This window comes from Paenibacillus sp. EB106-05-06-XG162 (assembly GCF_058791655.1).
Window position 1 is genome coordinate 1 of sequence record NZ_JBYTDT010000012.1, and the last position, 115,343, is coordinate 115,343.

The 115,343-nt window shown below is 46.8% G+C and carries 107 protein-coding genes, 2 tRNA genes, 1 riboswitch and 1 other annotated feature (1 of these 111 running past the window's edge); of the genes, 26 read left to right on the plus strand and 83 right to left on the minus strand.

The genetic code is table 11. The annotated features are described in order from the left end of the window. Positions 1 to 328 precede the first annotated feature (328 nt). Positions 329 to 2,224: a PrkA family serine protein kinase gene (locus tag AC3WU2_RS21660; protein ID WP_314585573.1), complete on the minus strand. Its 1,896-nt coding sequence runs from the start codon at positions 2,222 to 2,224 to the stop codon at positions 329 to 331. Positions 2,225 to 2,439: 215 nt separating this feature from the next. Between AC3WU2_RS21660 and AC3WU2_RS21665 the strand changes: the two genes are divergently transcribed. After that, complete coding sequence (locus AC3WU2_RS21665; protein WP_492457106.1) at positions 2,440 to 3,189, plus strand: DUF2161 domain-containing phosphodiesterase; 750 nt, start codon at positions 2,440 to 2,442, stop codon at positions 3,187 to 3,189. A 78-nt stretch (positions 3,190 to 3,267) separates the two neighbouring features. Here the strand turns inward: AC3WU2_RS21665 and AC3WU2_RS21670 are convergent, their stop codons facing one another. Next, entirely contained in the window at positions 3,268 to 4,506 is a 1,239-nt protein-coding gene (locus AC3WU2_RS21670; protein ID WP_492457107.1) for an aminotransferase-like domain-containing protein, read from the minus strand. Between the two features lie 236 nt (positions 4,507 to 4,742). Here AC3WU2_RS21670 and AC3WU2_RS21675 point away from each other — a divergent pair, with 236 nt between their 5' ends. Both AC3WU2_RS21675 and AC3WU2_RS21680 read left to right on the plus strand, forming a co-directional pair. Further along, positions 4,743 to 5,156: a hypothetical protein gene (locus AC3WU2_RS21675; RefSeq protein ID WP_492457108.1), complete on the plus strand. Its 414-nt coding sequence runs from the start codon at positions 4,743 to 4,745 to the stop codon at positions 5,154 to 5,156. After that, positions 5,153 to 6,220, plus strand: coding sequence for a phosphodiester glycosidase family protein (locus AC3WU2_RS21680; RefSeq protein WP_492457109.1), 1,068 nt, complete (start codon positions 5,153 to 5,155; stop codon positions 6,218 to 6,220). Before AC3WU2_RS21675 ends, AC3WU2_RS21680 begins: the two co-directional genes overlap by 4 nt. 293 nt (positions 6,221 to 6,513) lie before the next feature. Here the strand turns inward: AC3WU2_RS21680 and AC3WU2_RS21685 are convergent, their stop codons facing one another. Beyond that, entirely contained in the window at positions 6,514 to 6,768 is a 255-nt protein-coding gene (locus AC3WU2_RS21685) for an AbrB/MazE/SpoVT family DNA-binding domain-containing protein (protein WP_018756163.1), read from the minus strand. Positions 6,769 to 6,884: 116 nt separating this feature from the next. Further along, on the minus strand, positions 6,885 to 7,349 hold the full coding sequence (gene trmL, locus AC3WU2_RS21690; RefSeq protein WP_018756164.1) for a tRNA (uridine(34)/cytosine(34)/5-carboxymethylaminomethyluridine(34)-2'-O)-methyltransferase TrmL: 465 nt from the start codon (positions 7,347 to 7,349) through the stop codon (positions 6,885 to 6,887). A 201-nt stretch (positions 7,350 to 7,550) separates the two neighbouring features. Here trmL and AC3WU2_RS21695 point away from each other — a divergent pair, with 201 nt between their 5' ends. Both AC3WU2_RS21695 and rsgA read left to right on the plus strand, forming a co-directional pair. Beyond that, positions 7,551 to 8,267, plus strand: a complete 717-nt coding sequence (locus AC3WU2_RS21695) for a response regulator (protein ID WP_018756165.1) — start codon at positions 7,551 to 7,553, stop codon at positions 8,265 to 8,267. Between the two features lie 289 nt (positions 8,268 to 8,556). Beyond that, positions 8,557 to 9,627: a ribosome small subunit-dependent GTPase A gene (gene rsgA, locus AC3WU2_RS21700; RefSeq protein WP_492457110.1), complete on the plus strand. Its 1,071-nt coding sequence runs from the start codon at positions 8,557 to 8,559 to the stop codon at positions 9,625 to 9,627. Between the two features lie 93 nt (positions 9,628 to 9,720). Here rsgA and serC read toward each other — a convergent pair whose 3' ends face one another. From serC to aroF, 3 genes are all read right to left on the minus strand, one after another. Next, entirely contained in the window at positions 9,721 to 10,809 is a 1,089-nt protein-coding gene (gene serC / locus AC3WU2_RS21705) for a 3-phosphoserine/phosphohydroxythreonine transaminase (RefSeq protein ID WP_492457111.1), read from the minus strand. A 264-nt stretch (positions 10,810 to 11,073) separates the two neighbouring features. Further along, a complete protein-coding gene (gene glnA / locus AC3WU2_RS21710; RefSeq protein WP_492457112.1) occupies positions 11,074 to 12,498 on the minus strand; it encodes a type I glutamate--ammonia ligase in 1,425 nt (474 codons plus the stop codon). A 249-nt stretch (positions 12,499 to 12,747) separates the two neighbouring features. Then, positions 12,748 to 13,812, minus strand: a complete 1,065-nt coding sequence (gene aroF / locus AC3WU2_RS21715; protein WP_492457113.1) for a 3-deoxy-7-phosphoheptulonate synthase — start codon at positions 13,810 to 13,812, stop codon at positions 12,748 to 12,750. Between the two features lie 265 nt (positions 13,813 to 14,077). Here aroF and AC3WU2_RS21720 point away from each other — a divergent pair, with 265 nt between their 5' ends. Together AC3WU2_RS21720 and AC3WU2_RS21725 are read left to right on the plus strand one after the other, a co-directional pair. Further along, positions 14,078 to 14,359 (plus strand): ArsR/SmtB family transcription factor, encoded by a 282-nt coding sequence (locus AC3WU2_RS21720; RefSeq protein ID WP_379350397.1) that lies wholly within the window; start codon positions 14,078 to 14,080, stop codon positions 14,357 to 14,359. A 69-nt stretch (positions 14,360 to 14,428) separates the two neighbouring features. Beyond that, positions 14,429 to 15,637, plus strand: a complete 1,209-nt coding sequence (locus AC3WU2_RS21725) for an MFS transporter (RefSeq protein WP_492457114.1) — start codon at positions 14,429 to 14,431, stop codon at positions 15,635 to 15,637. A 44-nt stretch (positions 15,638 to 15,681) separates the two neighbouring features. Here AC3WU2_RS21725 and AC3WU2_RS21730 read toward each other — a convergent pair whose 3' ends face one another. The 19 genes from AC3WU2_RS21730 to metA all read right to left on the minus strand — a co-directional run bounded on the left by AC3WU2_RS21730 (position 15,682) and on the right by metA (position 39,275). Continuing rightward, on the minus strand, positions 15,682 to 16,182 hold the full coding sequence (locus AC3WU2_RS21730) for a DUF2062 domain-containing protein (protein WP_018756172.1): 501 nt from the start codon (positions 16,180 to 16,182) through the stop codon (positions 15,682 to 15,684). A gap of 11 nt (positions 16,183 to 16,193) precedes the next feature. Beyond that, positions 16,194 to 17,141 (minus strand): 4-hydroxy-3-methylbut-2-enyl diphosphate reductase, encoded by a 948-nt coding sequence (locus tag AC3WU2_RS21735; protein WP_492457115.1) that lies wholly within the window; start codon positions 17,139 to 17,141, stop codon positions 16,194 to 16,196. A 59-nt stretch (positions 17,142 to 17,200) separates the two neighbouring features. After that, positions 17,201 to 18,652, minus strand: a complete 1,452-nt coding sequence (locus AC3WU2_RS21740) for a sensor histidine kinase (RefSeq protein ID WP_314585592.1) — start codon at positions 18,650 to 18,652, stop codon at positions 17,201 to 17,203. Next, positions 18,652 to 19,347, minus strand: a complete 696-nt coding sequence (locus AC3WU2_RS21745; protein ID WP_026263832.1) for a response regulator transcription factor — start codon at positions 19,345 to 19,347, stop codon at positions 18,652 to 18,654. The genes AC3WU2_RS21740 and AC3WU2_RS21745 overlap by 1 nt, the downstream gene beginning before the upstream one ends. A 73-nt stretch (positions 19,348 to 19,420) precedes the next feature. After that, positions 19,421 to 21,028 carry a S1C family serine protease gene (locus AC3WU2_RS21750; RefSeq protein ID WP_492457116.1) on the minus strand — a complete coding sequence of 536 codons (1,608 nt, stop codon included), beginning with the start codon at positions 21,026 to 21,028 and terminating at the stop codon, positions 19,421 to 19,423. Between the two features lie 115 nt (positions 21,029 to 21,143). Continuing rightward, entirely contained in the window at positions 21,144 to 21,797 is a 654-nt protein-coding gene (locus tag AC3WU2_RS21755; RefSeq protein WP_492457117.1) for a response regulator, read from the minus strand. Next, positions 21,784 to 22,827 carry a sensor histidine kinase gene (locus AC3WU2_RS21760; RefSeq protein WP_492457118.1) on the minus strand — a complete coding sequence of 348 codons (1,044 nt, stop codon included), beginning with the start codon at positions 22,825 to 22,827 and terminating at the stop codon, positions 21,784 to 21,786. The genes AC3WU2_RS21755 and AC3WU2_RS21760 overlap by 14 nt, the downstream gene beginning before the upstream one ends. A 3-nt stretch (positions 22,828 to 22,830) precedes the next feature. After that, the gene (gene liaF / locus AC3WU2_RS21765) at positions 22,831 to 23,706 is read right to left on the minus strand and encodes a cell wall-active antibiotics response protein LiaF (protein ID WP_492457119.1); all 876 of its coding nucleotides are present in this window, start codon (positions 23,704 to 23,706) and stop codon (positions 22,831 to 22,833) included. A 191-nt stretch (positions 23,707 to 23,897) separates the two neighbouring features. Further along, entirely contained in the window at positions 23,898 to 24,155 is a 258-nt protein-coding gene (locus tag AC3WU2_RS21770; protein ID WP_492457120.1) for a hypothetical protein, read from the minus strand. Positions 24,156 to 24,177: 22 nt separating this feature from the next. Then, positions 24,178 to 24,654 carry a 3D domain-containing protein gene (locus AC3WU2_RS21775; RefSeq protein WP_492457231.1) on the minus strand — a complete coding sequence of 159 codons (477 nt, stop codon included), beginning with the start codon at positions 24,652 to 24,654 and terminating at the stop codon, positions 24,178 to 24,180. A 203-nt stretch (positions 24,655 to 24,857) separates the two neighbouring features. Beyond that, positions 24,858 to 28,349: a cohesin domain-containing protein gene (locus AC3WU2_RS21780; RefSeq protein WP_492457121.1), complete on the minus strand. Its 3,492-nt coding sequence runs from the start codon at positions 28,347 to 28,349 to the stop codon at positions 24,858 to 24,860. A 34-nt stretch (positions 28,350 to 28,383) separates the two neighbouring features. Continuing rightward, the gene (locus tag AC3WU2_RS21785; RefSeq protein WP_492457122.1) at positions 28,384 to 29,457 is read right to left on the minus strand and encodes a peptidyl-prolyl cis-trans isomerase; all 1,074 of its coding nucleotides are present in this window, start codon (positions 29,455 to 29,457) and stop codon (positions 28,384 to 28,386) included. A gap of 192 nt (positions 29,458 to 29,649) precedes the next feature. Then, positions 29,650 to 31,590 (minus strand): threonine--tRNA ligase, encoded by a 1,941-nt coding sequence (thrS, locus tag AC3WU2_RS21790; RefSeq protein ID WP_492457123.1) that lies wholly within the window; start codon positions 31,588 to 31,590, stop codon positions 29,650 to 29,652. 373 nt (positions 31,591 to 31,963) lie between these two features. After that, positions 31,964 to 32,878, minus strand: a complete 915-nt coding sequence (locus AC3WU2_RS21795) for a putative sporulation protein YtxC (RefSeq protein WP_492457124.1) — start codon at positions 32,876 to 32,878, stop codon at positions 31,964 to 31,966. Between the two features lie 153 nt (positions 32,879 to 33,031). Continuing rightward, complete coding sequence (gene mqnC / locus AC3WU2_RS21800; protein WP_492457125.1) at positions 33,032 to 34,165, minus strand: cyclic dehypoxanthinyl futalosine synthase; 1,134 nt, start codon at positions 34,163 to 34,165, stop codon at positions 33,032 to 33,034. Between the two features lie 190 nt (positions 34,166 to 34,355). Then, positions 34,356 to 35,714: an EAL domain-containing protein gene (locus AC3WU2_RS21805; RefSeq protein WP_492457126.1), complete on the minus strand. Its 1,359-nt coding sequence runs from the start codon at positions 35,712 to 35,714 to the stop codon at positions 34,356 to 34,358. 274 nt (positions 35,715 to 35,988) lie between these two features. Then, the gene (locus tag AC3WU2_RS21810) at positions 35,989 to 37,158 is read right to left on the minus strand and encodes an aminotransferase class I/II-fold pyridoxal phosphate-dependent enzyme (RefSeq protein ID WP_492457127.1); all 1,170 of its coding nucleotides are present in this window, start codon (positions 37,156 to 37,158) and stop codon (positions 35,989 to 35,991) included. A 2-nt stretch (positions 37,159 to 37,160) separates the two neighbouring features. Further along, a complete protein-coding gene (locus AC3WU2_RS21815; RefSeq protein ID WP_018756190.1) occupies positions 37,161 to 38,333 on the minus strand; it encodes an aminotransferase class I/II-fold pyridoxal phosphate-dependent enzyme in 1,173 nt (390 codons plus the stop codon). A gap of 24 nt (positions 38,334 to 38,357) precedes the next feature. Next, on the minus strand, positions 38,358 to 39,275 hold the full coding sequence (gene metA, locus AC3WU2_RS21820; protein WP_018756191.1) for a homoserine O-acetyltransferase MetA: 918 nt from the start codon (positions 39,273 to 39,275) through the stop codon (positions 38,358 to 38,360). Between the two features lie 106 nt (positions 39,276 to 39,381). Next, positions 39,382 to 39,493: riboswitch (SAM riboswitch) on the minus strand. A gap of 385 nt (positions 39,494 to 39,878) precedes the next feature. Here metA and corA point away from each other — a divergent pair. Next, complete coding sequence (gene corA / locus AC3WU2_RS21825) at positions 39,879 to 40,814, plus strand: magnesium/cobalt transporter CorA (RefSeq protein WP_492457128.1); 936 nt, start codon at positions 39,879 to 39,881, stop codon at positions 40,812 to 40,814. A gap of 100 nt (positions 40,815 to 40,914) precedes the next feature. On the opposite strand, the gene AC3WU2_RS21830 is transcribed toward corA, so the two are convergent. Beyond that, positions 40,915 to 41,928, minus strand: coding sequence for an HRDC domain-containing protein (locus AC3WU2_RS21830; protein ID WP_492457129.1), 1,014 nt, complete (start codon positions 41,926 to 41,928; stop codon positions 40,915 to 40,917). 235 nt (positions 41,929 to 42,163) lie between these two features. Here AC3WU2_RS21830 and AC3WU2_RS21835 point away from each other — a divergent pair, with 235 nt between their 5' ends. Then, positions 42,164 to 42,460 (plus strand): DUF3055 domain-containing protein, encoded by a 297-nt coding sequence (locus tag AC3WU2_RS21835; RefSeq protein ID WP_314585615.1) that lies wholly within the window; start codon positions 42,164 to 42,166, stop codon positions 42,458 to 42,460. A gap of 64 nt (positions 42,461 to 42,524) precedes the next feature. On the opposite strand, the gene AC3WU2_RS21840 is transcribed toward AC3WU2_RS21835, so the two are convergent. The 9 genes from AC3WU2_RS21840 to AC3WU2_RS21880 all read right to left on the minus strand — a co-directional run bounded on the left by AC3WU2_RS21840 (position 42,525) and on the right by AC3WU2_RS21880 (position 50,626). Next, positions 42,525 to 43,658: a phosphodiester glycosidase family protein gene (locus AC3WU2_RS21840; protein WP_492457130.1), complete on the minus strand. Its 1,134-nt coding sequence runs from the start codon at positions 43,656 to 43,658 to the stop codon at positions 42,525 to 42,527. 8 nt (positions 43,659 to 43,666) lie between these two features. Beyond that, positions 43,667 to 44,542: a 5'-3' exonuclease gene (locus tag AC3WU2_RS21845; RefSeq protein WP_492457131.1), complete on the minus strand. Its 876-nt coding sequence runs from the start codon at positions 44,540 to 44,542 to the stop codon at positions 43,667 to 43,669. A 303-nt stretch (positions 44,543 to 44,845) separates the two neighbouring features. Beyond that, the gene (locus tag AC3WU2_RS21850) at positions 44,846 to 45,205 is read right to left on the minus strand and encodes an arsenate reductase family protein (protein ID WP_492457132.1); all 360 of its coding nucleotides are present in this window, start codon (positions 45,203 to 45,205) and stop codon (positions 44,846 to 44,848) included. A 22-nt stretch (positions 45,206 to 45,227) separates the two neighbouring features. Then, positions 45,228 to 46,199 (minus strand): RluA family pseudouridine synthase, encoded by a 972-nt coding sequence (locus tag AC3WU2_RS21855; protein ID WP_492457133.1) that lies wholly within the window; start codon positions 46,197 to 46,199, stop codon positions 45,228 to 45,230. Then, positions 46,196 to 46,765 (minus strand): cob(I)yrinic acid a,c-diamide adenosyltransferase, encoded by a 570-nt coding sequence (locus AC3WU2_RS21860; protein WP_314585621.1) that lies wholly within the window; start codon positions 46,763 to 46,765, stop codon positions 46,196 to 46,198. The genes AC3WU2_RS21855 and AC3WU2_RS21860 overlap by 4 nt, the downstream gene beginning before the upstream one ends. After that, positions 46,762 to 47,325 carry a bifunctional adenosylcobinamide kinase/adenosylcobinamide-phosphate guanylyltransferase gene (locus AC3WU2_RS21865; protein ID WP_492457232.1) on the minus strand — a complete coding sequence of 188 codons (564 nt, stop codon included), beginning with the start codon at positions 47,323 to 47,325 and terminating at the stop codon, positions 46,762 to 46,764. Before AC3WU2_RS21865 ends, AC3WU2_RS21860 begins: the two co-directional genes overlap by 4 nt. Before the next feature lie 58 nt (positions 47,326 to 47,383). After that, a complete protein-coding gene (locus AC3WU2_RS21870; RefSeq protein ID WP_492457134.1) occupies positions 47,384 to 47,935 on the minus strand; it encodes a hypothetical protein in 552 nt (183 codons plus the stop codon). A gap of 188 nt (positions 47,936 to 48,123) precedes the next feature. Then, positions 48,124 to 49,920, minus strand: a complete 1,797-nt coding sequence (locus tag AC3WU2_RS21875) for a sensor histidine kinase (RefSeq protein WP_492457136.1) — start codon at positions 49,918 to 49,920, stop codon at positions 48,124 to 48,126. After that, positions 49,913 to 50,626, minus strand: coding sequence for a response regulator transcription factor (locus AC3WU2_RS21880; protein ID WP_492457137.1), 714 nt, complete (start codon positions 50,624 to 50,626; stop codon positions 49,913 to 49,915). The genes AC3WU2_RS21875 and AC3WU2_RS21880 overlap by 8 nt, the downstream gene beginning before the upstream one ends. A gap of 190 nt (positions 50,627 to 50,816) precedes the next feature. Here AC3WU2_RS21880 and AC3WU2_RS21885 point away from each other — a divergent pair, with 190 nt between their 5' ends. Beyond that, positions 50,817 to 51,833, plus strand: coding sequence for a M23 family metallopeptidase (locus tag AC3WU2_RS21885; protein ID WP_492457138.1), 1,017 nt, complete (start codon positions 50,817 to 50,819; stop codon positions 51,831 to 51,833). Positions 51,834 to 51,849: 16 nt separating this feature from the next. Here AC3WU2_RS21885 and AC3WU2_RS21890 read toward each other — a convergent pair whose 3' ends face one another. The 9 genes from AC3WU2_RS21890 to AC3WU2_RS21930 all read right to left on the minus strand — a co-directional run bounded on the left by AC3WU2_RS21890 (position 51,850) and on the right by AC3WU2_RS21930 (position 59,217). After that, positions 51,850 to 52,065, minus strand: coding sequence for a Spo0E family sporulation regulatory protein-aspartic acid phosphatase (locus tag AC3WU2_RS21890; RefSeq protein ID WP_314585628.1), 216 nt, complete (start codon positions 52,063 to 52,065; stop codon positions 51,850 to 51,852). 119 nt (positions 52,066 to 52,184) lie between these two features. Further along, positions 52,185 to 53,384, minus strand: a complete 1,200-nt coding sequence (locus AC3WU2_RS21895; RefSeq protein WP_379350459.1) for an aminotransferase class I/II-fold pyridoxal phosphate-dependent enzyme — start codon at positions 53,382 to 53,384, stop codon at positions 52,185 to 52,187. A gap of 18 nt (positions 53,385 to 53,402) precedes the next feature. Beyond that, on the minus strand, positions 53,403 to 53,894 hold the full coding sequence (locus AC3WU2_RS21900; protein ID WP_492457139.1) for an Lrp/AsnC family transcriptional regulator: 492 nt from the start codon (positions 53,892 to 53,894) through the stop codon (positions 53,403 to 53,405). A gap of 116 nt (positions 53,895 to 54,010) precedes the next feature. Further along, positions 54,011 to 54,433, minus strand: a complete 423-nt coding sequence (locus AC3WU2_RS21905) for a spore coat protein (protein WP_492457140.1) — start codon at positions 54,431 to 54,433, stop codon at positions 54,011 to 54,013. Positions 54,434 to 54,457: 24 nt separating this feature from the next. Continuing rightward, positions 54,458 to 54,694: a hypothetical protein gene (locus AC3WU2_RS21910; protein ID WP_379350463.1), complete on the minus strand. Its 237-nt coding sequence runs from the start codon at positions 54,692 to 54,694 to the stop codon at positions 54,458 to 54,460. A gap of 201 nt (positions 54,695 to 54,895) precedes the next feature. Continuing rightward, a complete protein-coding gene (gene cysK, locus AC3WU2_RS21915; protein ID WP_492457141.1) occupies positions 54,896 to 55,813 on the minus strand; it encodes a cysteine synthase A in 918 nt (305 codons plus the stop codon). A 19-nt stretch (positions 55,814 to 55,832) separates the two neighbouring features. Further along, a complete protein-coding gene (locus tag AC3WU2_RS21920) occupies positions 55,833 to 56,255 on the minus strand; it encodes a hypothetical protein (protein WP_018756211.1) in 423 nt (140 codons plus the stop codon). Between the two features lie 132 nt (positions 56,256 to 56,387). Further along, positions 56,388 to 56,807 (minus strand): DUF350 domain-containing protein, encoded by a 420-nt coding sequence (locus AC3WU2_RS21925; protein ID WP_314585633.1) that lies wholly within the window; start codon positions 56,805 to 56,807, stop codon positions 56,388 to 56,390. 46 nt (positions 56,808 to 56,853) lie between these two features. Next, the gene (locus tag AC3WU2_RS21930) at positions 56,854 to 59,217 is read right to left on the minus strand and encodes an endonuclease MutS2 (RefSeq protein WP_492457142.1); all 2,364 of its coding nucleotides are present in this window, start codon (positions 59,215 to 59,217) and stop codon (positions 56,854 to 56,856) included. A gap of 151 nt (positions 59,218 to 59,368) precedes the next feature. Between AC3WU2_RS21930 and AC3WU2_RS21935 the strand changes: the two genes are divergently transcribed. Next, positions 59,369 to 59,716: a phage holin family protein gene (locus AC3WU2_RS21935; RefSeq protein WP_018756214.1), complete on the plus strand. Its 348-nt coding sequence runs from the start codon at positions 59,369 to 59,371 to the stop codon at positions 59,714 to 59,716. Positions 59,717 to 59,831: 115 nt separating this feature from the next. On the opposite strand, the gene AC3WU2_RS21940 is transcribed toward AC3WU2_RS21935, so the two are convergent. The 7 genes from AC3WU2_RS21940 to kduI form a co-directional block, all read right to left on the minus strand. Further along, on the minus strand, positions 59,832 to 60,332 hold the full coding sequence (locus AC3WU2_RS21940) for a CvpA family protein (protein ID WP_492457143.1): 501 nt from the start codon (positions 60,330 to 60,332) through the stop codon (positions 59,832 to 59,834). Positions 60,333 to 60,365: 33 nt separating this feature from the next. After that, entirely contained in the window at positions 60,366 to 62,609 is a 2,244-nt protein-coding gene (gene zapA / locus AC3WU2_RS21945; protein ID WP_492457144.1) for a cell division protein ZapA, read from the minus strand. A gap of 93 nt (positions 62,610 to 62,702) precedes the next feature. Next, positions 62,703 to 65,138: a phenylalanine--tRNA ligase subunit beta gene (gene pheT, locus AC3WU2_RS21950; protein WP_492457145.1), complete on the minus strand. Its 2,436-nt coding sequence runs from the start codon at positions 65,136 to 65,138 to the stop codon at positions 62,703 to 62,705. Positions 65,139 to 65,170: 32 nt separating this feature from the next. Further along, positions 65,171 to 66,205 (minus strand): phenylalanine--tRNA ligase subunit alpha, encoded by a 1,035-nt coding sequence (gene pheS / locus AC3WU2_RS21955; protein ID WP_379350978.1) that lies wholly within the window; start codon positions 66,203 to 66,205, stop codon positions 65,171 to 65,173. 69 nt (positions 66,206 to 66,274) lie between these two features. Further along, positions 66,275 to 66,545, minus strand: a binding site (T-box leader). Between the two features lie 53 nt (positions 66,546 to 66,598). Then, positions 66,599 to 67,351: a 2-dehydro-3-deoxy-D-gluconate 5-dehydrogenase KduD gene (gene kduD / locus AC3WU2_RS21960; RefSeq protein WP_492457146.1), complete on the minus strand. Its 753-nt coding sequence runs from the start codon at positions 67,349 to 67,351 to the stop codon at positions 66,599 to 66,601. A gap of 19 nt (positions 67,352 to 67,370) precedes the next feature. Next, complete coding sequence (locus AC3WU2_RS21965; protein ID WP_492457147.1) at positions 67,371 to 68,126, minus strand: DeoR/GlpR family DNA-binding transcription regulator; 756 nt, start codon at positions 68,124 to 68,126, stop codon at positions 67,371 to 67,373. A gap of 61 nt (positions 68,127 to 68,187) precedes the next feature. Then, complete coding sequence (gene kduI / locus AC3WU2_RS21970; RefSeq protein WP_492457148.1) at positions 68,188 to 69,021, minus strand: 5-dehydro-4-deoxy-D-glucuronate isomerase; 834 nt, start codon at positions 69,019 to 69,021, stop codon at positions 68,188 to 68,190. A gap of 314 nt (positions 69,022 to 69,335) precedes the next feature. Here kduI and AC3WU2_RS21975 point away from each other — a divergent pair, with 314 nt between their 5' ends. Both AC3WU2_RS21975 and AC3WU2_RS21980 read left to right on the plus strand, forming a co-directional pair. Further along, complete coding sequence (locus tag AC3WU2_RS21975; RefSeq protein WP_492457149.1) at positions 69,336 to 69,515, plus strand: hypothetical protein; 180 nt, start codon at positions 69,336 to 69,338, stop codon at positions 69,513 to 69,515. 26 nt (positions 69,516 to 69,541) lie between these two features. Beyond that, positions 69,542 to 69,880 (plus strand): YrdB family protein, encoded by a 339-nt coding sequence (locus tag AC3WU2_RS21980; protein WP_492457150.1) that lies wholly within the window; start codon positions 69,542 to 69,544, stop codon positions 69,878 to 69,880. A 459-nt stretch (positions 69,881 to 70,339) separates the two neighbouring features. Here AC3WU2_RS21980 and AC3WU2_RS21985 read toward each other — a convergent pair whose 3' ends face one another. The 13 genes from AC3WU2_RS21985 to AC3WU2_RS22045 all read right to left on the minus strand — a co-directional run bounded on the left by AC3WU2_RS21985 (position 70,340) and on the right by AC3WU2_RS22045 (position 81,238). After that, a complete protein-coding gene (locus tag AC3WU2_RS21985) occupies positions 70,340 to 70,753 on the minus strand; it encodes a DUF4183 domain-containing protein (RefSeq protein ID WP_492457151.1) in 414 nt (137 codons plus the stop codon). Positions 70,754 to 70,875: 122 nt separating this feature from the next. Continuing rightward, positions 70,876 to 71,160 carry a DUF4183 domain-containing protein gene (locus tag AC3WU2_RS21990; RefSeq protein WP_314585647.1) on the minus strand — a complete coding sequence of 95 codons (285 nt, stop codon included), beginning with the start codon at positions 71,158 to 71,160 and terminating at the stop codon, positions 70,876 to 70,878. 1,330 nt (positions 71,161 to 72,490) lie between these two features. Continuing rightward, positions 72,491 to 72,564, minus strand: a tRNA-Gly gene (locus AC3WU2_RS21995). A gap of 21 nt (positions 72,565 to 72,585) precedes the next feature. After that, positions 72,586 to 72,662: transfer RNA gene (locus AC3WU2_RS22000), tRNA-Pro, on the minus strand. A 108-nt stretch (positions 72,663 to 72,770) separates the two neighbouring features. Continuing rightward, positions 72,771 to 73,415 (minus strand): response regulator, encoded by a 645-nt coding sequence (locus tag AC3WU2_RS22005; protein WP_492457152.1) that lies wholly within the window; start codon positions 73,413 to 73,415, stop codon positions 72,771 to 72,773. Then, a complete protein-coding gene (locus AC3WU2_RS22010; protein ID WP_492457153.1) occupies positions 73,412 to 74,251 on the minus strand; it encodes a sensor histidine kinase in 840 nt (279 codons plus the stop codon). The genes AC3WU2_RS22005 and AC3WU2_RS22010 overlap by 4 nt, the downstream gene beginning before the upstream one ends. Positions 74,252 to 74,290: 39 nt before the next feature. Continuing rightward, complete coding sequence (locus AC3WU2_RS22015; RefSeq protein ID WP_492457154.1) at positions 74,291 to 75,229, minus strand: ROK family protein; 939 nt, start codon at positions 75,227 to 75,229, stop codon at positions 74,291 to 74,293. A 28-nt stretch (positions 75,230 to 75,257) separates the two neighbouring features. Then, on the minus strand, positions 75,258 to 76,118 hold the full coding sequence (locus tag AC3WU2_RS22020) for a MurR/RpiR family transcriptional regulator (RefSeq protein WP_492457155.1): 861 nt from the start codon (positions 76,116 to 76,118) through the stop codon (positions 75,258 to 75,260). A 16-nt stretch (positions 76,119 to 76,134) separates the two neighbouring features. Next, entirely contained in the window at positions 76,135 to 76,842 is a 708-nt protein-coding gene (locus AC3WU2_RS22025; RefSeq protein ID WP_492457156.1) for an N-acetylmannosamine-6-phosphate 2-epimerase, read from the minus strand. Positions 76,843 to 77,072: 230 nt separating this feature from the next. Further along, positions 77,073 to 78,062 carry a LacI family DNA-binding transcriptional regulator gene (locus AC3WU2_RS22030; protein WP_492457233.1) on the minus strand — a complete coding sequence of 330 codons (990 nt, stop codon included), beginning with the start codon at positions 78,060 to 78,062 and terminating at the stop codon, positions 77,073 to 77,075. A gap of 32 nt (positions 78,063 to 78,094) precedes the next feature. Next, a complete protein-coding gene (locus AC3WU2_RS22035; RefSeq protein ID WP_492457157.1) occupies positions 78,095 to 79,450 on the minus strand; it encodes an ABC transporter substrate-binding protein in 1,356 nt (451 codons plus the stop codon). Between the two features lie 58 nt (positions 79,451 to 79,508). Then, complete coding sequence (locus AC3WU2_RS22040; protein ID WP_314585653.1) at positions 79,509 to 80,348, minus strand: carbohydrate ABC transporter permease; 840 nt, start codon at positions 80,346 to 80,348, stop codon at positions 79,509 to 79,511. Positions 80,349 to 80,350: 2 nt separating this feature from the next. Beyond that, positions 80,351 to 81,238, minus strand: coding sequence for a carbohydrate ABC transporter permease (locus AC3WU2_RS22045; RefSeq protein ID WP_492457158.1), 888 nt, complete (start codon positions 81,236 to 81,238; stop codon positions 80,351 to 80,353). A gap of 345 nt (positions 81,239 to 81,583) precedes the next feature. On the opposite strand from AC3WU2_RS22045, the gene AC3WU2_RS22050 reads away from it, so the two are divergent. Together AC3WU2_RS22050 and AC3WU2_RS22055 are read left to right on the plus strand one after the other, a co-directional pair. Next, a complete protein-coding gene (locus tag AC3WU2_RS22050; protein ID WP_314585655.1) occupies positions 81,584 to 81,907 on the plus strand; it encodes a YbjQ family protein in 324 nt (107 codons plus the stop codon). Then, a complete protein-coding gene (locus AC3WU2_RS22055; protein WP_314585656.1) occupies positions 81,904 to 82,149 on the plus strand; it encodes an HD family phosphohydrolase in 246 nt (81 codons plus the stop codon). The genes AC3WU2_RS22050 and AC3WU2_RS22055 overlap by 4 nt, the downstream gene beginning before the upstream one ends. An 87-nt stretch (positions 82,150 to 82,236) precedes the next feature. Here the strand turns inward: AC3WU2_RS22055 and AC3WU2_RS22060 are convergent, their stop codons facing one another. Together AC3WU2_RS22060 and AC3WU2_RS22065 are read right to left on the minus strand one after the other, a co-directional pair. Further along, complete coding sequence (locus tag AC3WU2_RS22060; protein WP_018756239.1) at positions 82,237 to 82,917, minus strand: MBL fold metallo-hydrolase; 681 nt, start codon at positions 82,915 to 82,917, stop codon at positions 82,237 to 82,239. Positions 82,918 to 82,921: 4 nt separating this feature from the next. After that, the gene (locus tag AC3WU2_RS22065) at positions 82,922 to 83,566 is read right to left on the minus strand and encodes a TetR/AcrR family transcriptional regulator (protein ID WP_492457159.1); all 645 of its coding nucleotides are present in this window, start codon (positions 83,564 to 83,566) and stop codon (positions 82,922 to 82,924) included. A 201-nt stretch (positions 83,567 to 83,767) separates the two neighbouring features. Between AC3WU2_RS22065 and AC3WU2_RS22070 the strand changes: the two genes are divergently transcribed. Beyond that, entirely contained in the window at positions 83,768 to 84,664 is an 897-nt protein-coding gene (locus tag AC3WU2_RS22070; protein WP_492457160.1) for a C40 family peptidase, read from the plus strand. A 259-nt stretch (positions 84,665 to 84,923) separates the two neighbouring features. Here AC3WU2_RS22070 and AC3WU2_RS22075 read toward each other — a convergent pair whose 3' ends face one another. The 3 genes from AC3WU2_RS22075 to AC3WU2_RS22085 all read right to left on the minus strand — a co-directional run bounded on the left by AC3WU2_RS22075 (position 84,924) and on the right by AC3WU2_RS22085 (position 90,578). Beyond that, positions 84,924 to 88,145, minus strand: coding sequence for a metallophosphoesterase (locus AC3WU2_RS22075; protein WP_492457161.1), 3,222 nt, complete (start codon positions 88,143 to 88,145; stop codon positions 84,924 to 84,926). Positions 88,146 to 88,473: 328 nt separating this feature from the next. Then, the gene (locus AC3WU2_RS22080; RefSeq protein WP_492457162.1) at positions 88,474 to 89,475 is read right to left on the minus strand and encodes a hypothetical protein; all 1,002 of its coding nucleotides are present in this window, start codon (positions 89,473 to 89,475) and stop codon (positions 88,474 to 88,476) included. 137 nt (positions 89,476 to 89,612) lie between these two features. Further along, positions 89,613 to 90,578 carry an aldolase catalytic domain-containing protein gene (locus tag AC3WU2_RS22085; protein WP_018756245.1) on the minus strand — a complete coding sequence of 322 codons (966 nt, stop codon included), beginning with the start codon at positions 90,576 to 90,578 and terminating at the stop codon, positions 89,613 to 89,615. A 210-nt stretch (positions 90,579 to 90,788) separates the two neighbouring features. On the opposite strand from AC3WU2_RS22085, the gene AC3WU2_RS22090 reads away from it, so the two are divergent. The 3 genes from AC3WU2_RS22090 to AC3WU2_RS22100 are packed head-to-tail and all read left to right on the plus strand — an operon-like array spanning position 90,789 to position 93,248. After that, a complete protein-coding gene (locus tag AC3WU2_RS22090; protein ID WP_492457163.1) occupies positions 90,789 to 91,034 on the plus strand; it encodes a FeoA family protein in 246 nt (81 codons plus the stop codon). Continuing rightward, entirely contained in the window at positions 91,031 to 93,040 is a 2,010-nt protein-coding gene (feoB, locus tag AC3WU2_RS22095; RefSeq protein ID WP_492457164.1) for a ferrous iron transport protein B, read from the plus strand. Before AC3WU2_RS22090 ends, feoB begins: the two co-directional genes overlap by 4 nt. Before the next feature lie 34 nt (positions 93,041 to 93,074). Next, the gene (locus tag AC3WU2_RS22100; protein ID WP_492457165.1) at positions 93,075 to 93,248 is read left to right on the plus strand and encodes a FeoB-associated Cys-rich membrane protein; all 174 of its coding nucleotides are present in this window, start codon (positions 93,075 to 93,077) and stop codon (positions 93,246 to 93,248) included. A gap of 42 nt (positions 93,249 to 93,290) precedes the next feature. On the opposite strand, the gene AC3WU2_RS22105 is transcribed toward AC3WU2_RS22100, so the two are convergent. The 3 genes from AC3WU2_RS22105 to AC3WU2_RS22115 all read right to left on the minus strand — a co-directional run bounded on the left by AC3WU2_RS22105 (position 93,291) and on the right by AC3WU2_RS22115 (position 96,672). Then, positions 93,291 to 94,805 (minus strand): leucyl aminopeptidase, encoded by a 1,515-nt coding sequence (locus AC3WU2_RS22105; protein ID WP_492457166.1) that lies wholly within the window; start codon positions 94,803 to 94,805, stop codon positions 93,291 to 93,293. Between the two features lie 220 nt (positions 94,806 to 95,025). Continuing rightward, positions 95,026 to 96,096: a two-component system sensor histidine kinase NtrB gene (locus AC3WU2_RS22110; RefSeq protein WP_492457167.1), complete on the minus strand. Its 1,071-nt coding sequence runs from the start codon at positions 96,094 to 96,096 to the stop codon at positions 95,026 to 95,028. Between the two features lie 162 nt (positions 96,097 to 96,258). Beyond that, positions 96,259 to 96,672, minus strand: coding sequence for a hypothetical protein (locus AC3WU2_RS22115; protein ID WP_018756250.1), 414 nt, complete (start codon positions 96,670 to 96,672; stop codon positions 96,259 to 96,261). Positions 96,673 to 97,011: 339 nt separating this feature from the next. Here AC3WU2_RS22115 and AC3WU2_RS22120 point away from each other — a divergent pair, with 339 nt between their 5' ends. From AC3WU2_RS22120 to AC3WU2_RS22140, 5 genes are read left to right on the plus strand one after another with little or no spacing between them, the layout of a single operon-like run. Then, entirely contained in the window at positions 97,012 to 97,209 is a 198-nt protein-coding gene (locus AC3WU2_RS22120; protein ID WP_018756251.1) for a KTSC domain-containing protein, read from the plus strand. A 39-nt stretch (positions 97,210 to 97,248) separates the two neighbouring features. Further along, on the plus strand, positions 97,249 to 97,779 hold the full coding sequence (locus tag AC3WU2_RS22125) for a DUF4912 domain-containing protein (protein WP_018756252.1): 531 nt from the start codon (positions 97,249 to 97,251) through the stop codon (positions 97,777 to 97,779). After that, entirely contained in the window at positions 97,776 to 100,646 is a 2,871-nt protein-coding gene (locus AC3WU2_RS22130) for a 1,4-alpha-glucan branching protein domain-containing protein (protein WP_492457168.1), read from the plus strand. Before AC3WU2_RS22125 ends, AC3WU2_RS22130 begins: the two co-directional genes overlap by 4 nt. Then, complete coding sequence (locus tag AC3WU2_RS22135; RefSeq protein WP_492457169.1) at positions 100,643 to 103,072, plus strand: sugar phosphate nucleotidyltransferase; 2,430 nt, start codon at positions 100,643 to 100,645, stop codon at positions 103,070 to 103,072. The genes AC3WU2_RS22130 and AC3WU2_RS22135 overlap by 4 nt, the downstream gene beginning before the upstream one ends. Before the next feature lie 4 nt (positions 103,073 to 103,076). Then, the gene (locus tag AC3WU2_RS22140) at positions 103,077 to 105,041 is read left to right on the plus strand and encodes a glycoside hydrolase family 15 protein (protein ID WP_492457170.1); all 1,965 of its coding nucleotides are present in this window, start codon (positions 103,077 to 103,079) and stop codon (positions 105,039 to 105,041) included. Positions 105,042 to 105,325: 284 nt separating this feature from the next. Here the strand turns inward: AC3WU2_RS22140 and AC3WU2_RS22145 are convergent, their stop codons facing one another. Continuing rightward, positions 105,326 to 105,865: a peroxiredoxin gene (locus AC3WU2_RS22145; RefSeq protein ID WP_018756256.1), complete on the minus strand. Its 540-nt coding sequence runs from the start codon at positions 105,863 to 105,865 to the stop codon at positions 105,326 to 105,328. Positions 105,866 to 106,016: 151 nt separating this feature from the next. Continuing rightward, complete coding sequence (gene leuB, locus AC3WU2_RS22150; protein WP_018756257.1) at positions 106,017 to 107,111, minus strand: 3-isopropylmalate dehydrogenase; 1,095 nt, start codon at positions 107,109 to 107,111, stop codon at positions 106,017 to 106,019. Between the two features lie 206 nt (positions 107,112 to 107,317). Here leuB and AC3WU2_RS22155 point away from each other — a divergent pair, with 206 nt between their 5' ends. Continuing rightward, positions 107,318 to 108,166 (plus strand): polysaccharide deacetylase family protein, encoded by an 849-nt coding sequence (locus AC3WU2_RS22155; RefSeq protein WP_492457171.1) that lies wholly within the window; start codon positions 107,318 to 107,320, stop codon positions 108,164 to 108,166. 100 nt (positions 108,167 to 108,266) lie between these two features. Here the strand turns inward: AC3WU2_RS22155 and AC3WU2_RS22160 are convergent, their stop codons facing one another. The 4 genes from AC3WU2_RS22160 to ilvB all read right to left on the minus strand — a co-directional run bounded on the left by AC3WU2_RS22160 (position 108,267) and on the right by ilvB (position 113,243). Beyond that, the gene (locus AC3WU2_RS22160; protein WP_018756259.1) at positions 108,267 to 109,814 is read right to left on the minus strand and encodes a 2-isopropylmalate synthase; all 1,548 of its coding nucleotides are present in this window, start codon (positions 109,812 to 109,814) and stop codon (positions 108,267 to 108,269) included. 97 nt (positions 109,815 to 109,911) lie between these two features. Continuing rightward, positions 109,912 to 110,904 (minus strand): ketol-acid reductoisomerase, encoded by a 993-nt coding sequence (gene ilvC / locus AC3WU2_RS22165; RefSeq protein ID WP_018756260.1) that lies wholly within the window; start codon positions 110,902 to 110,904, stop codon positions 109,912 to 109,914. Between the two features lie 108 nt (positions 110,905 to 111,012). Then, positions 111,013 to 111,501, minus strand: a complete 489-nt coding sequence (ilvN, locus tag AC3WU2_RS22170; protein WP_026263840.1) for an acetolactate synthase small subunit — start codon at positions 111,499 to 111,501, stop codon at positions 111,013 to 111,015. Next, the gene (gene ilvB / locus AC3WU2_RS22175; RefSeq protein WP_492457172.1) at positions 111,501 to 113,243 is read right to left on the minus strand and encodes a biosynthetic-type acetolactate synthase large subunit; all 1,743 of its coding nucleotides are present in this window, start codon (positions 113,241 to 113,243) and stop codon (positions 111,501 to 111,503) included. The genes ilvN and ilvB overlap by 1 nt, the downstream gene beginning before the upstream one ends. A gap of 508 nt (positions 113,244 to 113,751) precedes the next feature. On the opposite strand from ilvB, the gene AC3WU2_RS22180 reads away from it, so the two are divergent. After that, positions 113,752 to 114,201: a GNAT family N-acetyltransferase gene (locus tag AC3WU2_RS22180; RefSeq protein WP_314585703.1), complete on the plus strand. Its 450-nt coding sequence runs from the start codon at positions 113,752 to 113,754 to the stop codon at positions 114,199 to 114,201. 23 nt (positions 114,202 to 114,224) lie between these two features. Here the strand turns inward: AC3WU2_RS22180 and AC3WU2_RS22185 are convergent, their stop codons facing one another. The 4 genes from AC3WU2_RS22185 to infC form a co-directional block, all read right to left on the minus strand. Further along, positions 114,225 to 114,524 carry a hypothetical protein gene (locus AC3WU2_RS22185; RefSeq protein ID WP_492457173.1) on the minus strand — a complete coding sequence of 100 codons (300 nt, stop codon included), beginning with the start codon at positions 114,522 to 114,524 and terminating at the stop codon, positions 114,225 to 114,227. A 200-nt stretch (positions 114,525 to 114,724) separates the two neighbouring features. Continuing rightward, positions 114,725 to 115,084 carry a 50S ribosomal protein L20 gene (rplT, locus tag AC3WU2_RS22190; protein WP_018756265.1) on the minus strand — a complete coding sequence of 120 codons (360 nt, stop codon included), beginning with the start codon at positions 115,082 to 115,084 and terminating at the stop codon, positions 114,725 to 114,727. Positions 115,085 to 115,114: 30 nt separating this feature from the next. Continuing rightward, the gene (gene rpmI, locus AC3WU2_RS22195) at positions 115,115 to 115,315 is read right to left on the minus strand and encodes a 50S ribosomal protein L35 (protein ID WP_018756266.1); all 201 of its coding nucleotides are present in this window, start codon (positions 115,313 to 115,315) and stop codon (positions 115,115 to 115,117) included. 26 nt (positions 115,316 to 115,341) lie between these two features. Next, a protein-coding gene (gene infC, locus AC3WU2_RS22200; protein ID WP_026263841.1) for a translation initiation factor IF-3 crosses the window boundary here: on the minus strand, positions 115,342 to 115,343 show a 2-nt sliver of it. The gene runs 493 nt beyond the window's last position; just 2 of its 495 coding nucleotides fall inside the window; the start codon falls outside the window, past its right edge — the gene reads right to left on this strand; only part of the stop codon is in view: it crosses the right edge, with 2 bases visible at positions 115,342 to 115,343.

The following is a 115,343-nucleotide window of genomic DNA, read 5'->3' on the forward strand; positions in this document are numbered from 1 at the left end:
TTAAATCTGCTGCTTAACTTTTGAAATTCATCTAGACAATCTCATGGAGGAATTTACACACACATATGGACTTGACCCTGGGCAGCAACTCTCTCGGCGATTTAACTGCATATTTGCAGTTACTTCAGCTGAGCAGCGGCTCTTCGGGCGATTTAACTGCATATTTGCAGTTATTTCAGCCGGGTAGCGGCTCTTTCGGCGATTTAACTGCTTATCTGCAGTTATTCCGCCTGCGATGGCCCCCAACGCCGCCCTAATCACAAAAGCCATGCCCACCCCTCAGGGCAGACATGGCTAGATGTACTTTATCCCACCGTTAAGTATCGGCTTACCGATTGAGTAAGCTTCCCACATAACGCAATAACTCGTTCGCGCAGACCGGGCAATAGCCATGTTCATCCATCAACCGTTTGGATACCTCGTTAATTCGCTTCAGCTGCTTCTCATCCGGCGTCTTCGTGGATGTCGTAATCTTAACGATATCTTTCAGATCCGCGAACAGCTTCTTCTCAATCGCTTCCCGCAGCCGATCATGGTTGTTGTACTCAAACTTACGCCCTTTGCGAGAGTAAGCCGAGATTCGAATCAGAATCTCTTCCCGGAACGCTTTTTTCGCATTTTCCGAGACACCAATCTGCTCCTCAATCGAACGCATCAATCTTTCGTCCGGATCCATCTCCTCATCCGTTAGCGGATCGCGGATTTTGGTCCAATTGCAGAACGCTTCAATATTATCGAGGTAATTCTCGAACAACGTCTTCGCCGACTCTTCGAAGGAATAGACGAACGCCTTCTGAATTTCCTTTTTCGCCAGATTATCATATTCTTTGCGTGCGACGGCAATAAAGTTCAAATATTTCTCGCGCTCATCCTTCGTAATAGAAGCATGCTGATCCAGACCATCCTTCAGCGCACGCAGCACATCCAACGCATTGATACATTGCAGGTCCTGCTTAATGAGTGCGCTCGAAATCCGGTTAATGACATAACGCGGGTCAACACCCGACATGCCTTCTTCCGCATACTCGCTTTGCATTTCTTTCAAGTCCGCTTCCTTATAACCTTCGACCTCTTCCCCGTCGTACATGCGCATTTTTTTGACGAGATCCATGCCCTGCTTCTTCGTCTCTTTCAGCCGCGTGAGAATAGAGAAAATCGCAGCAGACCGCAGCGCATGCGGTGCAATATGGATATGCTTCATATCGCTCTGTCCGACCAGCTTCTCATAAATCTTCTCTTCAGCAGATACCTTCAAATTATACGGAATCGGCATCACGATCATCCGGGATTGCAGCGCCTCATTCTTCTTGTTCGCAATGAACGCCTTATACTCGGATTCATTCGTGTGCGCTATGATGAGCTCATCGGCGGAGATAAGTGCGAATCTTCCTGCCTTGAAGTTCCCTTCTTGCGTCAGCGACAACAGGTTCCACAGAAACTTCTCATCGCATTTCAACATTTCCTGGAACTCCATCAGGCCGCGGTTTGCTTTATTCAACTCGCCATCGAATCGATAAGCTCGTGGATCGGACTCCGAGCCATATTCCGTAATCGTCGAGAAATCGATACTGCCTGTAAGATCCGCAATATCTTGGGACTTCGGATCTGAAGGCGTGAACGTACCAATACCGACACGTTGATCTTCGGAGATCGCGACCCGTTCAACCAAAACACGCTCTATATCACCATAATATTCGGTGCGAAGACGCATCTGACAAGATGGGCAGAGGTTGCCTTCGATCCGAACGCCGAGCTCTTTCTCAACTTCAGCACGCAGCTCGTGCGGAATCAGATGAAGAGGTTCCTCCTGCATCGGACAGCCCTTGATGGCATACACGGCCCCCTTCTCTATGCGAGAGAATTGCTCCAACCCCCGTTTGAGCATTGTAACAAGTGTCGATTTACCACCACTGACCGGTCCCATCAAGAGGAGAATCCTTTTCCGAACATCGAGCCTACGCGCTGCCGAGTGGAAATACTCTTCCACCAATTTCTCGAGTGCCCGATCCAGGCCGAATAACTCCTTCCTGAAAAAATTGTATTGTTTGTTGCCGTGACTTTCTTCCACACCATGGGACTTAATCATTTCGAACACCCGGGCATGAGCGGTCATTGCCGGGGTTGGATCTAGACGCAGTAAGTCAACATATTCTCGAAATGTCCCAGTCCAAGCTATTCGCTCACTCTCCGCATGATGTTCAGATATTCGCTTAAATAAGTCCATGATTCTAACCTCCTACGCTTCTGTTTTCTATTGGTGCCCCTATCAGACCGAAGTGTGACAATGCCAATAAACCATTTCAAAAGTGTATTACATAACTATGCGCGGAGATGGGATTAGTTGCTCGAAATTTTCAGTTCGATCCTATATAATGAGGGCTAGTTCTGTTACGAAAATTGGAATGATGTGAGATTTATGGGGACAAGGGGAGAAGAATCATGGCGATCCAGCACGAGACCGAGCTATATGAGCCGATCAAGCGTTTCTATGAGGCACGCGGTTATACGGTAAAAGGGGAAGTCCGCCATTGCGACCTAGTCGCGGTCAGCCCAGATGAGCAGGACATCGTCATTGTCGAATTTAAGAAAACCTTCAACCTCGCACTGCTGCTGCAAGGGGTCGATCGGATGCAATCCAGTGAGCAGGTCTACTTAGCCGTCGAACGAAATCGCAGTAAAAAAGGTGCGGTGAATCAGCGTTGGGGTGAGCTTACGCGATTATGTAAACGGTTGGGACTCGGTCTCCTTACCGTCACATTCTATAAAACGAAGAAACCTGTCGTTGAGGTCTTGTGCGAGACCACGACAGCGACCAACTATATGGCAACACCAGTGAACAAACCGGCACGCGTGAGCGGCCGGCGCAAGAACCGCTTGCTCCAGGAATTCAAGGAGCGAAGCGGGGATTACAATGTAGGTGGCAGTACGAAGCGGAAGCTTGTCACCGCATATCGCGAGAAGGCGCTTCACCTCGCGCAATGCCTTCGTGAGCATGGGCAGCTCAGCCCACGTGCACTACGCGAGCTGTGCGGATACAGCACCACAGCCACTATGCTCCAGCACAATTACTATGGCTGGTTCGATCGCGCCTCGCGTGGAATTTATCAGCTGACGCCTGCAGGTCACGCAGCGCTCGAAGAATATGCCCGCGTCTTACAAGAAGCTGCAGCAGCACAAAAGGACGTCTAGCAGCAGGCCAATTCGACAACAAAAGCCCCCAACAGATCGTCAATCCGTGCCTGTTGAGGGCTTCTTCCACATTCTCTATTAACTCCGCGCGACGAACTCGCCAATCGATTCAGCAAGAATCTTCATTGCTGTCTCAATCTGCTCACGCGACGAATGCGTGAAGTTAAGCCGCATCCGATTCCGCTTCGGCTCTGCAGCATAGAAATCGTTACCCGGAACGAAGGCAACGCCCTTCGGTACCGAAACCTTGAGCAGCGCATCTGCATCAAGTCCTGAGGGCAGCTCAACCCAGAAGAACATACCGCCCTTCGGCGTAATCCAGTTCGTCTCCTGCCAGTCCGGACCCTCGAGCAGACCCTTCATGAGCAGCATCCGCTCCTCATATTCTTGACGAATCACTGTGATATGTTCATCCAGATTGAAGTCAGGTGCGACGAGCAATTCATAGAGAATCTGCTGATCGAGCATACTCGAATGAATATCCGCCGCCTGCTTCACCCGCGTCATCGTCTGAATCACGCGCCGATCCCCCATTGCCCAACCTGTACGCAGTGCAGGGGCTACTGTCTTACTGAACGTACTGGTATAGACGACGATCCGTTCGTCCGTTTGTTGATCCAGTGAGAAAATCGTTGGATATGGATCTTCACCGTTCGCTGTGCCCTGAGCCTGTCCGCCATCTGTACGAAACCGCAATTCGCCATACGGATCGTCTTCGAGAATGAGAACGTCGTTCGCACGGCATAACTCGAGCAGTCCCAGACGACGCTCTAGACTCCAGACATTGCCTGTCGGATTAGAGAAGGTTGGTACGACATAGACCATTTTCGGCGAATATTGTTTGATTTTGTTCGCGAGATCAGCTAGATCCATTCCGTCCGCATCACTCTGTACAGGGATAATCTTAACCCCACGGAACTGAAGCACCTGTAGACAAGCTAGATAAGTCGGATTCTCAACGAGCACAATATCATTCGGCTCCAGATAGACCCGCACGAGCAGATCAATCGCTTGCTGCGATCCTGTCGTCAGGATCATTTCATCCGGACTCACATGCATGTTCTTCCGCGACGCCATGCGCTCACATAACTTCTCGCGCAGCTGTGGCAATCCTTCGGTTACGCCATATTGCAGCGCGCGTTGATTGCCTGACAAGACCCGATTTGCCGCACTTCGCACCGCTTCCATCGGGAACAATGCCTCATTCGGCAGACCTCCTGCCAAGGAAATGATCGACTTCCCTTGCGTAAATTTCAAGATTTCGCGAACCGCAGACGCCTTAACCTCTTGTACACTCGGAATAAATCGGTAATTCATGGACGATTGCTCCTCTCCCAATACACTTTACACAAGATCATACGCCTTAACATTTTTTTCCGCAATCCCTTGTACGCATCTACGATAAAAATTCATAGATTTAACAGAATTCGACAGAATCTAGTCGTTTTTTGCGATACTGGTAAATCCATGGTAGAATACACAGGTGCAAGACTTAAGGTTGTTCAGCCAACCATCTTTTAAACTTGCAAGTCATATTTTTAGAGGTGATAGAAATGAATTCTTCTTTGGAGCCAAATGTCGAATCTTCCGAGGTGAAGCGTAGGGTGAAGAAGGGGGGCGCATCAGCAAAGTGGTTCCTTGTTTTTTGGATCGTTATGATTGGAATTGGTGTATACGCAACCTATTTATATAGCAACCATATGAAGCAAACCATGATCACAGAGCTACAGTCGTCCACTAATCAACAGCTTGCAGAAATCAAATCCGACTATGCAGCGCAGTTAAAAACCATGCAAAAAGAAATAGAGACATTGAAGAGCAAGGTCGATACGTTCAACGAGCTGCTCACATTCACGAAGGATAACGCCAGCAACAAGACAGACAACAGCAACAAATTATATTCGCAATTAAATGAAGTGAAGCAGAAGCTGGATGCACTTCAGAAGAAGATGGATCTCCTGAAATGAGAACGCCCATACAGCGGATGAATCGCGTGTTCATGCTGGCAAGCGCGCCATTCATCGGCATGCTCCTATTTATGCTTTTCGCTGCTCATCCTGTGTCCATTAAGTATGAAGCAGAGTCCTTACCGCCACAGACGGAATTAATGAAGGCTACGAATCTATTAGGCGAACAATTGGATCAAGCAGGTAAGACCGCGCAGTTCACAATTACTTCGATCCGCAAAGTGGCTACCATCTATCAGAAGACAACGTCGACCATGAATTCGATTGTGAAGCAATCTGTCACCCAAGCTGCACGACCAGAGAAGATCTACAATACACGGATTACGAAGCGACTTGGCAGTCCAAAGGAACGGATTGACAGCAACAACATCACGATGGAGCTCTTCCGTATCAATCAGGATACATACAACGGTTACGCCCTCAAAATCAAACTCAAAGATCCGAAAGCCATGAAGATGGTCCTCGGCCAAGATAAGGTCGGGAAATCTGAAACGACACTCGGAGCTGTTCGAAGATATGGGGCTGCAGCAGGTATCAACGCAGGCGGGTTCGCGGACGGCGGCGGAAGCCGGTACCCACTCAGCACAACGATGATGAACGGCAAGTATGTAAATGGCGGATTTGAGCCAAGCTATAAAGACCTCAGCTTCGTCGGGTTGAATAAGCAAGGTAAGCTTATCGGTGGGAAATTCTCGTCCAAGAACCAGCTGGATCAGCTCGATCCGGAGTTCGGTGCGACCTTCGTGCCCCTGTTGCTCAAGAATGGGGTCAAAAATCCGATCCCGGATAAATGGAAGGCCCCTCGGCGCGCTCCTCGAACCGTTATCGGCAATTATAAGGACGATCAGCTGCTGATTATGGTCATCGATGGATATAATGAACGGGGCAACTCCGGCGCTACGCTGGAGGAATTGCAGAACAAGCTTGCTAACCTAGGTATCACCGATGCCTTTAATTTGGATGGCGGAGGATCTTCATCCTTGATCTTCAATGGCAGGATCGTCAACAACCCTTCCGACGGTCAATTGCGTCCGGTACCAACCCATTTCCTATTCTTTAAATAAGAACGATTTGTGAATCTTAGCCATGGAAATGTTCACATTTTAATGATTTTCATTTAGGTATATATTGGGTATAATAGGTTTTAGCTATTGGAGGTGTGCATAATGTCACTGACTTTCTGGATTGTTATGTTAGTGTTTGTGCTATTCATTACGGCAATTCTCACTTCTTCGTACAACGAAGATAAAACCAAAGGGCTGTAATACATATATTACGTGTCCCGACACGCAAAAAAGCTTCCTAGATCCATGATTATGGATCAGGAAGCTTTTTTCTACCCCCAACATGAAAAAAATTAAGCTTTCCGTTGCAAGAGGTTCATTTCCTCGGCACATTGCATGCATATGTACTTTTCTTTAAATTCGATAACGCTTACCATAGACCCACAGAACAAGCATTTCGGGCGATAACGTTCTAAAATAATGTGATCCCCTTGAACAAGAATTTCAACAGGGTCCCCCTCATTCATTTGATAACGTTTTCGAAGCGACTTCGGCAAGACAATACGTCCCAGTTGGTCAACTTTTCTGACTACACCGGCAGGTTTCATAAGTAGCGGCCACCTTTCTCTATCAGTCTATTTAAACCTTAGAAAACTCTGCCCTTCTACACTTCGCTTATAAACCCGCAAAATCCTGCAAAAAAAAATCAGAATTTATGAATTTGTTATCCAATTGGTTCGAAATCAAGTTGACGCAGTGCTTCATAGACGATAATCGCCGCAGAATTCCCTAAGTTCAAGGAGCGTACTTTGTCTGTCATCGGCATCTTCATACATGTATCGGGATTTGCATGAATGAGTGATTCAGGCAGCCCTTTGGTTTCTTTGCCGAATACGAAGAAATCATTATCCTGGAACGTAAAATCCGTATACCGATGGCTTGCCTTGGTCGTAGCATAGAAGAATCTTCCTTCAGGATATTTCGCTTGCACTTCCGCAAACGAATCATGATATTCGATATGTACCGCATACCAATAATCCAATCCAGCACGCTTCAATGTAGCATCGTCGGTACGGAACCCTAGCGGGCGTACCAAATGTAAATGGGTACCTGTCGCTGCGCAAGTCCGAGCAATATTACCCGTGTTCGCAGGGATTTCAGGCTCCACTAAGACGATATGTAATGGCATCCGTTCATTCACCTCACAATTCTTATTCATTATACACTATGGTGTCAAAATTTACGATGAATCCAATTCATAGATCATTCAACCCATTATTATGAAATATTTAACATGGTTTTTACGTTAGATTAATCTTCACATGACGAACCTCCCTCATAATGAGCACAGAGGAACAACCAGGAACCATCTGGAGAGGAGCTACCGCGTATGATGAAGAAAAAAATTCTAGTCGTTGATGATGAACCTTCCATTTCTACGTTAATTGACTTTAATTTAAAATTGGCTGGATTCGAAGTAATGTGTGTATTTGATGGAGAAGCGGTATTCGACGTCATCCAACAATTTCGCCCTGATTTAATTGTACTCGATGTCATGCTCCCAAAGATGGACGGATATGAGGTATGCCGATCACTTCGTCGTGAGAACAATCTCGTCCCTATTATTATGCTCACCGCGATCCAAGATATAGCGAATAAAATCACAGGCCTTAACCATGGCGCCGATGATTATATGACGAAGCCTTTCAGTCCACAAGAGTTAATCTCTCGCATTCAAGCAATTCTGCGCAGAGTTCAAGCCCTGCCTTCCATGAAGGAAGAGACGATCTATGCGATTGGACGGCTCAATGTGCATGCAGAACAGCGCGAGGTGATCTTAGACGGCGATACCGTCGAGTTAACACCGAAGGAATTCGAGCTTCTCCTATTCCTCTGCAGACATCGCGGCAAAGTGCTCAGCCGACAACAGCTTCTGCATGGCGTATGGGACTATCATTTCCTTGGCGATACACGTATTGTTGATGTGCATGTTAGCCATTTACGTGAAAAAATCGAGAAAAATGCTCGGAGCCCGCAATATATTATGACCGTTCGCAATGTCGGATATAAATTAAATGAACCCGTGTTCAAAGAGGAGCTCGCTTAGCTCTTTTGTGACCTCGCGCAAGTTCCCATTGCTTTTTGCCACACCAACTCCTATAATGTTCTTGTTCACCCTGAATAAGGAAAACAACAAGGATGTTCTATCCGTAATGAGAAAAGGAGTGGTAAATATGGTAAAAAATACGTTAATTGCCGGAACTGATAACTTGTCGCGAGGTCACAGTGCTCCTTAATTCCATTCATGGACTCCATTCGGTAGACGATTAAGATTAAGGATTCACTGTGGCTTGGATTTTGATTTTCAAACCCAAGACCATTAGGAGGAATCCATTTTGACATTTCAATTACAACAATTAGGCTTTAATCCGTCGATTCAGACGGCATTTGAATCATTCGCAAGCTTAGGGTATCAAGCTGCACGCGTGGCGCTTGAGCATACCCATCTATATACGTTATATACAGAACATGGTGAACTAATCGGCGAAGTCTCTGGAAAATACCGGTATGGTGCACTAGGCCGCGGCGATTACCCTGCGGTTGGCGACTGGGTAGCGATCTCGGCTCGTCCCGAAGACGGCCGTGCAACGATTCATGCGGTGCTGCCACGATTCAGTAAATTCTCTCGTAAGGTCGCAGGTTCTACAACAGACGAGCAGATCGTGGCAACCAACATCAATACAGTCTTTCTCGTCGTCGCGCTCAACAATGACTTCAATGTGCGGAGAGTCGAACGTTATCTCATCATGGCATGGGAGAGCGGTGCTAATCCGGTCATTATTCTGAGCAAAGCCGATTTGTGCGATGATCCTGAAGCAAAAGCAGCGGAGCTAGAATCTGTTGCGATCGGCGTTCCTGTTCATATTGTGAGTACTGTCTCGGAAACGGGCTTTAACGAGCTCGAGCCTTATCTAGCAGAAGGAATGACGATTGCCCTACTCGGATCATCAGGTGTTGGCAAGTCTTCGATTATTAATCAGATGCTCGGTACGGAGAGTCAGAAGGTACAAGGGGTGCGTGAAGGGGATGACCGTGGCCGTCATACGACGACACATCGTGAACTGTTCATTCTCCCTGATGGTGCGCTCATGATTGATACACCAGGAATGCGCGAGCTTCAATTATGGGATGCCGATGAAGGCTTCTCAAGCTCCTTCCAGGACGTTGAATCCCTTGCAGAGCAATGCTTCTATTCAGACTGTCAGCACCAAGAGGAACCGCGCTGTGCGGTAAGAATGGCGCTTGAGAATGGATCGCTCGAGCAAGGCAGGTATGACAACTATAACAAAATGAAGGCTGAACTCGCTTATCTCGCTCGCAAGGAAGATGCAAAGCTGCGTCAGCAAGAAAAACTGAAATGGAAGCAGATAACGAAATCCATGCGTAGCAGCCATAAGTCACGGTAAGGCTATGACACGGTTAACCAACAATAAGGGCCGTCCCAACGTCATCAAGATGACATGGGGACGGCCCTTTAATATTTCTATTCGAGAGATTCGTTAGCCATTCTTCTGCTGGAAGTCAGCCATGAAGGTTGCAAGTGCCTGGCACGTCTCTTGCGGTACCGCATTGTACGCCGAAGCACGCAAGCCACCTACACTGCGATGACCCTTCAATCCAACGAAGCCTACTGCTTCCGATTCCTTAATGAACTTCTTCTCTAGCTCTTCCGATTGCAGACGGAATGTAAGGTTCATGATCGAACGACTGCTTTCCTGTGCACAACCAATATAGAATCCACCGCTGTTATCAATCGTGTTATAGATGAGGTTCGCTTTCTCGCGATTATTACGTTCAACCGCAGCTAGTCCGCCTTGCTCTTCAAGCCATTTCAAGGTTTGATTCACCATATAGATCGAGAATGAAGGCGGTGTATTGTAGAGCGAGTTATTCTTGAAATGTGTATCGTAACGAAGCATCGTCGGAATCGTCTTCGGCGATTCAGAGATAAGATCTTCACGAGCAATCACGACGGTAACACCTGAAGGTCCTAAATTCTTCTGTGCTCCAGCGTAGATCATGCCGAATTTCGACACATCGACCGGGCGACAGAGAATATCACTCGACATATCACCGATAAGGGGTACATTGCCTGTATCCGGGTAGGACGCGAATTGTGTCCCTTCAATGGTCTCATTGGATGTAACGTGTAAGTAAGCTGCATGAGCAGGGATTTCGATCTCGTCCAGCGCTGGAATCCGCATGAATTTATCCGCTTCGGAAGAAGCTGCAATATGCGTCTCACCGATCAATTTTGCTTCTTTAATCGCTTTGTCCGCCCAGCTGCCTGTCATGACATAGCTTGCAACTTGTCCTTCGCGCATTAAATTCATTGGAATCATTGCGAACTGCGTGCTCGCTCCGCCCTGTAGGAACAGCACCTTATAACCAGCAGGAACATTTAGCAATTTCTTCAGTAACTGCTCGGTCTCATTATGAACACCTTCATAAATCGCACCACGGTGGGACATTTCCATAATGGACATACCTGATCCCTGGAAATCTACGAATTCTTGCTGCGCGCGCTCTAGCACGGCTAACGGAATTGCTGCGGGTCCTGCATTGAAGTTATAAGCTCTCTTGCTCATGATCATCTCTCCCTACCCTATCTATATTTATTTACCACAATAGAAAGCTGCCGTCGGCAATCGAAGACATTTTCTATTGGGCGATAAAACCTACAATGAACCGCGGTCGATCGTCTTGGAGAAGCTTGATGTTTGATTTCACAATAAAATAGTTACGGTTATGATAGCAGTAATACAGGGTTCCATCAAGTGGAATTGTTATGGCAACAGCAAAAAATTCCTGCCCGATCCGAAATTGGATCGAAGCAGGAACTGCGTTCTATATTAGCAATCGAAGTATAGGCTGTACTCTTGCGGATGAATACGGATATTCACCGATTTCGCTTCGCCACGCTTAAGCTCGATGTAGTTCTCAATGAAGTCCTTCGTGAAGACGCCGCCTTCAGTCAAGAATTCGTAGTCTGCTTCCAGTGCATTTAGCGCATCGTCTAATGTACCTGGTACGCTGCGAATTTCTTTCTTCTCTACATCAGACAATTCGTAGATGTTCTTATCGAATGGTCCATAACCAAGGACAGAAGGATCAATCTTACGTTTGATACCGTCAAGACCTGCCATCAGCATTGCAGCGAATGCAAGGTAAGGGTTTGCTGTGGAGTCCGGTGTACGGAACTCGATACGGCATCCTTTTGGCGTTACAGCCGCAACTGGAATACGAATCGCTGCAGAACGATTACCTTTGGAGTATACCAAGTTCACAGGCGCTTCATAGCCCGGCACTAAGCGTTTGAACGAGTTCGTACTTGGGTTCGTTAATGCGATCAATGCTGGTGCATGATGCAAAATACCGCCGATGTAGTGAAGCGCCATTTCGCTCAAGTTCGCGTAGCCGCCCTTTTCATAGAACAAAGGTGTGTCACCGTTGAAGATCGATTGGTGAACGTGCATACCGCTGCCGTTATCGCCGAACAATGGTTTTGGCATGAATGTCGCCACTTTACCGTATTGCTTTGCCGTGTTATGAATAATGTATTTGTATTTCATCAAGTTATCCGCTGTCTTCGTCAATGTGTCGAAGCGGAAGTTGATCTCTGCTTGACCTGCTGTCGCAACTTCATGATGGTGACGCTCAATGCGAAGTCCGGCTTCAGCCATAAGACGACACATTTCACTGCGGATATCCTGTTGTGTATCGACTGGAGCTACTGGTACATAGCCACCTTTCGTACGCACTTTGAAGCCAAGGTTGCCCCCGTCTTCTTTACGGTTCGTGTTCCAAGAAGCTTCCTCGGAATCCACGTAGAAGGACGAGCTGTTCATGGAGTTCTCATAACGAACGTCGTCGAAGATGAAGAACTCAGACTCTGGTGCGAAGAATGCCGCCGTACCCACACCTGTCGTTTGCATGAATTGCTCTGCCTTTTGCGCGATGCTGCGCGGGTCACGTTCATAACGAACGCCGTCCGGTGTATGAATGTCACACATCACGATCAATGTTGGATGTGCTGTAAATGGATCAATATATACGGATTCAGGATCTGGCATCATGACCATATCCGATTCTTCAATGCCGCGGAAACCTGGGATCGATGAACCGTCAAAAGCAACGCCGTTCACAAATGTCTCTGCTTCTACTTCAGAAGCCGGCAACGAGATGTGATGTGCGCGACCGCCAAGGTCCACGAAACGGAAATCTACCCACTCAATATTGTTTTGCTTAATTAGGTCTAATACGCTTTGAACTGACATCCTAAATTCCTCCCATTCCCGAACATTAATCGGGTTCCCACTTGTGAATGTTCAACTTTTCTTTTCTTTGTTGAAGTTATTATATTCCTGTGTTGAACCATCGTCAATACTCATGTCAGGTATTTTTTATGGTTTATGTGAGGTAATGTGACATAGTACAAATCATTCGTTATAAAGTGCAAATGCCCTGTTATGATGCCAAAAAAGACCACTGCATCATCGCAATGGTCTCGTTTTATTATCAATCTATTAGACAACCTTCCACGTCTCGAACGCTTCCGCCGGAGCTTTCTCCGTGTCGAAGTTTTTACCCATTAATGCGCCTAACTTCTCCAGATCTTTCAATAGGTTCGCGAATTGATCCGGGAAGAGCGATTGTACGCCATCACCTGTCATCGAATTATCTGGATCGGTATGCATTTCAATAATCAATCCGTTCGCGCCTGCCGCAACAGAAGCCTTCGACATCGTCTCAACCAACTCCCGACGACCTGTGCCGTGGCTCGGGTCAGAGATCACTGGTAAGTGGCTCAATTGCTGAAGAACAGGAATCGCCGTCAGATCGAGCGTATTCCGTGTGTATGTCTCGAATGTACGAATGCCGCGCTCACAGAGCATTACATTCGGATTGCCGCCTGCAAGAATGTATTCCGCCGCATTCAGGAACTCATCATACGTAGAACTGAAGCCGCGTTTAAGCAGGACAGGCGTATTGCATTCCCCAAGCTTGCGCAATAAATCGAAGTTCTGCATATTGCGTGTTCCAACTTGAAGAATATCCGCATACTCTGCACAGATATCTACTGTCTCAGGCGTCATGACTTCTGTAATCGTCAATAATCCATGCTTCTTCCCTGCTTCCGCCATCATGACTAGACCTTCGACACCAATGCCTTGGAAGCTGTAAGGACCTGTTCTTGGCTTGAATGCGCCGCCGCGTAGAACTTGACCGCCTGCTAATTTAACAAGTCTAGCAATCTCATCAATCTGTTCAGGCGATTCAACCGCACATGGACCGCCCATAATCGTCAGATTGTCCCCACCGATCTTCACGCCTTTAATCTCAATGATCGTATCATCTGGATGGAAGTCGCGGCTTGCGAGTTTGTAAGACTTCGAGATTTTGATGACATTCTCTACATCTTTCATTTGACGAAGATGTTCTGCGAGCTTCGGCTCGAATTGACCGACAATCCCAATCACCGTACGATCTACGCCACGAGAGATATGGGCCTGTGCCCCTGCTTGCTCTATCACTTTAACGATTTCATTCACACGGGCTTCCGAAGTTTTATTGGATGTAATAGCAATCATGTTCAACACTCCTTAATTTGTCGTTATCTATTGTCGTTCCATTGTCACCATTTCACTATTATGCTTCAACGCTTATACGCTTTTAAGCTTTTATTCATTAAAGCGATTATACGACCTATTTTGATGCCCGTCAAGACCATCTAAATAAAAAAACGATGCAAGCGCTTTTTCAGAAAATAACATATTTACTTCCACGGAAAGTTATGGTACCTTAATTTCGATAGATATAGAAATAATGACAACACACAGCGAAGGTGATAAAACCATGTTCGAAGACAACGCAGACGCACGACAAGCTGTCAAAGTATACAAAGCACTCGGGGAACCTACCCGGCTCAAAATCGCCATGCTGCTTACAGAAGAGCAAAATTTGTGCTGCTCCGATATTAAGGATAAGCTCGAATCTGTTGCAGGCTCAACCCTGTCGCATCATCTGAAGCTATTGACCGATTGCGGCCTATTGGAACTTCGTAAAGACGGAACCTATATCTTCTATCGTGTGAATCGCGAAGTCGCACAGAAGTACGCACCGTTTTTGCTCGTATAAATTTTTTTGTTATTATTTCTATATTTTTAGAAATAACGAAATATAAGTGGAGAGAGGAGCAAAACAATCATGTCCAATGCTTGGAAAATTTATATATTAGCTATCGTTAGTTTTCTGGTGGGTACATCAGAGAATATTATTGCGGGGATTCTAGACAAGGTGGCTGCGGATACAGGAATCTCCGTTGCTGCAGCCGGTCAATTAATTACGGTATTCTCACTGGCGTTTGCCTTTGGGACCCCCATCCTCATGGCGCTTACAGGGCGCGTGGGAAGGAAACAACTACTAATCTATTCCCTTAGCATATTCGTGATCGGAAATGCGATCGCCGCCATCATCCCTGGATTCGGATTCCTAATTACCTCTCGCATCATCTCTGCGCTCAGTACCGGCGTATTCGTCGTCACTTCATTAACGGTTGCTTCCAAGCTTGCCCCAGCAGAACGACAAGGAAGTGCCATTGCCACCCTTGTGATGGGTTTCAGCACCTCCCTAATCATTGGTGTTCCCTTAGGAAGAGTTATCGCTTCCTCGTATGACTGGAAGCTGATCTTCGGAGGCATTGGTATCCTCGGCATCCTAGCCATCTTCTTGATCATCTACGTCATTCCGTCAACGGCCGGCGTCGAAGAACCCGTTCCCCTTCGCAAGCAGCTTGCGCTCCTTCGACAACCGCGAATTGCGATTGCCTTATCCATCACCTTCTTCTGGATCCTTGGCTACTCGATCGTCTATACGTACATTTCGCCATTCCTTCTCCAAATCACCGGGATGAATGAACAAGGCGTCAGTATTGGATTATTCGCATTTGGCATCGCCAGTCTCATTGGCTCGAAGTTCGGAGGCTTTAGCACCGACAAATGGGGTGTTGCTCGAACATTGATCAGTGGCATGTTGGTTCATGCTGTCGTTCTCCTAAGCCTATCCATTTCGGCTCACTCGGCTGTTATCGTATTCCCGCTGCTCATGTTATGGGCGTTCTCCGCTTGGTCATCTGGACCTACACAGCAATATTATCTCATTTCACTTGCGCCCGAAGCTTCTGGCATCATGCTTAGCTTGAACACCTCGATTCTCCAGCTAGCGATGGCAGCTGGCGCAGGGATTGGCGGCTTTGCCATCGAGCAAATCTCGCTGGCATCCATTAGCTGGATTGGTGCTGCAGGTGTTGCGGTTGCAGCTGGAACAGCTGCTGTATCGCTAGGGCTATCTTGGTCCCGAGCACGCGCTCGATCTCGGATTCAGCTTGAAGAGCCGCAACGTACCGCAGCGAATTGATATCGTTACGCCACCAAGCATGCAAAAAAAGGCTGCAATTCACGTTATCCGTGAATATGCAGCCTGCGTGTTTTTCGTTTTTCTTTTCGCTTATGTCCTACGTAATCAATCATCCACTTCACAGGAAAGTACATAATCAGTCCGAGTATAATCCCATCTACAATACCACCGACAATTAGTTTCAAATTATACATCATGAACCGATTGATCCATTCCGGCACGTAAGGAATATGAATATGAACACGCTTCGGCAGCATCATCCCCCCAACCATGCCATTCAGGAAGGACATCGGAATATAGATGATCTTACCGAAGACAAATCCGATTAACGCACTTGCAAAGCTTGCTCGTAGAATATACACGAGGGGGAAAATCAAGAAAAAAGCTAGCCCCATCGTGGGTAACGTGAACATCTCAATGGCAAGACCAATCGAGAATCCCTTTGCTACTTTTGCTCCACCGCCTCGAGCGCGGATCAGCAGCAAGTATTTATACTTCATCCATCTCCCGATACCTTTGAACCAGGAATATTTCCGGTTGGACATGGTCAAATTCCTTAGCTGGACTTATCGCGAACGGTTGGCAATAGTTTATCCATCTTCACCGTTCGGATGATTGGCCAAGTCGATTCGTTATCAGCATCATACTGTTCCAAGTATGCGATCACTTCTTTTGTAATCGGTGTCGGTGTTGATGCGCCCGAGGTGACACCTACTTTTCGAACCCCTGCTAACCATTCTCGATTGAGCTCTGTAATATCCGCAATACGATAAGCTGTGACACCCGCAATCTCTTCAGATACTTGCGCAAGACGATTCGAATTGTTGCTTCGCGGATCACCCACGACAATCACCAAATCCGTCTCACCAGCTTGTTCTGCAACAGCTTGCTGTCGAACCTGCGTAGCCAAGCAAATCTCGTTATGAATTTCTGCACGAGGGAATTTCTCAATCAAGCGATTCATAATATGCTTAATATCCCATTGGCTCATCGTCGTCTGATTCGTAATAATAATACGATCCGTAGGCAGTTCAAGCTGATCAATCTCTTCTTCTCTTTCGATCAGATGAACATGCTCCGGCGCGACGCCGATGGCTCCTTCTGGTTCCGGGTGCCCTTTCTTGCCGATATAGATCACTTCATATCCATCAGCGACTTTCTCACGAATTAAATCATGCGTCTTCGTCACATCCGGGCAAGTCGCATCGACTGTCGTAAGCCCCTTCTCCCGTGCAATACGGCGGACTTCTGGCGAAACGCCATGTGCCGTGAAGATAACCGTCCCTTTATCTACCTTGCTTAGGATCTCTAGACGGTTCTCCCCATCGAGTGTAATGATGCCGTCCTTCTCAAAAGCATCAGTCACATGACGATTGTGTACGATCATACCTAATATATATATAGGGCGCGGTAAATCCAGATTCTTCGCTGTCTGTGTCGCGAGTACCATCGCGTCGACAACCCCGTAACAATACCCACGAGGCGAAATTTTGACGACCTCCATGTTGCACCTGCTTTCTATCTACATACTACCCAAACGTTGTATATCAGAATTATTATACTCTATTCAAGGGTAGGATGAAAGCTGCTAACAATAGGAAGCCAAATGATAAAGGTCGATCCTTTCTCTACTGCTGTGACCACTTCGACAGAACCGTAATGCTCATCAATAATCCATTTGGCAATCGATAGGCCAAGCCCCGTCCCTGCGATAATTCCACGTGATTCATCCGCTCGATAGAAGCGGTCAAAAATATACGGTACCTGCTCGCGATCCATCCCAATACCTGTATCCTTGATTCGGATTCCTACTTGCTCATCATGGCGGATGGCATCGATCGTAACTGACCCTTCTGGCGTATATTTGAATGCATTCTCGATGAAAACAAACAGCATCTGCTGTAAATATTCCTTATGCCCGTTCACACCAATTGCGTCCAGTACCGACAGATCCCCCGTGATCCATTCGGCTGTCCGCGGCAGAAACTGTGCTCGTCGAATCACTTCATCCACGAGCGGCCGCAAATGAATCGGTTCTTTCTCCATGATGACGCCCGCATCTGCGCGAGCAAGCGCCAGCAAGTCGTTCACAAGGCGCGACATACGTCTGGATTCGCCTGCGATATCCTGCAATGCTTCGAGCGACATCTCCTTCTTCATCGCCTCGTCGATGTGCTTCTTCTCTAATTCCCCCGTCGGTCCCCACATCTTCTCAAGCAAGTCCACATTTCCGCGAATCGTCGTGAGAGGTGTCCGCAATTCATGTGAGGCATCCGAGACGAATCTGCGTTGCGCCCGATAGGATTCATCTAGCTCACGGTAGAAGATTTCCATCCGAGAGATCATCTCATTGACCGTATCCGTCAATTGTCCAATCTCATCGTTCGGGCCTGTCCGCTTAATCCGGACACTAAGATCCGACCCCCGCTGGATTTGATTCGCTGCACGAATCACGTTTTCGATAGGGCGCAGTGATTTCCGAGCAAGGAAGAGTCCGATTGAGGACGCGATAAGGACCATCGTAATGGACACGAGCGTAAGAATATTTTTAAGCTGAGTGAAGAACAAGACTTCTTTCCCCGTATAGACACCAATCGTTGCGACGCCGATGGATTTATTGCTATTCTTAATCTTGATCGGGCCTTCATACACATAGAACGGAAGACCTTCGACGGTAATGTGCTTGAATCCAGGTTTTATTTGATCGGTTGACTTAGGATATGGGAACTGTATCCCCCCTAAATTGGGCGTCACTTTAATCGTACCATTCACATAGTTTACGAATTGGGCGTACATTTCCTCCTCAAAACCCCTACCGCCAACATTCAAATCAATACCATCCAAAAAATTATAATCTGCTGTAATTCGCATCACATCAACCTGCTTGTTAATCCGGTCCCGCATCCCGCCATAAATGCTCTGATCTGCGAACCAATAAATCGCAAGTCCAACAAGAAGGAACGTAACGGCTAGAATTGATGCATACCATGCTGTAAGCCGAAGCCGAATCGACATTACGAATCACCTCGCAGCACGTAGCCTGCGCCACGCACCGTCAGAATGATCCGTTTACCTCCGAACTCTTCGGTCTTCTGCCGCAGCATCGCTACATACACTTCCAGTACATTTGATTCCCCGCTAAAATCATACCCCCAGATTTTCTCCATGATCATGTCCCGCGTCAATACCCGCTTCGGATTCAACATGAATAGATGGAGCAACTCGAATTCCTTTGTCGTCAACTCTATTGTATGCCCATCACGAATCACTTGTCGCATGTCTAAATCCAGCACTAGATCTTCATAAGCAACCTGTCTGGATACGGATTCCACTTCGGTCTCACTCGATTTGCGACGCAGTAAGGCACGAACACGCGCAAGCAATTCTTCAAGCGCGAACGGCTTGACCAGATAATCATCCGCTCCATTATCGAGCCCTTTCACACGATCCTTGATATCATCCTTCGCCGTTAACATCAGCACCGGCACGGAGCTGCCCGCTTCACGGATACGCCGACATACTTCCCAACCATCCACCTTCGGCATCATGACATCAAGAATGACAATATCCGGATCGGATTCCATCATCTTATTCAGTCCTTGCTCCCCATTCGATGCGGTCATTACTTCATACCCTTCAAAAGCAAGCCCGCGCCGCAGCATCGAAATAATCTTCTCATCGTCATCTACAATCAATATCCTCTGCCTCATCGCTTCATCCCCCTGTCTCATGCGAAAAGGAAGCAAGAAGGTATCCCTCCTTCCGCTTCCTCCCTAACCTTTATTATTGGTTTCCATTTGCGTTGTATTTATTTTTGTCACCGATTTTGACTTTTAGATCCATCGCTTTCCCATTCCGAACGATATTGAACGTCACTTCATCGCCGACTTTCTTCTTCTGGATCGCTTCGATCAACACGTCATTCGTCGCATATTTCGTTCCGTCGATCCCTGTTATAATGTCGTACGCACGAAGGTCAGCATCATAAGCTGGTGTACGGTAGTATACTTGCGTAACAATCGATCCTTCGACTTTGTCCGTATTCAACTGCTTCGCAATATCATCCGTCATCGTCGCAAGCGTTGCACCAATGAACGGCACAGGCACTTGTGGAATTTCCTTATTCGCTTTTAGGTTCGACAAGTTCTCCAGAATGGTCTTCGCTGGAATAGCAAACCCGATCCCTTGGGAGTCTGCGCTTACCGCCACGTTCATCCCGATCACTTCACCGTTCATATTGAGCAATGGACCACCAGAGTTACCTGGGTTGATCGACGCATCGGTTTGAATCAAATGTTTGTATTCACGCGTCTTGCCTGCTTCTTGATCCGGAATGCTAATGGAGCGCTCTTTCGCACTTAACACCCCAGCCGTAACCGTATGGTCGAAGCCGTTCGGGTTACCAATCGCCACAAGCCAGTCACCGGATTGGGTTTGATCCGAGTTACCGATGTTAATCGTCGGGAAGTCCGTTCCTTCAATTTTGAGAACGGCGAGGTCTAAGTCAAAGCTCGAGCCGAGTACTGTTGCAACATACGGCTTATCATGCCCTTCCAAGACGACCTTGACTTGATCAGCTCCTGCAACAACGTGTTGGTTCGTTAAGATGTAGCCGGATTTATCGAAAATAAACCCTGAACCTAACCCATTCTCAATTAACTGGTCACTGTTGCTGTTCTGACGTTGTTGATTGGACCCGCCGCTGCCATCACCGAAGAATTGACGGAAGAACGGATCATCCATAAATGGATTGGAACTGCTTTGTCGTTTACTTTGCTTCACATACGTCTCGATTTTCACAACCGCAGGACTTGCATTCTTCACAATGCTTGTAATATCTCCTGGGCGATCGAGCTGCGGTGTATTCACATTCGCGCTTGTCGTTACGGCATTCCCACCGGATGAGCCTGCACCTTCAGAAGCGTTCGTACTTCCTGTGAATAAGTTATACCGGTCAGATACGAACATTAAGGAACTAATGACGAGCATCCCTGCTAAGAAGGAGATGAACACCGTCTTGAACGATGATTTCGGACGGGCTTGATTCACTTGCCAGTTCCCACCGACGGTACCATTTCCGCTTCCGCCGTTACTGTAGTTCGCGAAATCCACGTTGCCTGCCTTCAATTCCATCCCTTGCGAAGTATAGTAGGAACGCGTCGGCGCCGCTTTGATCGGATCTGGAGGTGTTACTTCTACTTCAGAAGCCGTTCCACTGCCGACCGTTGTGGAATCATTTCCCGTTACATCGTTTGGTACCGATTTGAAAGGTCCATAAGAATAGTAATACGAAGATGACTGCTCTTGCTTGTCTTGATTTTCGTTAGGCTCATTATTGTTATGCTCTTCGAATAATTGTTCATTATCATTGCGTTTATTTTCTTCACTCATTCGAATGACCTCCATTACTATATTAGCTGCTCTGTATAGTCATTATCATGAACGATGAACCTTAAACCAACCTTAAAAACAATTTAAACGAAAATAAAACCTAGGCGATAGCCTTTTAGGCGCTTACCCACCCTTTACGATGCGCATATATAGCAAGCTGCGTCCGGTCATCCATTTCGCATTTCATCAGTAAATTGCTCACATGAGATTTCACCGTTTTAATGCTGATATGCAGCTCTTCGGAGATATCTTTGTTCGTCTTGCCCTCAGCAATTAGCAGGAGCACTTCCTTCTCTCGCTCGGTGAGACCATCCGATTCTCCTTGTGTAGTACGCTGTCGAATCCCTCGGGTTAAGGCTTGGGAGACATCTCCGGTCATGACAGGCATGCCACGGAATGCGCCTTGCAGCGCATAGATCAATTCATCGGCAGAGACTGTCTTGAGAACGTAACTGACCGCGCCCGCTTCTACTGCCTCTACCACTTGCCGATCTTCTAGAAAGCTTGTAAGGATAATGATCTTCATCGCAGGAAATTCACGCATAATCTCTCGCGTCGCTTCAACGCCATTCATTTCTGGCATCATCAGATCCATTAATATAACATCAGGCATGCCTTCAGCAAATCCTTGCTTCAATGCTGCAATCGCTTCGAGCCCATTGCTAGCTTCCCCAATGACGTTGAACTTCGGCTCAATCATCAAATACGTGCGTAATCCCATACGTACCATTTCATGATCGTCAACGATCAATACTTTAATCTGTTCCATCGATCTTCGTCTCCTCTTCGAATCTCGGCATGTATACACGAATGGTCGTCCCAACACCTGGTGTACTCATAATATCCACCTGTCCGCCCAGCTTCTCTGCACGTTCTTGCATCGTATGCAGCCCGTATGATCCAGGCTTCAACATCTGCTTATTAAATCCGCGGCCGTCGTCATTGATAGATAGAATATATTGACTCTCCCGTTCTGTCAGCTTCAGGGTGACTCGCTGTGCCGAGGCGTGCTTCACAATATTTGCTACTGCTTCTTGGATAATCAAGAACATCTGATGTTCCTTCGCCTCCGAGATTGGTTCATGCAGGTCCAGCTCTTTGGTCCCTTGCAGCCCATTATGTCGGCAATAGTCAGGAAACCATGCATCCAGCGCTTCCGCCAGTGATTTTCCTTCCAATTCAATAGGCCTTAACTGCGCGATGAGTCCTCGCATCTGCTTCTGCGCCAGATAAGACATTTGGATTAACTGATCCATGACAAGCTTCGCACGTTCCATATCCACTTCCATCACCTTCGGGAGGGATGAAGCTGACATATGAATGGCGAATAATTGTTGACTAACCGAATCATGTAGGTCACGAGCCAACCGCTTCCGCTCTTCAGCTACGGCAGACTCTGTCGTCATCTCCAGCTGCACCACTTGCTGCTCCCCTAATTTCTGCAGCAATTTCATCTTCTTCTCAACGCTATCTACCATCGTATTGAATTCATAGTACAGACGTGCAAAAGAGGGGTCCTCTGTCCGCCGAATTCGAACGGATAAATTCCCCCTTGAGACTTGAAGCATGCTGTCATGAATGGCATCAATACGACGCTGCATCCGCTGTGCTACGGCATAACCGACGATCGTGCATACGATAATGATAAGCAACAGATACCCTACCCATAATCGAAAATCCGTTAACAGCCCCTGATATCGAAAGATACCGAGCAGCACAGCGACGATGCTAAATGCACTGGAGAGTGCGAAGTAAATCAATAATCCCCATTTTGAATTCTGCAATATGCGCGTCATCATGCTTTAACCTACTTTATTCACTTTTACATCACCGATAAATGTGCTGACGATGATGCGTACTTTTTTACTTGCTTCATTGTAGTACGGTGTTTCTTGACGGATATTCTTCATGAACCCGCTCTCGAAATGATCCAGCAGCTTTACATCGCCAGCTAATGCACTGCAAGAGACTGCAACACCAACCTCAATATCATTCGGAACATAAACCTTCACGTCACCGATAAAGGAGGAGATATTAATTTTCGTCTCCCCATATGGAATGTGTGCTTTCGTCAAATCAAGCACGGTATCTCCAATGAAATGCGAGATATTCATCGGTTTCAATTCCCAGAAATCTGACCCCATATGGATATCCCCGATAAACCCGGATTTATTGACAGTACTCTCTTTCCAACCAAATTCGTAATCATCCTTCCAGGTTGATTTCGGTGCTTCAGTCCCTGGAGTCCCTGGAGGAGGTGGCGGTGGCGGAGTCATCCCATACGGCTCTGGTGGGATATGAAAATGCGGGTCATGTTTCTTATACGAACGCCGCGGTTTGAGAATAACGTACAGACCAATCAGAATAAGCATAAGTGGCACCAAATAACGGAAAAATTCCCCAGTTGATAGGTGTAGAACATCCAAATTACGTGCGAGGAAGAATCCACCGATGACGATCAAGATAACATTCCCGAACGAAATCGAACGCCCATATTCATGGTTTTTGTACGAAACTACATTCTTCAATCCTGCCAAAATCAGAATTACAGGCCAATACGTTCGGATCACATAACCAATATCCACGTGAACATAACCCATTTGATTCAATAAGAACACGACACCGATTCCGACAAGGATAAGCCCTCCGAACAATCGAGACCCAAATCCTGAATGCATAAACAACGCCTCCACTAACGATCTTCTTCTTCAATTTAATCTTAGTGTACAGGATGTCGATCGCAATGAACAGCGTCGGCGGGTTGAAATTCATATCAGTCTCGAGACGGAGTCCGCTTCCACAAAAAGTTAAAATCAGGCATCAAATAGAAAAAGAGGACGCTTATGCGTCCTCTTTGGATCCATCCGTCTTATAGGTCGTCTTCATCCGCATTTGCTTGAGAAGATTGACGATTCGCACGAGCTGCTGCATTAGCAGCTGCTGCGCTAGAATCGTTTGCTGCTTCGCTTGCGAATTCCGTATCGAAATTAGCTTTGTTCGCGCGTGCAGCTGCGTTAGCAGCGCGTGCGGAGCTAGCATTGTTCGCTACGCCAGCTGTTTCACTCGCGAATTCTGCATCGAACTTTTGGTTGCCACTCATATTGTTGCGGTTGTTGTTCTTAGCCATGATTGCTCACCTCCAAGAAGTATTATGCGACTTCCTTCGGGATCTTATGCACAATAACCGCCTCATTCATTTCATGGATCAACTTCTCGGTAACCTTGCCCTCACCACGCTTAATGACGTGGACCTTTAAGGTTTTTTTACCCCACTCTTTGTAGACTTGTTTTGTGGTTTTATAATACAGGTCGATTTTGTTGCCTTTTATTGCTGATCCAGTATCCGCGACAATGCCATAGCCATAACCTGGAATGAACAACACCGTTCCGATCGGCAGCACGCGTGGGTCTGCGGCAATCGTTGATATTTTATGCTTATCGCGTCTGACCTTCACGCCGGAATACGTAATTCCGTATTGCGGATGGCCAGGTCGTTTGCCTGTCGATTCAACTCCAGCTGTATAGCCTGTTGCGACCACGCTAAGTGTTTCTAGAATATCTTTAGGTTCTGGCGCAATGACTTCTTTAGTAGGTTTCTCCTGCGCTAGCGCCTGAAATGATGACATTGGGAACAACAAACTCATTGCGAATACAATCACAATCATCCAACCATATTTGGGCCATGTTCTGCGTATGCCTCGAAGCATAATGGATATCTCCCCCTTATCCCGAAAGGCTTTCCAGAGGTCCAACATTTTATGCATCGATATCCCCAAAAAAAGAACACACCTACGCAGCTTAGGCCGACGAAGGTGTGTTCTCCATTCATTTACTTCAATATTTGGCTGGCAATCCATGCAAGGTCATGAATATCAATGACATTGTTATGGTCGATATCCCCCATTGCAATTAGACTCCAATTTGGACTTGCCGACGTCTCACCATAATGCGCTGCAATAATTGCGAGATCCCCAATGGAGTATTTGCCGTCATGGTTCATGTCACCAGGCAGTGTACCAGGATCAATCGGCGTGATTTGTACTTCTTGGGAGGAAGCAGCAGCGCTCGATTCTACACCTTCTCCATCGGCGACAGTCGTCTGAAGGGCTGTGATCTGTGCCGTCTTCACAACACTTGTGTTCCTCGCGCGGAAGGTCAATTCAATAATCGACTGTGTTCCTGTAATGCCGCTGCCTTCCCCTTCACTTGCCACAATGAGACGCAGTTTTCCCGTATTATCAACCTTTTTCTCGACGATGCTAACCCGGTCTTTCATAGGAACCGCAGCGACGAATTCCAAGGCTGTGGGATCATAATGAATTGCAATATCTTGCGCATAGACGCTGTTGGTCACATTCTTCAATCCAAAATTGACTTTCAATTCTGCACCTGCTTGAACGGCTCCGCTGCCTGTCAGCGTCGTTGTAAGTTCTTTGGTTTCGACAGGGAGGATGAGCGGCTCCACTTGATACGTCACCTTGTCATCGCTAAGCGCGTACTTGATATTATCGAAGGCAAAGGTACGTCCATTCGCGCTATCCCACAGGAATCCAAGAACAATCCGGTCAAAATTCTTGATTGCTGTCGTCGTCTTCACCAACTGCCCGTCAATATACATCTTGAGATCTGTCTCGGAAGTATAATCCCATTTCAGTTCGTGCCATCCCTTACTCCGCTTGACCGCCGTTGCTTCCCAAGCCGTCGCATTGCTGCTTGCGCGTACTGAATAATAATCAAGTGATCCATATGCACTGCCATCATAGAGTAATCCCATCCCTGCCAAGAGCGTCGTTCTCGCATTCCCGACATGCGCGACCACACGTGTCTTCGTATCCATGGAACCATCGTCGTACAGCATCATCGTCACAACACCTTGCTTCGTCTGCCCGAATTGCTTCTGAATGGCGTTCGACCCGTTACCCACGGTGAAAAGTGCGCTCTGCTTGCCTTGGTATGCGACTTTATCCGAGATCGTGCCTGTTGTAATAGATGCCCCCGTCTCCGGTACAAAATCGCCCCATCCGGACTCGAAGCTCTGTGAGAAGACCAAATCCTTGTATTCTTGCACTTCCGCAGATACTTTGACGGCACGAACACCCGCTAGATCTCCTTTAACTTCCAACTTCCCAGTCTGCGAATTAATGATCACGTTAGGCTGATCCGTCTTGTAAGTAACCTGATAGTATGGTGCATACGGAAGCGTATTCCCGTCTTCCGTGACACCGTCCGTTCTTAGTTGAATCGTTGGCGTCGAAGCCGATATTTCATTCACATCACTCGTAATCTTATAAGATGTAACGGCCGATGGCGTAAGTACCCGCACATGTGCCTCCCCTTTGACACTTGGGCTCACTGTACTCTCCACCGTAATCGTTGCTTCGCCAGGGATCATTGGCGTCACAAATCCACTTTGATTCACTGTAGCTACGGCTGGGTTGGAGCTCGACCATTTCACTGTTTTGAACCAAGCGTTTGCAGGAGCTACTGTTGCATGCAATGTCGTACCTACATGTCCTGCATAAAGGCTGACTTCTGTTCGGTCGATCGCGATGGCTTGCGGCACAATCTCTGGGGACTGCTCACCCGGTTCATCATTTGTGAACTCGTGCGCTCCGATATCCACCTTCGCTGGATTCGTGATCGGATTTTTGAAGAAATCGACGGTTGGAGCTGACCATACTGACGGCGTCATTACCGTCATATCCAGTCCCGCATCGATAGCCGGTGAACCCGATAACAATTTGTATCCGCTCAATCGATTTACATCAAAGACGCTGCCCTTCGCGTCAATCAGATCTTTCGGTTCTTCACCCGGTCTTGCAAATTTCGGACTTGTAAATACATTGTCCTTGAACGTAATGCCTGTAAACTTCGCATTCTGATAATTCGTTCCTGGGTAGAAAATATTGTTCCTCACTTCGCCCCCAGCGAAGGTTTCCGTCCCCATCGCTGTATCTGCCTTCGAGTAGAAAATATTGTTATACAACCGCATATATTTACCCGAATCACTCATGAGTTTGGTATTGATGTTCGCATCTGTAAAGAATGTATTGTTATGAATTAATGGTGCATCTGCTGAACTCGTCGGTAAGTAGTGGAAAATATATCTTCCGTCCCCATCGTTCACACTCACATTGTATCTCACAACTGAATTTTTCGATCCACCCATGAAGAGAATGAATCCGCCTCGGTTGCTGTGGCTGTAATTGTATTGATAGAGCGTGCCCTCGCAGAACATATCCACGTCGAATGCTTGACCGTCATTGTAACCGTAAATTCCGCCATACACCTCGTTGTACTGCATGATCATGTCTTTGACGCCAATGACCCACAGCCCAGCATAGTTGACATTCCCAACATTCTTGGCTGAATGCTTCACAACCGTGTTGTACTCCATCCGGCCTTCACTGCCGATGTTGCTCATAACAAAGCCATCGCCTTGCACTTCTTCGACATAGTTGTTATTGAACTTCACATTCTTCAGCACTCTCGGAAAATTCGCATTCACGTCGCCTTCCTTATACAAGCCTGCATTGCGAATTCCCTCGATATCCACCCGCTTCACCGTATTTCCTTCCACGAGCACATCGGAAATATTACCGAGAATCAAGATACCACCACTGCCGATTTTCCAGCCTTTTGGATTCCCGTCCACATCATGAATGTAATTATTCTTGATCGTAATCCCGCGGTGCGGATTCGCTTCCCATTCTGTTGTCGTTGTTGAAGCTGTACGAATATTAATTCCCGCGCGCTGCGACACGACATCCGGATTAAAGTTCGTGATCTCAAGGTTCGAGAACTCCAAGTAACTACCATTCACCACATCAATCGTTGCAGACATCGTCTTATCTTTGACGCTGGTATAATTTTTAACGATAGCTGATTCTTCGGTCGTCGTTGTTCCATTCCCGTTTAAGACGGGTCTTCCCGCTTGCTCCAGATTCCCATAATGACTAAATACAATAGGAGCTTCCTTCGTACCTGAGATTCCCCGGAGTTTGACCGATCCGTTCCAGACATCGCCAGCCCGGAAGAGAATGTGATCTCCTGGAATAAAACGCGTCTGATTAACCTTATCGAGTGTCTTCCATGCCGTCGCTTCAGACAATCCATCCTGATCATCTCGTCCATTCGCACTGACGTAGTATGTATTGTGGGCAGCTGCAACGGCATTCGTCTGAGCCTCCACTTGCCCTGTCTGGTCTGCTGGTGCGGCTTGTGCCTGAGGTGAAATCATCATAGGCATCGTCATGGTCATGATCAGCAGCACGGACAGACATCGCAAGAGTAACCCCCTGTTCATCCGTTTCTTGTTCAATGCAGTATCCTCCTCATTCATATTATAAGAGCGTCTAAGTAAACGAGATGCGATTCAGTACTTCTTGGTGTACTTCAATCACGGCTTTACTCAGTCGCTGACTTACCTGGAGCTCCACTTGCTTCTGAACATACCTCTGAACGACGGCAGCTCGAACCTTCTCATAAGGTTCATATCCTTTATCCTTGGCGGCTAACAGCCTATACAGAACGGTGTCTTCACCCGAAGAATCCAGGGCCGTAAACTCACCAGGTTTCATCTCCGTCAACACCAAATTTAAATTTTGCGCGAGATCATCATCCTTCGATTTGTCATCCAGGTCTAGACTTAGCCGTTCAATATGGATGTCTTGCGATAAATTCAACCGCTTGACAATTTCCTCGGTGGATAAGTCATTCGTAGACGCCTGTTGTTTCAACGCTTCGAGCTCAGACTGCGCTTCCGTTGTACTGGGTACCGATATTTTCTCGTATTCATAGCTGTAGCCCCGATGGAATTGGTCTTGCTTCATGTCCTCGTACGTCGATCGAAACATCTCTTCGGATTCTGATTTCATGCTCACTTTCGTCAACTGATCCATCCATCGCTGAACATTCATGTTCTGCACATAGGAATAATATTCACTTGCTCCATACTGCTTCGGACCATAGATCGGCTGACCATTCCGAACCTTCGCTTCCCTTTGTTCGTTCTCCGTCTCGAACTGCTTCAGAAAGGCATCATACGAAATATCCAACACGATTCCTTGCTCCCGCATGAGAATTTGCTGCATTTTATATTTGCGCAGCTCTTCCATTGCCTTTTGTTTCGCATAATCAAGCGGATTCTCCCCGTCATAGGTCGATGTCCAGAAATCTTCGGTATACTCCGCGTTATATTTCCGTTTAAAGAAGCTTGTTGTAAGCGCTTTATTATTTTGGAGAAAAAGTTCTAACTCCCCCTTTGTTACATCAACATGATCGATGGTGAATACCACGTCATCCCCGGATGCGTAGGAAGTCATTCGCCATGCAGCGATCACGATAATCATACATATTATTCCGATGCCGACCCCGATGAAATAGCGCTTGTTACCTGTAATCCTTAAGAAGGCTTTTCCTTGTCTCATGACATCAGCTCCTCGATCAGGCTGCTATTTAACTTGATACGAACCAACCATGTGCCATCATTATAACCATTCCAAGTTAATGAAGGCGTGAATTATTTTGACTTTAAATATATAAAATTTTTACCTTTTCAAGACACAAAAAAGATCCCTCACTTTAAAACCAAGTAAGGGATCTCTTCATTGTACCGAATATTAGAAAATCAAGTGTGTGCGAATTTCTTCAGCCAGTCGCGCTATAGCCTCATCCAACTTAAGGAAGCCTTGATCGCCTACACCGCGTTGACGGACAGAGACGCCGCCATCGTTCTTCTCGTTCTCACCGACGACGAACATGTAAGGCACTTTCTCCAGCTGTGCTTCACGGATTTTGTAACCGAGCTTCTCATTGCGAAGATCCGCTTCAACACGAATTCCTTCAGCCTGAAGCTTCTCAACCACTTCCTTGGCATAGTCTTCGAATGCGTTCGAGACAGGAATAATCTTTGCTTGCACTGGCGACAACCAGAGCGGAAGCGCACCTGCAAAGTTCTCGAGCAAGTAAGCAGTCATACGCTCCATCGTACTGATAATACCACGGTGGATAACGACTGGACGGTGCTTCTGACCATCATCGCCAACGTATTCAAGCTCGAAACGCTCAGGCAGCAAGAAATCGAGCTGTGCAGTCGACAACGTCTCTTCTTTGCCGAGTGCTGTCTTGATCTGTACATCAAGCTTCGGACCATAGAATGCCGCTTCGCCTTCAGCTTCGAAGAATGGAAGTTCAAGCTCTTCCACCACTTCACGCAGCATGCGTTGGGACATTTCCCACATCTCATCATTTTGGAAGTATTTCTCGGTATCCTGCGGATCACGATAGGATAGACGGAAACGATAATCCTTGATCCCGAAATCTTCATAGACTTTACGGATCAAGTTCACGACACGTGCGAACTCTTCTTTAATTTGATCCGGACGGCAGAAAATATGAGCATCATTCAATGTCATCGCGCGTACGCGGTGCAGACCTGTTAATGCCCCTGACATTTCATAGCGGTGCATTGTTCCAAGCTCGGCAATACGAACCGGAAGGTCGCGGTAGCTGCGCATTTCGCTCTTGAACACCATCATGTGATGCGGGCAGTTCATCGGACGTAGAACAAGCTCCTCGTTATCCAATACCATTTTCGGGAACATATCTTCCGAGTAGTGCTCCCAGTGACCTGAAGTCTTATACAACTCTACATTCGCAAGTACTGGTGTATAGACATGGTCGTAACCCAATCTTTCTTCGAGATCTACGATATAACGCTCCAATGTGCGACGAAGCTTCGATCCGTTTGGAAGCCAGAGCGGTAAGCCTTGACCTACTTGTTGGGAGAACGTGAAGATTTTCAGTTCTTTACCCAGCTTACGGTGATCACGTTTCTTCGCTTCTTCCAAAAGACGGAGATGCTCGTCCAGTTCTGCTTTTTTCACGAATGCCGTACCATAGATCCGTTGAAGCATTTTGTTCTTGGAATCCCCACGCCAGTAAGCACCTGCAACGCTGAGCAATTTGAACGCTTTGATGCGGCCTGTCGAAGGAACGTGCGGTCCACGGCAGAGGTCGAAGAACTCGCCTTGATCATAGATGGTAAGTACTGAATCTTCTGGCAAATCGCGAATTAATTCGAGTTTTAAATTATCATCCAGCTCTGTATAGATGCGAAGCGCTTCATCACGGCTCACAACACGGCGGCGAATCGGAAGATTCTCACCCACGATACGCTCCATTTCCTTCTCGATCTTCGCAAGATCTTCCGGATTCAAGGAGTGCTCCATATCGATATCGTAGTAGAATCCATCTTCAATGACCGGTCCAATACCTAACTTCACATTGTGCTCTTTATACAGACGTTTGATCGCTTGTGCCATCAAATGTGCTGTACTATGGCGCATCAACTCAAGTCCATCTTGGCTATCGAGGGTCACGATCTCAACCGCTGCATCCGCATCGATCGGTGTATAGACATCCACGATCTTCCCATCGATTTTACCTGCTACTGCATTCTTCTTCAGTCCGCTGCTGATCGATGCTGCAACATCTTCAATGCTGCTTCCTGCCTCGTATTCGCGCACTGCGCCATCCGGCAAAGTTACTTTAACTGACATGTTCCCTTTTCCTCCTTCAATATAAAAAAACAACAAAAAACACTCATCCCAGAAAGGGACGAGTGTTATATACCCGTGGTTCCACCCTAATTCGAACGTAATATGCTAAGCCCAAATGACTTGTAACAATAACGTTCCTTAGTGCATTCGGTAACGAGAATGAATCGGATCCATCTACTATCATTCGATGAATCAGCTACAAAGGGGTAAATCGAAGGTGATCTCTGAAGGAAATTGCAGCCGATGTTTCCTCTCTCTGGACAGTTCAACCAAGGACTCATGTCTTTGTCATCGCTATTCGCGATTTAAGTTACCGTTATTATAAATCCATTCGAGGAGGAGGTCAAGCTGTATCCTTTTAACAATTCGTTAATTAATCATGCTGCTGCGCACTTTCACTCAAGTACGGCGAACAGACCGGACAATACACACATAACTGTGCACGGCTTTCGAAAATTTGCTGGATCGTCTTAATCACTTGCAGTTCTGGTTCACGCGTATGGATATAAATCTTCTGCGGTGAGACGGTAATTAAGGTGCTCACAATCATATCCTCGACCTCAATATCATGATCAGGCATCTCAACCACAACACTCGTCATTTGCTTCGTCTCAATCGGACGCATTTGATCATTCAGCAGCACAAATTGATGATCGCCGCGATGCATCACGTGAGCCACAGGAATCTTAGTCTCCTGCACGAACACAAAATATTTAAGCAGTGCGATAAACTCATGATATTGCTGATCGAGAATATACTCATCAACCGCATACTCCACAATGTCACGCAATTCCTTCGTGTAGGCATCCAGACGGAATCGGATAAAGCCTTCAACGTGAAGCGCCGTATTCTCTTCAAAATACTGCGTAATCTCCTGAATGAGCAGCCGTTTGCGCCGTTCGCGATCATCCGGTGTACGGAACTCTTCGTTCGTCTCTTGTAGCAATTCCATACAATACGTCTCGATTTTATCTAGATCCTCTGATCGTTTGTAATGAAATTCTTTGCGAATAATGCGGCGTAGTACCGCACGTTCTTTGATTTCCAGAATATACTCCGCAAGCACATTCGCCGCCTTACTATAGACCTTCGGCGCGTGCTGCGTCAGCTTAAATCCTGGCAATATGCCATGGCAAATGATCTGGTATTCGTGGGAATTCCTCGATTCCGTAAATGTAACGCCTTCCGGCTGCATATGTAAATCAGCGAATTCTTGTTCCATCTGACTATGAAATTTTGACCAGGCTTCATCGGAAGTCGTCGTTATTGTGACTGTAAACAGTTCCATGTGACTTGCTCCTTCCCGAACAATGTTCTTATTCAGTATATGGGCTTTAGGAAACAGATATACAACGAGGATTTTCCCAGCAAGTCCAGAATCAAGGCGAATTTCTTACGGATGCAATAAAAAACAGCTACCGCCAAGGGTAGCTGTTATCAATTAATTTTGCATAATAAAATCGCGTTCAACATTCGATTCTTCTTCAAAGACCCGCAGGATATTATATTTCGTATCCCGTTGCGCAGGGATCTTGCCCGCTTCACGAATTGTCTCTAGAATCGTTCCGATATTCACTTTATGGGTTGCACCCGCTGCCGAGACGACATTCTCTTCGATCATCGTGCTGCCAAAATCGTTGCAACCATAGCTTAACGTCTGCTTCCCGACTTCTGGCCCCATCGTAACCCATGAGGATTGGAAGTTCGGGATGTTATCGAGATAAATCCGGCTGATCGCAAGTGTCTTCAGATACTCTTCGGGTGTGACGCGTTCCGCTTTCATGTTCGTATTGTCCGGTTGGAAGGTCCATGGAATAAAGGCCAAGAATCCTTTGGATGAATATTGATTGTTAATGCACTCATCCTGTGCGACCCGCACACGATCTAGATGCAGCGCACGCTCATCCATCCCTTCGCCGAAGCCAACAACCATCGTCGCTGTCGTGTTCATGCCGACTTTATGCGCCGTCTGCATCACGTCCATCCAATCCCGCCACGAACCTTTAAGTCGACTAATCTTGCGTCGAGTCCGATCATCCAAGATCTCAGCTCCACCACCTGGTAGTGAATCGAGTCCGGCTTCATGAATAGCACGAACGACCTCTTCCAACGACAAGCCATCTGATACTTCCTTCATCTTCATAATTTCAGCTGGAGAGAAGGAATGCATCGTAATGTTCGGGAACCGCTGCTTAATCTCACGTAATAAATCGGTATAATAGCTAAATGGCAAGTTCGGATTCGTTCCGCCTTGCATCAGAATTTCTGTTCCGTTCACATCGATGGTTTCTTGGATTTTCTGGAAAATCGCCTCATTCGGCAATACATATCCTTCATCCGAACCAGGTCTGCGGTAAAACGCACAGAATCGGCAATATACATCACAAATATTCGTATAGTTAATGTTGCGTCCAATCACGAACGTCGTAATCGGATCTGGATGCCACTTCTGCATGATCTGGTTCGCGACATGACCCATCTTCTCCACTTGATCCGATTCAAACAAGGTAATGCATTCTTCTACGTTGATGCGCTCACCTGCTGCAGCTTTATCCAATATGCGATCTACTGACATGTCTGCTCACTCCTTTGCTTCCCCCACTGTTATCTTTCCCCCAAGAAGTAACGACTTCATCGTCCATAACAGGACGATAATCGTTCTTCGGAAATATAAGAACGGTTTACCCGTCAAACCTATAAACCCTTATATTTTAAAAACACCTGTACTTTTTATCGTAACACATTTCACAAGGAAAAACAGCATCCTAAGATGCTGTTACCGAGCGCAATCGATGTATTTTGTGTTTCATTTCATCGAGATAGAGTCGACCATGGCTCGGCATGAATCGTTCCGGCTTCGCAAAAAAGTACCCTTGCCCCATCTCAACATTGTGCCGCATTAGCACGCCTGCTTCTTCTTCCCGTTCGACCCCTTCAGCAATGACTTGGCATTGTATGTCATGCGCAAAGGACATGATCGCTTTGAGCATGGATTCCTTGGCGGCAACGCGATCAATTTCTTGAATGAGCGACTTATCAATTTTGATAATATCCGGGATGATCTCAAGAATAGATTGCAGACTAGAGAAGCCTGCACCTGCATCGTCAATCGCAACGCGAAATCCGAGACTGCGAAGCTTACGGATTACTTGCGAGCTGCTCACATAATCACGCATCAGATGTTGTTCCGTAATTTCGAAGATCACATGACTAGGCTTAATATTTTCCTTCTCAATATACCGTTTAATATTCCGTTCGAAGTGAGGGTGGCTCAGCGTCACCGCTGTAATGTTAATAAAGACGGGACTCATGATGCCCCGACCCTTCATTTCTTCGAAAGCCTTCTGGATCACCACGAACTCCAACTCAGACAGCAATTGAACCCGGTCCGCATAATCAAACAAAGCCTCTGGCGAGTGAAATATCGTATCGATCGGTCCCCGCGTGAGCACCTCATAACCGTATACTTCGCCCGTATTAAGATTCAAGATTGGCTGCGTAAGAACCGTAATATCCTTGTATTCAATAATTTGTCTTAATTGCTGCTTCAATGAATTGTATGGAACCGGCGCAAGCCCGGCTGCAAGCAGCCAGGCTTCTTGGACAGCGAGATAGATCCCATGCCTCTCATCATCGATATCCGCAGGGAGCTGTGTCGCACCGCTAATAATCTGAACCGTTAAATCACTCTCTTGTAGTTCAAAATTCAGATCCGTCTGAATTGACTTCCCGATGAGAATGGCAAGCGCATCCGTCTCTTGCGCCAGGAATGGAATCGTCTCACGAATAAAAATGCCATAGACATTGGTATGAATCATCTTGACCCCAATGAGCCTGGATGCATCGACATAATCAAGAATCGTATCCCGAAGAATATGTTCGAGGACCTTAGTCAGGTGCTGCATCGTATCTGAAGAATGCTGACGAATGAATTGATCAAATTGATGGACACTTAGTAGAATGAGCGAGCATATATGACCCTGCCGACGGGCCTTACGAACCTGATGAATAACGGGATCCCGCAGCTTAAAGCTCGGTGGCAGAATATTCATGGAACGGTTCGTTCGAGATAACATACAGATGTTCTTCAATCGTTTGATCGATTCATCAAAAAAGGTACTCATACTACGCTCTTATGCCCCCTCGCATCCAGACGTTCTTGTAGAGGTTGTTCAAAAAGTCATCATTTGATCACGAAGTAATTCAAGAAGCATAACCGACATCGAATCTTGCGTTCACCTTCGAAGTCCGGTACTCATTTAGGTTTTGCCTAAACTCCGTTCCTCCTTCTTCAGCCTCACGCAACCTTCTCGGTGCTTAAATGCCGACTTTTTGAACACGTTCTGTTGTCACTATTCTATCACAGCATAACAAAATATAACAATATTTGCCTTATTGTTACACGTCTCGCAAGGCGTTCGATAAATCATCAATCAAATCGTCAACATGCTCAAGCCCTACCGAATAACGAAGTAATCCGTCTGTGATTCCCTTCTCTAGACGAACTTCACGAGGCATGGAGGCATGAGACATCATGGCTGGGTACGATAAAATGCTCTCTACAGCGCCAAGGCTGACGGCTACGAGCGGGATTTTTACTTTACTGAGCACTTGCTTCGCCCGTTCACCAGAACCGACATCAAATGATACAACTGCGCCATAACCCGCGGACTGTTGCTCATGAATTACACGGCCAGGATGATTCGCTAGACCTGGATAGTATACCTTCGCAATCGAAGGTTCTTGTTCCAGCCATGCCGCCAGCTTCTTCGCACTCTGCTCCGAATGCGCCATACGCGCTTCAAGCGTCTTCATGCCGCGCATGAGAAGCCAGCTTTCTTGCGTACTAAGTACCGCTCCCATCCCATTCTGCAAGTATTTGACTTGGCGAGCAAGCTCTTCCGTAGCTGTGACAGCTAGTCCAGCAAGCACATCACTGTGACCGCCTAAGAACTTCGTCGCACTATGCAGTACAAGGTCCACACCAAGCTCAATTGGACGCTGATGATACGGTGTCATAAACGTATTATCCAGCATCGTTAGGAGGCCGTGTTCCTTCGCCCATGAAGTGACAGCGGCAATATCGGTAATTTTGAGCGTCGGATTTGACGGTGTCTCCATAAATACAGCTTTCGTATTCGGCTTCAGAGCGCTTTTCACTTGATCGAGATCCGTCATATCGACGAACGTCGTCTCAATGTTCATCCGACTTAGGATGGTCGTTAGGAAACGATAGGTCCCCCCGTATACATCTTCCGTCACGATCACATGATCTCCTGCGGATAACAACATGAAAGCGGTAGAGATCGCTGACATCCCGGACGGGAAAGCATACCCATTCGTTCCGCCCTCAAGCAAGGCGATATAGTCTTCTAGCGCCTGGCGTGTCGGATTCCCCGAACGGGAATAGTCATACGTCGGCGGATTGAAGATATCATGATGGTGGAAAGTTGATGCTTGATAAATCGGGACACTGGAAGCACCCGTCGTCTCGTCGATTTCACTTCCGAAATGAATCAACTTCGTTGCAAATTTACGATTCCGTTCTGATCCTTCTGCATGTGCCACGACTATGCCCCCTCGATCTCTTGTCTTGCAAGCTCAATTGCACGGCCTAAATCCGCAATAATATCATCGGCATGCTCTATCCCAACGGAGAAGCGGAGGAGACGATCATCTACGCCGACCTTCTCACGAATTTCAATCGGAATATCCGCATGGGTCTGCACGGCTGGATACGTCATCAACGACTCTACTCCACCAAGGCTCTCGGCAAAAGCAATCAATTGAATATGACGTAATATCGGCTCAATATATTTTGCTTCCTTCATTTTGAAGGAGAAAATACCCGTATTGCCTGAGGCTTGCTTCTTCTGAATTTCATAGCCGGGATGTCCCGGCAGACCTGGGAAATAGACTTGATCAACAAGCGGATGCTCCTGCAAATATGTAGCAACCCGTGTCGCATTATATTCATGACGCTCCATCCGCAGCGCCAATGTCTTCATGCCGCGCATTAACTGATAGCTGTCACTTGGACTCAGTACAGCACCAATCGAATTGTGCAGGAAGCCTGTATATTCAGATAGCTCCTTGCCTTTCGTAATGATCAGTCCGGCGAGCACATCATTATGACCGCCTAGATATTTCGTCGCACTGTGCACCACAATATCTGCACCTAGCTCAATGGGACGTTGCAAGAATGGTGTTAACAAGGTGTTATCGACAATCGTTAACATATTTTTGCGCTTCGCCCATGCCGCTACAGCTTCAATATCTGTGATCATCATCAGTGGATTCGTTGGTGTCTCGATGATAACCGCCTTCGTATTCGGCTGTGCCACTTCTTCCAGGGCATCGAAATCATTTGTATCCACATAAGAAGCTGTCACGCCAAAGCGCGACATAATTTTCTCGATTAACCGGTAAGTACCCCCGTATAGATCCAGCGAGACGATCAGATGATCGCCTTGACCGAACATGGCAAATACGGTCTGAAGCGCCGCCATTCCGGAGCTACAGGCAAACGCTGCATCGCCGCTCTCGAGTTTAGCTACCGCTTCTTCCAAGACGCTGCGAGTCGGATTCTTCGTCCGAATATAATCGAATCCAGTGCTCTGTCCTAGCTTCGGATGACGAAACGCAGTTGATTGATATATAGGATAATTAATCGCTCCCGTAACAGGTTCCTGCACAGAACCAATCTGCGCGAGACGACTTTCAATTTTCAAATCTTCTGACATGTCTAGAAATCCTCCTCTGTCCTATTAAATACCTGCGCCAAGGTCAAATGGTGTCTCTTGATATACATAGTAATTCAGCCAATTAGAGAATAATAAGTTGGCATGCGCACGCCATAGCGATAAAGGCACCCGTGATGGATCATCCTTCGGATAGTAGTTCTTCGGAATTGCGACATCAAGTCCTTTGGCAACATCACGGTCATACTCCCATTTTAATGTAAGCGGGTCATACTCGGAATGGCCTGTCACGAAAATTTGCTTGCCGTCTTTGGTCGCAACGATATAGATTCCCGATTCTTCGGATTCCGATAAAATCTCTAGGTTCTCATTAAGCTCGATATCTTCACGTCTTACCTCGGTATGACGGGATTGTGGTACGTAGAACTGCTCGTCGAATCCACGCAATAAGCTGATATTCGGCGTTGTAATCACATGCGGGTATACGCCAAAACACTTCTCTTCCAAAGAATATTTAGGTACGCCAAAGTGATAATACAGACCTGCTTGGGAGGCCCAACAGATATGCATGGTTGATGTTACGTTCGTCTTACTCCATTCGAAGATTTGTTCAAGCTCTTCCCAATAGTTCACTTCCTCGAACTCCATTTGTTCGACAGGCGCTCCCGTTACGATCATGCCGTCGAACCGACGATGGCGAATATCTTCAAAGGTATGGTAGAACGTCTCGAGATGCTCTACCGATGTATTTTTCGACGTATGGGATTTGGGATGAAGAAGAACCACCTCGACCTGCAGCGGGGTATTCCCGATGAGGCGCAGCAGCTGTGTCTCTGTCGTTTCCTTCGTTGGCATCAAATTTAAGATCACAATCTGAAGCGGACGAATGTCTTGATGGTATGCTACACTCTCATCCATCACAAAAATATTCTCATTAGTCAATATTTCTTTCGCTGGCAATGCATCTGGAATTTTAATCGGCATGCGTCATTCGCTCCTTTGTGGGATTCTTAATTCATGATGGTTATTGCTCGGAAGGTACAAAAAAAGACCTTCCAAGAGAAGGCCTACGTTAATAAATCCGGCGCCTCTCTCATCTCTCAGTAACGAAATCCATTCGTTTCCGCAAGAATTAGCACCGTGCTTTTCAGTCGGTTGCCGGGTATCATCGGGCTAGTCCCTCCACCTACTCTTGATAAGAATTTAGCAAAACCTTATTTGGTTTTATCATACATAACCCTACTTTAATCCAATTTGAAACAGACGTCAATACACTTCCATCCGCTCAATACTCTACACGCTGCGAACGCACCATTCTTCGGTCCGTGCCATATTCTACTTTAACTTGGTTCACCGTTTTTTTCATTGCTTGTAAGATATAAGCGCGTTATACTAAGACGAGTGTTCCAAGAGATGAAACATAAAGCAGAGGTGAGTAAGGATGGAAGGCGACCCTATACCGCAGAGGACAATGTCACATGTACAATTAAATAGGAATGAAATCTGTCGGTTGTGCCTGAAGTCTGTGTAACAAACGCATCTTTTGGCCTGCCTTCTGGTTTCATTCGGGAAGAGGAGTGAAATCAGATGAAAATCCGGTTGGTACAAGAAGGTGTATTCACCGTCATCGAAGATATTAACCAAACGATCATCCCTCCAGCGAACGGCTTCTATTGGATCGATGCAGATGTCGAAGATCTGATCGTCCTGCAGCCGTTGTTCTTGCTGCACGATTTGGCCGTGGAGGATTGCCTCAGTGAAGAGGAACAGCGTCCTAAGATTGAAATTTACGAGGGACATTATTTTATTGTTATTAACAGTATTCGATTTGATGATGAAGAAATTTTCTTGCGCGCCCTGAGTATGTTCCTGGGCAAACATTATATTATTACGGTAACGAAGCAGAAGATCAATGAGCTCCGCACGGTGAAGCCAATTTTGTGGGAGCAAGAAGTCAATCGACCTGATAATTTCTTATATCATTTGGTCGACCTTGTCGTTGACAGCTATTTCTCTGTCGGGGATCGGATTGAAGACCGCATTGAACATCTGGAAGAAGATATCGTCCTTCATACGAAAAAAACACATTTGAACGAAATTATCGGTCTGCGAAGCGAAATCCTGTGGCTCAAGAAGGTTCTTGGACCGCAGAAAGACGTGATTGCGACCTTGAATAAGAAAGATCTGCGTCTCATCGATGACCAGCTGCAGAAATACTTCAGTGACATTTATGAGAATGCCGTCAAAATATCAGAGACCTTCGATACGTTCCGCGATCTGATGGCCAACTTACGAGAAGCTTATCAGTCCAGCGTCGCGAACCGCGCGAATGAGATCATGAGAGTCTTTACGGCGCTCACGACCATCTTCATGCCGATGACGATCATCACCGGGATCTACGGGATGAACTTCACCCATATGCCTGAACTCAATTGGACTTATGGGTATTACATCGTTCTAGGCGCTATGCTCTGCCTGGGGTTTGGGATGTACTTCCTTTTCAAGAAAAAGAACTGGCTATAACAACTTCTCGTGCTGATAAGTCGATTTTTTTAACATAATCAATGCAGGACTTGATCTGAACTGCTGCGCTTAGCAGTGTAGATCAAGTCCTGTTTTTCATTTATCCTGCCTGACGTTGTTGATTGTCTATCTCTCGCTGACGCCGATAACGAATACGAACCAATCGAATACGCTCGTAATACATGGCCGCTTGCTCTCCTTGCAGCCCCGTATCCCCATAGACCTCGAGCAAGATCGGCTTCAAATATCGATACCCATCGCGCTCAATAGCCGACCATATGGCGGCCTGCTCCTCTAGAGGCACCTGCTGGAGCTCTTCTTCGATCAGACGCTCGATATCATACCCTTCCCGATCAAGACTTTCGAGCGCAATCAGAATATTCCGACGCGACATGCTGCAATACTGCTCCAGATCTGTGATGGAACAACCCTGCTGAATTCCTTCCAGCAAACGTTTCTGTTCTGCAAGCCGATCCATTTCCTGCTTATATTTTTGTTCTTTTTGCTTATTCAGCCATTGGGCATATTCTTCCCGAGTCACCTGTTCTTTGACCCAATCCAGCGGAAACACTGTCGTTCGTTCGGTATCTTGAAGCAAGCTTACAATCTCCTCGCCATAGAGGTTCACCTTGTTCTCTCCGAAGCCAGGTAGTTGAAGCAACTCCTCCATCGTCTGCGGTACATAGACGCTGATTAGGCGCAGCATACGGTTCGTCGCAATGAAATAAGGAGCCTTCTTGTCAGCAGTGGCGCGAGATCTACGCCATTGACTTAACAAGGCATATAACGATTCATTCGGATATAAATCGCTATAGCAAGCGAGCAGCTGCGACCGAACCAATCGTCCCGAGTGCTCCGCATCACTAATCATTCCATCAATAATCGGAGCGTACCCTTCCCCTAACTTCACCGCAACACCATGTCGAAATGTGGTTAGAAGCTCCTCCCAGGACGTACCCGAGTACCATACCGATTGTTCCATCTTGCCATGGAAGGGTTCACTCCATACAAGCTGCCACACCCCATGCGCCTCACCAATCGATAATTGCGATGTAATAGTCCCTTCTGATTCTTGCTTCCTTTCAAACGTGTTCAGAAAAACGATATTCATCATCCACCTCCAGAAAGTTCATGAACGCACGCAAAAAAGCACCCCTCTTATATAAAACAAGAGAGGTGCTTCCTCATTCGTTCGTTCATGCAATTAAGATCATCATAGCATAATTCCAAATTCTGGGCAAGTATAGGGAGACAAAAGTTTTCAAATAACTATAGGTACAGAAATTATAGTTCCTGTTCTTCCCAAATTCCGCTATAATGACCTCATAATCATTGAAGGAGTGACATCCATGTCTCAGCACGAGTTAGATTTTCTATCGGATTCAACGGAAGCAACGACGACGCGATTCGTGACATTCATTGGCGCAAGCTATAAACGGTTCGACCTCGCCATCATGACAACCAACCGCTTCTACGGGAAGAAATTAGTTACTGATCTTCAGAGCGGTATTACGGCAATTATCGGTGAAGAAGATTTAGAGGAAGAAGGCTACTTGGAATTCACCTTCAAACTGTCGGAAGAGGAAGCAGGCGACCTGCGCGAATTCCTTCACATGGTTGTAGGCCCTACTGTCTTCACAGATTAATTACAATCCATCGATATAGAAAAAGGCTACCTTACTCATCGAGCAAGGTAGCCTTCTTCTTGTTTCACTGCAAATTCATGCCGAACAGCAGCATGTTGCTCAGCGGTCTACCTGCTGACGTAAGGACTCTCCCATTGGCATAGAGGCCGGATGATGCGCCCCCGTCCAAATTCATTGCCTGCTGCGCTCCAAGCTTCTGCATCACTTGTGCCCACGCTTGAATTGTCGCTCCATTGACCGTTGCAATCATAATGGAGCCATCCTTCATGACAGCAATCCCACTTCGTGCACCGCCGCTGGTCAAAATTTTGGCAGATGTAAACCCTTCGGCCGTCGGATTCACCGCGAGCTTACCATCCTTCACAAGTCTTGGGCCCGCCCCAACTGCGGTGATGACATCTCCCCAAGGGATCTCATTGCCTTGCAGGTCCTTATAGTGAACTTCATATGAAGCCATTGCACCCACTTTAAATCGTTTTGCTTGCCCTGTCTCGCTACCGTTAAAGACAAGCACATAACCATTCGCTGGGATCGCGACATCTTGATTTTGCGTCACTTTGGTGACTACGCCTTTATCTATGACAACCATCTCACCATAGCTAAATCCAATGGTCTTGCCTCGTGCCGGTGTGTAGAGGATGCTGCTCGATTTCCCTTTAACAGGCGTTCGGTTTGCAAAATAGACATAATAACTGCCGCTTTTGCCGCTGTCCGGATCGTAGACACTCCCCGTAACAGATACCCGTAAATGATCCATCCGAACTTGGCCATTTTTCGTAAATCCAATCGTTGTCCCGGTGTTCCCAATATGAGCAAGCTGACCATTCTGTATGATCATGCCATAAGGCTCTGGAATACCGCCATAGGCTTCAAAGTATGTGCCATTGATACCATAATCCGCATGATACCGTTTAACAATGTCTTTCATATTCGCTGTCTGACCGACCTTGCCGCCTGCCAGACCTACTTGTACACCGATATTTTTCGGCATCGTCACGGTCTGTACCGTATAAGTACGTCCGCCTACGGCAACCTTCTTCATCTCGACTTTTGGTTGGTAAGCAAGCTGCTGCGTTCCTTTCGAGGAAGATGTCGTACTGCCCGCAGTACCTCCTTGCCCTGCTGCCGTAGCTACAACAGCTCCGGTAAGACTAAGGACAAGTGTAAGGACGATGGTCCGAATAAACTTAGTTGACATGCTGACTGTTACACCCCGATCAATGAATTTAAACTCTGCATTTCTAATTCTGCAAATTTGCGTTCAATTTGTGTACGATCTAAGGTGAATTCGCAGTTGTCTATCGAACAGACGAGCGGCACATCGCAACGAATACGTGCTAAATCGCGAGATAAGTGTAGCATGTCGATGTCCGCTTCAATTTTGGTACGCACAGCTTTGGTCAGTTCATGAAGGTTCTCTAAGATTCCTTCTACGGATTCGTATTGTTGAACGAGCTTGTAAGCTGTTTTCTCTCCAATCCCGCGAACACCCGGATAGTTATCACTGGTGTCCCCCATCAAGCCTTTCACATCGATTACTTGCGCCGGTGTGAGTTGACGTTCTTCCATGAGTGTGGTCGGGTTGTAGACCATATAATTCCCGTGTCCTTTTTTCATAATGATGACATGGATACGTTCGTCAACCAATTGCAGCATATCGTGATCGCCGGTCAGGATATAGATATCCATGTCAGATCCATACTGCTTGGCGATCGTACCGATACAATCATCGGCCTCGTATCCAACTTCACCGATATTCGGAATGCCGAAGCTCTCCATCACTTCACGAATTAAGCTGAATTGCGGGATAAGATCTTCTGGCGCTTCGCCGCGATTAGCTTTGTAATCCGAGAATTGCTCGGTACGAAACGTCTTGCTCCCCATATCCCAACAGCAAGCGATATGCGTTGGATCGAATTTCGATACGGCATCCCAGAAATAACGAATGAATCCATAGATCGCATTCGTCGGAATACCTGAACTTGTCTTGCGAATATAACCGCCGTATGCTGTCGCATAATAAGCGCGGAATAACAAAGCCATCCCGTCGACGAGGAGTAACTTCTGTTTATTGTGTTCCACCTTTGGATCTCTCCTAACTCTAATCTAGTAACAACCTGTAAGTAACATCCTATTATTCTAGCATAGTACGCTCGTCACTGCCCGGCCTCTTTTTGCCATTATAGAGGTTGTTCAAAAAGTCATCATTTGATCACGAAGTAGTCCGTGAAGCATATTCGCCATCGAATCTTGCATTCACCCTTGAAGTCCGGTACTCATTTAGGTATCTCCTAAACTCCGTTCCTCCTTCTTCGGGTTCTCGCAACCTTCTCGGTGCTGAAATGCCGACTTTTTGAACACACATTATAATATCCTACCCCAGGTTCAGCCCCAGCTAGTCTCGTACTGCTCTTCTTTGAATCCAACCGTTACTTGCTTCCCATCAGTAACAATCGGGCGTTTGATCAATCGGCCATTCGATGCTAACAGCTTGACTTGTTCCTCCGCGCTCATCTTAGGCAGCTTGTCCTTCAGCTGCATTTCCCGATAGACTTCACCCGAAGTATTCCAGAATTTCTTCAATTCAAGGCCGCTATTTTCGATTAATGTCTTCAATTCCGCTTCCGTCGGCGCGACCTCGAAGATATCTTGGAGCTCCAGCTCATGCCCTTTCGCTTGAAGCGATTTAATGGCGCTGCGACAGGTGCCGCATTTCGTATAATGATAGACTTTTAACTTGGACATGACAGATTCTCCTTATAGCTCACTAAGTAATTTCGTTCTTCATTGCGTCTTGCAGCTGCTGAAGATCGTCAGGTAATTCTGCGGTAAATTCCATCCATTGCTTCGTGATCGGATGCGTAAAACCAAGCTTCCAAGCATGCAGCGCATGCCGATCCATTCGCACGTCTAACGCCTGCGCCTTAGCATCTGTAGCTTCGTCAACGGGAACTAGAAACTTGTACATTTTATCACCGATTAATGGACAACCAATGGATTGCATATGCACGCGAATTTGATGGGTGCGGCCCGTCTCCAGCTTTAGCTGTATCTTAGCACCCGCAGACGATTTATAAGATTCCAGCGTTGTATAATGCGTAGTCGATGCATAGCCTGTTGGCGTCACAATGCGAACATGCGGCGATTCCGGGTCACGATCAATCGGACCTTCAATCGTCCCTTGCAGCGGATCCGGTATCCCATGGACAAAAGCCAGATACTGCTTGTCCACTTGCCCTGCAATCATTTGCTCAGAAATATGCTGATGAATATACGGATTCTTCGCGATCGCGAGCACACCCGAGGTCTCTTGATCCAAGCGATGAACAGGCCGGAATCGATAATTCCAGCCCTGCTGTTGCCAGTAATGGACAACTCCATTGGCAAGTGTATTCATATAATGACCATGCGTAGGGTGAACGATGATCCCTGGTTCTTTATGCACGACTAAGAGATGTTCATCCTCGTAAATAATGGTGAAATCAATCGGCTGCGGCAAAATATCATCCGACTGCTCCTGCTCCATCCGAATCTGAACACAATCGCCTGCCTGCACACGAACACTGATATAATGTCGCTCACCATTCACCGTAATCCCTTGCTCGGTTAGCTTCAATCTCGACATTAATTTGCGAGATACCATTAATCGATTCGATAGAATCGTCTTTAACAGCATCCCCTCCTCCGTTGGAGGAACGATATAAGTGATCGGTTCGTAATATTGTGTCTCGGTTGTCATGGCTCGGAACGGAACACCTCTGCACTGCGAATATATTCAACATCGGGAACACCGCTCCGTACATTCGCCGTTCGAGCGAGCACGAAGAATAAATCCGATAATCGATTCAAATAGTGGCGAACCTCGGTATGAATGTCTGCGACACTCCCCAGCTTCACAACCAGTCGTTCTGCACGACGGCATACCGTTCGGCACACGTGAAGCGATGCAGATCCACTGCTTCCACCCGGAAGAATGAACCGTGTCAGCTTCGGATTTTCTTGTTCATAATGATCAATCCATTGTTCTAATTGCGCTGTCATCTCAGCTTGAACTTTGAAGCTCTTCCCATCTGGATTCGCGAAGGCGAGATCCGAGCCGCAATCGAATAGCTCATGTTGAATTTGCAGCAATACGGATCGGATATCTGAGAATCGCTCCCCGCCAAGTTGACTCATCGCTTGACCAACGAAGCAATTCAACTCATCAATTGTTCCATACGTCTCTACTTGAATATGATCTTTCGGTACACGTCCGCCGATGACCGACGTCGTTCCTTGATCCCCCGAGCGAGTATAGATTTTCATCCTAAATCCCTCCCGAATTTCACCTGTTTACTTAATAGTTCCACAGCAATCCCTGATGTTAACAAATACAATTGCTTGCTTCTTGCAGCTAATCGTTCATTAATCGCCGGCAGCCATTCATGGAATAGACGTCGATACGCTACGGTCTCATCCCATCCGCCGTTCATCTCATTTGTGATGACGAGAATTGCACCTTGATAGGCAAGAATAGACTGCACCAGCTGTTCGACGCGCATCTCGACATGCGCTTTCATGTCCTTCTCATCGAGATTGAGCTTGGCAGCAGCCTTTACTTCACCGTAGAGCCACACCGCGATACTATCCACCACGAGCACACGATTCCGCGCCGTGTATGGATTCGACTGCACATTAATCGTATCAATAATTTCAGGAAGTAACGGATCGGTCTCAATAATTTTCCATACAAAGGAGGAGGGAGCCACTTGTTCCTTATCTTTATCCGGCCATCGCGAGACAAGCCACATGCCCGTCTTGCCCAATGTCGAAGCCAACTGCAGCGCAAAGCTTGTCTTCCCACTGCCTGCGCCACCTGTTATCATCACCAACAAGTGAGTTCCTCCCTTCCTTCATTTATTTGATCGAAAATCTCACTACCCGCTACTCTACCATCGACTTCAACACTTGCTTTGCAAGTTCAGGATGCGGCGCGTTCGACGGAATAATCACGAACAGATTCTCTAATGCGAACCCAATGGACTTGAACATCTTCATATCATGAATTGGAATTGCATAGAGATGTTCTTCCTTCTTTTCTTGGTCTTTCCCTGATGCATCCGGTACAAGAACAGTCCCTTCAACAAAGCCGCGTTTGTACTTCTCCTTGTCAAATGTATCTTCGAGCGGTGTCGTTCCTGAATTCTTCGCAAAGTTCTTCATATCTTCCTCAGGAACTACCATCATATCATTCGAGCCTACCGCAAGTTCGGCAATCAACTTCTGTATACTGTACATCGCGCTTGCGTTTACTTCGACCTTTTTCTCACTTCCGAGCTGCTGCTGCAGCTGAGCCTTCACTTGATCTGTTACTTCCTGTGGTATAACTTGCTGTTGTCCAGGCATCAATAAGATCGTAAGATCCGCCTCATCACCGCAGCCCGCTAAGAGGCTCATCGTAACTAACATCATAAGAATGATTCCGATTCTTTTCATGTACATTGCGTCCCTTCTGCTGTGTGCATCTATACCACCCACTATATCATAAACTTGGAAGACACAAAATAACCCCACAAAGTGGGGAAATCCGCTTCGAAGCTGATTCAGGTACTTTGCGGGGGGCCACGAAAATAATAATTTCTATATGTTTAAAAAGAAAACTCTGGAAGGTCTTCTCCTCTTCATCAGCTTAACTGTACTTTCATTTCCTGGAAGCAGGTGGACTGACGGAATAACAATGAGATCGTCGTCCCCACACCAACCTGACTCTCTACCTCAATATGACCGTCATGCTCGTGAACAAGCTGTCTCGCGATCGCCATGCCAAGACCAGTCCCTTGATGGAGATTCTCGGTCGGAGTGCCTCGGTAATAACGTTCAAATAATCGATCAACCGTCGCCTCATCCATTCCTAACCCCTGATCTTGAATTTCGATTCGAAACGCACCATCCTCTTCGATAGCCATCATCACCTGAATATGTGTATCCGAAGGGTTATGTAATTGTGCATTGGCCAGCAAATTCTCAAGGATACGGCGGAAATATTTCACATCAACCGGATAATAAATCGGCTGGGCGGCAGGTACAAACTGAATCTGTCGCTGCTCGTGTTGCGGATGCTGTTGCATCTGCAGTACCATTTTGCCGATAAATTCATTCATTTCGATCTCGACCTTCTGCATCGGAACGGCATGATTGTTCAGGCGATAGGTTAGATTGAGATCATCAATCATCTCATCCATATGGAAGGACTTCTCCCGAATAATACACGCAAACTCCTGTATTTCCTCTTGCCGCCATTCATAGGCATTCGATTCGAGTACATGCGCATACCCCATAATCGATGATAAAGGTGTCTTAAGATCATGCGATACACCCGCAATCCACTCTTCACGCGTCGTCTCTAGCTGCTTGCGAATCAGCTCGTTTTTCTGCAGCGACTCTGTTAGGTAGTGTAAGGAGTCGATCATCTCAGCATAGGTCTGAAACCTTCTCTTCATCCGCCCTGACCGGTTCATACTCCGCGCATACCCTTTACGATCCACGGGTTCCATGAACCGCCCCTGCGCCAAATGCTTCAGCCAATCAATCATATGAAGAATTGGCGTTCCGAACCGATGACCATACCATAAAGCTATAACAGCTAATAGAATGATAATAATTCCAAGCAAGATACATAGGCTGATGACAAAGACATAGATCATTGCCAAATAAGGATCCTGTGGGACGCCTGAAGCTTCATTCCGAATAGGAAGATGCACTAACCAAGTATTTCCTGTTGCTGGATCAAACACGGACTCCAACTGCGAAGCATACCGCTCAGGATATTGCGTACGTAAGATAATATCATGTACAGCATATTGGCTTGGTCCATCCGCAGGTTTATGATAGGAGGCGATCTCTAACCCCTCCGCATTAATGACCTGCACCCACCCCGATAATTGGGAGATTTGCGCAGCAAGTGGCCCTGTGATCTGAATCTCCCCATTCTTTAATTCGACCGATTGCAGTAAGGTTCTCTTCATCTCTGCAATAGGATTCTTGACGCCATAAATCAACGTATAGAGGCTCCCTTTTCTCTCTTGAATCCACACATATAAGCCATAAGGGAACGGTCGCTCTCCCGTCCAATAGCTTGTTAATTCACCGGGATTATACTGACTCGGCAAATCATCCGGCGTCTCAAAATCAGCAATCACCTGGTTACGATCATTAATCAATTGCAGCCATCCGCCCTGCTCACGAATTTGATCTAATAGTTCAGGATCAAATGTGATCTTCCCGTCCTTCTCAGATAGAGAGTTCATGAGCATGGGCAGACCTGATTTGGCAAAATCACGTTCCTGCTCCAGCTGATTTAGTTTGTTGAATGCAACAAATAGAACCGTTAGAATTAATGCGAGCATCAGCATACCAACGAACAATAACTGTCTAATATAAATGAAAATAAAACGTCGATTCACGGTCATCCGCTTATTCATCGTTCCTCCGAACGAGCTTATACCCAAGTCCTCGCACCGTCATCAAATATTTCGGCTCTGCCGGATTCGGTTCAATGCGCTCACGAATCCGATGGATATGGACCATCACGGTATTATCATCATTGATGCTATGATCTCCCCATACCCGTTCATACAGCTGCTGCTTACTGAATATCCCGTTCGGATGCTGACAGAAGAATTGGAGCAATTGGAACACTTGCGCCGGGCAATCCACTTGCTTCCCTTGTACCCAAAGTTCCCCTGCATACGCATCCAGCTGAAAGCCACCATAATCATAAAAGCTGATGCTCCGTTCTGCTTCCCGGTTCACGTTCTTCGCATATCGCCGGAGCTGCGCCTTCACACGTGCAATGACCTCAAGCGGGTTGAAAGGCTTCGTGACGTAGTCATCCGCTCCCAGTGCAAACCCCGTTAATTTATCCAAATCCGTCGTACGAGCTGTTAAGAATAGAATCGGCGCATCGGTCGTCTGCCGAATCCATGGACAAATATCAAACCCACTCTGACCCGGAAGCATCACATCGAGCAAGACCATATCATACGTCACACGTTGACAGGCCTTAATCGCTTCTTCCCCTGTCGATGCTGTATCTACATTGAGGAACCCTTCTTTATGTAACACCGTTTTTAATAGCTTCAATATCGATGCTTCATCATCAACTAACAAAATTTTAGCATGATTCATCCTGTATTCCCCAATCTTTCGGTACTGCTATCACCATAACATCTTTTGATTTCTTATAGTAGAATGTGATCTTAACAGAACCTTAATTTTCATGAACAAGATTAAGGCATTCATAAGATTACGTTATTCGTACGATAAACTTCATCCCTTATGATTGGTATATATCAAGCATAAAGGAGCAAATGTACAAATGAATTTGAACACAAATCCAAAACCGACCATCCTACTCCATCTCATCTGCATGGTGACTATTGTTGGAACATTGACTGCCTGTACTCGTAATGCACAAGACCCACCAACGAATATTGCGTCCTCAAGCCACACCTCCTCTTCTTCCATCGTGGATGTAAAGCCATTCCAGCCAGAGGAGCTACCTGATCTCCTTCTTCAAGGTAAGAATGAGACAGTTCATCAGCAATTCAATACCCAGTTTAAGCAGCAAGTATCATTGAAAGATATGGAACAGCTATCCGGCTTTCATGAGGGCGTCCAGTCCTATACCTTGAAATCGACAATGAAGCTGAGCGGTTCCACCAATTACATTTGGACGGATGAGCAAGGTACGAAAGGCATTCAAGCCGTATTCGATCCGGATGGGCGCATATCCGGGCTGCTCCTTGTCCCTTTAGAAACTTTTTCCGAGACGGATGTGAAGAAGACAGCTACGACATTCGCACTTCCATTCCACGGGGAATGGTTCACCTTCTGGGGCGGAACGAATGTCCTTGTCAATTATCACTATGAACATCCAAGTCAGCGTTATGCGTATGATTTTGTGCAACAAAAAGATGGCAGCTCCTATCAAGGCGATGCCACCCAATTATCCAGCTACTACGCCTTCGGCTTGCCTATTGTCGCTTCGGCTCCGGGCAAAGTCGTAGAACTGAAAGATCAAATTCCAGATAACGAACCTGTAGGGACGATGAATGAAAAAGAGCCTGCAGGAAATTATGTTGTGATCGACCATGGAAATAAAGAGTATAGTTTGTATGCTCATTTACAAAAAGGGTCTGTTAAGGTTAAGGTTGGCGATCAAGTCCAAGCCGGAGATATTCTCGGTCTGTGCGGCAACTCTGGCAATTCCAGTGAACCTCATCTTCATTTCCAAGTATCTAACGACGTGAATCTATTCGAATCCGAATCGATCCGTATCCAATTCGAGAACAATGCAGACTATATTCAAGGAACAACAATAAAGGCGCCGTAACCGGCGCCTTTATTTGTTATGATTTTCGTGGACGAATTCTCATATACTCATTAATCTTCACATCTAGCAGACTACTAATTTGAATAACCATATCAGATGTAAATGATTTCTCTAACAACACGATTTCTTCCATCTTAAGACGTAAAAATTGAATTTCATCCTCCAGAGCAATCGCTGGCGAAAATGAATTTCTCGCTTTGTCGCGCAAATCATATTCTACAGAATACAACACGATCCCTCCCCGGAGTACAAATTCAATGGCGACTTGTGCAAATCTTCTAATAAATGATACTAAAAGTGAGACTCATGTTATATTATATCAAAAGTTCCCTATTATTGGTATATTATTTTTCACGAATTTCTCAGTTTCACGAGAAAGTTACCAATTCTGTCAAAGGCTTCGTTCAATTGAGCAACGGATGTCGCATAAGAGCAACGTAAGAATCCTTCACCGCCGAGTCCAAAAACATCCCCTGGAACCGCGGCGACTTTCGCTTCCATCAATAATCTTGTAGCAAATTCTTGCGATGTGAGTCCTGTCGATTGAATCGAAGGGAACGCATAAAATGCGCCTTGCGGTTCATGACATTCCAGCCCGATCTCACGGAAGCTTTTCACAACGAGTCTTCTCCGTTGATTATACGATTCAACCATCCGATCTTTCTCTTCCATCCCGTTCGTCAAGGCTTCTAATGCAGCAACTTGCCCCATCGTCGGTGCACACATCACTGTGTACTGATGAATCTTCAGCATCGCCGCAATAATCTCCGGATGTCCACAAGCATATCCCATCCGCCAACCCGTCATCGCGAACGCCTTGGAGAACCCACTTACCAGAATCGTCCGATCTTTCATACCCGGCAGCGATGCGAAGCTCACATGCTTCTGGTCGTATGTCAATTCTGCGTAGATCTCGTCCGAGATGACGATCAGATCGTTCTCTTCTACAATCTTCGCAATGGGCAGCCAATCCTCACGCGTCATTATCCCGCCTGTTGGATTGCTCGGATAACAGAGAATAAGTACTTTGGAGCGAGGTGTAATCGCCGCTTTGAGCGACTCCGCCTTTAACTTGAACTGATCCTTCGCGAACGTCTCAATCCCTACTGGAACGCCGCCGCCAATGGCCGTGATCGGCGAATAAGTGATATAACACGGCTCTGGAATGAGAATTTCATCCCCCGGAGCGATGAGTGCGCGCAGAGCAAGGTCAATCGCTTCACTGCCGCCAACCGTGACGAGCACTTCATTTCCCGGGTCATATTCGACATGGAATTCGTTATTCAAATATTGACCGATCGCTTCACGAAGCTCTGGAATACCTGCATTAGACGTATACTTCGTCTTGCCGCGCTCTAAGGAATACACGCATGCTTCGCGCACGTGCCATGGGGTACTGAAATCCGGCTCCCCGACACCGAGTGTAATGATATCCTTATTTCCTACTGCCAAGTCAAAAAACTTCCGAATCCCCGATGGCGGAATCGCACGTACAGCAGGCGCTAAATACGATGACATCGATTTGTTTTGTTCTTCCTCTTTTATGATCATGGCTACTCTTCCTTTTCGTTACGGTGAGACAATGAGACGGTGATCGTCTTCATGCTCTTCGAATATGATTCCATCTTGCTTATATTTTTTGAGAATAAAGTGCGTCTTCGTCGATAACACGGAGTCGATCGGCGACAATTTATCCGATACGAAGCTGGCCACTTCTTTCAAGTTCTTCCCTTCTACTTCAACGAGCAAATCATAGGCTCCTGACATGAGATAGACCGATTTTACTTGCGGGAACAAATAGATCCGCTCCGCAATCCCTTCAAAGCCGCGTCCCCGTTCAGGGGTAATCTGAACTTCAATGAGTGCCGTGACTTTATCATCTTCCACTTTGCTCCAGTTCACAACCGTCGCATACTTCACGATCACATGATCTTCTTCCAGCTCCGCGATAGCCGTCTTAACTTCTGCTTCAGTCACGCCAAGCAATGTGGCGAGCAGCTCCGGATCCCGGCGTGCATCTTCTTTTAACAAGTCTAGAATTTGTAATTTTAACGCGTTCATTCCACAGACCTCCCAAACCATAATAACTATATTACAACGAATACCAACTTCATGCAAAATAAAAAAACCGCTTCTACAGGTGATAAATCCCCTTCAGAAGCGGTACTTGCGATGGGTTACATGTAATACGGATTCTTACCACTGTTCGTATGCTGCGTTGCTTGCGCTTGCGTATGAGCCAGGAAGGACAGCGATTGGCCACCGCCATTCAGCTGCTGCTGTACGAATTGATCCATTTGTTGGTGGTTCTGCTGCACCTGCTGAATTTGTTTATCAATGGCCTGCTTCAGCGCCGGCTGAGGTTTGGTGTACATATTGTTCTGCTGCATGAAGTTATAGAGATCTCCTTGCATGCGAAGGGAATGATTCTGCAGCTCCATGAACAGTTGACGAACCATCGGGCAAGCAGCTTCAGTCGTCGCCGTCGTATATTCGCCTACCGTTCTTTTTAAATCTGTCAATATCGTGAATAGCATGTCTTTATCCTGCATGACACCACCAGCATGCTGCTGTTGTTGACCTTGTTGTTGCGAGTACATGGATACTCCTCCTTCGTTATCGGATTATTGCATTTGATATGGGGCGATCGATTGATGGTGCTGCAACGATTGCGTCAACATCTGAATGTGTTGATGATGTTCCCGGAGCATTTGCGTACATAGCTGCTGGACGGCTGGATTCGATGAATTATGCGCAGCGACGGCGCATTGTTTGACGAGCAGATCTTCGTTCGAGATGGAATCGGAAATATAGTCTAATTCTTTGCCGGATAACGGCTGATGGTGCATCATGTTGTGCATGGTTAAATTCCTCCTTATCGGAACACAGTCATTCTGATTCTTACCTAGAATGGGCAATCCGAGAGTCATTTATGTATCTAAATTATCCCCACAAAGTGATGTATTGGCTGAGTAGCCATTCAGGTACTTTGCGGGGACCCCGAAAAAATGAAAAAGCCCGCACACTTTTGAAGTGCGCTGGGCTTAGATCTTCTATGAAGTTCAGAACAAATCCATACTTAAATAGCGCTCACCTGTATCCGGAGCCATCGCGAGGACACGCTTGCCCGGACCCAGCTTCGCTGCGAGTTCTAAAGCCGCCCATACGGTAGCACCTGAAGAAGGACCTACGAGTATTCCCTCCAGACGAGCAAGGCGTCTTGTCGACTCCAATGCATCCTCATCTGCGACTTGAACAATCTCATCATACACCGATGTATTAAGGATCGATGGAATGAATCCCGGGCTTGTACCCACCAGCTTATGGGGTCCTGGGGAGCCGCCGGACAACACCGGAGATCCCTTCGGTTCAACGACGGCGATATGGAGATTAGGCCATTGTTGCCTAAGTGTCTCTCCTGTGCCGGTAATCGTGCCGCCCGTGCCTGCAGAAGCAACAAAGGCATCCAGCTTGCCATCCATTTGTTCGATGATCTCACGAGCTGTTGTATGACGGTGTGAATCGGGGTTCGAGCCATTCTCGAATTGGTTCGGAATAAAACTGTTCTCCATTTGCGCTGCAAGCTCCATCGCTTTCCGAAGCGCGCCTGCCATTCGCTCTGCTGCGGGGGTAAGTACAATCTCTGCACCGTACGCTCTTAGCAGATTGATGCGTTCCGCGGTCATATTATCCGGCATCACGAGAATCGCACGATAGCCTTTCGCTGCTGCTGTCATCGCAAGCCCAATGCCTGTATTCCCACTCGTTGGCTCAATGATCGTTGCACCTGGTCGAAGTAGACCCGCTTGCTCTGCATCAACAATCATCTGATACGCTGCTCGGTCCTTAACACTTCCGCTCGGATTGAACATTTCTAGCTTCACGAACACATCCGCATGCTGGTCGGTAACCATTCGCGATAATTGAACAACCGGCGTATCACCGATCAAATCCGTAATATGCTGCACGACACGCGGCATACGCAGCCCTCACTTTCCCTTAACGGCTAAGTCTATTAATCATCTTCTGACGATCTTCGGCTGATAAGACATACGCCACTTGGAAGCACCCTGTACATACATACATGTTCACGTTGAATGGTGCTTCGACGAATGGCTGGCCTACAGCTTCAGGGACATTCGGTTGAAAGGCGTTAGGCGCTGTCGCCTGTTTGCCTGCCAGCACCATATATTCACGGCAGTACATACATTCAGGCACTTCTTCCTGCTGATCCAAGACTTGCTCAACGGTCTCTTCATAGCGACCCATCTGCTCGTCATCTTCGGTTACGGCATCGAGCTGCACTTGCAGCGTTCGATAGCCTTTCAATTCATTATTGCAATGCGGACATTCTTCTTCTGGGCCGATCTCCTCATCCCATACAATCTCCGTATCACACCAAGGACAAATTACTGGTTCCATAGTTATTCCCTCACGATTCTATATGTTTATCCAATAAATAACACCAATTACAATAAAGACCAACGCTAACACAAATAGCGATCCCCATAAATATTTCATTCGTTCTACGATTCTCCTTCTCTATCCGAGCTTCTAAGACAACCCTGCACTAATAATGAATGATAGCGAGATCGAGATCATCATTGCAATGAGCCCCACGGCCCGATTATCTTTGCCGATCTCTTCATCAATATGAAACACAGGTGTCAGAAACTCAAATAAAAAATAGGCAATGATTAAGAGTACGAATCCAAAGGAGGCCCAAGCAAGTGATTCATAAATCGATCGCGCCTCTTGAATACTCGAGCGAAAAATATTGCATATACCGAATATTTTACCACCTGTCGCCATTGCAACAGCCACATTCCCGCGCCGAATTTCTTCCCAACACCGGTATTTGGTAAATAACTCAAAACAAGCTAAGAAGACGATCAGCGCAAGAACAGCGACTGAAAAATAAGCTACCATTGAGAAATAAGGATTTTCTAACAACGTTTCCAGTTGAGATTCCATGCCGATCCTCCTCACCCATCATCTAATCACCGCCCCAAGCTCTCGCTTAGGACAATTCCGCGACCGTCACGCCCGTTCCGCCTTCGCCGTAGTTTCCAAGACGATAGCTCTTCACATGGCGATGCTTACGCAAGTATTCTTGAATCCCCGTGCGCAGAATGCCCGTTCCTTTGCCGTGGATAATATAAATCTGACCAAGATTCGATAAAAATGCCTCATCAATGAAGCGATCCACTTCCATAAGCGCCTCTTCGAGATTCGCTCCCCGTAGATCGAGCTCCGTACGCACATTATCGTCTCTCGTTCGTTTGATACTCGTAACATGACGTTGTTGCTGCACTTTGGCTGGGGCTGCAGCCTGTACCATCTCCAGATCATTCAAGCTTACCTTCATCTTCATAATGCCAAGCTGAACAACGGCTTCAGTCCCTGCCGTCTCAACGACATGCCCTCGTTGATTCAAGCTGTAGACCATCACTTCATCTCCCGCCTGGATTGGTCTAGCTTGTTTGGTTTTTGAACGTTTTGGAGTCGAAGTGCGGCGCTCAGGTTCTGCTTCATCCAGCTGACGACGCGCTGCAATCAGCTTGTGCTCCTTGACCGAAGCGCCTTCCTCCATCGCGAGCTTCCGCAAATCTGCAATAATTGTCTCCGCCTCACGACGCGCCTTGATGACCACATCACGCGCTTCTTCTTCGGCCTTTGCAATCATCTTATCGCGCTGTGCATCGAAGCGTTCCCGTTTGCTCTCTTGCTGTTTGCGCAGCGTTTCAAGCTCACGGCGCAGCTGCTCCGCACTGACACGTTCAGCCTCTGCACTTAAACGGTTCTCTTCGAGGGAAGCGATCATGCTCTCCACGCGCATATCCTCTTCTTTGACATTGCCGCGCGCATGCTCAATAATTTCATTCGATAATCCAAGCCGTTCTGCAATCGCAAATGCATTACTTCGACCCGGCACACCCACGAGGAGACGATACGTCGGACTAAGCGTCTGTACGTCGAATTCCATGCTCGCGTTAGTGACGCCTTTCCGATCATAGGCATAAGCTTTGAGCTCGCTATAATGCGTCGTTGCCACCATCCGGCAGCCCTTCGCATGGATATGCTCCAAGATCGAGATGGCAAGTGCAGATCCTTCTGCAGGGTCTGTACCTGCCCCAAGCTCATCCAATAGAATGAGGCTCTTCTCCGTCATTTGATGCAAGATCCGAATAATGTTCGTCATATGGCTGGAGAAGGTACTTAGACTCTGTTCAATACTCTGCTCATCGCCAATATCGGCATAGATCGCATCAAACACACACATCTGACTTCCATCTTCGGCTGGAATGAACAATCCAGACATGGCCATCAGACTCAGTAGTCCTATAGTCTTCAATGACACAGTCTTACCGCCTGTATTCGGCCCTGTCACAATAATCGAAGTAAACGAATTACCTAACTCTAGATCGATCGGTACCACCTTATCCAGTTCAATCAACGGATGGCGCCCTTTTCGCAGCTTCATAAAGCCGCGATCGTTCATGATCGGAAGCGTTGCCTTCATCACATGCGCTAGACGAGATTTCGCAAACATGAAGTCGAGATCACCCATAATCTCAACATCTGCTCTTAGCAGTACTTCCTGCTCTCCAGCTTCGGACGAAAGACGATACAGAATTTTCTCGATTTCACGTTCTTCCTTCAATCTTGCCTCACGAAGTTTGTTGTTCATCGCGACGATTGATTCTGGTTCGATGAACATCGTTGCGCCTGAGCTTGATTGATCATGCACAATACCGCCAAAATGTGAGCGATATTCACTCTTCACTGGAATTACGAATCGATCATTCCGAATGGTAATCAATTGATCCTGAAGCATCTTCGATACCGAAGATGAGCGGATCATCTGTTCCAGCTTCTCTCGAATACGTACCTCACCGTTACGCAGTTCCCTGCGAACAAGGGCAAGCTCTGCACTCGCTTGATCCATCACTTCCGCCTGATCGTCGATGCATGCCTTAATCGAATCTTCGAGCGGCTTCTGGTCCGTAATCAACTGACTCAGTTCATATACGAGCGGCACGGGCTCATCGTCATGCACCTGCTCAATGAAACGTTTCACCCTTCTTCCACCAAAGATCGTATTCGCAATATCGAGCAGCTCATGCGCATTCAGCATACCGCCGATATGGGCACGTCTTAGGCTGTTGCGAATATCAACGACGCCTCCGAACGGCGCGCTTCCTTTGAGTCGATCGATGGTATAAGCTTCGTCCGTTGCTTGCAAGAGCCGCTTCACATCATTTAGAGAAGATTCAGGTTGCAGCGCTTCCGCCATTTCTTTCCCAATACTTGTCGAAGCATGGCTTGCTAATCTATGTAAAATCTTCTCATATTCCATCGTTCTAAAAATTTTCTTATCCACTGAGAATTCAGCTCCTCTCGATGTTATTATAGCCGAACCGCACGTGTAAAGCCATGTTCGGGCTTTTTTTCAGCTGTACTCATAATGTTCGCCAAGAAGGGTAAAATAATCGTTGAACCCGTTGTAATGATTACATCAAAGGAGGATTCACATGAATTTTCTTGGCCACGTTGTTCGATTTATCGTCTCGGCGCTTGTACTACTCGTCGTCAGTTGGATCGTTCCTGCCTTTAAAATCGGAGGATTCTGGAGCGCATTGTTCCTCGCCCTTGCGATTGCCGTCATTGGATGGATCATCGAGAGCATCTTCGGTACGAAGATAACACCATTTGGACGCGGTATTGTCGGTTTCTTGACGAGCGCGCTCGTCATATGGGTCGCTCAATTTTTTATCGGCGGCGTATCCGTCTCGGTCATCGGCGCGATTCTCGGTGCATTGGTGATCGGACTTATCGATCTATTCATTCCGGTGTCTACCCCTTATGAAGCCGCGAAATGATCTGTGCAGGTCGATAAATCATTAATCGCACCACATATTACAAAAAGAGCGGTTATAACATGCAGTTCCTCCCGCATGTCGTAACCGCTCTTTTTGCTTATTGACCAAGCCACAGCTAAATCCCTGTAATTCGTGCGATAAACTGTGCGGTCGCTGCAATAATATCAGGCATATGAGAGCTGATCTGGCGGGATACCCAGCTACCCTCAAGCATCGATTTCATCTCGGGTGCTTTCATGTATTTCGCTAGATAAATGATGATAATCGAGATGACAATCCATTCAAAGACACCGAATATCGCGCCGGACCAGCGATTCAATCGATGAATCCCCGGTGCCTTCGCAATGAAATTCAGGAAACCTCCCGCAATGACTAAAGCGTATTTCGTCACTAAGAATAAGACAATAAAGGCAAGAATACTAGAGAGCGTTACATTGAGCCCTGTTGTCTTCCCCAGCCAGCTACTAAATCGCTGATAATAGAGTATCGAAATAATAAAAGAAAAACAAATTCCAAAAATCGATACGAACGTATTCACAAACCCACGAATATACCCATAAACTCCGGCAATAATAGCGATCCCAAGCCATATATAATCAATCACGTTTACATGCATATCGAATAACCCTCTATCATTCTGTCCATCCTGTTAGTTCTGATCAATGAGTTCGATCCACTCATTATATTCTTGTTGGAGCTTCGCGTACTCTTCCTGTAGTTTACGATATTCTTCTGCGACTTTGCTCTCTTGATCCGCACCAAGCTCGCGTTCGGATTGCAGTAAACGATATTGATGGGAAACTACTTCGAATTGTTCTTTCAGAACACTCAGCTCATCATAAGCTTCGTTCAACGACCGCTCGAGCAGCTCGCTGCGTTCCACAGCAGTACGAGTTTTCTCTTGCACTTGGTTAAGCTTCTCCTTCAGTCCGTCACGTTCATCTAGCCATTGCAGCTGATCTAGTTCAAGCTGATCCTTATCCGATCGAATCCGCTCTGCTGTAACGGCAAGCTCTTCATTGGTCGCAGCCAACTGGGCATTCAATTCCTTAAGCGGTGTGAGTTCTTCTAGAAGCTGCTCGAATTGAAGCTGTTCTTCGGTTAACTTAGACTTCTCATTCTCCAGTTCTTGCTCTAGCAAGCTGTTGCGCGCTGCTAACTCACTCTCCGATGCTCGAATTGTATTCTCTCGCTCTTCCAGATCATAAATTTGCGCTTGCAATTGCTTCATGTCCTGCTGCTTCGCTGATAGACCCGCTTCGAGTTCCATAACCTTAGCTTGAATTGCCGCAAGTTGTTCTTCCATCTGCAGCTTCTCTTCTTGGATCAACTCGTCATAATAGGACTTCGTATCCTCCAGCTCAACTTCCGCGTTCAACTTCACATGTAAGAGATCTTTCTGGGATTTTTCCTTCAGATCTGCGAGCTCCTGCTCATATTGTTGCTTCATTTCGGACAATTCTTGCTCCGAGAGAAGTTTATATTCCGTAAGCTCTTGTTCCGCTTGCAGCATCAATTCCGCAAGCTCCTCTTCAGACTTCTGTTGGAGCTGCTTATACTGAGCAGTAGAGTCCTGCTTCGCTGCTGCGATTTCACGATGGTACTGTTGTTCTGCAGCTTGCTGCTGCAGCTCATATTGTTCCATCAGCTCGGCAAGCTCCTGCTCCGACTGTAATTTCAATGCCGTAAGCTGCTGTTCGGATTGGGTATGCGCATCAGCAAGCTGCAGTTCAAGCTGCGCCTTCATCGTTTCGAATTGCTCTTCGAACTGTGATTTGAGCGCGGCAAGGCGCTGATCGGATTGGGATTTTTGCTGTTCATGCTGCGACTTCACTTCAGTTAGCTGCTTCTCAAGCTGCTCTTTCATCGTCGTAAACTCTGCTTCGTACTTCAACTTCAACTCCGCCAATTGCTTCTCTGCAGTTGTTCTGGCTTGAACCGCATTCGCCTTAACCTCTGTAATTTGTTTCTCGGCTTGTGCCTTCACTTCTGCGATCTGATTCTCGGATTCTGCTTTCGCTTCTTCCAGCTGTTTCACAGCTTCTGCATTGGCTTCTTGCAGCTGGTGTGCTGCTTGCGCTTTAACATCATTCAACTGCTTATCCGTACCGATTTTCACGGAGTCAAGCTGCTTCTCAAGTTGTGTAATTTGCTCTTTCAGTTTCCCTTCACTCGACTTCAGCGCCTGTTCACGCTGCACCGTTTGTCCCAATTGCGAACGAAGATCGCCTGCTTCCTTCTTTGCTGCATTCCATTGCCCTTGAAGGGACGATAATTGATAATTCTGTTTTGTCTCTAGCTGAGCCAACTGCTCTTTATGTACACTTTCAGCCTTCGCAGCCTGATCCTTGAGCTGTGCTTCACGCTGAGCGGATTCATTCTTATATTTGGACTCTAATTGCGAGAGCTCTTTCTGTCGTTCAACACCCAGCTGCTTCAATTGCTCTTGATGCTTGAGCTCAACCTGCGTCAGCTGTTCTTGATGCTCCGTATTCAGCTTCGTCATCTGAGCCTTCTGCTCATCAATCAATTTCAATTTCTCTTGCACCTGCTGCTTCTGATCTTCCAGTTGCTTCTGTGCTTGTTCCTGCTGGACAGCCTGTTCAGCGCGATTACGGTGCAATTCCGCCTGAATTTTATCGTGATCCGCTTTGATTTTATTAATATTCTCCTGATGACGACGTGCGTCCATCAGTTGTTCCGCCATATGTACCGCAGCAAGAACAGCGATCCGAGGAACATCAAGTCTTGGATTTCCTTTTGCAATTTCAACCATATGTTCATTGACGTAGTCCGCCACCGTTTTAACGAAGTCTTTACTAGAGGTTCCGACAAGTTTGTATTGTGCTCCGTAGATTTCTACGGTAACGCGGGTACGATCCTCAGTAGTCATGGTCGTTGCCCTCCTTATCATCTTTTTGTACAAAAAAAAAACAGCCACACCGATTCCTCTGATTACATTCGATGTGACTGTTCGTATTTCCTGCTATTTTCTTAATTCCGCCTCAAAAGATTGTTCCAGGCGGCTTACCACCTTACCGTGTACTTCTGTCACTTCTTCATCTGTCAACGTACGCTCTAAATTACGATACACAAGCGAGATCGCCACACTTTTCTTGCCTGCGCCAAGCTTCTCACCCATATAGATGTCGAACACTTGGATAGACTCTAGCAATTCCGATGCTTCTTCACGAGCCGCTGAGACCATATCGCCAACAGCAACTTCTGTTGCCACAACAACTGCAATATCACGTTCTACTGCAGGGAAACGAGGCAATGATTTATACGTCACTTTGAAATCAGCTGCTTCATAAAGAGGTGCAAGCTGCAATTCAGCGATATACGTGTCATCCAAATCTTTATTCTGTTGAATCTCCGGATGAACTTGACCAATTGCGCCGATCCGTTGCTCGCCAAGATAGATCGATGCCGAACGGCCCGGATGGTAGCCTTGTGGCTGATCGGAAACATAACGAACTTGTTGGTCAACGCCAATGTAAGTAAAGATCGCTTCCAGTACACCTTTCGCATCATAGAAATCGTATTTCAGGGCTTTCAGATTCCATTGTGCGGATTGACGGTTCCCTGCAAGCAATAGACCGAACATCGGCTGCTCACTCGGCAACTCCGTTAATGTCTCTTCATCCGTCGAATAGAGGTTCGCAACTTCGAAGATGGCAACATCTTCTGTCTTCCGGTTTCGGTTGTAAGCTGCATTCTCAAGCAAGCTCGGCACGATACTCGTACGAAGTACACTGCGCTCTTCACTCATCGGCATGGACAGGGCTACCGCTTTGGATCCTACCGTTAAGCCGCCGAACAACTCATTTTGAGCTGGATGCGTGAATGAATAGTTCACAACCTCATACAATCCCATGCTTGTTAGCAATTGACGCAATTCGCGACGGATCTTTTGCGATTTCGTGTATCCGCCTGGTGTCGTTGCGCCTTCGATCAATGTCGTCGGGATATTATCGTAGCCGTATAGACGAGCCACTTCTTCGATGAGATCAACATCGACTGTAATATCGCCGCGGCGTTTTGGTACCGATACGGTAACGATATCGCCTTGTTCTGTATATGCAAATTGAAGACGATCGAAGATCGCTTTCACTTCTTCTGCGGATAGGGATGTGCCTAGGTAACGATTTACTTTGGCAAGTGATAATGTTACCACCGCAGGCTCCGACATGCTCACAACAGATTCGACGATCCCTCGCGCAACCGTTCCGCCTGCACATTCTGCCATGAGTGCCGCTGCACGATTCAATGCTGGAATGACCGCTTCCGGGTTCACTTCCTTCTCGAACCGAATGCTTGCTTCTGAACGCAAGCCTAATGAGCGTGATGCCTTACGAACCGAACCGCCGTCAAATTTCGCAGATTCAAGAATAATATTCACTGTCTCAGCAGAGACTTCCGAGTTTGCTCCACCCATGACACCAGCAATACCAATAGCCTTGTTCTCGCCATCTGTAATGAGCAGCATAGAAGGCTCGAGCTTACGCTCTTGATCGTCAAGCGTCACGAGCACTTCGCCTTCATTCGCAAGACGAACGCCAACTTTGCCGCCTGCGAGTTTGTCGGCATCAAAGGCATGTAACGGCTGTCCGTATTCGAGCATGACGTAGTTCGTAATATCAACAATATTGTTGATTGGACGTACACCAGCCGCCATCAAACGGTTCTGCATCCATTGCGGGGATGGACCGATCTTCACACCACTGATATAACGAGCAGCGTAATGGCTGCACAATTCCGTTGCTGTAATGCTCACTTCCACATGATCTTTCGCTTGCGCATTCGAAGATACGGCATCCACGTCTGCTTTCGGCAATTTGACTTCACGGCCGAGAATCGCGGCTACTTCGTATGCTGCACCCAGCATACTCAAGCAATCCGAACGGTTTGGCGTTAGATCCAGTTCAAGTACATGGTCATCGATTGCAAGCACGTCCACAATTGGCGTTCCAACTGGTGTTGCTTCAGGTAAGACCAAGATACCTTCTTGCTGCTCTTTTGGGAGCAGTTTGTCATTAAGGCCAAGCTCTTTCGCCGAGCAGATCATTCCGTGCGATGCTACGCCGCGCAGCTTCGCTTTTTTGATTTCCATGCCGCCAGGCATTACTGCACCAACAAGTGCAATAGGAACCTTCTGGCCTGCGTCCACATTTTTCGCACCGCATACGATTTGCAGCAATTCTTCTTCGCCGACATTGACGGTACAAACGTTCAATTTATCCGCATCCGGATGTTTTTCCTTCGTCTCCACATAGCCGACAACGACTTTGTTAACACCTTTATTCCGGTTCTCTACAACATCGATTTCGATACCTGCGTATCTAATTTTATCTGCGACTTGCTCCGCAGTCAGATCACTAAGATCGATATAATCCGTTAACCATTGGTAGGATACTCTCATCGCTCATTCACTTCCTTATTCTTGTTAAAGTGTTAAATCCGTGAAAATTGCTTCAAGAAGCGCAAATCATTCGTATATAAATGACGGATATCGTCAATGCCGTATCTCAACATCGCAATCCGGTCAATGCCAAGGCCAAACGCGAAGCCTGAATATTCTTCAGGGTCGTAGCCGCCCATACGCAATACTTCCGGATGCACCATACCTGATCCTAGAATTTCCAGCCAGCCTGTATGTTTACAAATGCGGCATCCATCGCCGCCACAAGTCACGCAAGTCACGTCAACTTCCGCACTAGGCTCTGTGAACGGGAAGAAGCTCGGACGCAGGCGAATTTGCGTATCTTTACCGTACATTTGCTGCACGAATTGCAAAAGCGTCCCTTTTAAGTCGCTCATGCGAATGTTTTTGTCGACCACAAGACCTTCCATTTGGTAGAACTGGAACGAATGCGTCGCATCGTCATCATCGCGGCGGAATACTTTACCCGGGCAGATGATTTTGATCGGACCTTGGCCCTTTTTCGCTTGCATCGTACGAATTTGAACTGGTGAAGTCTGTGTACGCATTAGAATTTCATCCGTCACATAGAACGAATCCTGCATATCGCGCGCTGGATGGTTCTTCGGCAAGTTCAAGGCTTCGAAGTTGTAGAAATCATTCTCCACTTCAGGGCCTTCCGCAATTTCATAGCCCATCCCGATGAAAATATCTTCAATATCTTGAATGACTTTATGAAGCGGATGCAATGCACCTGCATTCATCGGACGACCCGGTAAAGTCACGTCAATCGTCTCTGCTGCCAGTCGTTGTGCCGTTTCTTCTGCACGGAATTTCTCTTGCAGATTCGTGATCAATCCTTCGATCGCACCACGCACTTCATTGGCTACTTGCCCGATAACCGGGCGTTCTTCTGCACTCAGGCTTCCCATGCCGCGCAGCACTTCAGTGAGCTCACCTTTTTTACCCAGGTATTTGACGCGCAGATCGTTTAGCTCTTGCGGGTCCAACACTTTAGACAGCGCAGATACTGCGATTTCCTTGAGTTCCTCTAAGCGTTCTTTCATCAACATCAGGTTGACCCCCTTATAGAAATAGTTAATATACCTAACCAACAAAAAAAGGCCTTCTCTCCCGTAAGGGACGAAAAGACCGTGGTACCACCCTTGTTAGACAACACCTCATACACATGCGATGCGTGATGCATTCATGCATTCGGATATTCTCTCACTCATCGAATAACGGTTCGAAGCCGGTATCTTCTACTGAACTAGGATTAAGCCTGTCGTTCAAAGAACTGCTCAAGAGTGAATTTCGGCAGCCTATCTCTACAGAGATGCTCTCAATCTTCGGCATCTCCTCCCTGGTCTAGAGGTACTGCGTACTTGTCTCTATCATCGCATTTCACATTCATTCAACAATCAGGTTATATTATATGCAAAAAAGTGCTTTGTTGCAAGCTATCGCACTAACCATCCGCCATCGACACAAAGCACATGACCGTTCACGTAGTCCGATGCCCTTGAGGCGAGGAAAACAATCGGCCCCTTCAGGTCCTCAGGTGTCCCCCAGCGCCCTGCTGGAATCCGATCGGAAATCGACTGGAATCGATTCTGATCTGCACGAATTTGTGCCGTATTGTCGGTCTCCATATAGCCTGGTGCGATCGCGTTCACCTGCACGCCTTTGGATGCCCATTCGTTCGCCAGCGCCTTCGTAACCCCCGCCACTGCATGCTTACTCGCTGTATATCCAGGCACATTAATTCCACCTTGAAAAGTTAACATCGACGCGATATTGATAATCTTCCCGCTCCCGCGTTCAATCATATGTCTGCCAACCTGCTGACAGAGGTAGAATACGGTATTCAAGTTCAGATCAAGTACCGCTTGCCAATCTTCCCAGCTGTGCTGCGCTGCAGGTGTCCTACGAATGATCCCTGCATTGTTCACCAGAATATCTACGCCGCCAAAAGCTTCAATCGCTTGCCTTACAACGTTGTCCAGTACTTCATGCTGGCTCAAATCAGCTTGGATAAAAGCAGTTCTACGACCCAGCTTCTCAATCGACTTCATCGTCTCGCTCGCATCCGAATAAGATACCGCGATGATGTCAGCACCTGCTTCCGCCAGACCCAGCGCCATCGCTCTTCCAAGCCCGCCGGAGACGCCTGTCACGAGCGCTGTTTTACCTTGCAATTCAAAACTTCCCATCCGAATGACACGCCCTCTCTCAAGATCGATCTATCATGACACCGGCTTGCTGATATTTCAGATAAATTTCCTCAGATAACTTCTCGTCAGTAATAATACCATCTAACTCTTGAATCGACGCCACCGTTCGAAGCGCACTCCGATCGAACTTCGAATGGTCGACCACCGCATATACTTTCTGTGCCATTTCCAGCATGGCTCTTTTCATCTCAATAAAATCCCCAGTAAACACGGACAAGCCTTGTTCTAAATGAATCCCTGTCGCTGAAATAAACGCTGTCTGCACATTCAACTTCCGCATATATTCGATCGCTTCTGCGCCCGTCAACATATTTCGAACACGATATCCCCCAGGGACGACGAGACGAATTTGATCCTTGGCCGTTAGCACGCCGATAATATGAAGGTCATTCGTAATGACCGTGTACGGCCGATTCTCAAGTAATTTGGCGATTTCAAGGGTCGTGCTTCCCCCGTCTAGTGCAATTACTTCATCCTGCTCAATATATTTCAGTGCCCGCTCGGCAATTGAAGTCTTGTCTTCCCGATGTTGCATGATCGGTTCATGAACAGACAGCATCCCGAATTGATCTTGATGCTTCAGCATGGCTCCCCCATGGACACGGACCAGCAGCCCTTGTTCCTCCAGCTTGCTGAGATCCTCGCGAATCGTCTTGCCTGTCACCTGCAGCTGATCACTGAGTTCATTCACAGACACTTCGCGCTGCGAGAGCAATATTTCCATAATTTTTTCATGCCGCAAAATACTGTTCATTCGTTCCCTACCATCCAATCCCTAAAGTATAGGCACTCATTGTACCACAGCCAAAGGCGTGTTATCTCAGATCCTGCATCGCGACCGCGTCCATATCTTCGAACGTCTGGTTCTCACCCGCCATGCCCCAGATGAATGTATAGTTGTTCGTTCCTACACCGCTATGAATCGACCAGCTTGGCGAGATAATCGCCTGTTCATTACGCATCACCACATGGCGTGTCTCATCCGGCTCACCCATCATATGGAAAACAACACCATCTTGCGGCATATCAAAATACAGGTACACTTCAGAACGACGGTTATGCGTATGGCAAGGCATCGTATTCCACATGTTGCCCGGCTTGAGCAGCGTCATCCCCATGACAAGCTGACAGCTTTTCACCCCATTCTGATGGATGAAGCGATAAATCGTACGTTCATTCGAGCTCGTAATACTTCCGAGGTGATTCGGGGAGGCTTCTTCGAGCGCCGATTTGACTGTCGGGTAATGTTGATGAGCTGGCGTTGAGTTCAAGTAGAACCGTGCTGGCGCTGCCTCATCAACACTTTCGAATAAGACTTCCTTCGCGCCAAGACCGATATATAAGCAATCTTTGGTCTGCATTTCATAACGTTCACCATCGACCGTAATCACGCCCGCCGGACCAATGTTGATGATCCCGATCTCGCGGCGTTCGAGAAAGTATTCCGTTCCCATATCCTTCGCATCGGCTTCGAGCTTTACTGGCTCTTTCGTCGGAACAACGCCGCCCACAATAAAGCGATCTACATGCGAATAGACAAGATTCAATTGGCCTGGGGCAAATAACGTCTCGATTAAGAATTCTTGACGCAAACGATCGGTATCAAATTGCTTCACTTCATTCGGGTGGGACGCATAACGGACTTCCATCAGGATCAACTCCAATTTATCGTATTTTCGTTCATTATAGTTCATTTGTTCGTTTATGTATATATTATTTATTTAAATGAACTGAAATGAACACAAAATACACCGCCATTGCCTAAAGAGACGAGGAGGGTTAGGGATATAAGTAATATTGAGAACCAGACGATGGAATTGGAACGAAACCGTTGGAATCTCATATTAGCTTTACCGTGGAAAGGAATATTCTCTATACTATCGATAAATAAATATTCCAAGACTAGATCGATGACTGCCGCCAAAACGTGCAGCAGGACGGGAACCCTCTGAATGAGGCTCGTATGCACTGCAATTTCATGATGGAGAACAGCAATCGGATGAAGGCGGATAAGACAATAAAGTACAAGCCGAACAAATCGATTTTGAAATATAATCTTGATGACGAAATAAAATTAAGTAAGGATGATTTCCTGCAACTTGCTGAAACGTTTTTTGCAGATATCGAACGCAAATTTTTGTAAACAATCAGAAGGCTGGGTGATGGATCGTGCTGATCTTGAAAAATGCAAACCTTGCGCTCGCTTTTCTCTTGGAGCTCTGCGCACTCGCAGCACTAGGGTATTGGGGATTCACTCGAAATACCGGGTGGCTCATTAAAATCATCTTAGGTATCGGCACACCCGTCATCGTGGCTTTTGTATGGGGATTGTTCGTCGCTCCGAAAGCAACTTATGTTCTTCCTGCGTTCTACAAGGAGTTACTTGCGCTTGCGATCTTCGCGATCGCTGCGCTCGCATTATATGCGGCGGGTAGATCGGGCTGGGCGTTGTGGTTTGCGATTCTCGTCGTCGTAAATCGGGTGTTGATGGTTGTGTGGGAGCAGTAGGGGCATGTGAGGGGAATTGTGAAAGAATGATTAGGAAGCTATCCCGTGGGGGTAGCTTTTCTTGTTTATTACGATTCATGTTCGTTCACTATCCTGTATTTTTGCAGGATAGGAGGCCGTAAATGCTATGGTCGAGCTCCTATCGTAGATATTTGCATGAACTTTGGTCGAAAGCGTGCGGATTCGAGCGTATTGTATTGAGGGTGCTATCGTGCTATTTATACAGGATAGCGCAGAAATTGCACCAAAAGTTGGGCCTATCGTGCAATAATACAGGATAGGTGGTGAGGGGAAGAAATTGAAAGTCTCTCAATTTCGATGAAAATAGAAGTCAAAAAAAGCCAAATCGGTAGCCATGAAATATAAAGATCTTCGCCAAGGTATAGTGGTCATGATCATACTTGGACATAAGAGTGGGTATGTCGGTCGGCGAGGCACTATAATAGGCTCTAGTCCATGTTAATTAGAAAAGATCCTAATAAATTGCAAAGTGATAGGGACTCCATTCTCTTGAACTCCATCTATTGTCAAGAGTCCTTCAGATACTTGATAAACATTAGTGGGCTGTAGTATTCCGTTAATAAATAAATTCATGTAAGATACAGTATTCGGGTTCAGTATTACACTACTCCCAAACTGAATCAATCCATCCTGATTGGTGTAAGTATTCTTAACTCCATCAGATATCGTAATGTATTGGAATGTCTCCACTTTGAGAACATTGCTTGTTGGCGGAGATGGTCTACTAGGGAATAAGATAGAACAATCTTGAGGAGGAAATACAGAATATCTGGGTAAAATGGAAGCTGATTCACCGTATTTTCGTGTCCATGGTCTTGAAATAACCCGAATTACACCACCAATCTCGTTCATCTTTACGATCACCTCCTGCTGCTTATAAAACATGCTATGTATTATTGCCTGTCCATGGTCCTGTTATAGAAAATAAAGGCTGTTCTAGGGGGCAATCCCCCTAGAATAGCGCTTGTCCTACATTAATTCACAACAAATTCTACCGTTACTGGCGTTGCTGGATCAAGAGCGTCCCCGCCTGGGATAGTCAACGTTGTAGTTGTCGCTGTTGAAGTATTACCCAGTTGGAGCACACCATTAATAAAAAGGTTGTAGTAAGAAGGCGAGGCAGGAAATGCCGTTGCAGCCACTCCAGCATCATCTGTAAATGTTGTAGCTGCAATCGCAAATGTCGCCCCCGTTCCTGTTCCTGACCCTATTGTTGATTCAAATCTTCTACTCGCAATAAATGGTTTAATAATTGCCATTATTCAAACACCTCCCATTCAATTATTTTTACAATCCTTCAGATGAAAAAACTTTCACTAGAATTGTATATTATAGTTAATGCAAGTCATGAATGAGATGCCACTGTATTTCATAGGGGGAATTTGCGTAATTTAATATATAGTGTGCGAGAATTCATATAAGAGATAATATAGAAATGAAAAGCCTCGGAGTAATCCGGGGTACTTTGTATTCATCTCAATATAGTGAAATAACCAGTAACAATTGTCCAAACAAAGTGGGGTCAGCCTTCATTTTCATCACATAACGTGTACTCAATAACTAAGATCGGAACGACAGCAGATATATATACCCATGAGTCAGCTTCGATCAGTCGAGCAGCTGTCGATCGCCTAGAAGCCCTAAATCCAAAACAAAGAAAAATTGCACCATGATCCGCCCCATGTAGCAAAAGGAGTTAACCGCATGTCGAAAAGAACGCAAGAAAAAATCCCTTGTGGCGCAAGGGATTAAGTAATTGATTTATCGGAGCGGGTGATGGGAATACTCCCTCCGTCTCGTCAGCCTCAAATCTTGGCTGCCTCGAACAGCTTCGGGACGCTCGCCCTGGTTCACTCGTGCATTTCGCACGATCTCGCCTAAGGGCGGTACTCAACTCGAATGATCCACGGAACTATCCGCTCCTCGATCATATAAGTGTTGACGCTCGTCCACCGTGACCGCTATTCACGGTCACGAAGTCGACGGTCGAACCCACATTTGTGGCTTCGCTTCCCACACTGCCGCTCCAAAATCAAAAAGCCAGCCAATGGGTGGCTGCTTATTATCATACTGGAGCGGGTGATGGAAATACTCCCTCCGTCTCGTCAGCCTCCAATTTCGGCTGCCTCGAACAGCTTCGGGACGCTCGCCTGGACTCGATCGTGCAGTGCGCACGATCTCACTAACAGACGGTACTCAACTCAAATGATCCTTAGAACTATCCGTTCCTCGATCATATAAGTGTTGACGCTCGTCCACCGTGACCGCTATTCACGGTCACGAAGTCGACGGTCGAACCCTTACCGTGGGTTCGCTTCCCACACAGCCGCTCCAAAATCAAAAAGCCACCCATAAAGGGTGGCTACTTTTAATTTTTTACTGGAGCGGGTGATGGGAATACTCCCTCAGTCTCGTCAGCCTCAAATCTCGACCGCCTCGAACAGCTTCGGGACGCTCGTCTGGACTCGATCGTGCAGTGCGCACGATCTCACTAACAGACGGTCGAACCCACATTTGTGGCTTCGCTTCCCACACAGCCGATCCAGTAAACTAAAAAAGCCACCTCACGGTGGCTGTTTATTATCATACTGGAGCGGGTGATGGGAATCGAACCCACGCTATTAGCTTGGAAGGCTAAAGTTCTACCATTGAACTACACCCGCGCGACCTTTAAAAAGGATAAATGGTCGGGATGACACGATTTGAACATGCGACCCCCTGGTCCCAAACCAGGTGCTCTACCAAGCTGAGCTACATCCCGATACTGCGGTGCTTCTAGTATGTCACCATTGCGGCGACAAGTAATAATATATCACGGTTGATTATTGTTTGCAATAGTTTTTTTGAAAAAAATTTGGAACGACCTTCATCATAGAATAAGGCCGTTCTCAATCGCATAACGCGTTAACTGAACACGATTCTCTAAATGCAATTTCTGCAATATATTTTTGAGATGATTCTTTACGGTATGCTCTGATATCTTCAACACCTCGGCTACCTCGCGATTGGACTCGCCCTTCGCGACCCGCTCCAGAATCTCCTTCTCCCTCGCGGTCAATGGATTCAGCGCGGCTTCAGGCTTCAGCTCACGCGGCTGAAACTCCTGCAATAACCGGAATGCCAGCTCCTTCGACATCGGAGCTTCATCAATCGCAATCGCCCGCAAATATTCATGCCAAGCGGATGGCTTGAGGTTCTTGAGCAAATAACCTTGCGCCCCCCGCTTCAATGCCTCGAATAAATGTGTAATATCATCCGAGACGGTGACCATAACAATTTTGACGTAAGGATACGCGGCTTTAATATGTTTGGTCGCTTGCAGTCCATCCATCTCCGGCATGGAAATGTCCATCAAAATTAAATCCGGCATGTACTGCGATGTCAATTCGATCGCCTCAAGCCCGTTCTTCGCTTCGGCAACGACCTCGAATTCAGGATCAATCGATAGAATATCCCGCATCCCTTCACGACCATGTGCATGGTCATCTACAATCAACACTCGAAACGCCTTCATTCCGTTTCCTCCTTTCCTTTCTGAATCCGAACCACCGTAAATCCCTCTTCACGCAGAAACGCAAGCTTCCAGCCCATTTGCCCTGCGCGATCCTTCATCATTTGCAACCCGTATTTCCCTTTAAGCTCATAAGGATATTCTGTGAATCCTCGCCCATTGTCTTTCAACTCGCACTGAAATCCATCGCTATTCGATTGGCCTGTCAACCATACCTTCGTCGCCTGCGCATGCTTCTGAACATTCATCAGCGCCTCACGCAGGCAGGCGAACAGCTCGATCTTTTCCTTGGCCGATAGCGGGTCTTCGGACAGCTGCCATTGGAGATGGACTTCCACACCAGTCTCGCGCTTGAATTCCTCAATCATCGTCAAGAGCGACTGCGACCAAGGCAAATCCGCAGCTTCTGGTTCGGTCTGCAGATTGCCGATCGCTTGTCTTACATCCTCATAGACATATCGCACCTTCTCGCGGAGCTTGTCCAATTTGTCGTTACGCTCCTGGTCAGACTTCGCCATCTCCAATTGGTCGAGTTTCACCGAGAGCATGAACAATGATTGCGAGATGCCATCATGCAGCTCACGCGCAAGCTTCTCGCGTTCTTGCAACGCCGCCTTGACCATCCGCTCTTCGTTCAGCTTCTCTTGTGTCTCTTCCATCTTCTTGAACAAGCCGCGCATCATCGTAATCGTCACCAAGAATACGATCACCGTGGCGAGCACATTGCCTAACTCCATCGAGATATAAGGCAGCAAGAACGTATGCCGCGCATACTCCCAGAGCCCAATCGTAATCGTCGGGATGCATAATATCATCCATTTAAGCGATTTATAAGACATGAAGCCTCATTTCCTTTATTCGTTGTTACCGCGATTCCCTCAACCTTGAAGATACACAAGCCGAGCTGCACCGACAATCCCTGCGTGATCGCCGAGCTGTGCAGGAACAATCGGAACGGTCTCCGAATCTCGATACACCTGCATCACTTTATTATTTACTGCAGATCTAATTCTGTCGAATAAAAATTCGCCTTGTGCGGTAATCGCGCCCCCAATAATCATCGCCGAAGGATTAAAAATATTCAAGAGGTTCGCAAGCCCAACGGCGATAAACTCCGAATAATTGTCAACGATCTCAAGCGCAGCTGCATCGCCTTGCCGTGCAGCTTCGAACAGCAGCTCCGGCGTGCCAAAGTCTGGACCACCCTGCTCTGCTGCGGTCTTCATCTGCCTAATCAATGCCGTTACAGATGCATATTGCTCATAACAGCCCGCGTTGCCACAGTTGCAAGACACACCACCGTGAACAATCACTTGATGGCCCACTTCTCCTGCGTATCCATCTCTACCTCGGAATGGCTGCTTATTCAGAATGACACAGCCTCCAACACCCGTGCCAAGCGTAATGCACACAAAGTCGTTCCACGCTTGCCCTGCTCCTATCCAAGCTTCTCCCAAAGCGGCTGCATTGACATCGTTATCAACCACGGCTGGCAGTCCCGAGACTTGTCGTACCCATTCTGCCGACAGTGCATCCGCCCATCCCGGCAAATTGCCCGTAGCACCCGTCACGCGACCCGTGCTATGCTGCACCTGCCCTGCCGTCCCAACCCCAACGCCAAGGAGCTGAACATCCAGTTCCTCCGCCTTCGCAATCAAAGAACGGATCATCTCCTGCAATCGATTAAGCAAAGAGGACGATCCGCTCGCTGCCTCGGTCGGCATTCTGTCCGTATAGCATAGTTCACCGTTGTCCAAGGCGATTCCCGCCTTAATGTTCGTACCACCAATATCGATCCCAATTGAGCCTCTCCGCATCTCATTCTTCCCCCTTCAGCGCCACAATTTAATATAGTTTATCCATAACCGCCTTCGCCGTCCGTTCAATGGCACGATTCGTCTGTTCCTTACACTGTATTGAAGTTGCCGTCGTTAGAATATCGAGCACATGAATTTGCGTAATCTTCGATTTGAACGCTCCGCCTTCTAGCGGATTTTCCTTGGTATACGAGAGCAGCACCGCATCCGCATATTGCGTAATGGGAGATTTGGCATGGCTCGTAAGACATACGAAAAACGCTCCATTCTCCTTCGCGGATCGAACCGTATCTACCACATCCTTCGTGCTCCCTGACGTAGACACCGCAAACAACACATCATTCGGACGCATTAATGTCGCGGCCATCGCCATCACATGCGAATCGGTTATACACTCCGTATTGAAGCCGAGCCGCATGAATCGATACTTCGCATCCTCAGCCGTATAGGCGGAAGACCCCACGCCGATAAAATAGATTTTACCCGCCCGCTGCATCGCATCGATCGCTTTCTGCATTTCTTGCGTATCTAATAGCGCTAATGTATTCTCCAAAAACGACTTATTCTCCGACGTGATCTTACTAGCAATGGTAGCAAGGGAATCATCCTCGTGAACATCTCCATCTTCGCTTGTTACGCGATGAACCAGTTCTTGTGCAAGAGACAATTTGAACTCCTGATAGCCTTGAAAACCAAGCTTCCGACACAACCGAAGGACGGATGTGTCTCCCGCTCCTGCTTTTTCCGCCAAATCAGTCAACGTCGCATAGACTACGGTCTCTGGTTCACTTTTAATATAATCTGCAATCTTCTGCTCGGTACGAGACAATGACTTATACATGCTATCGATCAGTACTAACGTATTCGATCCTTCATTTCCTTTGTTCAATGCTATTCGTTCTCCTTTATTCCGATGCGGCTCTTCGACTTTCATGGATTGTATCGACGAATCGCTCGGTTATGCTCTGTGGTCTCGTAATCGCTCCACCGACGACAACAGCATACGCACCCATCTGGAGCATTGCCGCTGCCTGTTCAGGCGTGTTAATGCGTCCTTCAGCAAACACAGGAATAGGCACTTGCTTCGATAATTCCTGAACGAGTTCCATATCAGGTCCTGCAATCGCTGGACTGTAATCGGTATAGCCAGATAGTGTTGTCGATATAATGTCAAAGCCAAGACGATAAGCCTCAAGGCCTTCTTCAAGGGTCGAGATATCCGCCATCAATAGACACGAATAATTAGCCTTCACCTTCCGGACAATATCCTCCAACTTCTCGCCATCCGGTCTCTCCCGTAAAGTCGCATCCATTGCTACGATGTCCGCCCCTGCCTTTACAACCGCTTCGACATCGTTATATTTCGGGGTTATATAGACTTCTGAATCTGGATAATCGCATTTCCAGAGGCCGATAATCGGTAAATCCACTTGCTCCCGGATTGCAGCAATATCTACAGGCGAATTCGCCCGAATACCTGCTGCTCCACCGCGTGCCGCGGCTACAGCCATCTTGGCCATCACATCACTCCCATGCAAGGCTTCCCCCGATAATGCCTGACACGAGACAATCAATTTCCCTGCAAAACGTTGAATAAGATCCTGTCGATTCATTTTATACACGTCCCAGCTGATAGATTTGGTGAACAACGTAGACTCAATAGTTTTTCGGAGTTATCCTCCATTTTTCATGCCAATAACGGTCGTTTCCTCCAAATCTTATCATCGCCAGCACGCACTGTAAACCATTTTTATACACAAAAAAACGAGGGCGAATGAGGGCGAGCCCCTTACTACAAAGGGTCCTCGCTTCATCCACACTCGTTCTCTAGCATGGCACATATCTACCGGATACTGCGCGTTGAATCTCTAACAATGAGCTCTGGCTGCAGCTTGACGATCGTGTTCCGTTTGCTTGTGCCTTGAATTTGCTTCATGATTAGATCGACAGCTGTCCTCGCAATCTGCGTCGCAGGCTGCCTAACCGTCGTTAAGTGCGGCCTGAGCGCCTCCGCAAGATACTGATCATCGAATCCAACGATTGATACTTGATCCGGCACACGGATTCCCGCTTCGGACAATGCATTAATCGCACCAAAGGCAAGATTATCATCCCCAGCAAAAATGGCCGTCGGCAGCCGATCCTCTTGAATCCATTTCCGAACAATATCATACCCCTCTGCAATCGAAAATTCTGCTTCCTCCACGATAAAAGGTTCTAATCCAGCTTCTGATAACGCGCGAAGAAAACCTTTCTCACGGTCAATGGAGCTTCGGAATACATGCGGCCCACGAATATGCGCGATACGCGTATGGCCTAATTCAATCAAATATTTCGTTGCATCATATCCACCCTGATCATTGTCGACGATCACACTGGAAACGGACGGAATGTTCAGCTGGTTATCGACCAGTACGAAGGGAAGCTTTCTTTTCTTCAATTCCGTCACGTAATCCAACTCATGAATCGGTGAGAGGATGATAAGGCCATCCACACGCTCTTCTTGAATCAAGTAAGGATTCTTATCTTCTTTATCCTTGGATACAGACAGCACCAGGAAATATCCATGTGATTCTAATTCTGATGTAATCTCATGCATAATTTCATCCAGAAAAGAGTCATGTAATGTCGTTGCAATGAGACCGACGATACGTGTCTTCCCGCGAGCTAGCGTTCTTGCAGCCGCATTTGGAACATAGTCCAGTTCCTTGACAGCATCGAGCACCCTTTGCCGATTTTTCTCGCGAACAGAAGGTGAATTATTCAGAACCCGGGATACCGTGACGACGGATAAACCTGATTTTTTTGCCACATCAAAAATACTGACCTTCATCACGATTCTCTCCACCCACTATAGGGCAAACCCTATTTATTCAGACGCTTCAACAATTTTGTGATTTTATCTTGGATGCCAGGCAGTGCCGCTTCAACCTTCTGATCTCCATTCTGAACGGACTGGAATTCATTAATGAGCAGCTCGTTCAATTGCGAATAATTCGAGATTAGATGATTATACGATTCGACACCATATTTGTTAGCACCTTCATACACTTGCTTGATCACTTGAGGATCAACACCCTCGAAGCTATTATAATATTTCTCTTTGGCATTGTCATTGACTGGAGGCGTTCCGCCGCTTAACTCAATCGACTTTTCCTGTACCTCTGTCGTGAGCATGTATTTAATGAACTCATATGCTTCTTTCGGGTGCTTGGAATCTTTCAAGACGAACAATGGATCAACATAGAGCACGCTGCGCACGTCTTTGTTCCCACCAATCGGTACCGCTGCAACACCGACTTTGAAGTTAAAGTCCTTCTGACTTGCTAGACTCCATGAACCAACAACCGACATTCCGATTTTACCAGAGAGGAACGGATCGCCGAATTGTCCGGCTACGGCTTTGGAGAAGGCAGGAGGAGGTGCTACCTTCTGATCCCAGATCAGCCCAATCCACTTCTGGTAGGCTGCGATCGCTTCAGGCGAGCCGAAATACGTCTCGCTTGGCTTGCCGCCATTCGTCCACGCGTCATCCGAATACACTTTGGCGCCGAAATATGCCGGACGCATATCGAGTTCGCCCCATCCGAAATCGACACCATACTGCGTCTTCGTAATATCATCGGATACCACCGTTAATTTCTTCGCCAGCTCAATCATTTTGTCGAATGTCCAGCTCTTATCTTCATAATCCGATGGCGGATACGATACGCCCGCTTTGTCGAACATATCCTTGTTATACAGCATCAACGTGACGTAGTTGTTCGAAGGAATACCATAGGTCTTGCCATCCACTTTATAGATGTTCATCAATTCGTCTTGAATACCGTAATCCGATGCCTTAAAGTTATCTGCCTTCATAATATCCGTAAGATCTGTCAGCAGCCCCTTATTGTAATATTCCATAAAGCCGCCATAACCGAAGTGGGATGTGATGTCTGGCGATTTTTTGGCAGCAATATTCGCTTGCAGCTTGGAATCAAATTGCTCGTATGGTGCTTTATCGACTTTGACTTTAATGTTCGGGTGTTTGCTCTCGAAATCTGGAATCAACTTCTCCACGAACGTGCGGTCCGGCGAATCAATCGTATAGTACGTAATCGTCACGGGATCCGAGCTGCTTCCTTCCGAAGAACCACCCTTCCCACATGCAGACAAGAAGAGTGTTAATAGCATCGATGTTGCTAACAAAACAAACCACAATTTACGACCATTTTTCATTCTTATATCCCCCTTAGCAATTTGTACAATTTGTATACATGAATGAATCGAAGAACAATTATTTAATACCAGTAAGTACAATCCCTTCGGTAAATCGTTTCTGCGCAACAGCGAACAACGCCACAACAGGAATAACCGCCATAATCGCAGCACACATGAGCAAGTTCCAAGGTGCTATTCGGAATTTCGAAGAAATCATGGCCGCCATTCCGATCGGAAGCGTGAATTTCTCCTGCGAATTCAAATACAAGACCGGAGCCAATAGATCATTCCAACTCCATACGAAGGAGAAGATTGCAACCGTCGCAAGTGCGGGACCAGACAACGGTAAGGCAATACTGCGGAACATCCTCAGTTCTGACGCGCCATCGATTTTGCCGGAATCATACAGCTCATTCGGTAAGGTATTAAAGAACTGCCGCAATAAGAAAATTTGATACGCGGACCCGAAAAAAGCTGGAACAATTAACGGCAAGAACGTATCCATCCAATTCATTTCCGAAAACAATAAAAATTGCGGGATCATAATCGCCGGATAAGGCAGCATCATCGTCGAGATCATCAACATAAACATGAGATTCCGGCCTTTACCTCGGTATCGCGAGAATCCATAGGCGACAACGGCCGATGAGAAAACGGTTCCAATAACCGTCAACACAGCAATGATGATACTGTTCTGATACAGCACGCCGAATTTAATTTCATCGTTCGTGAACAATTCCTTGAAATTCTCCCATTGAAATGATTGCGGGATCCACGTTGGCGGAAATAACAGCATTTCACTTTTGGTCTTGAGTGACGTCGAGATCATGAAAAAGATCGGTGAGATCATCGCTGCCGTACACACAATCAGAATAAGGAATGCGAGCCCCCGGCTGATGAGTTGTCTGTTCATCATGATTATTTGCCCCCCTCGTAGTACACATAGCGATTAGATGTCTTCATGATGATATACGTGATGATCAATACAGCGATGAGGAGCAGCCAAGCCATGGCAGACGCATAGCCTAACCGGAAGTTCTTAAAGGCAGATTCGTATAAATGATAGACGTAAAATCGCGTGGAGTAATTCGGACCGCCTTGGGTCATAACATATGCTGGCGTAAACACTTGGAAGGATTCGATAATCGCCATGATGAGTTGGAACAAGAAGATCGGAGAAATCATCGGGAAGGTGACGTTCCAGAACGTAGACCACCGACTAGCGCCATCAAGCTTCGCGGCTTCTAACAAACTTGCAGGTACACCTTGTAGTGCTGCGAGGAAGATCAGCATCCCTGCACCCATTCCCCAGAAGGACATAATAATTAACGCCCACAATGCGAGGTGCTCATCCAAGAACCAGAGCTGAGGCTTCACCCCGAACCATGACAAGATGTAGTTGAAAAATCCGATTTGGGGATTGAAGATCCAGAACCAGAGCAAGGACATTGATACCCCGGACACCATACTGGGGAAATACATGGCTGTTCGGAAGAACCCTTTGGCTGGAATTTTCTGATTGATCAGCATGGCGAAGATTAACGATAGAATCAGGGTAAGCGGCACACTAATAATCGTGTACTTGAAGGTGACCCAAATGGATTTGTAGAACAAATCGTCTTGGAATAGTTCTTGATAGTTCGCAAGACCAACGAACTTCGGCGAGCTGATGATGTCATAATCCGTGAAGCTGTAAAAGAGTGATGCTGCGATTGGGTACAATGCAAAGATAATAAATCCGATAAGCCACGGCATAATAAAAAGATAGAAATAAAAATTCTCCCTGCCGGATGCGGATAATTTCATCCCGCCACCCTCCCCCTTTATATTTTTAGTAACATCAAAATTAAAGGGCTTTAACTTTTGAATACAAAAAAAGCCTTTAACTAAAGGGGTAACACAGCGTAAGATTTACAGTAAATACTTTGAATCTATCATTAGATACAAGGATTACTTCGAATCTAGCGATTCATGCTGGATAAACTCCTGAAAGTTAAAGGGCTTTAATTTTGATGTATATCAGTATCATATCACCAATGGATAAAATTTCAATAATTTTTTTCGAAAAATTAAAATGAACTTTTTTTAGAAGTTGCACGTAATATTAATGAATGACTTAGAGAAAAATACATAACAAAAGGAGCTGGTCACATGATCGTTGTAACAACAGAGAATATTGCCGGTCACGAAGTGGTTGAAGTCCTTGGTCCTACGTTTGGCGTTGTCGTTCGCGCACGAGGGATTGGCGGAGATATCATGGCATCCCTAAAGGGGCTTGTCGGTGGAGAAGTCAAACAATATACGCAAATGATCGAAGACGCGCGTCGCCAAGCGATGGATCGGATGGTACAGAACGCGCATGCTATGGGCGGAGATGCCATTGTCATGATGCGATTTGACAGCGGTGAAGTCGCGCAGAATATGAGTGAAATCGTGGCCTATGGTACGGTAGTCAAAGTGAGACGCTTGCCATGATATGGCTCTTCGGCTATTGGGGATTCCAAATTGTTCTTTTCCTGATCCTCTTATGGCTGAGCTGGGCATATTATGACAAGCGGTATCGCAGCAAGTCCAGTCAAGACAAAAGCCCGCTCTATTCCGGGGACTATATCAAAACGAATGAAATATTCGTCGATCCGAAGGATGGCTTGACCTATCAAGTTTACTTCAACCCCAAGACCGGCGAACGTGAATACGTCGTCATTGATGATAAATGAATATCGAACTTATTCGTACCCTATGTAAAATGGAGCCGCGCATTGCGGCTCCATTTTTATTACATTTCCTTGATGTCCAGCTTTTCCTTACACGTTAAGATACGCCTGTAACTGACTGACCGGATTCAGTACAGCACTCCCATGACATACTTCAAGCTGTCTTGGCTTCAGTTTTTCTACAATACGTGCGCTCTTCATGGCCTGATCCATATCGGCGGTGAACATTGGCATCGGACGTTTCAATTTGCTCCCACTGCGATTGGAAGTGAATAGATCTCCTGCGAGCAAGATCTCATCGCCTTCATGATAGAAGACGACGTGTCCTGGCGAATGCCCAGGTGCGAAATAGGGTGTAAGCCCACCGACTGGTAATAATTCTCCTTGCTCATTCACAGGCAACGGCTGAGCGAGTCCGCGTTTCACATTGAACTCCATCTTCTTACGGCGCGGATACATCCGCTCACCTTCCATATATGGAATCTCTTCTGCATAAGCAAAGACCTTCGCGCCTGTCTCCTCCACAATTGCATCAATGACACCCACATGATCAATATGTCCGTGCGTCAATACAATCGTGCGAATCGGTCCCTTATTCAATTGTTTGACATGCGCCAATACCCCTTGTGCCATGTTCTTCATTCCCGCATCTACTAGTGTCCAGCCACCTTCCGCCTCATCACGGACTAACCACACATGAACAGGAATGAACGGGAAAATGAGCCATCCTTTACCTCTCCAAATTTGCTCCGATACTTGTGTCCACTTCATATTATTACTCTCCCTTTACTGTAAATTGTTGAATCATTCCCGCGATCATGACATCCATTGTTGTCTCAATGATTGGTGTAAGACGTTCCATCAGCACTGGCGTGCCCTCTTCATTATCGATATACGTATGCACAATTCCCATTAACATGTAGAAATAGATTCGTGAACAAGTAAGGCGCTGCTCTGCTGTAAGCTTACTTGGTAAATTCGTGATAAGCACCTCTTCAAGTTGGCGGTAAATATCAAGACGCAGCTGATTGAGCGGCAATTCAGGTTCAGCTTCATCCACTCGAACAGACCTGATTGTAATCAATACGGATGCGATGCTGCGATGCTTCAAGCAGAACGCAATCCATTTCATACTGATCTGCTGCAGCACGCTGCGTGACTCGTTCCCGGAGTGGAGTAGTTTATGCGCTTCCGTTTTAAACTCCGTAAGGGGTGGGATCACCAATTGATGCAGCAGATCCTCCTTATCCTTGCAATGCATATAGATCGCCGTATGTGAACATCCTGCCTGCTTGGCAATTTCTCTCATCGTAACTGCTTGAAAACCCTTCTCTTCAAATAACTCCCCTGCAGCACGCAGGATCCGTTGTTTTGTCTCTTCAGCACGTGTACCTTTTATTTTCGATGGTGTCTGATTCACCAGGAAACCTCCTCAACTTCGTAACTAACCATTGGTTACTAACCGTTGGTTATATATTATGCGACACCAATTATTTTGTCAACCCATTTTATAGAAATGCAATTTGACGCACCAAAACATCATCGAAAGTTGCACGTTACATAGAAGATGATTATTTATCACAAAATAGAAAAAACATAACATACGGGAGTGACTGCTACAATGTCCAAGAAATCTCGAACTCACCGCCTACGAACCTTATTGATGTTGACATGTATTTGTCTTGTATTCACTTCTTGCAGCAAACCAATGGATCATCCCAAAACCTACAACGCCTCTGGCAGCTTTCACGATCAGGTAGTCCTCACGGAGAAAGACGGTACCGTATGGGTCCCTGTCAAGCAAGCGGTTCAATCCTTAGGTTTCCAACTGCATGAGACAAGAAACCGGACCCTGATCGGATACACTGATCCGATGTACGAGGTACAGACCGACAATTTGGAAGCCACATCCCTCGGCTCGCCTGTTACCTTAAGTCAAGCGCCAGTTCGCCTAAAAGGTCGATTATATATGTCGACGAATGCCTTGTCCGAACTCTTGCAGACGAAGATGTATTGGAATAAAAATCAACGCAAAATGATCATCGGCAATTTACAAGACAAAGGACCAATCAATTCCCATATAAAAACGCAAAGTGTTCATGGAATCCGTCCACTTAGTAATGGAGGCACGAATCCTGAGGCGGTTGTCAATTATGCGCGTAACTATCTGGGGACACCTTATGATTTTGGAGCTCAGCCGTATGCCCAATCCAAAAAATTCGATTGTTCCTCTTTTACTCAGCATGTGTTCATTAATTTCGGGGTTAGTTTACCACGTCTCGCAAGGGATCAAGGTAACATGGGAACACCTGTCACGAAGAGCAATATGGCGACGGGCGACCTCGTATTCTTCCGAGTACCTGGTCGATTCAACGATGCTAGCATTCCAGGACATGTTGGTATTTATATGGGGAATGGAAAAATCATTCATACCTGGGGAGATCCCGGCGTCCAAATCAGCAATATAACCTCCGGGCATTGGGCGGAGACTCTGTTATTCATCCGCAGAGTATTGTAGGAAGCGCACAAAAAAAGGACATGATCTCAGTGAAATGTACCCCATAGAGTAGACACCTAAAAAAGGTCTACCCTTCGGGGTACTTTCTATATACGAAAGAAATAAAAGTTCGGGGAGAAAACCAGATGGACTTACAGATACACGTAAGGGGAGCTCAGGTAGACCTCACAAAACAGAGACTTTTCAGAAATAAAAAAAGCAGCCCATGTGAACTGCTTTCTTATTTCCACCTATTTGAAACCTACAATTACAGAGTACCCTAAGGTGTGCTGACCTCTACCGGATCTGAGTTGATCCTAGTTCCAACGGCTCTCACGATAAAATCATACTTATTCGCTGCATTTATATTGTTAACCGTGAAGCTGTAATCCGTTTTACCGGCTACCGCGGGTACATAAATACTCCAGTAAGCTTTGACCTTGCCATTCTTCTCATAGATTCTATAGCCTCTTACGGGTTCACCTCCAGCTATAGGGGGCTTCCATGAAATAACGGCTTTATTGCCGCTAACCCCTACACTCGCAGCCTCCACCTTCGCAGGTTTCGTGTCCGTTCGCTTGATTCCGTAGTGATCATATGCCTTCACGCCATTATCACCTGACTTCTCATCACTCTTCGCTGCGGTATAAGCCGTAAACTGAAGGACATCACTTGAGACCGATACATCTGTAAACATTTTTTTGAACGGCTGCTTATTAACCGCTGCAAAGAAATCATTGTAACCCGGATACTTTTCATAAAATTTATCGCCGAATGCGTTGGACATGAGATAAATCGTGCCTTTAGGATTAATCGCATTCCCTTGCGCATCGAAGGTCAGTTGATTCGTAGGGATGGCTTTGTCGCCAATCATCTGGAATGACCTCATATACATATGATCATGCGCTTCAAACACCATATCGATTCCCATTTCATCAAATACAGGAATCAGGACTTTTCTGTAAAATTGAACGCGGTCATCTTCCCACTCGCCTGCGTTGTCCCCTGCTGAGTAGGGTCCTTTGTGGAACGTAACAAATTTCCATTTCGCATCACTTTTCGCTACGACGTATCTCATCCATTCGAGCTGATCCGTAAATTGCTGATCCACAGATTGCACACTGCCATTGCTCGCTAACTTGCCGGCGTATTGGGAGTTGAACACAAGGATTAGCGCATCTCCATATTCGAAGGAATAGACGGAACCATCGTCCGTATTGGCTATGACCTTCTTAGGTAAATTGAAATGGTTATAGAAGTTAGCGTTCGGTGTGGTCTCATCGCCGTCATAATCCTGAACCTCATGGCCTCCCAGAACAGGAACAATCGGCACATTCAGCAGTTCATTCGGCGGAAGGCCTAACATCCACTGCCATTGCTCTTCCAAATCTCCATTATCTACGAGATCCCCTGCGTTAATCAGAAATTTAGGGTCACCAATCGTTGCAATGGCTTTTCGGAATGTATCTGCCCATGGCTCAAAGTCTGATTTACTTGAAGCTTGTGAATCAGATCCAACTATAAAACGAAATGGCTGATTGCCAAGTGCATCGGTCTGGAACTTGCCGATAGCGCTCCAACTATCTGCTGATCCACTACCCACACGGTATTTGTACACCGTCCCTGGTGCCAGGTTGTTAGCAATCGCTTTATGCGTTATAAATTTCTTCTTCTTATTGGACGTCCGGTCAGCCTTCGTTACAAAAGTCTGGATTTCTTCTGCGCTGCCTGTAAATACCAAGGCTTCATTCTCGGGGAAATTGCTTCCTTGCACTTTACTAGCTTCTACGACCTGTACGACCGAGTTCGTCATTACATCTGTATACCATGTGAATGCACGGGTTGTCTTGGAATCCCCATGAAATGTCATGTTAATCAGCTTCGGTACTGAAGGAGGACTCGTCGTGCCCTGAATCGTAAAACTCCATGAAATATCACTTGCAAGTAAAACCTGGTCATCTCTTCCCTTGATGAGTGCCTTGGGCACTTTGACGGTGTACGTTTTCCCGTTCACAAACGCAGGATGCTGGATGTTCAGTGTATTGTTATTAATAATTTCAGAAGTAACCGAATCCAACGATACATTGGTGCTATCTACAATGGTGACGCTCACTCCCGAATTGATCGCGACAGGTTTATTGAAGGTCACCGATACTGGAGCTGCCACCGCCACATTGGTTGCACCGGCTGTTGGCGTCTTTGATAGGGCTTCTGTTGGAGTGCCCACAGGACCACCCGTTATCGCGCTTCCTGATATGCGTATCTCCTTGATTCTGCTGGAGCCCGTGCTGCCAATCCCACTCGATCCGTTGGTATTGGTATTTGAACTCACGATCCAACGGATGTGCAGTACATCCTGATCATTCGCATTCGATGGTAGGGGAACTTCCACCAACTTACACGTATTACTTGCACAATTGAAGCTGGAGACGACCATCTTCAACGTTGTATTCGGTACATCCGTCCATGTGGTGTTGTTCGTGCTGATTTGGACTTTGAAATCACGGGGGCCGGTACCTGAAGAGTTCTGCTGTGAAGATAACGTGATATTGTCATAGCCTTTCGTAGACACAGTCGCCTGCCAGTATTTCGTTCCATTCCCATTATTCCAGCCCTGATAACTTATCGCTTTCTGGCTGCTGTCGTAATCCTCGTAATAACCACCTATGTTCCGAAATGTGGATGTGGTCTTGAATTTCCCATCCGTTGCCTGGAATGCTCCATTCGTTCCTGCATTTGCGAAAATCCATTCAGCTAGCTTCGTTTTTTCCAGCACACCTGCCCCGGGAACTTCAGAACCTTCAGGATCGGTTGGTGGGTTCGGAGGTGTCACTTCAGTAGGAGGATCTGTTCCTGTTAATTCTCCATGAACCGTGATACTGATGAGTTGGCTTGATCCATGCTCACCGATCGTCGACCCCGAGGTGCTCACATCTGAGTTGACGACCCAACGAATATATAATAGGTCTTGATCATCTGCAATATTTGGGAGCGAAACGTTATTTAATTGCGTTGCTGTATCTGCATGTAATACAAGATCCGGCAGCTCCGTTCCTTCGCCTGTGATGTTCGTCCAGTTTTGTTGATCTACGCTGATTTGTACCCTGAAATCCCGGGGGCCCGTCGTCCCCTTACCTTGTTGCGCTGAAGATAAGGTAATATGGTTATAGTTCTTCGTTGGAACGGCAGCAAGCCAATATTTGTCCTTCCCCGTTTCTTGATGCCATCCTTGATAACGTATTGCGTTATTATCACTATTCCAATCATAAGATGACCCAGGAGGGACAGAGTGCAACATAGATGTTTTTTTATACACGCCATCACTAGCAGGGAATATTCCAAGATCCGTTGGGTTGGACGTGTATTTCCATTCTGCGATCGTGACCGGAGCCACGCTACCCTCTGCGGACATGAATCCGTTTAACTGCAATGAGATGAATACGATAAACGCCATAAACAATGAAATGATTCGCTTCGTTTTTCTACCCCAAATTGTATTCATTTGTATCTCCTTCACTTTTCATAATGGCCTTTCTTTTCCTATCTCCCTCCAAGACCTCCCTTCAAAATAAATCCCCTGACAGAAACCAAAAATTTAAGCGCTTTAACTTTTGAACAATAAAAATGTTGCACATATAACAGTTGCCATCATGCGCTTTTAATATATTGTGTTTCTCATATAATAAGAACATGAAATCAGATGTATTTATTTCGAAAAAATACCACTGCCAAAATCAACAGTGATATTTATTCTCCATTCAACTTGATTATAGAAAATCAGACACCAAAACAGTAAGCCAGACGTTCGTTATCCTTGACGGATCGTCCTATCAGCCTTCCGTCGTTCTTGTTCTGATCAGCGTATCAACACGTTGATCCATCTGATCCATATAAGCGCGAACCTCTGGGACATCCTTCTGTTCACCTTGATCCTTCACATACAACTGATCCTTCGATAGCTTTAGAACGGCGAGGAATTCCTTGACCATATCTCCAGTTAGCGTGTTCTCACGATCCTGTGCGAGCTTCTGCAATTCTTGCTTCATCTCCGCCTGAATCTTGAACGTCTCCCAATCGTATGTCGGCGTATTATCCAACCCGAACAAGATCATTTGCAGTTCATTCAAATACAGCTGCTTGATCCGGTCATAACGGGGGGAATCTGGATAAGAAGTCAGAAACTTCTCTGCATGCAGTGTCCTCTGAATCAGATCTTCGCGAGGAATAAAGAGGCCCGCATCCTTTGCAACAGGCCGATTGGAATCGTCCGCCATTAATGTGATATAGTCTTGCATTGGTTTCGATACACTCGGTTGGAAAGACTTTAAAGCTTCATAATCCACGACAGGGAAGATCATCCCTTCCTCTGATTCTAGCTTATATTTCCCTTTCAGTAGATTCGATAATAGATCCTTCAGATCAGCATCCTTCCATTGCGAAGCTTGTTCCAAGGTGATCGGTAGCGTTAATTTTACCAGCTTTTGCTGCACTTCGGGACGACTCACTTGCGTTTCGGCCTCTTGCAGATGAGCTCCATAAAAACCTTCAAGCAGCATGAACATTTGATCTGCTTGTTCTGTCGTAGCCCCTTTCATGTAGCGCTCCGTTAAGCCCACAGCATCGGCTGCATCCTTCGTCTGCGACAATTCCTTCTGCAGCAAAGCTTCCAGCTTCTCTTGTGGCTTCGTCTCGTTGTCTTTCGGTGTTTCCTTGGGCGGCGTTACGATTGGCGTCGAAGAGACGTTATTCGGGCTAGCCCCTGGGTTGGAACTGCACGCCGAAGCTGACAAGAACGCACAACATATAGTAATTATGAACATGTATCGTCGCAAAAGTTATCCCTCATTTCTTGATGAATCTGAGATACGCACTAGACGCAGAAGAATGGTAGTTTGTTTCAATTTCAATATACAATTGGGCATAAGAAAAGCCATGAACTCGTATGTTTACGAGTAGCATGGCTTTCGTTTTATGATTTAGGTTTTGTGATTGCCGTTTCCGGAGTCGTTAGGCGGTCATAGAAATCAACAGCCTTATCTTTATCATCCGATGCACGAAGCGCCATCGCAGAGCGTGGATGCTCGTCCAATGTTCCCGTGATCATGTAAGGAATGATATAGCCCCACTCTTCACGCTCACGAAGCGGAACCATGTAGCGCTCAATGATATCAAGCACCGGACGCAAGGAATACTTGCTGTGCTTCAGATGCGTTACAAGAAGCTCTGTCGGGCAGTTCCCAGCGGCACGGCCCATACCGTATACCGACGCATCAAGCAATTCAACGCCTAGCTCCGCAGCAATGAGCGAATTGGAGAATGCCAATTGCATATTGTTGTGCGTATGCACGCCAAGACGTTTGTTCGGCAAATGGAGCTTGAACTTCTCAACGAGATGTTCGATATCGTTATGATCCAGGCTGCCATAGGAATCGACGATATAGACAACATCCACGACACTTTCCCTGATCATCTCGAACGCTTCGAGCAGCTCATGCTCCATAACATTCGACAAGGCCATAATGTTCAGCGTCGTCTCATAGCCAAGATCATGGAATTTCTGCACCAAATCAAGCGCTTTATCGACGTCTTTGCTGTAGCATGCAACGCGGATTAGATCCAGCATGCTCTCGCTGCGAGGTAGAATGTCGTTCTCATCCACGCGACCGATATCGACGAGGGCTGATAATTTCGTATTTCCTTTTTGCGGGATGACTTTACGAAGGAAATCATCATTTAGGAAACGCCAAGGTCCGACTTCATCGGCGCCTTTTAATAATTTCGGGGAGTTCTTGTAGCCGATTTCCATATAATCAACGCCTGCTTCATTCAATCCAGCATATAGATTCTGAACAAATTCGATGCTGAAGTCCCAATTATTCACTAGGCCGCCATCACGAATGGTACAATCGACGATTTTACAATGATTTGTCTTCATTAAGCTTGTCTCCTTTGATCCTCTTTTTCATTTCCTTCCATTCTACTTGAATTAGTGTGGTAAATCAAAAGGATTTTCGGCAATTTCCTCAGGGTTTCGACGCAAATTCGCCAAAAAAAAGGATGTTCATTCTCCGGCAAACATGTTATAGTGAAAATGTTCACAATGATAACTATTCTCAATTACTATAAGAAACAAGGGTGACTTTCGATGAACAGCCAAGCAATTCTAAACCTAGCCAGCGTTGCCCCAGGTTCAACCGTGCGCATTCATAGCTGTGCCGATCTCCATGTCCTCGTAAGCAGGAGGCTGCTCGATTTGGGCATTACCATTGGATCAGAGATCCACATGAAACGGAAAGCGCCTTTCGGCGGGCCAATCACTTGCGAATCGAACGGGCAGATGTTCGGTATCCGCAGACAAGAAGCGAAGAAAATCGAGGTGATCTTGGTATGAGAACGATTGCTTTAGCTGGTAATCCGAATACCGGGAAAACCTCATTGTTCAACACCCTCACGAAGTCCTACGAATATGTCGGTAACTGGTCTGGTGTGACGGTCGAAAAGAAGGTAGGGCTACTGCGGAACAAACAGGGCCAACTCGTAGACCTTCCCGGCATCTATTCCTTACATCCGGTGTCCAGTGACGAAGGTGTTGCTGCGAATTTTCTACTTACTGAATCGCCGGATGCCGTGTTGAATATCATCGACAGCTCTCAGCTCGAAAGAAATTTCTATCTTACTGTACAGCTGCTTGAATATAACAAGCCCTTTCTCATCGGATTAAACATGATTGATGTCGCTAAGGCACGCGGCATTCATGTCGATACGGATAAATTATCCGACCTTCTGCAGGTCCCTGTTCTACCAATTGTCGCACGTACGGGACAAGGCACAAATCAAATGTTGAGTCATTTATCGGAGCCGAACCTGCCTGTAAGTCAGTTCCAAATTTCATATGGATCCATTGTCGAACAAGCAATAACGGCTTGTATCCGTGCGCTCCCTCAACAAGAGGAGTTGCCGAATCCTCGCTGGTTAAGCTTGCAATTTCTCGAGAATAACCCGGTTGTTATCGATAAGCTGACCAGCATCATTTCGATAGAACCATTGCGGGCTATCTACGAACAGGCCGAAGAGTCTCTTCGTGCATCGGGAGAAGGGCTGCACCTGCCGCAATTCATCCGCAGTGTGCGAATGGGCTTTATTCGACAGCTTATGGAGCAATGCGTAGACATAAAGCAATCTGAGGCCCATACGCTAACCGAGCGGATCGACGCGATCATAACGCATAAATGGCTAGGTCTGCCTATCTTCCTTGCTTTTATGTTCCTGCTATTCAAGCTAACTTTCGACTGGTTCGGTCAGCCCCTCTCCGATATATTGGACGGATTCATTGGCGGCCCGATCAGTGACCTAGTAAATCAAGCGCTGACAGCCGTTGGTGCTTCCGAGTTCACCCATGCATTGATCGTCGATGGGATTATTGCTGGCGTAGGCGGTGTTCTCGTCTTCGTCCCACAAATTTTCATGCTGTTCTTCTTAATTTCATTAGTTGAAGACTCCGGATACATGGCTCGCGTGACCCTTGTGATGGATCGCGTCATGGAGATGGTAGGACTCAACGGCAAAGCCTTTATTCCTTTTATTATTGGATTTGGCTGCAATGTGCCGGCGGTGATGGCTGCGAGATCGATCGAGCAGCCGAAGGAACGGCTTGTTACGACGCTGCTCACCCCGCTCATGTCTTGTTCGGCAAGGCTGCCGGTCTATAGTCTGTTCGCTGGTGCATTTTTCATCAGCAACAAAGCGGTCGTCGTCTTTTCGTTATATCTGCTTGGTATCGTCATGGCATTAGTCTTAGCCAAGTTGTTCACGCATTTATTCTATACAGGGGAGAAGTCGATCTTCGTCATCGAGATTCCGCCCTACCGCATGCCTCAAGCCCGCTCCTTGCTGCGTAACACGTGGGAAAAAGGGAAAGGCTTCATCCGTAAAGCCGGTACATTCATTCTCGGGGGATCGGTCGTGATCTGGTTCTTATCCTATGCGGGACCGAGTGGGTTCGGCGTCGACATGGATCATAGCTTCCTTGCATGGATTGGGGGCCTATTCGCTCCTATTCTTGCACCTCTTGGATTCGGCACTTGGCAAGCGGGAGCATCTCTATTGACAGGGTTTATGGCCAAAGAAGTCGTCGTCTCTACCATGAACATCATCTATCATACACCGGATATGTCAGGCTTAGAGACACAGATCAAGCACGCGTTCACACCACTGCAAGCTTACAGCTTCATGGCCTTTATTCTCCTGTATGTCCCATGCCTTGCTACCGTAGGCGTCATCAGGAAAGAGACCGCTTCGATGCGCTGGACTTTATTCTCCATCGGATATGGGCTAACGCTCGCTTACATCGTCTCCGTGCTTATCTATCAGATCGGACAATGGATGGGGTTCGCGTAATGGACAATTCCTATGTTGAAGGAGCGAAAATGAAATGGTGGATATTCTAATTGTGTCAGTGATCGTCCTCTATGCTGCATGGACATTATATCGATTCTTCCGCAAGAGCAGACAAGGAGCGTGCGCTTCCTGTTCACAGAATAAGTCATGCCAGATGAACCAATGTTCGACGCCGGCGTCACAGCAATCTGGCTCTAAGGAGATATAGTAAAGGGAGGAAGAGCTTGCCATCAGCTCTTCCTCCCTTTATTTACTGATCTTCCTGTGACATGAAGAGCTCCGTAATGGTACGGACCATCTCCCCTGTCGCCCCTTTGCTATCAATCCCACAATCACGCATCAGAAATGCCGTACCACCTGTATCCAAGTGAATCCACGGGAGTCCTTCCGCAAATGTGCCAATAAATAAGCCCGCTGTAATCGTCGCACCGTGTGAACCCGTGCTATTACGTAAATCGGCAACATCACTTTTTAGCATATCCCAGAATTCTTCGTATGCAGGCAATTGCCACACCTTCTCGCCCGTCCGTCTGGAAGCAGCGATGAATTCCTGTAAGAACGTCTCATCATTCGTTACCGCGCCGGTTGCCACATCGCCTAGCGCAACGAGCACCGCACCTGTAAGCGTCGCCACATCGATGAGCTTGGTCGCCCCAAGCTGCTTTGCATAGGTCATGCCGTCTGCAAGAACAACACGACCCTCTGCATCCGTATTCAGAATCTCAATGGTACGTCCGCTGAGTGTCTTCACGATATCCCCGGGTTTAAAAGCACTCGATGATGGCATATTCTCTGCCGATGGGATCACTGCAATGACATTTATTCGAGGACGCAGCTGCGCAATCGCCTGCATGACACCAAGGACAACAGCCGAACCGCCCATATCGCTAATCATCTCTTCCATCCCTGAGGCTTTCTTCAGCGATATCCCACCTGTATCAAAGGTAATGCCTTTGCCGACCAGACCGAATACATCCTCTACGTCGTCTGCGCCGTGGTATTTGAGCACGATCATGCGAGGAGGATTCGCACTGCCTTGCCCGACTGCGAGCAATCCGCCCATCCCAAGGTCTGCAATCTGCTGCTCATCCAGAATATCAACTTCAAGCTGATGTGCGTTCGCAATGGTCACCGCTTCTTCAGCAAGCAGCTTCGGCACGAGGATATTGCCTGGCACGTTCGTCAAATCTCGAGCCATATTCGTCGCTTCTGCAACGATCTGCCCTGTGCGTACACCATCCATCCAGTCTTCTGTAGCGTCTTCCAAGCCTGCAGATTCACGTAGATAGATCAATTCCGATACACCCTGATATTTAGGTTGGTCCCGGTGATATTTCTTCATCCGATATGCGCCGTGCAAGAATCCTTCAGTCAGTGCACGAGCACATGTATAAGAAGGTCGATCGGTCACAATGACCTCGTGTACAGCAGGTACGATCCAAGCAACAGATGCTGACTTCAACTTTATGACCGCTCTGCCTGCAGCCTGCGCAGCTCGCCTCAGCACATCCGGTTGCAGCTCACGACTTCCAAGTCCCACGAGCATCACCGTCTTGAGTTGGAAAGCGCCGCCGACCGGCATCGAATAGATCTGATTGGGTTTGGCTTCGAATAAGCCTTGGGCTGCAGTCGCCTGCAATAGCGCATCCAAATCCGGATGAATGCTTCCCGACTTCAACTGTTCTTTGCGGATTGGCCAGATGATGACTTCCGTCTGCGCACTTGCTAACCCGGTCATCGCATCACACCGTATCGTTGTTTTCATGGTTGTCTGATCACCAGTCCTTCATCGTTTATGCTTCATTATATTCACAATTATGCCCAGTAATCGATTATACGCTGTATATTCGCAACAAAAAAGGCGGCAATTTGTCTGCCGACTTTCGTTTATTTTCCATGATCGGACGAAGATTTCGTATTGAAAAAGGCTCTTATAAGGTACAATTCCATTCTCCCTCATAAAAGCCTTTTTAATTTAAACTACCTCAAATTGCGCATTGAGCCACTGGCAGCGTAAGTATGAATTCAGTCCCGACACCAACTTGACTATCCACCTGTATCGAACCGCCGTGATTTTTGATAATCCGCTCACTAACCGACAGACCTAATCCAGTGCCTGATGGCTTGGTCGTATAGAACGGTTCGAATAGCTTCTTCTGTGCGAGCTTGCTCATCCCTTTGCCATTATCCCGAATCATGATTTTCAACTGTTCACCGGTGTTCTTCACCACAAGCTCAATAAGACCTGGCACTTGCTTCCCGGATTCACAGATCGCATCCATCGAATTTTTCATCAGATTCAGCATGACTTGCTTCATCTGCTTCACATCAATCGCTACTTGCCAATCCGTAATCGATTCCTCCAGTACTCGAATCTGACATCCACGCATCAACGCCTCACTCTCTATCAGCATGATGACCTCACGAAGCAGCGAATGAATTCCCATACAGGATTTCTCTGGTTTCGTAGGCTTGGACGAATTCAGAAATTCATAAATAATATCATTGGCGCGGTCGATTTCCGTTAGTATAATGCGCGTATATTCTTCCTTCCCGATCGCCATCAAATAGGGCTTCAATAATTGGATAAACCCTCGAATGGCTGTAAGCGGATTCCGAATTTCATGCGCAATCGCCGCAGAAATCTGTCCTAACATGACAAGCTTGTCCTGCTGATACGTCGTCTGTTCGACATCCTTATATACCGAGACGTCTTTGATCGTAAGCATGCAATACCCACCCATACGAACGGAGTTCGTGATCGTGATAAGCCAGTGCCGGTTGCTCACATCCATGAGTTCATACCGGGTCAGCTTGTGCCTGAGCACGGCTTTGGTCACTTGAACGATCATCGACCGGAACTCTCGCTTGAGCGCCGGGTGACGCATCAACTGCTTGAGCGAATAACCTTGCAGCGTATCCTCAGATATTTCGAGTAAACGTAGCAATTCCTGATTGGTGAAACATAATGTCCCACTCGAATCGAATAATAATACGCCGCTATCCAACTGCTGGAGTGCATTCTCATATACGTGGTTCCGAAGATCTACCGCCAAAGCTATACCTCCCTTAGCTAAAAATGCAACTTTATCACCATCATAGTAAAAAAATGGCAAATTGGTCAACCATAGATCCTGTCGAATTAGAGGTAGTTTTAGCGTATCACAAAAAAAATCTTACCTCGCAGGTAAGATTTAAATGAACGATGATAAATTCGATTAAGATTTGTTCTTCTGTAATAACCGCTGCTTCCGATGACTCATGACCGCGAGCCGTTTCTTCAGCTGCATCTGCCACGCTGTATCATTCAAATGCCCTGCGACCGTCAACAGATCAAGCGCCATGTCAATCTGTGTCTTCACCACTTCCAGTGGATCTTCATGTTCCGAATTGACACAATTTTCGTACATGTCCTTCTCTTCTTCAACCACATAATCTCGGAAATCCACCTCATCTGCCCCGTCACCATGAGCATATTCAGCTAATATTTCATATTCATTCTCCACCATGTGATGCACTTCAACCCGATAACAGACCGGACAGAACAGAAGAGGTACGTTGTGAATCTGGGTTTGAAAATGCTTCAAAGTTCCCTTCGTTCCCATCATACTCGCGCCGCAACAAAAACTCATTTTGACATCCTCCTCCTACAAATATTCCTTGTGGAATCCTCTGCAATGAATATTTCCATTCGCCCATGTCACAGGAGCTATATAACAAAGTCAAGCTGCACTTCGCGGTAAGCGTTTTCTTGTGTGTGCTTACAATCATATTCGCGATACACCGTTAGAATTCCTTTTTTCAAATATAAGAGCTTATCCGTTTCAACGATAAATTGTTCTTATATTTCCGAAGAAATGCTTATCGTTCCTTATAAGGACTACGAAGTCATTTCTTCTTGTGAAAGTTATAAACCCATTTTCAGCGACATATAGATGAAAGACAATTGCGAAAATAAGGAGGGAAAACCATTGTCCTTCATCATTCCGATTTGTTCCAAGCAGATTAGCTATCTGCTGTACAATGACAGCACCCATGAGCTGCATGCCCAATATCATAACGGTGAGATTAAATCTTTCACTTCCGTAACCAAGGACATCTACGATTCCTTAGTTCAATCCGAAAACCGTTATGACGACTTCATCCAGTTCATGGTAAGTGCGAAATGAATGATGTAACCCACGATTCCAGCGTAAAAGGAGGTCGCTATGTCAGAATCGGAACATGCTCCAATACTCCCTGCATATCATCACAACGTGCTGCAACTCATGGTTGTGAGCCCGACCACCCTCTATGCATATTGGGAAATTTCTGAGCGTACCATCACGGCTGTAACGCGCCATTATCACACCGATTGGGCCTCCATGCCCAAAATTATTCGACTCTATGAAAATAATGGCTCCCTCTCTAGTATTTCGCACGATGCCGCAAAATATACGGATCAATCGGTGGAAGATGCAAGATCCTGGTATTTTCACGATCTCACACCTGCTAGATCGTATACCGCGGACTTTGGAACATATAACATTTACCATCAGTTCGTTCCATTGCTCCGTGGAAATACCGTGAGAACGCCAAGAAATCGGGCAGCGACAATCGAGCAAGGACACCCTCTGTCTGAACATATGCATGCGCAGCATCCATCGATGAACCAAGGCGCCACCTTGGAGAACACATCCCCGTATCATGAATTCTCAACCTATTCTGTCTATCATTTCAAAGAAGGAGTTCATACATGAATTTGAGTACCCAAGGTTATCTCTCTCTTATTCTTCATGCGCACTTACCTTATGTTCGTCACGCAGACCGAGATGATGTTATGGAAGAACGTTGGTTTTTCGAAGCGATGACGGAGACTTATCTCCCGCTGCTGCTCATGTTCGATCGGTTGCATCGCGATCATATCCCATTCCGACTTACGTTATCACTCTCACCACCTCTACTTGCGATGATGGAAGATTCACTCATGACCGAGCGATATGAAGCTTATCTGATGCAGCTCATTCAACTTTCCGAACTAGAACAGGAACGGAATCAGAGTAATCCCGAATTCGCTGCGCTTGCGGCCTTGTATACCCAAAGATGGACCGAGCTTCACGATTATTATAAGGCGTGTGGTCGTCAGATTATTGCCAAATTCCGCTATTATCAAGATGTTGGCTGCATAGATATTATGACTTGTTCAGCCACCCATGCTTTTCTGCCTTTCTTGAAGCATGAGGTGTCAATCAAGGCACAATTGATGGTCGGTGTACTTGAATATGAACGCCATTTTGGACGGCGCCCCCGGGGCATCTGGTTGCCTGAATGCGCCTATACGGCTGAATTATCACCACTCTTGCAGGCCGCGGGACTGCAATATTTTGTTGTTGATTCTCACGGTATTGAACATGCTTCGCCGAAGCCGTCTCGCGGGCTAGCAGCACCTGTGATGACAGTGGACGGAATTCATGCGTTTGCCAGAGATCCTGAATCATCGCGTCAAGTCTGGAGCAGTCGCGAAGGATATCCAGGTGACCCTGATTATAGGGAATATTATCGCGATATTGGCTATGACCTTGGCTGGAGTGATGCCGAGGAATGGGAATATATTAAACCTTATGTTCTCTCGAACGGAGCACGGATACATACTGGTGTGAAATATTATCGAATCAGCGAAAACGAGCATGAGAAGAAGCCTTATAACCCGGTGTGGGCTCAGCACAAAGCAGCAGAACATGCAGATCATTTCCTCTATTGCCGAGAACAACAGATTAAGAGCTACCAATCACAGTGTGATCGTAAACCGCTCATCGTGAGTCCCTATGATGCTGAATTATTCGGTCATTGGTGGTATGAAGGCCCATTATGGATCGAAGCACTATTCCGTAATCCTCGGAACCAGCAAGGTACGTTTGCTTTTATTACACCAGAAGACTATTTGCGTGAATACCCGGTATCGGAACAGGTGGATATTCCCTTCTGCAGCTGGGGAAGAAATGGATATGCCGAAGTATGGCTTGGGCAAGAAAATGATTGGATTTATCGATTGTTGCACCAAGCTGAAGATCGATTACTACATACGATACAGCATCATAGCACAAACCTGTGGGGGCATACCGCTGTCGCTGAACGGATATTGAATCAATCGATTCGTGAATTAATGCTCGCGCAGAGCAGTGACTGGGCTTTTATTATGGATGCGAAGACGGTTCCTACTTATGCCGCAGCACGCACGGAGCATCACCTGAAACAGTTCCACGAGCTTATCGATATGATAGAGCATCGATTTTACGATTTGGAACATCTCGAACGTATGGAATACCATGCGGCATGTCTTGCTTCCGTGCACTATGAACTCTATACATCATCCCTATCCAGTCCGCCACCTATGCTGCTGCCGGATGCTTATGCCACGGATGCCAAATCCACCTGGCGATACCGTAAAGTGCTGATGCTCGCCTGGGAATTTCCGCCGCTCGTTATTGGCGGGCTTGCCAAAGCGGTATTCGATTTATCTCGTTATCTTGTCGATCAACGAATTGAAGTCCATGTCATAACAAGGTCCGTGCAGGGCAGTCCTTCGTATGAACAGATGAACGGTATTCACGTCCATCGTGTGAATGTCCTACAGACTACGACGCCAATCGACTTCATGGATTGGGTCTTTCAGTTGAATTTGGCTATGAGCGATTACGCTGTTCTACTCATGGAGAGCGGTCATCGGTTTGATTTCATCCATGCGCATGACTGGCTTGTTCACTACACAGCCAAAGATCTGAAGGACTATGCCCGGACGCCACTGATTGCAACCATTCACGCAACCGAATATGGCCGCAATCACGGCATCATTGAACACGACGTTCAGCGTCGTATCCATCAGATGGAGACCGATCTCACAGCCATCGCGGATCAAGTGATCGTATGCAGCAACGCTATGGTCAGTGAAGTACAATCCCTATTCACACTCCCTTCATCCAAAGTATCTATGATTCCGAACGGGGTCGAAATCGCATCATTCGTACAGAACTCTCTCGAGCACCATCATGCTAATCTTCGATTACAATATGCTTCGCCACACGAGAAAATCTTGTTCTATATCGGCCGATTAGTCTATGAAAAAGGCATCCAAATCTTAATTGAAGCACTGCCTCATATTCATTCGTCTGTTCCGAATGCCAAGCTGATAATTGCAGGGACTGGTCCGATGAAAGCTGAACTCGAAGCCCTTGCCGCTCGTCTTGGACTTACTTCCTATGTCACTTTCACTGGTTTCATTCACGATGATACGCGTAACGAACTGTTACAGCTTGCAGATGTCTGCGTCTTTCCAAGTCTCTATGAACCTTTTGGTATTGTCGCCCTTGAAGCGATGCAGAGTGGTACCCCCGTTGTCGTCTCCGATACCGGCGGGCTAGCTGAGATTATTGATCATGGCGTGGATGGCTACAAAGCCTTGCCCGGCCATGTCGAATCCCTCGCCTGGCATGTAACTGAAGTGCTGCTGCACCCAGATATTGCGGATAACATGGCAGTGAACGCGCTTCGCAAAGTGGAACAGCGTTACGATTGGAAATCAATCGCCGCTTCTACCAAACAAGTGTATGAAGGAGTGATTATGCGATGAAAGCAGTGATTATGGCAGGCGGTAAAGGAACGCGTCTGCGTCCTTTAACCATGCAGACCCCGAAGCCGATGGTACCTCTCTTGAATCGGCCTTGTATGGAATACATTATTGAACTGCTGAAGAAGCATAACATTACAGATATTGCCGTTACGGTGCAGTATTTGCCGGATGTGATTCGAGATTATTTCGGCGATGGATCGGAATTTGGCGTGAATCTGCACTATTTTGAAGAGACCGAGCCTCTAGGGACTGCAGGCAGTGTACGCAATGCTTCCTCCTTCCTGGATGAGACATTTATCGTAATCAGCGGCGATGCGCTGACCGACTTCAACTTGGATGATGCCGTTGCCTTCCACCAGGAACGTGAATCGATCGCAACCATCGTCTTAACCGAGGTTGATACACCGCTCGAATATGGCGTTGTTATGACCAATCAGGAAGGACGAATTACGCGATTCCTAGAGAAGCCCAATTGGAGCGAAGTGTTCAGCGACACCGTCAATACAGGAATTTATATTCTCGAGCCTGACATTTTCGAGCTGATTCCAGCCCATCAGGTCTATGACTTCAGTATGCAGCTCTTCCCGCTCCTGCTCGAGAAACATGCCCCCTTATATGGCTATATCGCCGAAGGATACTGGTCCGATATCGGAAATCTCCAGCAATACCGCGAGACACAATTCGATATGCTAGACCGCAAGGTGCAAGTACATATTGCCGCCGATGAAATTGCTCCAGGAATCTTCGTAGAAAATCACACAACCTTAACGGATCGCGTAACCTATATAGGCCCCGTTTATATCGGTGCACACAGCATCATTTCACCTGGGACCGTTATCGGTGAATATTCCATCATCGGCAGCAGCAATCAAATCCTACAAGGGACACATATCGATCGGACCATTCTGTGGGATAACAATCAGATTGGACCGGACTGCGAGTTGCAAAGCGCACTTGTCTGCGATCGGAACTTGATCGGTCAACGTACGCGGATGCAAGAGAATGCCGTTATCGGGTCAGGATGCACACTTGGACCTGAAGTAACGGTGAAATCCAATGTTAAGCTATGGCCGAATAAAGTGATCCTACCAAGCAGTAAAGTGCATACCTCCATCATCTGGGGGGAACAGACGATGCATCAGCTCTTCCGAGGCAAAGGGGTCTATGGGATTCCGAATTCAGAGATGACACCCGAATTCGCCGGCAAACTGGCAGCAGCCTTCGGCTCCATTCTGTCGCCTACGACCACTGTCGGTCTCTGCAGCTCGACGCATCCCTTCGCCTCCATGATGAAAATTGCATTCGCTGCCGGGCTGCAAGCCGCGGGCATTCATGTCCTTGATCTGGGAGCAGGGACGACAGCTGTCTGCCGTAATAGCGTTCAGACGATGCAGTTGAACGGTGCTGTTCATATGCGAATGATCGATGTGCAAGGCCAAGATCATTTGTTGATTGAACTACTCGATAGTCAAGGGCTTCCGCTTGCCAAGAGTCTCGAAAGGAAAATTGAGAATGCCTTCTGGCAGGAAGATTTCATTCGCGGACATGTCAATCAGATCGGCGAATATCGCCAGTACAATTATGCAGAGACCGACTATATGCAGAAACTCGTCAGAGATCTCTCTGCTATTGCTGTATTGCCGCATCCCGTATTTGCCGTTCTGCAATACGACCCGCATGATCACGGCTCCTTTATCGAACGGTTCGCAAGTCTTATTCTAGGCCATCGCATCATTCTGCATCATAACGGGGCCAAAGGATATGAAGAAGAGCTGATCGATACAGTGATGCAGACAAATGCAGATTTTGGAATTCAGCTTGGACGCAACGGGCAAGGACTTCACCTTGTACTTCGAGATGGGACACGGATTAGCGATGAACAACTGCTAGCGCTTAAAATTCTCGCTACCAGCAAATTAAATAAATCCTTCAGTCTAGGGGTTCCCGTGAGTGCTCCGCAAATCGTAGAATCGCTTGTCCTAGACACTCCACTGTCTCTTGTGCGTACGAAGGAAAATAATCGCGCCTTACTCGAATCAAGTCGAGACTTTCTCTTCAACCCATTACTGGATGACATCTATGCGGTTAGCCTCATCATCCAAGCGATGATGACGGAATCCATAACGCTTGAAGAACTAATATCACAAATTCCATACTTTTATACCGCCAAAGAAGTCATTCCATGTGCATGGCATGAGAAAGGCTCTATGATGCGCCAAATCCTCAAAGCCACCAAACATCAAGCAACAGAACTCATCGACGGCATTAAAGTGATGACGGAAGAAGGCTGGGTTATTATTCTGCCGGATCATGATGAGCCCCTATTCCGCATCATCGCACATGCTTCATCTGAGACGAATGCGGAACGAATGATCTCGAATTATTGCAACCAACTTGTTAGAACGAATTCGCCCCTAAGGAAGTGATGACGTGCCTAGACACCTCGTCGTAGGAAACGGTAAATTTCTCATAAACCTGGATCAGTACGGCTGTATTCGCGATATATTCTATCCTTACGTCGGTCAGCTAAATCATGTTGGAGGTTATCGCTGCCATATCGGATGTTATGTGGATGGGCAATTCAGCTGGCTTAGTGACCCGGAATGGAACTTTCATCTCTCCTACCTCGAAGATTCTCTTGTCACCCAGGTTACAGCGATCCATGATCGGCTCGGCATTACCCTAACCATGAATGATGGCATTCACCAACGAGACGCTATTTATTTGAAAAGAATCGAAGTCCACAATCATGCCTATACGGATCGCGAGGTCCGTATCTTTTTTCATCAAGACCTGATCATCAATGAAACCGAGGTTGGCGATACAGCAGTTTATTACCCGACAAATCACACGATTTATCATTATAAAAAAGACCGGTATTTCATGTTCAACGCCCGCTTCGATCAGGATGGGATCCACCAATTCTCGACAGGGACCAAACGTTTTCATCAAGCAGAGGGAACCTTCCGCGATGCCGAAGATGGCGATTTGTCGGGGAATCCTATCGCACAGGGCTCCGTTGACAGCGTGATCAGCGTTAAGGGGATAGTCCCATCGCGCGGTAGTATTCTTAGCTATTATTGGTTCTCTGCGGGGCCCTCCCTCGAAGAAGTGAAGAAGCTGGATACGTATGTACGGGATAGTGGGCCTGGTAATTTGCTGGACCGTATCACCATCTACTGGCAGCGTTGGGCCAATAAATCCGATCGTCAATATGCGGATCTCGGTGTAGCGATTGAGAAGCTGTTCAAGCATAGTCTGCTCATTGTCCGGACCCAGACCGATGTGAATGGTGCGATCATCGCAGCCAATGACACCGATATTATGCAATTTAACCGTGATCATTACAGCTACATGTGGCCGCGTGACGGCGCACTCGTCGCCCATGCCATGTCGATGGCCGGATATCACGGCATGATCGTCCCTTTCTTCCATTTCTGTGCTAAAGCGTTAGCACCCGAGGGCTACCTGCATCACAAGTACAATCCGGACGGAACCGTCGGATCCAGCTGGCATCCTTACATCCATGATGGCAAACAGCAGCTGCCGATTCAAGAAGATGAGACGGCCCTTGTCTTATATACACTATGGCAGGATTATGTGCGCAATGGAGATATTGAACTGCCGCAATCGCTCTATCGGACCTTAATCCGCCGCGCAGCCAACTTCTTATATACATTTGTCGAAGAGGAATTGCAGCTACCAAAGCCAAGTTATGACCTCTGGGAAGAACGGTACGGCATCTTCACTTTTACCTCTGCTGCGGTCTATGGCGGCTTATCAGCAGCAGCGAACTTCGCCAAATTATTCGGGGATGACAAACGTTCGATTAAGTACCAAGAAGCGGCGGAATCCATGAAGCAAGGAATGGAAAGGCATTTATGGAACGAAGAATTAGGTCGGTATGTGCGCGGATTATTTCGGAAAGATGGAGAATGGCAACAGGATTTGACCCCGGAGAGCAGCATCTTCGCCTTATTCGAATTCGGCGTCTTCCCCGCAACGGATGAGCGTGTGCAGCGCACCATGAATGCGCTTCGAAACCAATTATCCGTGAAGACCGATGTAGGTGGTATCGCGCGTTACTACCACGATTATTACTTCCAGAAGAGCAGTAACTTGGAGCAGGTTCCTGGAAATCCATGGATCATTTGCACCCTTTGGTTTGCCAAATTTGACATCGCCAATGCCTGCAGCCTTGCGGATTTATCCATCCCTCGAAGGACACTGATGTGGGTCGTGGAGCACAGCATGGAGAGCGGCATGCTGCCGGAGCAGGTGGATCCGTTCAACGGCACTCCCCTCTCCGTCGCGCCATTAACATGGTCGCATGCGACGTTCGTGTCGACCGTGATCGAGTATTTGCAGCGGTACGAGGAGCTGTCGAAGGTGTAGATCGTTCTAGCTTTTTTGAGGTTTGTGGTAAACCAAAAACCCTCGCGATGGGCCGAGATACTCGGCACCCGCGAGGGTTTAATTCTTTTGAACTTACATTCAAATGAAGGTTAAATATCGACTTTTCAGCACCGAGAAGGTTGCATGAACCCGAAGAACGAGTAGCGGAGTTTAGGGATACCTAAATGAGCAACGGAGTTCGATGGGTGAATGCAAGATTCGATGTCGACAATGCATCCTGAAAAGGCATCGTGATGGAAAGGTGATATTTAAGTTACCTTATATTATAGGTTTTTGTCGCCTGGTTTCCAGTTGATCGGGCAAAGACCACCAGATTGTAGCGCTTGAAGTACACGAAGTGTCTCTTCAACACTGCGACCTACATCGTTGTGGTTAACCACTTGGTATTTCAATTCGCCTTCTGGATCGATAATGAACAAGCCGCGAAGCGCGATACCTTCTTCTTCGATCAATACGCCGTAGTCACGAGCAACGTTCTTCGTGATGTCGGAAGCAAGTGGGAAGTTAATTTGACCCAAACCGCCAGCTTCTTTTGGAGCGTTGATCCATGCTTTGTGGCTGTGTACGGAGTCGATACTTACACCAAGGATTTCAGTGTTAAGTTTCTTGAACTCAGGAGCCGCATCGCTAAGTGCTGTAATTTCAGTTGGGCACACGAATGTGAAGTCAAGTGGGTAGAAGAAGAATACTAACCATTTGCCGCGGTAGTCATTCAGTGATGCCGCTCCGAATTTTTGTCCATCTCCTGTTGCTGTCTCCATGTTAAACTCTGGAGCTGGTCTTCCAACTAAACGTTCTGCCATGATAAAAATCCTCCTCTGAATCTATGAAATGTTGTTACTCTCAAAGTAAATAACTCACAAGTAAGATGTTATCATTCGCCTATTTGAAAGTCAAGATTAAAGCAGTTACTAATTTAGAATCATTATAAATTAGATGACTAATTTGTGAAAACTATACTGCGACGCTGACTTTCTCCATCGCTGCGATGATCAAATCGCCCATTGCTGTCGTTCCGATTGCCTTGCTTTTATCGACTGCAATGTCACCTGTACGGTGTCCCGCATCAAGAACATTTTTAACCGCATTTTCAATCGATTGCGCTGCATCTTCATAACCGAATGTGAGACGGAACATGAGTGCAACAGAGAGGATCGTCGCGATCGGGTTCGAGATGCCTTGGCCAGCAATATCCGGTGCGGAACCGTGTACCGGTTCGTACAATCCGAAGCTTCCTTCGCCAAGTGATGCAGAAGACAACATGCCAATCGATCCTGTTAACATCGCTGCTTCATCACTGATGATGTCTCCGAACATGTTCTCTGTTACGATAACATCAAAGCTCGATGGGCGGCGAAGTAATTGCATGGCACAGTTATCGACAAGTACGTGCTCCAGCTCAACATCTGGATACTCTGGTGCAATCCGATTCACCACTTCACGCCATAGGCGGGATGTCTCGAGAACGTTCGCTTTATCAACCGAAGCCAATTTTTTGCGGCGCTTCTGAGCGATTTCGAAACCTTGACGCGCAATACGTTCAACTTCTTTTTCGCTGTAAGCACATGTATCAACCGCTTCTTGTCCATTCTCTGTATCGCGACGGAATTTCTCACCGAAGTAAATACCGCCTGTTAATTCACGAACAACGATCAAGTCCGTACCTTCGAGCACTTCTGGTTTCAAAGTTGATGCTTCTTTCAAGCAATCGAATACGTTCGCAGGGCGGATATTCGAGAATAAGCCGAGTGCCTTACGAATACCGAGCAACCCTGTCTCTGGACGAAGCTCTTTCGGATTGTTATCCCATTTCGGTCCACCAACAGCGCCAAGCAATACAGCATCAGCCTTTTGACAAATTTCAAGCGTCTCTTGCGGTAAGGGTGTACCTTTCTCATCAATCGCAATCCCGCCGAACAGACCGTGCTCGGTTTCGAACTTGTACCCGAACAATTCTTCTGTACGTTTTAATACTTTCTCCGCTTCTGCTACCACTTCTGGGCCGATTCCGTCACCGGCAATAATCGCAATCTTTTTCACTTCGGACATGTGAACAACCTCCATCTATTTGATCGATCTGATTTTCCTCAATTTCATCATGTACCCATTCTATCGCAATCCTATTATTCTGACTAAGATATAAAATCTATGATCTTAATAGGAATCGACTATAAAGCTGCATAATTTTCGGTTAGAAAACTCACACTAAATCTGGAATTTGATGAACGCAATATGCCGTATGGAGGTCATTCATCATGAGAATCATCAAGAATACACTCCTGCTCTCACTCTTATGGACGCTCATCCTGTCAGGCTGCACGAACCCATCAGCTCCAAAAGTAAAGAACTATTCAAAGTCTCATACGCTGAGACCTTTCTCGATGAATGAATCTGTGACGCCTGACTTGGCTGGGGACGCAGAATCAAGTGTCCGTAAGCCGCAGCCACTTACCTTAGCAGAGCTTCGAGCCAAATATAGCTCCACTTTCTTACTTCATGGTCCACCCGCCCCCAGACGTATTGCGTTAACATTCGACGATGTGCCTGATGATTATTTCACACCACTCATTCTCGATTCACTCAAAAAGCTTGATATCAAAGCAACATTCTTCGTGGTCGGAAACCGTGCGGAGAGCCATCCTGAGATCGTTCAACGAATGATCAACGAGGGACATGTTCTGGGCAATCATTCCTATACACATGCGAACTTGCCCAAAATCGCCGATGCCGCATTTCAAAATGAAGTTCTAAAGACTGAGCATATTATCAAGAAAATTACGGGTAAAACGATGCTATTCATTCGACCTCCTTATGGCAATGTAAGCGAAGATCAGATTAAATGGCTTGCGAGCAAGCATATGAAAATTATTAACTGGAACGTCGACTCCCTCGATTGGAAAGGCTTATCCTCCGATCAAGTTAGAGATAATATCATGAGCCATATCACTTCAGGTGCGATCGTACTGCAGCACGGAGCCGGAGGCGTAGGGGAAGATTTGACGGGGACGATCGAGGCGCTTCCAAGTATGGTCGCAGAGCTCCGAGCCCAGAACATTGAAATTGTGACCATTCCGGAGTTACTGCACAAACCTGCATATCGGTAAACAAAAAACCACTTGTACACTACTGCATGCCCATTGTTAGATGATCTGACAATGGGGTGCAGTGCAGAGTCGCAAGTGGTTCTTCTATGTTTTCGTTAGATTAGATTAAGCTCATTTTGTCGCGGCGACCTGTCGATGTCTTCCGCTTCTCGATTAGACGATTCAATGCATCGATGTATGCTTTGGCACTCGCTTCGAGAATATCCGTACTTACGCCGCGGCCCTGTTCCGTAATACCATTCTGTGCCAGAATGACATGAACTTCACCTTGTGCGTCTTTCCCGTGCGATACCGATTTGATGGAGTAATCGCTAAGCTCCACCTCTTCGCCCGTCGCTTTATCAATTGCATTGTAAATTGCATCAACCGAACCATTGCCTTCCGCTTCTTCTTCCAATGTCTTCCCATCGATGGTGTGCAGCGTCACACGTGCAGATGGAACGAATTGATTGCCATACGAAACATGAAGGATATCGAGTTTGAATACTTCTTGCGTTTCGATCAATTTCTCTTCGATCATCGCGCGAATGTCTTCGTCAGATACTTCTTTTTTCTTATCGGCCAAGTCTTTGAACTTCGCAAATGCGATATTCACTTGCTCTTCGCCCAGATCATAGCCTAGATCAATCAATTTCTCACGGAATGCATGGCGGCCTGAATGTTTGCCAAGCACGAGCTTGCTGTCTTTCAGTCCGATCGTCTCTGGCGACATAATTTCGTATGTCGTCTTCTCTTTCAGCATGCCATCCTGGTGAATGCCAGATTCGTGCGCGAATGCGTTCGCACCCACAATAGCTTTATTCCCAGGTACGACCATCCCAGTCAATTTGCTCACGAGGCGGCTTGTTCGGGCAATTTCGGACAAGTGCAACGTCGTCTTCGCTTGGAAAAATTCTTGGCGCGTCTCAAGTGCCATCGCCACTTCTTCGAGGGAAGTATTCCCCGCACGTTCCCCGATTCCATTGATTGTGCCTTCAATTTGATCCGCACCATTCAAGATGGCCGCAAGTGCATTGGCAGTTGCCATCCCCAAATCATCGTGGCAATGGGCACTAAGCTGAATCGTCTCGATCCCTTTGACGTTCTCCTTCAGCGTCTTGAAGATATTGCCGTATTCATACGGCGTCAAGAAGCCAACTGTATCCGGAATATTGACAACTGTCGCACCTGCTTTGATCGCCATCTCGGTCACTTGGCATAAGAAGTCCAGCTCCGTACGCCCCGCATCTTCTGGTGAGAATTCAATTTTGCTGAAATACTTCTTCGCATACTTAATCGCCGATTCTGCCGCTTCGAGCATTTGCTCCTTCGTCATCCGAAGCTTGTGTTGACGGTGAATTGGAGAAGATGCAAGGAACAAGTGGATGCATGGATCTTGCGCACCGATTAAGGCTTCGCGTACCGCATCGATATCTTGGGTACGTGAACGAGCGAGTCCGATCACGGACGCATTCTTTACCGCACGAGCTACCGCATTTACCGCCGCCAAGTCCCCGGGTGATGCAGCAGGAAAACCTGCTTCAATCCGATCAACACCCAGTTTTTCAAGCTGGTAAGCGATTTCCACTTTTTCTTTCGTATTCAAATTGACGCCGGGCGATTGCTCACCATCCCGCAAAGTTGTATCAAAAATATAAATTTTACGCATGCTGCACCTCCGAATTGAACTAAGAAGCTTTATTGCTAAAAGCTTCCGAAGGTGACCCTCCGGAAGCTTTTCAAAAACGCTATGATATTATTATTTATTATTTCTTGATCCAATGCATCAATTCACGAAGTTGTCCGCCAACCACTTCGATTGGGTGGTTTGCTTCGTTACGGCGAGTTGCTGTCAAGAATGCACGGTTCGATTGATTTTCAAGGATGAAGTCGCGAGCGAATTTACCTTGTTGGATATCGGACAATACAGCTTTCATTGCTTTCTTCGTCTCATCTGTCACGATACGAGGACCTGTTACATAGTCGCCGTACTCAGCTGTGTTACTGATGGAATCGCGCATGGAAGCAAGTCCGCCTTCATACATCAAGTCAACGATCAATTTCAATTCGTGCAAGCACTCGAAGTATGCCATTTCAGGAGCGTATCCAGCTTCTGTCAATGTTTCGAAACCTGCTTTAACAAGTGCGCTTACACCACCGCAAAGTACAGCTTGCTCACCGAACAAATCTGTTTCTGTCTCTTCAGCGAATGTTGTTTCGATAACCCCTGCACGCGTACAGCCGATACCTTTTGCATATGCAAGACCGATTGCTTGTGCGTTACCAGTTGCATCTTGCTCGATTGCGATCAAGCCAGGAACGCCGAAGCCTTCAACATACGTACGACGAACCATGTGTCCTGGGGATTTCGGTGCTACGAGCAATACGTCATTGCCTTTCTTCGGAACGATTTGTCCGAAGTGAACGTTGAAGCCGTGGGAGAAGAGTAGTGCCGCATCGGATTTCAAGTTCGGCTCGATTTCGTTCTTGTACACACTAGCTTGCGTCTCATCCGGCATCAAGATTTGAACGACATCCGCACGGAGTGTAGCGTCAGCAACCGACAATACTTCAAAACCGTCATTGCGAGCTTTATCAGCTGATTTACCTTCGCGAAGACCGATAACAACGTTCAATCCGCTATCACGCAAGTTTTGTGCTTGAGCGTGACCTTGGCTTCCGTAACCGATAATTGCGATTGTTTTCCCTTTAAGAACGCTTAAATCTGCATCATTTTCGTAGAACATTGTAACTGCCATAATAGTAAATCCTCCTTTTAATTGTAAACCCTCGCTAAGCGGGTGTCTCAAAGGATAGGGTTGTCCTATCCTCTCAAACACCCGCTTAGCGGGCATTTGATAATAGTATTAGTTGGCGTTGCCGCGGATCATGGCAGTGACACCAGTCCGGCTAAGCTCCTTGATTCCGTAAGGTTTCATCAACTCGATCATCGCATCGATCTTGTCGGTATCCCCAACGACTTGAACCATCATGCTATGTGTGCCAATATCGACAACCGCTGCACGGAAGGTTTCAACGACACCCATAATCTCAGGACGTACATTGGGTTCTGCCTTTACTTTGATCAAGGCGAGCTCGCGTGCCACCATCGGCTTCGAGCTCAGATCAATAACTTTGATAACATCAATCAATTTGTACAGTTGTTTCTCAATTTGCTCTAGTGTTCCGCTGTCGCCTTCCGTAACGATAACCATCCGGGACAAGCCGGCTTCTTCCGACTGTCCCACAGTGATACTCTCGATATTAAATCCACGGCGTCCGAACAAGCCGGATACGCGTTGCAATACACCTGGTTGATCATTTACTAGAACGGCGATGGTATGTTTAGTCTGCATCATTCGCTATCCCCCAATAACATTTGATCGATCGTGTCTCCTGCTTGAACCATCGGGTAGACGTTCTCACCCTTGCGGACCACAAACTCGACGACGACCGGACCCGATGTATTTAGTGCTTCCTGCCATGCAGCCTCAGCTTCTTCTTTATTCGTTGCACGTAATCCCTTCACGCCGTAAGCTTCGGCGAGTTTCGGGAAATCTGGGCTTCCTTCAAGATCAATATGGCTATAGCGGCCTTTATAGATAATCTCTTGCCACTGACGAACCATCCCCAATACTTGGTTGTTAATAATAACGACCTTTACCGGAATGTTGTTGATCGCACAGATTGCAAGCTCTTGTGCACACATCTGCATACCGCCGTCGCCGTTGATCGAGATGACTAAACGATCAGGATGTGCCATTTGCGCACCAATCGCGGATGGGAATCCGAAGCCCATCGTTCCAAGACCACCGGAAGTGACGAAGGAGCGCGGTTGATTGAATTTGTAGAACTGTGCTGCCCACATTTGATGCTGCCCAACGTCTGTCGTTACGATCGCTTGACCTTGTGTTGTGCGGTGCAGCATTTCAATGACCCACTGCGGTTTTAATTCCGTCTCGGAATCTTCGTATTGAAGTGGTTGCTCTTCTTTCCACTGCATCACTTGAGCTCGCCAAGCATCGACATGCGCATATTTTGCATCTTTGTTTAAGATTTCAAGAACGGTTTTGACATCACCCACGATTGGGATGTCCGTCGGTACATTCTTGCCGATCTCCGCTGGATCAATATCAATATGAACCACTTTGGCGTGTGGAGCAAAACCTTGAAGCTTCATCGTTACCCGATCATCAAATCTAGCGCCAATGTTGATCAGCAAATCTGTATTCTGGAGCGCCTTATTCGATGCAAATGTTCCGTGCATCCCCGGCATTCCTGTCCAGAGATCGTGACCGCTCGGGAACCCGCCAAGTCCGAGTAATGTTGTCGTAATCGGAATGCCCGTTGTTGTAACGAACTGATACAATTCCTCGTGACCACCAGAGTAGACAACGCCGCCACCCGCTAGAATAAGTGGTCTTTGTGCCGATTCGATGGCCTTCAGCAATTTATCCGTCTGTAGACGATTCGGATTCACCGTTGGGTTATATCCACGAATGTTCACTTCCGTCACAGGTTTGAACATCGTTTTGTTCGCCGATACGTCTTTTGGGATGTCGATAAGGACCGGACCTTTTCGACCTGTAGAGGCAATATGGAACGCTTCGTGAATGATGCGCGGTAGATCCTCTACATCGCGGACGAGATAACTATGCTTCGTGATCGGCATCGTAATCCCTGTAATGTCCGCTTCTTGGAATGCATCCGTACCGATGAAGTTCGTCGCTACGTTTCCTGTAATGACGACGAGCGGCACCGAATCCATATAAGCTGTCGCGATTCCAGTGACGAGGTTGGTTGCCCCCGGTCCAGAAGTTGCGATACACACGCCGACGTTGCCGCTTGCTCTTGCATATCCATCTGCCGCATGAATCGCGCCTTGTTCGTGACGTGTAAGAACGTGTTTGAAATCATCAAATCCATGCATTGCATCGTAAATGTAGAGCACTGCGCCACCCGGATAGCCGAAGACGCATTCGACACCTTCTAGCAGTAGACTGCGAAGCAGAATTTCCGAACCCGTAATCACTTCCGGCTTCATCCATTTTTCGCGTAGTTGTTCTTTTGACCCCATCATTGCACTTTGAGCGTTCATAAGTGTTCCTCCTTTTTTGAAAATTAATTTAAAATCAAAAAAACCTTCCGTCCTCACACGTATTGCACGTGATGAGGGACGAAAGGTTGATCTTCCGTGGTACCACCCAAATTTGCTACACATCTCGCAATGTGTAACCTTCATAGGTACGATGCAGCCAATCAATCCTCTGCATGTACGCTGATACGTAACGTGTACCTTACGACTCTCCCTAATAGTTCCCAAATGGAATTCGTTCAGGAGAACAGCTCCGAGGTGAGCTCGTATATAAGGGATTTCGGTGGTGGTTGCAGCAAGTTCCACACACTCTCTGAGCAAAAGGGCCCTTAAAACTTCGTCCTCTTCATCGCTATTACCAATATGTTTCAAATTGTTAGATGTATTATATTCCTAGCTTATGACAGAAGTCAATAGCTATGTATTAAAAAAATTCCCCTTCCATCCGCACGCACATACAATACATAAACGCATGGATCATCTAACTTTCCTTCGAACGGGGTGAAAACACATGCTTATCCGTATGCGCCAGTCGCACTCTGATGATGCAAAAATCATTGCACTCGTAGAGTCAGAATTACTTCCGATGTCCCCCTACATCATGTCCCACGACGAAGTGGCAAAGGACGTTCTAACAAGGTTGAAACGCGGAAGAACCTTCATTCTGTCCGCGCTTCCGAGCAGTGAGCCGCTTGGTTTCATTCACGTCATGATCCACGGCAAATGGATGTATATCGATATGCTTGCTGTGAAGTCCAGCCACAAACGCAAAGGGTATGGAGCTAGGTTGCTGCTCACAGCTGAAAACTATGCGCGACGATTAGGATGCCATCAATCCAAGCTGCTCGTCGATGACGTGAATCAAGGCGCACTGCTCTTCTATATTCGCTCGGGTTATCATATTATGCATCATTGGCAGGAAACGCATTACTACGAATTGCTCAGACGGCTCGACCTTTAAGATTTCTGCTGCCCATTCCCTCTTTAATAATATCCATATTGATTGTATCCGCCATATCCGTTGCCGTAACCTCCTCCGTATGGATAACCGCCATATCCATACCCTCCGTAATATGGACTGCTCGCTGTCCCAATCGCCAAGAGGTCGAATAATACAAGTGGAATAATTGCTTTTGTATGGACTTTTTTACCAGAACGACGTTCAAGAATAAGACGATTTCCGGCAATTCGAACCAGTTTACCCGTAACATGACTCCCATCTTTCCGAACGGCTAAAATCTTCTTACCGATAAGCCTCTGGGCTTGAGCCTTTGTGACTGCCATGAGAAAAGCCTCCTTTTCCTGGTATTATCTACACTCTATTCTATGAACCAGAAAAAGATTGGACCTATGTCCCCTAGTATTCGCACAACATAACACACGCAAATTTATTAACCAACGTTCAACTCTTTATCCATCGTGGCCGAACAACCAAAAAGAGCCGTCACAGATGTGACGACTCTCTTAACAGCACTTAATTTAAATTAAGCGTTGATTTTTTCTTTTGCTACGCCAGCCAAAGAGTTGAACGCATTTAGATCGTTCACTGCAAGGTCAGCCAACATTTTGCGGTTGATGTCTACACCAGCCAATTTAAGGCCGTGCATCAATTTGCTGTAAGACAATCCGTTCATACGAGCAGCCGCGTTAATACGTACGATCCACAATTTGCGGAAGTTACGTTTTGTTGTGCGACGATCGCGGTATGCATAGACCAGGGATTTATTAACCTGTTCTTTTGCAGTTTTGAAAATTCTATGTTTCGAGCCAAAGTAACCTTTAGCAAGCTTTAAAATCTTGTTATGACGACGACGTGTTACAAATCCGCCTTTTACTCTTGCCATTTCGAAGTACCTCCCAATAATTATTGTGTATTATTTCAAGTTCGCTAAGCCTTGTTTCAAGCGTCTAACATCGCCTGCAGCCATGTTTGGTTGCGTGCAAAGAACACGTTTAGCACGGTTAGATTTGTGTGAAAGCAAGTGGTTTTTGCAAGATTTATATCTTTTCACTTTACCTGTACCTGTGACTTTGAAGCGGTCTTTCAGACTGCTATGTGTTTTCATTTTCGGCATTTGTTGTTCCTCCTCAATAGACTTAATT

Bases quoted from the DNA above. Each gene is read 5' to 3' on its own strand.
- AC3WU2_RS21805 (WP_492457126.1), bottom strand. From the start codon at position 35,714: ATGAGTACCTTTTTTGATGAATCGATCAAACGATTGAAGAACATCTGT.
- kduI (WP_492457148.1), bottom strand. From the start codon at position 69,021: ATGGAAGTCCGTTATGCGTCCCACCCGAATGAAGTGAAGCAATTTGAT.
- AC3WU2_RS22155 (WP_492457171.1), top strand. From the start codon at position 107,318: ATGAGAATCATCAAGAATACACTCCTGCTCTCACTCTTATGGACGCTC.
- AC3WU2_RS21935 (WP_018756214.1), top strand. From the start codon at position 59,369: ATGAATTTTCTTGGCCACGTTGTTCGATTTATCGTCTCGGCGCTTGTA.
- AC3WU2_RS22015 (WP_492457154.1), bottom strand. From the start codon at position 75,229: ATGCGGAGAGGCTCAATTGGGATCGATATTGGTGGTACGAACATTAAG.
- AC3WU2_RS22185 (WP_492457173.1), bottom strand. From the start codon at position 114,524: ATGGCAGTCACAAAGGCTCAAGCCCAGAGGCTTATCGGTAAGAAGATT.
- AC3WU2_RS21860 (WP_314585621.1), bottom strand. From the start codon at position 46,765: ATGAAAATCTATACTCGCTCGGGGGATCAAGGAACGACGTCGGTCATC.
- AC3WU2_RS21685 (WP_018756163.1), bottom strand. From the start codon at position 6,768: ATGAAACCTGCCGGTGTAGTCAGAAAAGTTGACCAACTGGGACGTATT.
- AC3WU2_RS21750 (WP_492457116.1), bottom strand. From the start codon at position 21,028: ATGAGTGAAGAAAATAAACGCAATGATAATGAACAATTATTCGAAGAG.
- AC3WU2_RS22050 (WP_314585655.1), top strand. From the start codon at position 81,584: ATGATCGTTGTAACAACAGAGAATATTGCCGGTCACGAAGTGGTTGAA.
- AC3WU2_RS21755 (WP_492457117.1), bottom strand. From the start codon at position 21,797: ATGGAACAGATTAAAGTATTGATCGTTGACGATCATGAAATGGTACGT.
- AC3WU2_RS21680 (WP_492457109.1), top strand. From the start codon at position 5,153: ATGAGAACGCCCATACAGCGGATGAATCGCGTGTTCATGCTGGCAAGC.
- AC3WU2_RS21985 (WP_492457151.1), bottom strand. From the start codon at position 70,753: ATGAACGAGATTGGTGGTGTAATTCGGGTTATTTCAAGACCATGGACA.
- AC3WU2_RS22075 (WP_492457161.1), bottom strand. From the start codon at position 88,145: ATGAATACAATTTGGGGTAGAAAAACGAAGCGAATCATTTCATTGTTT.
- AC3WU2_RS22030 (WP_492457233.1), bottom strand. From the start codon at position 78,062: ATGAAGGTCAGTATTTTTGATGTGGCAAAAAAATCAGGTTTATCCGTC.
- AC3WU2_RS21900 (WP_492457139.1), bottom strand. From the start codon at position 53,894: ATGAACGCGTTAAAATTACAAATTCTAGACTTGTTAAAAGAAGATGCA.
- ilvC (WP_018756260.1), bottom strand. From the start codon at position 110,904: ATGGCAGTTACAATGTTCTACGAAAATGATGCAGATTTAAGCGTTCTT.
- AC3WU2_RS21910 (WP_379350463.1), bottom strand. From the start codon at position 54,694: ATGCACAACATGATGCACCATCAGCCGTTATCCGGCAAAGAATTAGAC.
- serC (WP_492457111.1), bottom strand. From the start codon at position 10,809: ATGAGCAAGAGAGCTTATAACTTCAATGCAGGACCCGCAGCAATTCCG.
- AC3WU2_RS21730 (WP_018756172.1), bottom strand. From the start codon at position 16,182: ATGTCCAACCGGAAATATTCCTGGTTCAAAGGTATCGGGAGATGGATG.
- AC3WU2_RS21675 (WP_492457108.1), top strand. From the start codon at position 4,743: ATGAATTCTTCTTTGGAGCCAAATGTCGAATCTTCCGAGGTGAAGCGT.
- AC3WU2_RS21785 (WP_492457122.1), bottom strand. From the start codon at position 29,457: ATGAGACAAGGAAAAGCCTTCTTAAGGATTACAGGTAACAAGCGCTAT.
- AC3WU2_RS21725 (WP_492457114.1), top strand. From the start codon at position 14,429: ATGTCCAATGCTTGGAAAATTTATATATTAGCTATCGTTAGTTTTCTG.
- AC3WU2_RS21870 (WP_492457134.1), bottom strand. From the start codon at position 47,935: ATGAAAAGAATCGGAATCATTCTTATGATGTTAGTTACGATGAGCCTC.
- AC3WU2_RS21775 (WP_492457231.1), bottom strand. From the start codon at position 24,654: ATGTCATCATTTCAGGCGCTAGCGCAGGAGAAACCTACTAAAGAAGTC.
- aroF (WP_492457113.1), bottom strand. From the start codon at position 13,812: ATGATTGCTATTACATCCAATAAAACTTCGGAAGCCCGTGTGAATGAA.
- AC3WU2_RS22125 (WP_018756252.1), top strand. From the start codon at position 97,249: ATGTCAGAATCGGAACATGCTCCAATACTCCCTGCATATCATCACAAC.
- cysK (WP_492457141.1), bottom strand. From the start codon at position 55,813: ATGCCGCGTGTCGTGCAGCATATTACGGATTTGATCGGTGATACGCCG.
- AC3WU2_RS21745 (WP_026263832.1), bottom strand. From the start codon at position 19,347: ATGAGGCAGAGGATATTGATTGTAGATGACGATGAGAAGATTATTTCG.
- AC3WU2_RS22055 (WP_314585656.1), top strand. From the start codon at position 81,904: ATGATATGGCTCTTCGGCTATTGGGGATTCCAAATTGTTCTTTTCCTG.
- AC3WU2_RS21875 (WP_492457136.1), bottom strand. From the start codon at position 49,920: ATGAATAAGCGGATGACCGTGAATCGACGTTTTATTTTCATTTATATT.
- AC3WU2_RS21670 (WP_492457107.1), bottom strand. From the start codon at position 4,506: ATGAATTACCGATTTATTCCGAGTGTACAAGAGGTTAAGGCGTCTGCG.
- ilvB (WP_492457172.1), bottom strand. From the start codon at position 113,243: ATGAACGCTCAAAGTGCAATGATGGGGTCAAAAGAACAACTACGCGAA.
- AC3WU2_RS22035 (WP_492457157.1), bottom strand. From the start codon at position 79,450: ATGAAAAATGGTCGTAAATTGTGGTTTGTTTTGTTAGCAACATCGATG.
- zapA (WP_492457144.1), bottom strand. From the start codon at position 62,609: ATGACTACTGAGGATCGTACCCGCGTTACCGTAGAAATCTACGGAGCA.
- metA (WP_018756191.1), bottom strand. From the start codon at position 39,275: ATGCCGATTAAAATTCCAGATGCATTGCCAGCGAAAGAAATATTGACT.
- AC3WU2_RS22145 (WP_018756256.1), bottom strand. From the start codon at position 105,865: ATGGCAGAACGTTTAGTTGGAAGACCAGCTCCAGAGTTTAACATGGAG.
- rplT (WP_018756265.1), bottom strand. From the start codon at position 115,084: ATGGCAAGAGTAAAAGGCGGATTTGTAACACGTCGTCGTCATAACAAG.
- ilvN (WP_026263840.1), bottom strand. From the start codon at position 111,501: ATGCAGACTAAACATACCATCGCCGTTCTAGTAAATGATCAACCAGGT.
- AC3WU2_RS22115 (WP_018756250.1), bottom strand. From the start codon at position 96,672: ATGAGTTTTTGTTGCGGCGCGAGTATGATGGGAACGAAGGGAACTTTG.
- AC3WU2_RS22005 (WP_492457152.1), bottom strand. From the start codon at position 73,415: ATGAAGGCGTTTCGAGTGTTGATTGTAGATGACCATGCACATGGTCGT.
- AC3WU2_RS22130 (WP_492457168.1), top strand. From the start codon at position 97,776: ATGAATTTGAGTACCCAAGGTTATCTCTCTCTTATTCTTCATGCGCAC.
- AC3WU2_RS22105 (WP_492457166.1), bottom strand. From the start codon at position 94,805: ATGAAAACAACGATACGGTGTGATGCGATGACCGGGTTAGCAAGTGCG.
- AC3WU2_RS22160 (WP_018756259.1), bottom strand. From the start codon at position 109,814: ATGCGTAAAATTTATATTTTTGATACAACTTTGCGGGATGGTGAGCAA.
- AC3WU2_RS21695 (WP_018756165.1), top strand. From the start codon at position 7,551: ATGATGAAGAAAAAAATTCTAGTCGTTGATGATGAACCTTCCATTTCT.
- leuB (WP_018756257.1), bottom strand. From the start codon at position 107,111: ATGTCCGAAGTGAAAAAGATTGCGATTATTGCCGGTGACGGAATCGGC.
- AC3WU2_RS21850 (WP_492457132.1), bottom strand. From the start codon at position 45,205: ATGTCCAAGTTAAAAGTCTATCATTATACGAAATGCGGCACCTGTCGC.
- AC3WU2_RS21830 (WP_492457129.1), bottom strand. From the start codon at position 41,928: ATGATGAATATCGTTTTTCTGAACACGTTTGAAAGGAAGCAAGAATCA.
- AC3WU2_RS21885 (WP_492457138.1), top strand. From the start codon at position 50,817: ATGAATTTGAACACAAATCCAAAACCGACCATCCTACTCCATCTCATC.
- pheT (WP_492457145.1), bottom strand. From the start codon at position 65,138: ATGAGAGTATCCTACCAATGGTTAACGGATTATATCGATCTTAGTGAT.
- AC3WU2_RS21720 (WP_379350397.1), top strand. From the start codon at position 14,078: ATGTTCGAAGACAACGCAGACGCACGACAAGCTGTCAAAGTATACAAA.
- AC3WU2_RS21855 (WP_492457133.1), bottom strand. From the start codon at position 46,199: ATGACAACCGAGACACAATATTACGAACCGATCACTTATATCGTTCCT.
- AC3WU2_RS21940 (WP_492457143.1), bottom strand. From the start codon at position 60,332: ATGCATGTAAACGTGATTGATTATATATGGCTTGGGATCGCTATTATT.
- AC3WU2_RS22040 (WP_314585653.1), bottom strand. From the start codon at position 80,348: ATGATGAACAGACAACTCATCAGCCGGGGGCTCGCATTCCTTATTCTG.
- AC3WU2_RS22090 (WP_492457163.1), top strand. From the start codon at position 90,789: ATGAACAGCCAAGCAATTCTAAACCTAGCCAGCGTTGCCCCAGGTTCA.
- AC3WU2_RS21760 (WP_492457118.1), bottom strand. From the start codon at position 22,827: ATGATGACGCGCATATTGCAGAATTCAAAATGGGGATTATTGATTTAC.
- liaF (WP_492457119.1), bottom strand. From the start codon at position 23,706: ATGCATTCAGGATTTGGGTCTCGATTGTTCGGAGGGCTTATCCTTGTC.
- AC3WU2_RS22085 (WP_018756245.1), bottom strand. From the start codon at position 90,578: ATGAAGACAAATCATTGTAAAATCGTCGATTGTACCATTCGTGATGGC.
- AC3WU2_RS21990 (WP_314585647.1), bottom strand. From the start codon at position 71,160: ATGGCAATTATTAAACCATTTATTGCGAGTAGAAGATTTGAATCAACA.
- feoB (WP_492457164.1), top strand. From the start codon at position 91,031: ATGAGAACGATTGCTTTAGCTGGTAATCCGAATACCGGGAAAACCTCA.
- AC3WU2_RS21835 (WP_314585615.1), top strand. From the start codon at position 42,164: ATGTCTCAGCACGAGTTAGATTTTCTATCGGATTCAACGGAAGCAACG.
- AC3WU2_RS21925 (WP_314585633.1), bottom strand. From the start codon at position 56,807: ATGGAATCTCAACTGGAAACGTTGTTAGAAAATCCTTATTTCTCAATG.
- AC3WU2_RS22070 (WP_492457160.1), top strand. From the start codon at position 83,768: ATGTCCAAGAAATCTCGAACTCACCGCCTACGAACCTTATTGATGTTG.
- AC3WU2_RS21740 (WP_314585592.1), bottom strand. From the start codon at position 18,652: ATGTCGATTCGGCTTCGGCTTACAGCATGGTATGCATCAATTCTAGCC.
- AC3WU2_RS22180 (WP_314585703.1), top strand. From the start codon at position 113,752: ATGCTTATCCGTATGCGCCAGTCGCACTCTGATGATGCAAAAATCATT.
- AC3WU2_RS21905 (WP_492457140.1), bottom strand. From the start codon at position 54,433: ATGTACTCGCAACAACAAGGTCAACAACAGCAGCATGCTGGTGGTGTC.
- AC3WU2_RS21735 (WP_492457115.1), bottom strand. From the start codon at position 17,141: ATGGAGGTCGTCAAAATTTCGCCTCGTGGGTATTGTTACGGGGTTGTC.
- AC3WU2_RS22060 (WP_018756239.1), bottom strand. From the start codon at position 82,917: ATGAAGTGGACACAAGTATCGGAGCAAATTTGGAGAGGTAAAGGATGG.
- thrS (WP_492457123.1), bottom strand. From the start codon at position 31,590: ATGTCAGTTAAAGTAACTTTGCCGGATGGCGCAGTGCGCGAATACGAG.
- AC3WU2_RS21815 (WP_018756190.1), bottom strand. From the start codon at position 38,333: ATGTCAGAAGATTTGAAAATTGAAAGTCGTCTCGCGCAGATTGGTTCT.
- AC3WU2_RS21665 (WP_492457106.1), top strand. From the start codon at position 2,440: ATGGCGATCCAGCACGAGACCGAGCTATATGAGCCGATCAAGCGTTTC.
- corA (WP_492457128.1), top strand. From the start codon at position 39,879: ATGAAAATCCGGTTGGTACAAGAAGGTGTATTCACCGTCATCGAAGAT.
- AC3WU2_RS21920 (WP_018756211.1), bottom strand. From the start codon at position 56,255: ATGGAACCAGTAATTTGTCCTTGGTGTGATACGGAGATTGTATGGGAT.
- AC3WU2_RS21795 (WP_492457124.1), bottom strand. From the start codon at position 32,878: ATGGAACTGTTTACAGTCACAATAACGACGACTTCCGATGAAGCCTGG.
- AC3WU2_RS21975 (WP_492457149.1), top strand. From the start codon at position 69,336: ATGCACTGCAATTTCATGATGGAGAACAGCAATCGGATGAAGGCGGAT.
- mqnC (WP_492457125.1), bottom strand. From the start codon at position 34,165: ATGTCAGTAGATCGCATATTGGATAAAGCTGCAGCAGGTGAGCGCATC.
- AC3WU2_RS22100 (WP_492457165.1), top strand. From the start codon at position 93,075: ATGGTGGATATTCTAATTGTGTCAGTGATCGTCCTCTATGCTGCATGG.
- AC3WU2_RS22010 (WP_492457153.1), bottom strand. From the start codon at position 74,251: ATGTCTTATAAATCGCTTAAATGGATGATATTATGCATCCCGACGATT.
- AC3WU2_RS21660 (WP_314585573.1), bottom strand. From the start codon at position 2,224: ATGGACTTATTTAAGCGAATATCTGAACATCATGCGGAGAGTGAGCGA.
- AC3WU2_RS22025 (WP_492457156.1), bottom strand. From the start codon at position 76,842: ATGAATCGACAGGATCTTATTCAACGTTTTGCAGGGAAATTGATTGTC.
- AC3WU2_RS22045 (WP_492457158.1), bottom strand. From the start codon at position 81,238: ATGAAATTATCCGCATCCGGCAGGGAGAATTTTTATTTCTATCTTTTT.
- pheS (WP_379350978.1), bottom strand. From the start codon at position 66,205: ATGAAAGAACGCTTAGAGGAACTCAAGGAAATCGCAGTATCTGCGCTG.
- AC3WU2_RS21770 (WP_492457120.1), bottom strand. From the start codon at position 24,155: ATGGCTAAGAACAACAACCGCAACAATATGAGTGGCAACCAAAAGTTC.
- glnA (WP_492457112.1), bottom strand. From the start codon at position 12,498: ATGTCAGTTCAAAGCGTATTAGACCTAATTAAGCAAAACAATATTGAG.
- AC3WU2_RS21880 (WP_492457137.1), bottom strand. From the start codon at position 50,626: ATGAATCATGCTAAAATTTTGTTAGTTGATGATGAAGCATCGATATTG.
- AC3WU2_RS21965 (WP_492457147.1), bottom strand. From the start codon at position 68,126: ATGAACAGTATTTTGCGGCATGAAAAAATTATGGAAATATTGCTCTCG.
- AC3WU2_RS22135 (WP_492457169.1), top strand. From the start codon at position 100,643: ATGAAAGCAGTGATTATGGCAGGCGGTAAAGGAACGCGTCTGCGTCCT.
- trmL (WP_018756164.1), bottom strand. From the start codon at position 7,349: ATGCCATTACATATCGTCTTAGTGGAGCCTGAAATCCCTGCGAACACG.
- AC3WU2_RS21840 (WP_492457130.1), bottom strand. From the start codon at position 43,658: ATGTCAACTAAGTTTATTCGGACCATCGTCCTTACACTTGTCCTTAGT.
- rpmI (WP_018756266.1), bottom strand. From the start codon at position 115,315: ATGCCGAAAATGAAAACACATAGCAGTCTGAAAGACCGCTTCAAAGTC.
- kduD (WP_492457146.1), bottom strand. From the start codon at position 67,351: ATGGGAAGTTTTGAATTGCAAGGTAAAACAGCGCTCGTGACAGGCGTC.
- AC3WU2_RS21865 (WP_492457232.1), bottom strand. From the start codon at position 47,325: ATGATAACAGGTGGCGCAGGCAGTGGGAAGACAAGCTTTGCGCTGCAG.
- AC3WU2_RS21895 (WP_379350459.1), bottom strand. From the start codon at position 53,384: ATGATCATAAAAGAGGAAGAACAAAACAAATCGATGTCATCGTATTTA.